We start from the raw sequence: 112,340 nt of genomic DNA, 5'->3' as shown, positions 1-112,340 counted from the left end.
CCGCGCGCAGGCGGCTGGCTGGGTGAGGCATCGAACATGGGCTTGTGCATGGCTGGCTCCATCGACCGCTGGTGAGCGCTAGTGCAGACGTTGGCAACGCCCGCCTAGATATCGACCTCCACGGCATCGCCATGCAGCTCCATCAGCTCGCGGCGGGCGGCGGCTTCGCCCTTGCCCATGAGCTTGGTGACCACGGCCTCCGACTGTGCAAAGTCCAGATTCATGAACTGCACCGGCAGCAGACGACGCGTATCGGGGTTCAGCGTGGTTTCCCACAGCTGTTCGGCATTCATCTCGCCCAGGCCCTTGAAACGGCTGACCTGGCATTTCTCGCGCGGCACGCCGTCCTTGGCGCATTTTTCGATGATGGCATCGAGCTCGCCCGCATCGAGCGCATAGACCTTGATGGCGGGCTTTTTGCCGCGCGCCGGCACGTCCACCCGGAACAGCGGCGGCAGCGCCACATGGATGTGGCCGGCTTCGATGAGCTTGGGGAAATGCTTGAAAAACAGCGTCAGCAGCAGCACCTGGATGTGCGAGCCGTCCACGTCCGCATCCGAGAGAATGCAGATCTTGCCGTAGCGCAGACCGGACAGATCGGGCTCGTCGTTGGGGCCATGCGGGTCCACGCCGATCGCCACCGAGATATCGTGGATTTCGTTGTTGGCGAACAGCCGGTCGCGGTCCACCTCCCAGGTGTTGAGCACCTTGCCGCGCAGCGGAAGGATCGCCTGGGTTTCCTTGTCGCGGCCCATCTTGGCGCTGCCGCCGGCAGAGTCGCCCTCGACCAGAAACACCTCGTTGACGGCGATGTCCTTGCTCTCGCAATCGGTCAGCTTGCCGGGCAGCACGGCCACGCCGCTGCCCTTGCGCTTTTCCACCTTCTGGCCGGCCTTCTGGCGGGTCTGGGCGGCCTTGATGGCGATCTCGGCCAGCTTCTTGCCCCAGTCCACATGCTCGTTGAGCCACAGCTCCAGCGCCGGGCGCACAAAGCCCGAGACCAGACGCACGGCATCGCGCGAATTCAGGCGCTCCTTGATCTGGCCCTGGAACTGCGGGTCCAGCACCTTGGCATTGAGCACATAGCTGGCGCGCGCAAACACGTCGTCAGGCATGAGCTTGACGCCCTTGGGCAGCAGCGAGTGCATGTCGATGAAGGCCTTGACGGCCTGGAACAGGCCGTCGCGCAGGCCGCTGTCATGCGTGCCGCCCGCCGTGGTCGGAATCAGGTTGACATAGCTTTCGCGCAGCGGCGCACCGTCTTCGGTGAAGGCCACGCACCAGGCCGCGCCCTCGCCTTCGGCAAAGCTGTCGTTGTTCTTGTCGGCAAAGCCCTCGCCCTCGAACAGGGGGATGACGGGCTCGCCATGCAGGCTCTGCGCCAGATAGTCGCGCAGACCGCCCTTGAACTGCCAGCTCTGGGTGTCACGCGACTTTTCATTGATCAGCGAAACGGCCACGCCGGGCATGAGCACGGCCTTGCTGCGCAGCAGATGCACCAGCTCGCCCATGGGCAGGGCCGAGGATTCGAAGTATTTGGCATCGGGCCAGGCACGTACCGTCGTGCCCTGCTTGCGCTCGCCGGCCTGCAGAGGGCGCACCTTGAGCGGCTCGATCACATCGCCGCCCGAGAACACCAGCGTGGCCACCTGGCCGTCGCGGTGCACCTGCACCTCCAGACGTGTGGCCAGCGCATTCGTCACCGAGACGCCCACGCCGTGCAGACCGCCCGAGAAGCTGTAGGCGCCGCCATTGCCCTTGTCGAACTTGCCGCCCGCGTGCAAGCGCGTGAAGACCAGCTCCACCACGGGCGCCTTTTCCTCGGGGTGCAGACCGAAGGGAATGCCGCGCCCGTCGTCCTCCACGCTGTAGGAGCCGTCGGCATGCATGGTGAATTTGATTTTCTTGCCGTAGCCGGCAAGCGCCTCGTCGGCCGCGTTGTCGATCACCTCCTGCAGGATGTGCAGGGGGTTGTCGGTGCGCGTATACATGCCAGGACGCTGTTTGACAGGCTCCAGACCCTTGAGAACGCGGATCGAGCCTTCGGAATATTCGTTGGACGGTTTGACTGCCATGGGGGCGGATTGTAGTAGCCTCTCCGAGTGAGAGCTGGATAAATTCACAGTTGTTTACTCCCAATACTCTTGCACAAAGCCCGAACATCTGTCTTGGCAACGTGTTTTTACCGGGTCTTCATCGCTGCGGACACTCTGAAAACAATAGCATTTACCGCTTGCCATTCATGCGTTATGGATAGTTTCAAATCGATATCCATTACGCAGATTGCGCAAAGCGCTCACTTTTTATTTTTTTCTGCCCGGCTGCGGCTCCCGCGCCGCAGCTTGCCGGTCACGCATTCTGGCAGGGCAGCCTGCCACGCATGTGACGGCCTGTGCAGGCGCAAAACAGCTTGTTTCGTTAAAGTGGCAAGTTGACCGCACCCCAAGCCTTTTTTCGCACACACGGCATGACTACAAAGACAACTCAAGCCCCCATGTCCATGGCGCAGATTCTTCTGTGCGGTGGCGCCATCGTCACGCTCTCCATGGGCATACGCCACGGCTTCGGCCTGTGGCTGCAACCCATTACCCAGGAGATGGGCTGGACGCGCGAGAACTTCTCCCTGGCCATTGCCGTGCAGAACCTGTCCTGGGGCATCTTGGGCATCTTCGTCGGCATGCTGGCCGACCGCATCGGCGCCTTCAAGGTGCTGATCGGCGGCTCCGTCCTCTATGCGCTGGGCCTGGCCGGCATGGCGCTGTCTCCCAGTTCCACGATGTTCCTGCTGACCGCCGGCGTGCTGATCGGCGCGGCCCAGGCCGGCACCACCTATGCCGTGATCTACGGCGTGCTGGGCCGCCAGATTCCGGTGGCGCGGCGCAGCTGGGCCATGGGCGTGGCCGCGGCGGCAGGCTCGTTCGGCCAATTCTTCATGGTGCCCGTGGAGGGCAAGCTGATCGCGCAGTTCGGCTGGTCCAATGCCTTGCTGATACTGGCGCTGTTCGCGCTGCTGATCGCCGCCCTGGCCTTCGGCCTGCGCGAGCCGGGCTTTGGCGGCAGCACGCCCATCAAGCGCGAGCAGACCGTGGGCCAAGCGCTCAGGGAAGCCTGGACCTACCCCAGCTTTCTGCTGCTGATGGCGGGCTACTTTGTCTGCGGCTTCCAGGTCATGTTCATCGGGGTGCACATGCCCAGCTATCTGAAGGACTTCGGCATGGCGCCCCATGTGGCCAGCTATTCGCTGGCACTGGTCGGCCTGTTCAATATCTTCGGCACCTATCTGGCCGGCAATCTGGGCCAGAAGCTGCCCAAGCGCTATCTGCTGTCGGGCATCTACGGTCTGCGCTCGGTGGCCACCGTGGCCTTTTTGCTGGCACCGCTGTCGCCCTGGTCGGTCTATGCCTTCTGCGCCGCCATGGGCTTTCTGTGGCTGTCCACCGTGCCGCTGACCAATGCCACCATCGCCCAGATCTTCGGCGTGCAGCATCTGTCCATGCTGGGCGGCTTTGTCTTTTTCAGCCACCAGATCGGCAGCTTCCTGGGCGTATGGCTGGGCGGCTATCTCTACGATATCAACGGCAACTACGATATGGTCTGGTACATCTCGATTGCCCTGGGCATTTTTGCCGCCATCGTCAACCTGCCCGTGCGCGAGGCCGCCATTGTGCGCAGCTCGCCCAGCGCAGCCTGATACCGGAGACACCACCATGCCGCTCAAACTCTGGCAACGCATCTCCATCTGGTGTGCCGTGCTCGTGCTGCTGCTGGCGGTGTTTGCCCTGTATCTGCAACCGGAATTCATGCTCACACTCGCAGACCAGGTCTGGGCCTGCTTCTGAGCTCTTGGGCAAGCTGCCCGGGCGGCATGGCCGGGAGAGAGCATGGCCCGCATCATCATCACCGGAGCCTCGGACGGCATAGGCGCCGAAATGGCCCGCCAGCTGGCGCAAACCCATCAAAGCCGGCTGCAGCTGACGCTGGCCGCACGCAATGCAGGCAACCTGCAGGCCGTGGCAGAACAATGCCGGGCCCTGGGGGCGCAGGTGCTGACAGTTCCCACCGATGTGAGCGAAGAGGCCCAGTGCCGCGCGCTGATCGACGCAGCCGTGCAGCAGTTTGGCGGGCTGGACGCCCTGATCAACAACGCCGGGGTCTCGGCCCATGCGCTCTTTGAACAGGTCAGCGCACAAGACCTGGGCTGGTATGAGAGGTTGATGCGCATCAACCTCTGGGGCAGCGTCTGGTGCACCCATGCGGCGCTGCCGCACCTCAAGGCCAGCCAGGGCTCCATCGTCGCCGTGTCTTCGCTGGCCGGTCTGATCGGCGTGCCGGGTCGCACGGCCTACAGCGCCAGCAAGTTCGCCATGGCCGGCTTCTTCGAAGCCCTGCGCATCGAGCTCAAACCCGCCGGCGTGAGCGTGACCACGGCCTACCCCGGCGTGGTGGATACGCGCATCCGCTACCACGGCTACAACGCCAGAGGCGAGGCCGCAGGCGTCAGCGGCCTCAAGGAAGACGGCGCGATGACGGTGGCCGAATGCGCGCGCCTCATACTCGACGGCATGAGGCGCCGCCAGCGCGAGGTGGTGATGACGGGCAAGGGCAAGCTGGGCCGCTTCATCAAGCTGATCGCCCCTGGCATGGTGGAAGACATGGCCCTGGCCGCGCTCAAGGACGATGTGAAGCCGCACTGAGCCGGCGCGCGAGCTGCTGCCGATGCAGCGACGCACGGGCCATGCAAGGATTTGGCTACGGGCACTGCTATGGTTTATGCAAGGCCAAGCTGCTTTTTAGACGCTCCAGCAGGGGGCTTTCTCGTTCGGCCTCTAGTGCAGCTATGGCCATCCATCGATCTGGGTTTTCTCCTAAATCTATAGCAATGTTTCCAGCAAGCAGAGGGCTTAGGCGACCTCGTTTTTTTGCTTGCGCAAATGCCGCTGTGCTTATATTTAGATCACGGCACCATGCGGCTGCTCGCTTCGATTTCAGCGCCATTTCTAACAGTTCGATTGTCGAGGCCATTTTTTCTCCCGTTCGTCAAGCTCTTTGGATGATATGACGACTGGTTAGCAATTTGGGTAACGACTCGTTAGTATTCCGCTTGCTAACAACTCGTTAGCGGACGGAGCCACCCAGCTCGGGCAGATGCAGTGATCAACAGCACGCCCTACCGCCAGAAGCAGAGCTAGGCGGCTCCTGACAAACCTAGGAGCCGCCAGCATGTCTAAAACCGTTCGCACGTCCCCAATAAGTCCTCCGCCTGGTCAGCAAGACCAAAGCGCTCGCCTGGCGGCTTCCGCCAAGGTCGACCAGGTGGAGGGCACCATCTATCGCCCAATCAATGAGTACTTGGATTGGCTTTACGCTGAGCTGGCTCGTTTAAACGCTGCTGTTGCAAATCCCGGCCAGTCTTGCACGCCTGATTTGGACATTTATCAGGGCGAAGAGGTTGCCGCTGCGTTGCGCGTTTACATGCGCTTCGTTGCTTTCCGACTGGGGCGCGCATGAGTGCCGATTTCTTCATCACCGATGGCCCTCGCGTGGTGCCTGCTGAGTACCAAGCATGGCAGGTTGCCTATGACTACTGGTATGCCTGCGTCCAGCGGGCTTTGCACTATGAGGGCTGGGACGGCACAGAGTCTGAGCGTTTGGGTCGCCTGGCTATTGCGGCTAAGGGCGAGGCAGACCGGCTTGAGCAGATCGCTCGAGCTGCTTTCCGAAGGGCCTGCTCATGACCGGCCAGCCTTACACCCACGCCGCGCACTATGAGCGCTGTGTCGCGGCTGCAAAGCTCGGCCAGGTCATCACGCATCAACATGTCCAGGTCATCAAGCAAGGTGTGCACTACTGTGCGCGCATTCGCTCGTCCTGGACGACTCCGGACGGCCTGGACTGCTGGACCGTCGAATCCATCTCGCCGGAAATCGCGCATTTCACGGTTCCTTGCAAGCAAGTGCGCCTGTGCGGTGATGCCCGTTGCAGCTGCTTGGAGGGCGCTGCGGCGGAGGGGGCCCCGCTTGCGGGGGAGGGTCCGCTGCAGGGCCCGGAGGGCGTGACGTGCTTGTAACACGTCACTTTAGTCTCACCACTGAGACAGATACCAGTTCTACCGCTGCCCTTTCGGCTTCGGAATTGGGCAATGTCGTGGACATTTCCACGCGTGCCGAGTGGCGGCCATACCAACCCACCAAGGTGCAGATGGTGGGCTTCTGCGACTGGCTGTCCATGTACCAGCGCCATTTCCGCACCGACCTGCCCAAGATCGCTGACGGCGCTGTGATGCGTATCGACAAGGAAGGCGAAGTCGAAACCGTCACGCTCAAGAAGTCGCGCATTGAAGGCAGCTTTGAAACCGCCGTGTTCGTGCGCTGCGATGGTGAAACCGTTTGGTTTGAGGGCAACGTCTCCAAGTGGGGCCGTCCTGACAATGTGTTCGGCTACACGTTCCTCGAATGCCTGGCGATCATCAACAAGCTGTTGGTCAAGCTGGGCTTGCCTCCGTTCACTGAGGGCGACAAGTACCTCACGAACTTCAAGGGCGAGCCCCGTTCCTGCTGGACGGGTGCCATCGTCACCCGCATCGACATGACCTGCAATTACGCCGTGGGCAGCAAAGAAGACGCCTATGCGTACATGCGCCACCTGCAGGGCCAGCAGGCCAGCCGCCTGAAGACAGGCACCTATGGCGATGGGGAAACCGTCGACTTCGGCCGAGGATCTCGCCGCATCTACGTCAAGGCCTACCTGAAGGGGCCAGAGCTTCGCCGTCACGCTGGCCGCGTACAGGACGCCAAGGGGGTCAATGACGGCACCGTCAAGGACTACGAAAAAGGCATCACCAACCCCTATGTGCTCCAGCTTGCGGACTGGTGCGATGCCGTGGGCCTTGTCCGCGTGGAAATGACCTTCAAGGCGACCAAGCTGCATGACATGGGCTGCCACTACTTGGGAGGCTTCGACATGAAGCAACTGGAAATCGAATTCGACAGCCGCTCTGATGTTCTGACGCGTGGCAGCGCAGAGGCCGATGACTTCACGTTGCTTCCCAAGGCAGTGCTGTCTACCTACCGCATGTGGCAGGCAGGAGATGACCTCACCAGCAAGCTGAGCCGCGCCACCTTCTACCGCCACCGCCGCGAGCTGCTGGTTATGGGCGTTGATATCGCCATTAAAAGCAACGTCCTCCAAATGAAACCTAGGACACGGGTAATCAAGCTCGGCCCAGTGTCCATGCCCGATTGGTACGAGCTGCCAGTAATCGAAAGGAGCCGCAATGGCACACATCATTAAGGTCACGGGCTTCAAAGCCTTCAAGGGCTTTGTCAACGGTGAAGGCATCAACAGCGGCACTCTGTTCTCAGAAGTCCGTCTGGATACCCGCTACAACAAACCCGGCGAAAACATCAAGGGCGGCATTGCCACCGAAGAATGGAAGATGCCCGATGCGGACACCGTGTTCCGCATGCAGCACATCCCGCTGCCCTTCATGGTCGAGCTCGATGTCGAGCGAGTCAGCAACGGCAAGGAATCCAAGGAAGTCGTTCTAGGCGCTCGCCCTGTCGAACACGCTCAGCCCAAGCCTGCAACAGCCTCTGCAGCGTCCGCTAAGGCCGCTGTACCCGCCTGATGGCGTCCCTCAATCTGCTGTGGTTCCTGCCCGTCTGCTGGGCTTACGGGCGGGTGCTCATGGCCATGGTGTCTTCAACGCTTGAGGAGGTTATTCGATGAGCAATGAACTTGATGACGACACCGCCTGCTGCGATGACTGCCAAGAGATCAATCTTGGCTTCACCGTTTCAGAGGTTGTCGAGTGTGGCTGCCCTGTCTGTGGCTCACACAACATCCGCCCTTATGAAGAGTGGGTTTCAGACCTGCCCGACGTGACAGAGGATTGATGTCTTTATGAAAGTCATCTGATGAGCTACTTCATCTGCACCCAGATCGAAGCGCCATGCCAGCCCGGCAACCAGGTCGCGATAACGGAAATCACCGTTCAAGACCTTGCCGCGCTGGGAATCACGCCGCAAAGCCTCGGCCAGTCCGTTGCACTTGGCTTTGGTCTGGTCTTCTCCATCGCTATCACTGGCTACGTGTTGGGCCTCGTGCTCAAGCTCATTCGCGGCATTTGAGATTGCAGCCGAGAGCGGGCGCTGTGCCTGCTCCCTGGTGCAAGTTCGCACTGATTTGAAGAGAGGAAATCCTATGAAGAAGTTCAACACTCTGCGCGCCCTGCGCGCTCGTGGTGCACAAGCAGCCCTGGCTGTCGGTGCAATGGTGATGGCGACTGCTGCTCGCGCTGAAGGTGCTGGTATTGACAGCCTGTTTGATGGTGTGGATCTGTCCGGCATTTCTGCAAAGGTTCTGGCGATGGCTGCGGTGATCGTGACTATCGCGCTGGTCATCAAGGGCCCCAGCATCGTCAAGCGCATCATCAGCAAGATCTAAGGCCCGGTCATGCTCATTGTCGCCCTGGTCGTTGTCGTTCACGCTGCTTTTGCGCTGATCGGCGCGATCGGGGCGCTTTGCTTTTTCAGCCTTGCGAGGATGTGATGATTAAGCTCTCTCAAGGCTTTTGCGTTGGCATGGCTGCCTTCGCCTGCGGCTCTGCTGTTGCTGCGCCTCTGCAAATACCAACCAATGTGCCAATCGTTGAGGTGGCTCAGCAGACCAACACCTATAACTACACGCCGGTTAACGAAACCAACTCCACCATCAAGCGTGTGGTGCCTATCTCTGATGCGCTGGTAACGGGGCAGAGCGTTTCGGATGTTGAGCCTAAAGTCAGTACCACTCGTCGTCTTCCTATCGGCACTGGTGCGGATGTCACTGCGAGTGTAAAAATTCCTAAGAGGAACATTGCGCGAGGTCTGATAAGGGCTGCCAAGGTTGCGGGCGGCCCAAGTGGTCTTATTGCGGGCCTTGCCCTGGAGGCACTTATCGACTATGGCCTCAAGAATGCGTCTATTGGCTCTGATGGACGGTTGATCGCAGGAAAGGAGAGCGATGCCTACTATCCTCAATCAGATGGCTATATCTGGCGCCAGAACTACACTCATACAGGTGCCTATTACGGCCCTGAGGCGGCATGCGTTGCCCTAACGCCAGAGGGGCCTGATAACTGGAAATTTCAGCAACTCGTTGATTTCGGGCCTGACCTTAAAGCGTGCCGTTACGTCAAAGCAGATGGCAATGTAAATCAGCCGTTCTCTGTCATCCGCATTGCGCCTTCAGATTGCAAGCCTGGCTACTACGTTGACAAAGGGGTCTGCACCAGCACCAAGCCTCTTACGGAAATGAGCGAGCAGGAGATTGAGGATTGGATTGCGTCGCGCGATGGCTGGCCCACGTCCTCGTCAGTTGCTCTCGCAGAGATGCTGAAGTATCCCGACACTCGAAGAATCATTCAGGACTACCCGAGCAATGGCGTTGAGATAAACGGCCCTGCCAGCGTAAAAGGCAAGTCAACCACGGCGACCGAGGGTGTGCAGCTTGTGCCTGGTACAACGACTGTTGCTCCGCCTGGTACACCGTCTTCTCAAACTCAGCCAGGTACAAAAACCACCACCACAACGGCAACTCACCCGATCACATATTCGGGTAGCAGCGTCTCTCATTCGACGGTTAATAACACGACTACCAACATCACTAACAATACGACTAACGTCACAACGACTGAGACCAAGACTGAAGAGGTTGAGGACGATAAAGACGATCAGATGCCCTCTGATACGGCGCTTGGCGATTTACCTAAGCTCTATGAGCAGAAATACCCAGAGGGCCTTTCTGGCGTCTGGAATCAACGTAGTCAAGAGTTCAAAAGCAGTGGTCTGTTTAGCCTGGCTGAGCAGCTCATGCCGACCTCGCTCAATGGCGGTACATGCCCAAGCTTTGATCTGGATTTGAGCATTGGTTCATGGGCTGATTACGGAACGCATCAGGTTCCTATGCCTTGCTGGATTTGGGATACCTGCAAATACATCCTGCTGTTGATGGCTGCAGTTTCGGCTCGCCGTATTGTGTTGGGAGGCTGAAATGGCAGCAGCGTTTACAGCACTATTTGCCAAGCTTGCTGCAATTGTTGCGTGGTTTGGCAGCCTGTTTGTGGCCATTTTCAAGGCCGGCTGGGACATGCTCTCAGACCTTGTTTGCTGGGGCTTTGATGGCTTGCTTGGCATCGCTGTCACCGCAATGAATGCGGTGGATCTTTCGGGCCTGAATGGCGCGTTTGGAGCGTGGAGCCAGCTGCCTCCTGAGCTGCTGAATGTCATGGGTCTGATGGGCCTTGGCGCGGCCTCTGCGATCGTCGTCGCGGCGCTTGGTATTCGTCTGCTGCTGCAGCTCATACCTTTCACAAGGCTTGGTTCATGATCAACGGCATCGAAGGTATTCCAGGCTCTGGCAAGAGCTATGAAGCAGTGGCTTATCACGTGCTTCCGGCGCTCCAGGCCGGGCGCAAGGTCATCACCAATTTGCCGCTGAATGTCGATGCGTTTGCGGCTATCGACCCGAGTTATCGGCAGCTCATTGAGGTTCGCACGAGGCCTGCTCCGCAGATCGGTGAATGGAACGCGGCGAACATTGCTGAGCAGGAAGCGTTTAAGCTCTGGAAAGATCGTGAACCGGTCCAGCAGTCAGAAAACGTGTTCACGTTTGGCACGGTCTGGGACTACTACAGCGACTGGCGCGGCCCGAAGGGGGAGGGGCCTTTGTACGTGATTGATGAGTGCCATGTGGCTTTGCCTAAGCTCGGCACGCCCGATAGCGTGGTGCAGTGGTTCAAGCTGCATCGGCACTACAACGCTGAAGTGCTTCTGATGACGCAAAGCTTCCGCGACATTAACCAGCCAATCGCCCAGCTCGTCGCAACGCTCATCAAGTGCCGCAAGGCAGACATCCTGGGTAACAAGGATGAGTACATTCGCAAGGTGCATGCAGGTTATCGCGGCGCGATGATCCAGCAGAATCAACGCAAATACGAAAAGCAGTACTTTGGGCTGTACCGCAGCAACACGCAAAGTAGCGGCACCTCTGAAGCGGGTATGACGGACGTCAAGCCCCTGATCGTCTACTTCAACCGCGCGAAATGGGCATGGCTTGCAGTGACGCTCGGACTGGTCGTTTGGGCCTTCTGGCCCAAGCCTGATGTAGACGTCTGGGGCAACAAAAAGGTGCAGCCAAAATCCAAGGCCACTGCACCGGCTGCAAGCCCTGTTGCGGCGACTGTAGTGCCTACGGCTACGCCCAAGAACACTCAGGCCAGTGCACAGAGCCAGGACGCAGAGCAGGCCAAAGCTGAAGATAAGGAACCACTGAAGGGTAAAAGCATTCACGTCACTGGCGAGATCCTCAAGCACGGCAAGCACTGGTACACATTCGTCATCAGTGATGGCACCAGGCGCATGTTCGACCTCAACAGCGACGACATGAAAGCCGCGGGCTACAAGGTCGCATACAAGGCCCACTGCATCGCCCAGTTGAGCTGGGAGGGTGGCGGTTCGCGTATGGTCACTTGCGATGCACCGAACGCACCAGCAGGCACGGATAACAAGCCTATCGTGATCGACTCTGGCGGTGGCGGTCGTAGCGACAAGCCTCTGCGTACTGGTGCAGAGCCTGAGCATCAGGAGCAGCAGCGCCAAGAAGTTGCCGAGTACCGAGCTCCGCAGTACCAGCAGCAGGCCACCATGGCCGACATCGCCAAGGCCGGCCGCACGGCGCGCTTAGTCGATTCTGGTCGGCTTTAGATTTGTGGCCATTCAAATTTTCAGATTTGAAATAGCTGATGGTTATTTAGGGGGTATCGGGGGCCGCGCCCCTGATGTCAACGTTTGACCAGGCAGAACCCCACGCACTGCACCAGGTGTGCGTCGCAGCTCGCGCAAACCAATTGCCCCCTTCGCGGGGCTTTTTTCATGCACTGCAGAGCGGTTGCTGCGCGTCCTGATAAACCGGATGTTTTTTCTAAAAGAGGGAGTGAGAGATGAGATACGGCTATGCCCGCGTCAGCACCATTGAACAAGATACGGCTCTGCAGGACACGGCTCTTGCCAATGCCAGGTGCGACCAGGTCGTTAGAGAAAAGCGTTCTGCAGTCAAGAAGCGGCCCGAGCTCGAAGCGCTGCTGCAGTCTTTAAAGCCTGGCGACACTCTGATCGTCTACAAGCTTGATCGACTGGCACGGAGCCTGCGCGATTTGATCCGTATCGCAGAACATGTTCAGGCGAGTGGAGCCAAGCTTTTGAGCCTTACAGAGCCTATCGATATAGGCACGCCAATGGGCCGAATGGTGCTGCAAATCTTGGGAGTCGTTGCCGAGTTTGAGCGCAGCCTGATTCGTGAGCGCTGCATGGCCGGCCAGCTCGAGGCCGTTAAGCGCGGAAAGATGATTGGAAGGCCGAGCAGGATTCCACTTGCTGACCAAAACGAAATGATTCAGCTGGTGGGCTGTGGCATCTCATTGCGCGACATTGCCGATGCTTATGGCGTCCACGAAAGCACAGTGCGACGGTTCTATGACGAGGCCGTAGGGTACAAAACACGCCGCTTTGGGCAGATTCGGCGGTGGCTTTATGACAACAAAAAACCCACTTAAGAAGTGGGTTTCTATGGTTATAGTGTGCATTTTGCTATGAATTTTGATGCTCGCATTAACCATAGTTTTCGCAAGATGACCAGCAACACCCAGCCTCCCCCACCCGCCGCCATTCCTGCGATTGCCGCCAGCCACTGCGCGCCGGCGCCCTCCGCCTGGATTGCCCGCTTTGCCCATCTGCTACGCCCGCAGGGCTCTGTACTGGATCTGGCCTGCGGCATGGGTCGCCATACCCGTTTCCTCTCGGCCTTGAATCACGCGTTGACCAGCGTGGACAAGGCGCCGGAAGCGATCCGGTCCGTGGCGGATATCGCCGAGACGATTACCGCCGACATCGAGAACGACGCCTGGCCGCTGACGGGCCGCAGCTTTGATGGCGTGGTCGTCACCAACTATCTGTGGCGTCCGCTGTGGCCGCAGATTCTGAACAGCGTCAAGCCCGGCGGCGTGCTGCTCTACGAAACCTTCGCCCAGGGCAACGAGGCCTATGGCAAGCCCTCGCGCCCGGACTTCCTGCTGGCGCCAGCCGAGTTGCTGCAGGTCTGCGCAGGCTGGAACATCGTCGCCTACGAGCACGGCCTGCTGCACCAGCCCGAGCGCGTGGTTCAGCGCATTGCCGCCATCAGGCCCGATGGCCCGGCCGCGCCTGCCGCATTGCTTCAAGCCTGACGCCCTTCTTCTGCATCCACATCTGCCCGACCGCCATGCCCGCCTACGCCCTGCTGCTTGCCCACGACGAACACCCCAGTGCCTCGACAGAGTGGCCCGCAGAGCCCGGCGGCAGTTGTGACGGCTGGGCCGAATGGTTCAGCAGCACACCGCTGCTGTTCAGCGTGCTGCTGGGCGATGCGCGGCATCTGCCCGAACTGGTTCCCTGCAGCGCCTACCAGGACAAGCAAAGCCTCTCGGCCCTGGCCGCACCCATGGAGCAGGTCCGGGCCCGCTGGCAATGGCTCAAGAGCGTGATTGAGCCACTGCCCGCAAAATGCCCTGCGCATTGGCCCGACTCCGTCAAGAAGCAATGGCAGCACATCGATCACACCATCAGCACCAGCACGCGCCAGTGGCTGCTGCTGGACTGCGCCACGTTATGTCCGCATGACTTTGACGAAGCGGAGTTCACGACCTTTTTGCAGGCCCAGCGCGAGCTATGCCGGCAATGGAGCTGCAGCGGCGGCGAGCTGCCCGAATCCCTGCAGGCCTTGAAGCGGGCACCGCAATCCCATCTGGGATGGTGGAGCGATTCGGTCATTGCACGCACCGAGGTGATCGAGCAGCAAAGCGAAGAAGACTGGCCCGCCTGGCTGGCCGATCACTACGAGCCGCGCCACCATGGCGCCTGGGACGAAGCGACCGAAAGCTATTACGTCATGCCCAAGCTGCACCCGCGCACGGGCCTGAAGCCACAGAACGAAGCCGAGCGCGACCACTGGCCTGTGGGCATGGTCACGCCCTATGGCCGCTGGCTTCAGCGCCCCCTGGAAGGCGCGAGCATGACTTTTGTCTCTGGCGAGCATCTGAGCGTGCACTATCCCGAGACCACGCCGGGCGAAGGCGCGAGGTCCGGCATCAAGGATTTGAACGGCATCTGGCTGGTATCGCCCTCCGAGGGCTATCGCGACGCCTATGCTGTCACTCCCCATGTGATGGCCTGCAGATCACCGAGGCAGGAAAACATGCAGGACCTGCGCAACCTGCCCGGCCTCGCGTTGCTGCACGAAGGGCTCAGCAGCATCGACTACAACGAGGAGCAGGACGAATTCATCCGTGCCGAACAAGGCTCTTATGGCGACTCGCGCCAGCTGCTGCTCAAGCCCGACGGCCACCCTGTGTTTGATGCGGGCCGCTATGAGCACATCAACGACTTCAGCGCCAAGACAGAACTGGCCGTCGCCTGCGTCCGGGAACCCTTTGTCAACGAGCAGGGCGAACAGGAGCACCGCATCCTCGAAGGCGTGATTGACATCCGCGGCCAGGAAATCATCCCCTGTCAGTTCAAGACCATAGAGCGCGGCTTCAGCAGCTCGCCCCCCAAGGTATTTCCCGGTCGCAAGCTTCTGGCCATCACCGAAAAAGGCGAGCCGCGCATCTTCAACACCAAAGGCAAGCTGCTGGCCGCCCCTGATATCTGGTGCCCGCCGCTGAACTGCAGTCCGAAGAAAAATGAACTGCTCACCTTTGTGGGCGAAGGGCCGGAGGCCGAACTGGTCATGTTCTCTATCCAGGATTTCAGCATCACCCGCACCGGAGAAACCTGGGAGGACTACCGTAACGCACTGCGCGGCATGTTCAAGGGCCTGGGTGGCGACACCCCCGAAACCACGACCATGACCCGCGCGGAACTGATAGAGGCAGAGGATGGGGCCTGGATGCAGGATATATCGCGCATCCTCTGCCTGAATGACGAAAGCCGGACCGCAGAACTGCTGCAGCAATGGCGCGACTGCGTGGCGGCACCTGATCCTGACGACATGGGCTGGGACGAAGATGACGAGATCGACCCCGATGTCATGCATCTGCCCGCTGGTGAAAACGCGCTGACCCTGTACTGGGTGCATCTGCTTGCCGTTGCCGGTCAGTTCGCCCGCTTTGACTGGAAGGATGCCGACGGCATTGCGAACACGCGCTGGCTGCCCGGCACCGATGACTGGCAGTGGGACACGCCCGCTGACGGTGTTGAATCGGGCCTGGAGCATATGGCCGAGCATCTGGCCGGCCGCCAGCTGGCCCTGATCAAGCTGGCCACCGATGACGACAGCCTGCGCGTGACCGTGGTGCGCTCGGCAGATGCCGAGGACTTCATGGAGCGACTGGCGCAGGCCCATATCAGCGCCTGGAACTACAGCGCGAACTGAAGCGATGCCGGCGGGGCAGGAACCACGGTCGCCGGGCCTGCCTGCAGGCTTTGAGGAAAACGGCCGGGCCGCATTGAGCAAAACTTGCAAAGCCGCCAGATTGCAGCCATGCCGTCCGAAACAAAGCCACGATCAACGAACAATATGACGCACAGAAATTAAATATTTCGTCATTTCGTCATTTATCAACAACACTTCGACAAAAACAGAGTTTTGCTAGACACTGTTGATCGCAAACCACTGCCTGCACCCTGTCCCTGTTTGTAGAATTCATTTTTACCGTTTTCTGATTGCGGATATGACATCACCCTCCGTTGCTCTCACTGGCAGCATTGTTGCCCTCATTACGCCCATGCTCGAAGACGGTAGCGTCGACTACCCGTCGCTGCGCAAACTCATCGACTGGCATGTGGCCGAAGGCACCAACTGCATCGGTGTGGTCGGCACCACCGGTGAATCGCCCACCGTGAATGTCGAAGAGCATTGCGAAATCATTCGTGTCGCCGTGGAACAGGCCGCCGGTCGCGTCTCCATCATGGCCGGCTGCGGTGCCAACAGCACGCACGAAGCCATCGAGCTGGCCAAGTACGCCAAGAAGGTGGGCGCCGACAGCCAGCTGCAGGTCGTTCCCTACTACAACAAGCCCACACAGGAAGGCCAGTACCAGCACTTCAAGGCCATCGCCGAAGCCACTGGCGACCTGCCCGTGGTCCTGTACAACGTGCCCGGCCGCTCGGTTGCGGACATGCAGCATGACACTGTGCTGCGCCTGGCCCAGATCCCCGGCATCATCGGCATCAAGGAAGCCACCGGCAACATCGAGCGTGCCCAATGGCTGATCCGCGACGTGCCTGCCGGCTTCGGCGTCTACTCCGGTGACGACCCCACCGCCGTGGCACTGATGCTGTGCGGCGGCCACGGCAACATCAGCGTGACGGCCAACGTCGCGCCCCGCCTGATGAGCGAGCTGTGCAAGGCCGCCATGGCCGGCGATACCAAGCGCGCCATGGAAATCCAGTTCAAGCTCATGCCCCTGCACAAGAGCCTGTTTGTGGAAGCCAATCCCATTCCCGTGAAATGGGCAGCAGCCCGCATGGGTTTGTGCGGCCCCGCCATGCGCCTGCCCATGACGCCGCTGAGCGAGCAATGCGAAGCAGTTGTTGAGGATGCTCTGCGTAAAGTTGGCGTACTCTGATCGAGTTGCGCTAAGCTAGCGGTTTTTCGCACATAGCTTGAACGCTACCCAAGGACAATCCGCGTGAAACAACAAACAGCACGTTTGAGCCTGCTCAGCATCGCGCTGGGCCTGTCTGCCTGCACGACCACGTTCCAAGAGACCAAGATCGACTACAAGAGCGCGGGCAAGAATCAAGCTCCCTCTCTTGAAGTCCCTCCGGATCTGACGCAGCTGTCGCAAGACTCGCGCTATACCGTCCCTGGTGGCGTGGTATCCGCTGCTGCCATGCAGGCCAATGCCAAGGCCGCCAAGCCTGCCGACAACAACACCGCGGCCAACAAGATTGGCGACGTCCGCATCGAGCGCGACGGTGCCGAGCATTGGCTCGTGGTTGATCGTGCAGCCGACAAGCTCTGGGAGCCCACTCGCGACTTCTGGCTGGAAAACGGCTTCATCTACTCGATGGAAGACCGTCAACTGGGCATTCTCGAGACCGACTGGGCCGAAAACCGCGCCAAGCTGCCTCAGGACATCATCCGCAAAAGCCTGGGCAAGGTGTTCGATTCGCTCTATTCCACCAGCGAGCGCGACAAATTCCGCACCCGCCTGGAGCGCGAACCCGATGGCAAGACCCGCATCTATGTCACCCACCGTGGCATGCAGGAGGTCTACACCAGCGAGCGCAAGGACAACACCATCTGGCAACCACGTCCTCGCGACCCCGAACTGGAAACCGAATTCCTGCGCCGCATCATGGTCAAGCTGGGCGTGAGCGAAGAGCAGGCCTCTGCCGTCGCCAAGGCGGACAAGTCTGCAGCTACCACCTCGACCGGCGCACGCATGGACACCATCAACGGCGTGCCCACGCTGCAGCTGGAAGAAGGCTTTGAGCGCGCATGGCGCCGCGTTGGCGTGGCGCTGGACCGCACCGGCTTCACCGTGGAAGACCGCGACCGCAGCCGCGGCCTCTACTACGTGCGCTACGTGGACCCGAACGCCAAGCCTGAGTCCAAGGGCTTCTTCAGCAAGATCTTCAGCCAGGGCAAGGAAGCTGCCGCGCCTCAGAAGTATCAGATCCAGGTCAAGGGTGACGGCAACAAGTCCCAAGTTAGCGTGCTCAATGAGCAAGGCCAGCCGGACAGCTCCGCCAACGGCCAGCGTATCGTGCGCATCATCACCGATGATCTGAAGTAAAGAGCGCTGCACCCCATACAAAAGCCACCGGACTCAGCTCTGGTGGCTTTTTTCATGTCCTAACGAATCGAACTTCGGCTTGGGGGCTGCCGCTCATGGCGTGCGCTTGCCCGCCAAAATCCGCCCAAGTGCAAATTACAGGTGCAGACCTTGTATGCCGGCAGGCATCCGCAGCTCGAAAATCCGCTGCGAAATCCAGACGTAAAAAAACCGCACCTGAGTGCGGTTTTTTCATGCTTGAGGCCTGGGCCTCAAGCTGGCTGATGCAGCGAATTACTTGGCAGCAGGAGCTTCAGCGGCGGGAGCAGCAGGAGCGTCAGCGGCAGGAGCAGCAGGAGCGTCAGCGGCGGGGGCAGCAGGAGCGTCAGCGGCAGGAGCAGCAGCGTCAGCGGCGGGAGCAGCAGCGTCAGCGGCGGGAGCAGCAGGAGCTTCAGCAGCAGGTGCGGGAGCAGCAGGAGCTTCCACAGCAGGAGCGGGAGCAGCAGGAGCTTCTTCCTTCTTGCCGCAAGCAGCCAGAGCAGCAGCAGCGATCACGGTAGCCAGAATCAGAGAGTTCTTCATGACAGTTTCCTAAATGGTAGGTTCAGCAGACGGTATGCAGATTGCCATTACGGTCAGCCTTTTGCAGCTATTGATCGCTCTGGCAGATCAGGTCAAACGATAAATTCGACTCAGCCCGCATTATAGGTAGTTTTGCCCATTGCTGACTAACACTGACAGCAACCAAACAATTCTGCACAAATCGGTGCGTTCTCATTTACCGGGCAAGCCCACGCTTGCCTTGAGCCACACTGTGGAGCATAAATTTATTCCTGTCAAATCCCTGACAAAGCTTTGATAAAGATTTACATAACCTACACAAAGCCTGCGAAATCAGCAGGAGCCACAGAGGACAAACCCGTAAGTTAGCACGATCGCTGTTACAAGTCCACCCTGTTTCAGTCGCCGGAGCGAACCCAGCCAGCATCAAACCACGACGACAGCAACTCCAGCGCGTCATCGCTGGCAGTTGCCAGATCCTTGCGCGACAGGGCTCGGCTGTCTGCCAGCTTGCGCATCAAGGTGGCATCGCGGCCGCCAGCCAGATAGCTTTCGCCATTGATGAAGATGTGCTTGGCGTCATACATCATGCGTGTGCGGCGATCCAGCACCACGCTCTCGAACATGCCGTTTTCATCGCCATGCTCGAACCAGACATTGGGCTTGGGGTCGCTCAGGTACTCGCCCAGCGCGCGCTCCAGCGCCAGCGGCTCGGCCATGGCCTTCTTCAGTGCCTCGCGGGCAAAGTCATACATGCCTTCAGGAATCAGCGCCGGGTTGCTCACGGCCTCCTGCTTGGGGTCGCGATAAATGACCGGAGTTTCGGGCTCGTCGGGCTCGTCCGACATGCGCAGCAGCAACTCGCGACCCAGCTCGCTGCGATCGGGCGAGCGAAAGCCTATCGAATACGTCATGCATTCGCCTTCTGCCACTCCGTCATGCGCCCATTTGGGCGGCAGATACAGCATGTCGCCGGGCTCCAGAACAAACTCTTCCTCGGGCTCGAAATTGGAGAGGATTTTCAGTGGCTTGCCCTGCTGCAGAGACAGGTCTTTTTGACGACCGATGCGCCAGCGGCGCCTGCCCTGGGCCTGCAGCAAAAACACGTCATAGCTGTCGAAATGCGGGCCTACGCCCCCTTGATCGGTGGCAAAGCTGATCATCAGATCATCGAGGCGCGCCTCGGGCACAAAGCGGAATTGCTGCAGCAACTCATGCGCCTTGGCGTCATGCATGTCCACGCCCTGCACCAACACGGTCCAGCCCGGCTTGGTCAATGCAGGCAGGCTGCGACGAGACAGCGGGCCGTGGCTGAGCTTCCAGTTGTCGCCTTCGAGCTGCTGGATCAGGCGCGACTCCACGCCATCCTCGCCCGCCATGGCCAGCAGGCGAGCACGCGGAATCGGGGCCTTGAAGCCGGGGATGGCCTGGCGCACCAGCAAAGGCTTTTTATGCCAATGCTTGCGCATGAATTGAGAGGCGGTGAGCCCACCCAGCAGGGTGAGCGGCGTATTGATGTCCATGAATACAGTCCTGCTTTCTAAGCAACGGCCTGCATTGTCCTATAGGCCTCGAAAACGCTGGTCGGCACAGATCAATGACCGAGCGCTCTGAACTCGGACGGCGACATGCCGGCATAGGCCTTGAAGGCACGGCTGAAGTGCGCGCTGTTGCCAAAACCACAGCCCATGGCAATGTCTGTAATGGTGCGGTGCGCGAGCGCCGGGGAATGCAGCTCCCGCATGCAAAGCTCCAGTCGGCTCTGCTGGATGAAGCCGCCCAGCGACTGGTCTCGCCCCGCAAAGGCGTTGTGCAGATGCCGACGGCTGCAATTGAGTGCTTCGGCCACCTGATCGACTGACAACCCGGGGTCGCGCACATGGCTGGCCACATGCTCGCAGATGCGGTCGTACAGGGCCTGCTTCTGCGTCACCGCCGTGGCCTGCCCGCCAAGGGCCTGCAGGGACAGATGCACCATATCCACCAGCAACTCCCCGGCGCGGCGCGCCAGCGGTGCCGTCATATTGTCCAGTTCCTGGTAAGTGCTGCGCATGGTCTGCAGAGCAATGCGCGCAATGCCGGCGCTGCCCCCCACCGATCGACCCATGAGGTTTTCCAGACGCAGGCCTCGCTCGGCAATGCTCTGTTTGGGCACCATCATGATCAGGTGCTCCGTATGCCGGGGATTGGCCACCACATAGGGCTGCGAGGTGTCATAGATGGCCCAGCTGCCATTGCTCACGCAGGCCTTGCTGCCGTACTGCTCCACCTCGGCATGGCCGCTCCAGGGCGCCACGATCTTGAGATAGGCCGCTTCGCTGTCGCGCAGACGGTGGCTGTCGCGTATGACGCGGTGGCGCCCGGCATCCAGCTTGGTGAGCATCACATCGCCGGCGTATGCCACGCTCAGATGCCCGTCAAAACAGGTGTCGCCATACAGATCCGTATCCAGACCCGAGAACAGCTGCGCCATCCATCCCTGCCAGGCTGGTGCAGTTTCCTTCTCGGGAAGACCATCGGTACTCAGTACCACGGGCGCGGTCATGGGCCTTGACTCCTCGTTATATCTATCTCTGCCTGTACCGACAAAGTACAGCAATTATCGGTAAGTGAGCACTTTCGTGCTCAGGCCGAAAAGAATCTCCCACACTGCATTCAAACTAGTGCAAACCCTAGGTCGCGTGCACGATTCGTCAAACGGTTTGTGCACATTGCGCACAGCATCTTGCCAAGGCTTTTCCTACGATCTCTCACACGCCAGTGTCAGGCGAAACACCACAAAAGGGGGAGACAAGCCCGGTGACACAAGCCTTGTGCAACGGCACCAGCTCCCACTTTTTTCAACTTGCAGCAACAAGCAGTGACCGCGGTCACGCGACCTTGGTAGCGAAGGAAGCGAAGATGATTGAACAAAGCATGCTCATCGGCGGTCAGACCGCACAGGCCAGCAATGGCGCCACTTTCGAGCGCAGAAACCCTCTGGACGGATCGGTCGCCACGCGTGCCCCGGCCGCCACAACAGCCGATGCCGTGCATGCCGTGGAAGCCGCTCAGGCGGCCTTCCCTGCCTGGGCGGCCCTGGGCCCCACAGAACGCAGGCTGATGCTGATGAAGGCCTCGCAGGCCCTGGAGGCCAAGGCCGAAGCCTTTGCCGCAGCCATGGCGGCAGAAACCGGCGCCTCCGGCATCTGGGCCGGCTTCAATGTGCATCTGGCCGCCAATATGTTTCTCGAAGCCGCGTCGCTGACCACCCAGATCAACGGCCAGCTGATTCCTTCGGATATCCCCGGCAGCATGGCCATGGCCGTGCGCCAGCCCGCCGGCGTGGTGCTGGGCATCGCCCCCTGGAATGCCCCCATCATCTTGGCCGTACGCGCCATTGCCACGCCCCTGGCCTGCGGCAACACCGTGATCCTCAAGGGCTCGGAGCTGTGCCCTGCCACGCACGGCCTGATCATCGAAGCGCTGCAGGAAGGCGGCTTGCCGCCCGGCGTGGTGAACTTCGTGACCAATGCGCCCGAAGACGCCGGCGCCGTGGTCGAGGCCATGGTGGCCCACCCCGCCGTGCGCCGCGTGAACTTCACGGGCTCGACGCGCGTGGGCCGCATCATCGGCCAGACCTGTGCCAAATACCTCAAGCCCGTCATTCTGGAGCTGGGCGGCAAGGCACCGTTTCTGGTGCTGGACGATGCCGACATCGACTCCGCGGTGGCCGGCTGCACCTTTGGCGCTTTTGCCAACTCGGGCCAGATATGCATGTCCACCGAGCGCATCATCGTGGACGAGGCCGTGGCCGAGGAATTCATCACCAAGCTGGTGGGCCGCGCCCAGACCCTGCCTCTGGGCGACCCTCGCCAGGGACCGGTGGTGCTGGGCTCAGTCGTGGACATGAACACCGTGAACCGCGTCAACGAGCTCATCGACGATGCCGTGACCAAGGGTGCCAGGATTCTTTGCGGCGGCAAGGCCAACGACACCTTGATGGCCGCCACGCTGATAGACGGCGTGACTCCCGAGATGCGAATCTTCCGTGAAGAGACCTTTGCCCCGGTAAAAGCCATCGTGCGCGTGCGTGGCGAAGAGCAGGCCATCGCCATGGCCAACGACAACGAGTTCGGCCTGTCTTCCGCCGTCTACACCAGGGACACAGCGCGCGGCTGGCGCGTGGCCGGCCGCATCGAAGCGGGCATCTGTCATGTCAACGGCCCCACCGTGCACGACGAGGCACAGATGCCTTTCGGCGGCGTGAAGAACTCGGGCTACGGTCACTTTGGCGGCCAGGCCGGTATCGATGCCTTCACAGACACCCGCTGGATCACCATGCAGACCACCGCACGTCACTACCCCTTCTAAAGCACCCAGGACAGCAGTCATAGCCGGCAGGCGTGACTGCTGTCTTCGCTTGAAACCTCCATCGCGGGCACTGGGCCATGAGGCAAAGACCTCAGGTGCAGCGCCCGCATGGGCAAGGCGCGAACCCCGACCCGCGCCTTGTGTCTGCCGACCCACAGAACCACCGGAGACCCACGTTGAAACATGCCTCCCAACTGGCCCTGGCAGCCCTGCTGTCCGGCCTCAGCCTCGCTGCCTCGGCTGCGGACTCTCACGGCACTGGCCCCGGCCAGCGCTTTTACGAAAAGACCTGCGCCAAATGCCATGAAGCCGGCATAGGCCCCGTCATCAAGGGGCGCGGCTTTCCGCCCGCGACCTACGTGATCATTGCGCGCAACGGCATGAACGCCATGCCGTCCTTTCGCGTGACCGATATCGACGATGCCACGCTGGAAGACTTGGCAAACTACCTGTCCAAGACAGAGGCCCCCAAGGCTGTCGAGCCAGCCAAGAAATAAGAAGGACGATGTAATGCAATCCGATCGTCGCTCCCTTCTCAAAGCTCTGACCGCAACAGGTCTGGCTGTCTCCGGCATAGGCTGGGCACAGGCTGCCACCTCCGCTGCAGGCCGCACCGCCAGCGCAGCCACGCGCTCTGCCGAGGTGCTGGCCGTGACATCCTCCATGCACGCCAGCGCACTGGACAAGGCCTTTGTGGCCGGTGTTCAGAGCACATCCCGCAATGCGCTGCACACCGGCCTTCAAGGCCTGGACAGCGCCGCATTCAACCAATTGGGCGAGCTGCTGACCGACAGTCAGGAAACCCTGCTGGTGGGTCTGCTCGACGACGCCTCGGCCACGCTGGTGCTGGATCTGGTTCGCTCCAGCGGTGGCCGCGTGCTGACCGTGGAACACCATCGCGTGGACGGCACCGCCGCCGACTGGGCCCAGGCGCTGGGTCGGTCGCTGGCGTCCAGTCAAGTCATGAACACCACCACGGCGGCAGCAGGCAAGGAAGCCCGCGTGTCCTTTAGCTGCGTAATCTAAGAAACAAGGAAAGCAGAGCATGACAAGCAAATACATGGCCCTGCCCAAGGGCATGAGCGAGAGCAGCTTCGATGCGGCCATCGCCCAGTTCAAGAAAGCCCTGGGCGAAGACAATGTGATGATCAAGGACGAGCTGGTTCGTCCCTACACCAAGGTGATGATGGCTGTGCCTACCGAAGAGCACACACCTTCCGCCGTGGTGACTGCCACCACCGTGGAGCAGGTCCAAGAGGTGGTCAAGATCTGCAACGCGCACAAGGTGCCCGTGTGGACCATCTCCACCGGCCGCAACTTCGGCTACGGCTCGGCCGCACCGGGCCAGCGCGGCCAGGTGGTGCTGGATCTGCGCAAGATGAACAAGATCATCCACGTGGACCCCGAGCTGTGCACGGCCCTGGTCGAGCCTGGCGTGACCTACCAGATGCTCTACGACTACCTCGAAGAGAACAAGATTCCCTTGATGCTGTCGTTCTCGGCACCTTCGGCCATTGCCGGCCCTCTGGGCAACACCATGGACCGCGGCGTGGGCTACACACCTTATGGCGAACACTTCATGATGCAGTGCGGCATGGAAGTGGTGATGGCCAACGGCGATGTGCTGCGCACCGGCATGGGAGGCGTCAAGGGCGACAAGGCCTGGCAGGTGTTCAAATGGGGCTACGGCCCGACGCTGGACGGCATGTTCACCCAGTCCAACTACGGCATCTGCACCAAGATGGGTTTCTGGTTGATGCCCAAGCCCCCGGTCTTCAAGCCGCTGGAAATCCAGTTCGACGAAGACAGCGATATCTCCGAGATCGTGGAATTCATCCGCCCCCTACGCATCGCCCAGGTCATCCCCAATTCGGTGGTGATTGCCGGCGTGCTGTGGGAGGCATCCACCTGCAACACCCGCCGCTCGGACTACACCACCGAGCCCGGCCATACGCCTGACGCCATCCTCAAGCAGATCCAGAAGGACAAGCATCTGGGCGCCTGGAATGTCTACGCTGCGCTGTACGGCACCAGGGAGCAGGTCGACGTCAACTTCAAGATCGTGCAGGACGCGCTCAAGAAGCTGGGCAAGGGCCGCTTGATCACCGAGGAGATGGCTGGCGACACCCAGCCCTTCAAGTACCGTGCCCAGCTCATGTCGGGCGTGCCCAACCTGCAGGAATTCGGCCTCTACAACTGGCGCGGGGGTGGCGGCTCGATGTGGTTTGCCCCTGTGTCGCAGGCGCGCGGCAGCGAGTGCGACAAGCAGAAGTCGCTGGCCAAGAAGATCCTCAACAAGCATGGCCTGGACTATGTGGGCGAGTTCATCGTCGGCTGGCGCGATATGCACCATGTCATCGATGTGCTCTACGACCGCAGCAACGAAGAGGAAACCAAGCGTGCCAATGCCTGCTTTGCCGAGCTGCTGGACGAGTTCGAAAAGGAAGGCTATGCCGTGTACCGCGTGAACACGGCCTTCCAGGAGCGCGTGGCGCAGAGCTACGGTCCGGTCAAGCGCGATATCGAGCGCAAGATCAAGCGTGCTCTGGACCCCAATGGGATTCTGGCTCCGGGCAAGTGCGGAATAAACATTTGATCTCCCCCTGAGGCGCTTTGCGCCTTCCCCCTCTCTCGCTTTGCTTCGCAATGCGAGAGAGGGACGACAGCTTTGCTGCGCGGCGGCGCTTGCTTGCTGTCCTTTGATGGGGCATGCCTGTTCAATTGCTGCGCCCTAGCCTCAAATTTTTAAAGCCACCTGATTTGAAAACGCCAGGTGGCTTTCTTTTTCTTGCTTGCTTCTTGTTTGCTTCTTGTTTGCTTCTTGTTTGCTATTTTATCAATAGCTGTTTGCGATTTTCTGGATTGGGTTTAAGGCCAATTTAATGCCTAGTTCAGCAGACTCGAAGACCGCACGCCTGCCCTGAACTGCGCCGGCGTCTGCCCCGTGTGCTGCTTGAACAGGCGGCTCAGATGCGCGCCGCTGGCAAAGCCGCTAGCCAGCGCCAGCTCGGTCAGGGTGCAGTGGCGATTGGCAGGACTGAGCAGTTCGCGCTGGAACAGGGCCACGCGCTCGGCCCAGATATGCTGGCTGATGGACAGGCTCTCATCGGCAAAGGCGTTGTAGAGATGACGCTTGCTGCAGTTGAGCGCTGCGGCCACGGCATCGACGCTCAGGGCCGGATCGCGCAGATGCTGGCGCACATAGGCCTTGATGCGGCCCAGCAGCAGCTCGCTGGCGCTCAGGGAGGCCGCACGGCCGCAGGCATCGAGCAGGGACAGCTGGATCAGCTGCAGCAGCGAATCCGTCACATGCTGGGCCAGACCCTGGCCCATGGCCCGACATTCGGCAAAAGTGCCGCGCATCATGTCCAGCGCAATGCGGGACACGCCTTCGCTGCCGCCCACATAGCGCCCCATGAGCGCGTCGATGGCGCGACCATGGTCTTCGAAGCGGCTTTTGGGCAGGGTGATGATCAGATGCTCGCACCACTCGGGGTTGAGCACCTCGTACTCCTGCGTGGTGTCATAGATCAGCCACTGGCCGCTGCGCGCCACGGCTTCGCGCCCGTTCTGGCAGACGCGGGCCTCGCCATGCCAGGGAGCCACGATCTTGAGAAAGTCCGTGCTGTGCCGCGCCATGCTGGCCGATGTGCGCCGCACGCGATGGCGGCTGGCCTCGATCCGGGTCATGCCCACCGGCCCCAGCTCCAAGGTTCCCAGCCGCGCCGAGAAATGCTGATCGCCATAGACATCGCTCTCCAGTCCATAGAGCGTTGACATCCAGTGCTGCCAGGCGCCCACGGCTTGGGCACCTTGCATCTCGGTCATCTTCTCGGTCACTTGGTAGGCAGGAATGTCTGGCCGCATCTGGGCTCCTGAAGAAGTAACAGGATGCTTCATTATCCATAGCGACCCGGACCCGGGTCCGGGCAAAACCGGCGCCTCGCAGGGAAATCAGTGTTTACCCACAGACACTTGCATGCACAGACAAGACGCAGTGCACGCCCAGACAAACCCCTGTCGCCGCACTTTCCTACGATGGCCGAAAACCCGGACACCCGTCCATAAAAAGGAGACAAGCATGACATTCGCCGACAAGCGTTTTGTTCTCAAAAGCCTGGTCGCTGCCACGGCCCTGGCGGGTCTGTGCGGCCAGGCCCTGGCCCAGGAAGCGCCCAAGTCCATCCGTATCGGCTGGGCAATTGCCAAGACCGGCGTCAACGCGGGCGGTACCTCCGTGACCACGGCGCCCAACTACAAGCTCTGGGTCAAGGAGATCAACGACGCCGGCGGCATCATGCTCAAGGCCTACAACAAGCGCGTGCCCATCGAGGTCATCGAATACGACGATCGCTCCAGCACCGAGGAGGCCGTGCGCGCCACCGAGCGCCTGATCACCCAGGACAAGGTGGACTTCGTGCTGCCGCCCTGGGGCACGGGCTCCAACCTGGCCGTGGGGCCGACCTACGAAAAGCACAAATACCCGCTGCTGGCCGCCACCTCGGTGACCGACAAGGCCCCCGATCTGGCCAAGCGCTGGAAGCATGCCTTCTTCTTCCTGGGCACGGGCGGCGAATATGCCGAAGGCCTGGTCGCCATGCTGGAAAAGGCCAAGAAGGACGGCAAGATCAACAACAAGATCGCCATGATCAACATCGCCGACGGCTTTGGCGTGGAGCTGGCCAATGCCACGCGCAAGGCCGCCAAGCAGCATGGCTTCGAGCTGGTCTACGACAAGAGCTATCCGATCGGCACCCAGGACATGACGCCCGTCATCAACGAGGCCAAGGGCAAGGGTGCCGACACCTTCGTGGCCTATTCCTATCCGCCCGACACCATGCTGATCAACGAGCAGGCCAGGACGCAGGGCCTGGCTCCCAAGGTGCTGTTCACCGGCGTGGGCACGCAATTCCCCATGTTCAAGGGCAAGTTCGGCGCAGCGGCCGAAGGCGTGATGGCACCGGGCGGCATCGATGCCGACAACCCGCAGATGCAGGCCTATCTGAAGCGCTTCAAGGAAGTGACCGGCCAGGAGTCGGACCGCTTTGCCAGCCCCATCGTCTACACCTCGCTGCAGATGCTGCAGCAGGCCATCGAGCGCGTGGGCAAGATCGATCGCGCCGCCGTGACCCAGGAGCTCAAGAGCGGCAGCTTCGAGACCGTGCTCGGCCCCGTCAAGCTCGAAGGCCAGATGCTGACCAAGCTATGGCATGTGGGCCAGTGGCAGAACGGCGAGTTCAACGCGATTGCGCCGACCAACCGGGCGGGTGTCAAGCCTGCGGTGATACCGCGGGTCACCCCCTGAGGCGCTGCGCGCTATGGGGGGGACGACAGCCTCGGTGCGGGGCTGCCCTTCCTCGCTGTCCCGTTGCTGGGGCATGCCTATTCCAGCATTCGACCAGCTCCGCAAGAACTATCAAAACAAGAGCTGGTTGCGCATGTTTCGCTTTCACTTTGCATTGATTTCATAACAAGAACAATGAATCACCAGCGGTATACGCTATGAATTTAATAGACATCCTTCTCGCTGGCGCCATGCTGGGCGGGCTCTACGGCCTGGTGGCCATGGGGCTGACGCTGCAGTATGGCGTGGCGCGCATCATGAATCTCTCGTATGGGGAGTTTCTGATTGCGCCGGCCTTTCTGGCCTTTTTTGCGGTGAGCAGCTGGGGTATTTCACCGCTGCTTCTGGTGCTGCTGGTGGTGCCGCTGGGCTTTGCCATCCAGTGGCTGATCTATCAGCTGCTGCTGACCCCGCTGGTGCGCCGCGCCAAGGGCGGACCGGCGCTGGAGGTGGATTCGATTCTGGCCACCTTCGGCATGCTGTTCGTCGTCCAGGGCGTCATGCTGGTGATGTTCGGCGGCGACTATCACAGCTACAGCTATCTGTCCGAACCCGTGGAGATCCTGGGCAGCAAGGTCGCGGCCAACCGTCTGCTGGTGCTGGGCTTTGCCATCGTGCTGGGCGGCGGCCTGTACCTGCTGCTGACGCGCACGCGTGCCGGCGCCGTGGTGCGCGCCGTGTCCGTGGCACCTCAGTTCGCACATCTGGTCGGCATCAATGTGCGCAGCACGGCGGCCCTGGCCTACGGTCTGGGCGGCGCGCTGGTGGCGGTCTGCGGCGTGCTGGTCAGCATGTTTCTGCCCTTCTCGGCAGGCATGGGCACCATGTTTGCCATGAAGGCGCTGATCGTCGTCATCATGGGCGGCGTGGGCAATCTCATGGGTTGCCTGGTCGCCGGCATGCTGCTGGGCTTTGCCGAAACATTGGTGGCCTCCTTTGTCGACCCCGGCCTGACGCTGGCCGTCAATTACGCGGTGTTCCTGCTGGTGCTGCTGTTCAAGCCCACCGGTTTGTTCGGGAGGACTGCACGATGAGCCGCAAAGAAATTCTGATCTGGGCCATCTGCGCCATCGCCACCGCCGGTCTGGCACTGCTGCCGCGCTGGCTGACGGATGAGTACTACCTCTCGCTCATGATCAGCATTCTGATGTACTGCGTGCTGGCCACGGCCTGGGCGCTGTTCTCGGGGCCGACGCGCTATATCTCGCTGGCCACCGTCGCCTTCTTCGGCATGGGCGCCTATGTCACCGCCGTGTTCGGCGAGTCCCTGCCCTGGGCCGCCGTGCTGGGCATTGCGGCCGGCGTGGGCCTGGTCATGGCCTTGATCGTGGGCCTGTCCACGCTGCGGCTGTCGGGCGTGTACTTCGTGATCTTCAGCTTCGGCCTGGCCGAGCTGGTCAAGCAGCTCGTCACCTGGTGGGAAGTCAACATCACCAAGGACCTGGGCCGCTATGTATTCGTGGAGATCACCCAGCTCGATATCTACTGGCAGTTGCTGGCCATGCTGGCCCTGGTGCTGGCGCTGCGCGCCCTCATCAACCGCTCGCGCCTGGGCCTGGCGCTGCGCGTGATCGGGGAGGACGAGACCGTGGCCACCCATGTGGGCATCAACACCACCACGGCCAAGCTGCTGCTGTTCGCCCTCAGCGCCGTGTTCATCACCGTCACGGGCGCCATCATGGCTCCGCGCTGGACCTATATCGACCCCAGCATTGCCTTTGCTCCTGCCGTCTCGTTCCAGACCCTGATCATGGCCTTGCTCGGCGGTGCCGGCGCGCTATTCGGCCCGATTCTGGGGGCCGTGCCGCTGGTGCTGCTGTTCGAGTACCTGGCTGCCAACTTCCCCAACCATTTCTCGATTCTGCTGGGCCTGGTATTCATCGTGATCGTGTACTTCATTCCCCAGGGCCTGTCTGGCGTGCTGGCCAGACTGCTGGGCAGGAATGCGGCCAGCAAGGGAGAGCAGCCATGAAGACCGCCACCCTGCTTTCCGTGCGCGGTGCCACCAAACGCTTCGGCGGCCTGGTGGCCGTCAACGCACTGAGCTTTGACGTCTATCCGGGCGAGGTCGTGGGCCTGCTCGGCCCCAATGGCTCGGGCAAGACCACCGCCATGAATCTGATCTCGGGCGCCCTGCCCGTCAACGGCGGCGAGATCGTATTCAACGGCAAGCCCATCCACCCGCTCAAAAGCCACCAGATCGCCCGCCTGGGCGTGGCACGCACCTTCCAGCTGGTCAAGGTGCTGGGCTCCATGAGCTGCAGCGACAACGTCATTGCCGGCATGGCCTTCAAGCCCCGGCCGCTGTTTGGCAAACCTGCCGCTGCGCGTGCCCTGCAACTGCTGAATCAGGTGGGTCTGGCCGAATTGGCGAATACTCCCGCGGGCGAGCTCACCTATATCAACCAGAAGCGCCTGGAGCTGGCCCGCGCGCTGGCGCTGGAGCCGCAGATCCTGCTGCTCGACGAATGGCTGGCAGGCCTGAACCCCACGGAGCTGCAGCAGGGCATTGCACTGATCCGGCAGTTGCAGGCCACGGGGCTGACGATTCTCATGGTCGAACATGTGATGGACGCCGTACACGCGCTGTGCAGCCGCTGCGTGGTGATGAACGCGGGCACGAAAATAGCCGACGGCCCCACGGCCCAGGTGCTCCAAGAGCCCGAGGTGGTGCGTGCCTATCTGGGGGAAGAAGTGAGTGCAGATGAAGACCGGTCAGCGGAGGCCAGCCATGCTTGAAGTGCGCAATATCTCGGTGAGCTACGGCAAGCATGAGGCGCTGCACCAGGTCAGCCTCCTGGTTCAGCCCGGCGAGCTGGTCGTCATGCTGGGGGCCAACGGAGCGGGCAAGTCCAGCCTACTCAAGGCGCTGGGCGGCATGGTCACGCCCCAGGCCGGCGCCAGCGCCCAGCTGGCGGGCCAGGAGCTGATGCAGCTGCCCCAGCATGCCATCGTGCAAGCCGGCCTGGCCCTGGTGCCCGAAGGGCGCGGCGTATTCGGCGATCTCAACGTCAAGGAAAACCTGCTGCTGGGAGCCCAGCCCCAGCGCGCACGCGCCAACGAGGCCCGGAATCTGGAGCAGGTCTTCGCCCTCTTTCCCAAGCTGCGCGATCGCCTGCCGCAAGTCGTTCGCACCATGAGCGGCGGCGAGCAGCAGATGGTGGCCGTGGGCCGCGCTCTCATGAGCCAGCCCGATATCCTGCTGCTGGACGAGCCTTCGCTGGGCCTGTCGCCGCTGATGTGCAAAGAGCTGTTCGCAGCCCTGGCGCGCATCAAGACACTGGGCATGGGCGTGCTGCTGGTGGAGCAGAACGCGCGCCAGAGCCTGGCCATCGCCGACCGTGGCTATCTGCTGGAGACGGGCCGCATTGTGGGCGAAGGCTCGGCCACAGAACTCAGCAACAGCCCCGCCGTGCGTCGCGCTTATTTGGGCGGAGAACACTGAGATGAATCCCCCTGAGCAGCCTTGCCGCTTCCCCCGGAGGGGGACGATGCCATCGCTGGGGCAGCCCATGCTGGGGCAGTCCACGCTGCGGGGCGGCTGGACCGCCTAGGCCCTTGCTCGACACCTCTGTGCTGGGCCGCGTCTAATTTCAACGGTATGAACAACAGGCAGCTTTGATGACTGCTTTCACGTCAAAAGGAGATGAAAAATGATCGAACAAAAAATGCTGATAGCCGGCCAGGAATGCGCAGCCGGCAATGGCGCGACCTTTGAACGCAGGAACCCGCTGGATGGCAGCGTGGCCACACGCGCGCCGGCAGCCACGACCGAGGACGCGATTCGCGCCTGCGATGCAGCGGCAGCAGCCTTCCCCGCCTGGTCGCAACTGGGGCCGAACGCCCGCCGCGCCATGCTGATGAAGGCCTCGCAGGCGCTGGAAGCCAAGGGCGAAGCGATTGCCGCGGCCATGGCTGCCGAGACCGGCGCATCGGGCATCTGGGCCGGCTTCAACGTGCATCTGGCCGCCAGCATGCTGCTGGAAGCGGCTTCGCTGACCACGCAGATCAATGGCGAGATCATCCCCTCCGACGTGCCCGGCAGCCTGGCCATGGCCGTGCGCCAGCCCGCCGGCGTGGTGCTCGGTATCGCGCCCTGGAATGCCCCCGTGATTCTGGCCGTGCGCAGCATCTCCACGGCCCTGGCCTGCGGCAATACCGTGATTCTCAAGGGCTCGGAACTCTGCCCCGCCACCCACGGCCTGATCATCGAAGCGCTGCAGGACGCAGGCCTGCCCGCCGGCGTGGTGAACTTTGTGACCAATGCGCCCGCCGATGCGGGCAGCGTGGTCGAGGCCATCGTGGCCCATCCGGCCGTGCGCCGCGTGAGCTTTACCGGCTCCACACGTGTGGGCCGGATCATCGGCCAGACCTGCGCCAAGCATCTCAAGCCCGCACTGCTGGAGCTCGGCGGCAAAGCACCGTTTCTGGTGCTGGACGATGCCGATATCGATGCGGCCGTGAACGCCGCCACCTTTGGCGCGTTTGCCAACTCGGGCCAGATCTGCATGTCCACCGAGCGCTTTGTGGTGGATAACAAGGTGGCCGACGAGTTCATCGCCAAGTTTGCCGCCAAGGCCCGCAGCCTGCCGCTGGGTGACCCGCGCAAGGGGCCCGTGGTGCTGGGCTCGGTGGTCGATCTGGCCACGGTGGAGCGCTGCAATGCCATGATCGACGACGCGCTGGCCAAGGGCGCAAAAATCGTATGCGGCGGCAAGGCCGAGAACACGCTGATGCCCGCCACGCTGATCGACCATGTGACGCCGGCGATGCGCATCTTCCACGAGGAGACCTTCGGCCCGGTCAAGGGCATCGTGCGCGTGAACGGCGAGGAAGAAGCCATTGCCACGGCCAATGACAACGAGTTCGGTCTGTCCTCCGCAGTCTTCACCCGGAACACGGCCCGTGGCTGGCGTGTGGCAGCGCGCATCGAGACCGGCATCTGCCATATCAACGGCCCCACGGTGCATGACGAAGCTCAGATGCCGTTTGGCGGCGTCAAGGCCTCGGGCTACGGCCATTTCGGCGGCCAGCAGGGCATCAATGCCTTTACCGAAACCCGCTGGGTGACCATGCAGACCACAGAACGCCACTATCCGTTCTAAAGACCCCCTGAGCGGCTTTGCCTAGGCGGCCCCGCCGCTTCCCCCTCTCTGCTTCGCGGGGGGACGACAGCTTTGCTGCGCGGCGGCGCTTGCTTGCTGTCCCACACTTAGGTCGCGCCCTAGTTAAAGCTCGCGCCCATCGCTACTGAAATTAAAAAAGCCACCTGATTTGAAAACGCCAGGTGGCTTTCTTTTTTCCTTCTCACTATCTAATCCATAGCTGCTAGCGTTTGATGGAAAAGGGCTTGAGCCTCAAAAATCTCAAAGCATGTAATCAGGCAAAGTCATCGTCAAAGAAGCCGCCGCCATCGTCCCAACTGCCGCTGTCAAAGCTGGCTGAGTTGTCTATGCTGCCAAGGCCCGCATCGTTGGCCAGGCTCGAGGTATTGCCGCTATCGCCATGCAAGCCCTGGTTGCTGCTGTCCTGCGCCAGCGACTTGCTTTCGCCGCCACTCTGACTGCCCGAGCCGGCGTGATGGCCGCCCATCAGATTCTCCAGCCCGTTGAACAGAAACATGCCGCCAGCCACGCCGGCTGCGGCCGCTGCGGCATTGCCCAGGAAGCTGCTGCCGGCAGAGGTTGCAGGCTGGCCGTAGGCCTGCGGCGCTGCAGCACGGGGCGCCGAGCCGCCACCAAAGAAACGGTCGCGCCAGCTGGAAGGTTGAGGCGCCACTTGCGGCTGGTTCTGCGGCTGGTACTGGGGTTGATAGGGAGGCTGGGCCTTGGCAGCGTAGCCACCATCCTCGGCATGGCGCTCGGGAGCGCGGCCGAAGTGCGTGCCCAGGCCGCCCGAGAGAAAGCTGCCGGCGCCCTGGCTCTGGCTTTGCTGGGCCAGCTTCACCTGCTGCTGCAACTCGCCGATCTGCTGCTGGGCCTGCTGAATGGCTTGCTCCAGCATCAAGGTGCGCTGGGCCAGCCAGTAGACCGCGTCGGGCGCGTTGCTCAATCCACGGCGCAGCTCGGCATCGGCCTGCGCGTCCTTGGGCTGACCCTGGGTCAGCGTCAGCCTGGCGCACAGGTCTTGCAGCAGTTGTTGTTCCTGAGAGGTCATGGTGCCTTCCTTAAAGCCCGCAAATTACTTGCAGCAGAGATGGGGTCAGTATGCAGGCCTGCAAGAGCGCCAATGTGAAGGCTGTGCAAGTGCTTTTTGCAGGGTGTAACAAAAGGCCTGTGCTGCAGTTGCGGGCAGCGCATGGGACAATGCCTGCCATTGCGCCACGGCCGTGGCGGCGTTTCAATTTCGGCTGCGGGACTGGCCCGCGGCCCACCAACTGCATACACACACCATGGAAGTTACCCAACAATGCGTGGTCGCCCTGACCTGGACACTGAAAGACACCCTGGGCGAGGAGCTGGATGTGCTGGACGAGCCCGTGGAGTTCCTTGTCGGCGGCGATGACCTGTTCAAGCGCATCGAAGAGGCTCTGCAAGGCCACGGCGTAGGCACCACACTGGACCTGCACCTGGAGCCCGAAGAGGCATTCGGCGACTATGACGAGAGCCTGATCTTCCTGGAAAAGCGCGAGCTGTTCCCCGAGGAGATCGAGGAAGGCATGAGTTTCGAGAGCACGGCCATGCCCAAGGGCACCAACCCCGTGCCTCCCGATCTGCTCTACACGGTCACCGAAATCTATCCCGAGCATGTGGTGCTGGACGGCAACCACCCACTGGCCGGAATCGCCATCCGCCTGCACCTCAAGATCGAAGCCGTGCGCGAGGCCACCGAGGAAGAGATCGGTCGCGGCACGGCCGGTACGGGATTTTTCCGTATAGAGCCCATGGCTCCGGGCAACGAAACACTTCACTAACCCCCTGAGGCGCTTTGCGCCTTCCCCCTCAGGGAGACGACGGCTTCGCTGCGGGGCGGCGGGGCCGCCTAGGCTCTTGCTTGCTATCTCTGGCTTGAGAACACGCCAGTTTTTAAGGCTGTACTGCTCTTGACTGGTGAAGTAAAAAGGGACTCCTCAGAGTCCCTTTTGTTATGTGCGCCTGTCTGCTCAGCGGCGGAAGATCTGGTTGCCTTCCACGCGCACATATTCGCCGATGCTCAGCTGCGGAGGCTGCTGGTAGTCCAGAGCGCGCACGCTGCCGTCCTGCAGTTGCACGGTGACGCGGTAAATATCGCGCACGCTGCCGCCGCCCATGTTGTTTTGCACGGCGTTGCCGGCAAAAGCGCCTGCAGCCACACCGGCGATGGTCGCCAGTGTACGGCCCGAGCCCTTGCCCACCTGGTTGCCCAGCACACCGCCGATCACGCCACCGGCAATCGCGCCGCCCGCGCCAATGCCGCTGCCGTCCTGTACACGCACGGTCTCGATATTCATCACACGGCCCTGCTGGGCGTATTGCTGAGGCTGCTGCGAGTAACAGTTGGGGTTGTTGTAGCCGCAGTTATTGGCGGGATAGGTCTGGACCTGGTTGTTGCCCACGGGGTAGGCCTGTGTGCTGCCAGGGTAGCCTGTACCCGAATATGCACCCTGGGAGTAGCCTCCCTGGTAGCCGCCGCTCTGGTAGCCCCCCTGGGGATAGGCCGCGCAGGCCGACAGAGCCGCAACGATTGCGCTCACCATGGCCAAGCGGCCCCAGCGTTGATTGATTTGCATGGAAATCTCCTGATTGGCGCATGCACATTCCATACGCCGCAGTCCCTGTTATGAGTTGCTCTGCAAACCTTGCACGGTCTGCCTTTCCATTGCAACGCGGCACAGGCTCGCCAGGACGACAGCTTTCACATTTGCTCACAATACTTCGAGTAAAGCGCAGCCGTTTATAACTCTTCAAACCATAGCGCCTTGTCCAATACTTGGCTTCTTTGCTCTGCAAACCGTCATGGAGTCCACAACGGCAGGGTTCTGACAGCTATCGAATCCAGAGCCAATCCTAGCCCTTGGTGCGTACGCGCAGCACTTCGCCGCTACGGCCGTCGACATAGAGCTTCACAAAGCGTCCATCGCTGGCCGTGGCCTTGACCTTGTAGAGGCCGTCGTCCCATTCCACTTCCTGGAATTCACGATAGCCGGCCTTCTCCAGCCGGTCGCAGACATCGCGGATGGACAGGGTCGGCCCGAGCGCCATGCCGCGCACGGCGGCCACCGAGGCCGAGGCACGATCCGCCAGGGAGTTTTCTGCGGCCAGGCAAGTGCCGGCCGACAGCAGGGCCGCGCCTGCGAGCAAGACCGTGCCGCTGCGACGCCGCAGGGAGCGGAATACGGACAGGGGGCCTGAGGACATGGAAAAAGCCGGGCTGGGAAGATGGGACATGAAAACTCCTGCAGTCGCTGGGTCGAAGAAAGGGACAAAACACGGCCCGCCAGTGCACAAGCACTGCTCAGCGGGTTGGTGCCGATTGTTCGCAAGTCAGGCTGAACCGTTTCTGAAGCCGCCATTCAGCTTCCGTTCATCGATGCAGGCCTATAACCTTGGCTGCAGACCGCTACCAGACCTCATCACCTCCAACTCCAGCCCTCTCGCCATGTCCTTTCTCAACGCCTCGAATGACCCGCAATCTGCGCACCGCCCACGCCGGCGCGCCCTTCATGCCGTGCTGGCCATGCTGCTGGCAACGGCAGGCTTTGCCGCGCTGAGCCTGTGGCCCGCCACCTCGGATGCCGGCGACAACGATCACGAACTCGCCCGTCAGGCCTTGCGCCAGGGTCAGGTGCTGCCGCTGCGCACGGTTCTGGATCAGGTCGAGCAGCAATACCAGGGCCAGGTCATCAAGGTGGAGTTCGACCGCGAGGACGGCCGCTTTGTCTACGAGATCCGGCTGCTGCAAAACGACGGCAAGGTGGTCAAACTGGAGATCGATGCCAGCAACGGCAAGCTGATCAGCATGAAGCGTAAGAAGTGAACCCCGGCACTCAGGAAGGCTGCAGAGCATGCGAATTTTGCTGATTGAAGACGAACCCACGCTGCGCGAGCAGCTGCATCAGGCCCTGCTGCAGGCCGGCCACACCGTGGAGACGGCCGCCGATGGCGAGACGGCGCAATATCTGGGCGAGGTCGAGAGCTTTGACGCGGCGGTGCTGGACCTGGGCCTGCCCGTGCGCGACGGGCTCAGCGTGCTGCGCGCCTGGCGTGCGCAGGGCCGCTCCATGCCGGTGCTGATCCTCACCGCCAGAGCCGCCTGGCATGAAAAAGTCGCGGGCATGGATGCCGGAGCCGACGACTATCTGGCCAAACCCTTCCACATGGAAGAGCTGCTGGCGCGCCTGCGCGCCCTGCTGCGGCGCCTGAGCCCGCATGCCAGCGCACTGTGGCAATGCGGCTCCATCACCCTGGACTCGCGCCAGGCGCGCGTCACCGTCGAAGGTCAGGCGCTGACGCTGACCAGCCATGAATTCAAGGTGCTGGCCCTGCTGATGCAGCGCATGGGCGCCGTGGTCTCGCGCACCGAGCTGTCCGAGCATATCTATCCGCAGGACAGCGACCGCGACTCCAACACCATCGAGGTATTTGTCGGGCGCCTGCGGAAAAAACTGCCCGCCGGCTCGATCGAAACCGTGCGCGGCCTGGGCTATCGCCTGGCCGCGCCATCCAACCAAGAATAAAGCCTATGTCCGAGCACACTCTGACCTCCCCCATGGCCCAACAGCCGCCACCGCTGAGTGCGGGCTCCTGGAAGAACTCGCTGCGCCTGCGACTGCTGGCGGGTGCCCTCATCTGGGTACTGGCGGCACTGCTGCTCACGGGCTGGGGCCTGCGCACGCTGTTTGCCGAGCACCTGACCCAGCAGTTGCGCAGCCAGCTGGTGGCCAAGCTCGACCGGCTCAGCGGCGCCGTCAACTATCAGCCCGATCAGGCCGTCCCGGTCACGGTCTCGCCCTTCTCCGGCGACCCCTTGCTGCAGCAGCCGCTGTCGGGCATGTACTGGCAGGTAGATCAGCTCGATGCGGCCGGCAAACAGACGGTTCAGGCCGGCGTCCAGCGTTCCCGTTCGCTCTGGGACCAAACCCTGGACTGGCCTTTCTTCAAGGCCGACAAGATCTGGGAGCCCACCCTGCCCCTGCACGCTCCCGCCAGCTATGGCCATATGTCGGACGGCAATGGCAACACCCTGGTGATCGTGACGCGTACCGTACAGCTGCCCGAGGCCGACGCCCCGCCGCTGCGCCTGATGATTGCCGCCGACGCGGCCATGCTGGCCACGCCGCTGCAGCGCTTTACCAAGATGCTGGTGGCCGCGCTGTGCATGCTGGCTGCGGGGCTGATCGCCGCCGTGGTCGTGCAGCTGCAGCTGGCACTGGCTCCGCTGGCCGCCCTGCGCCGTCAGCTGGCCGCCGTGAGCCAGGGCGAAGCTTCTGAAATCAGGGGCGAGCACCCGGCCGAAATCATGCCCCTGGTTCAGGAGTTCAACCATGTGCTGCGCATGAATGCCGAGATGGTGGAGCGAGCCCGCACCCAGGCCGGCAATCTGGCTCACGCAGTCAACACTCCGCTGAGCATCATGGGCAACGCGGCCGCGCAGCAGGACAGCCCGCTCGCGACCCTGGTGCGCGAGCAGGTCGCCAGTGCCAGCCGCCAGGTCGAATATCACCTGGCCCGCGCCCGCGCCGCCGCAGCAGCGGCGCAGCAAGGCCATGGCCTGCGCACCGCGCTGGCCGGACCGCTGCACTCCCTGGTCCACACCATGGACAAGCTGCATGCGGCGCGCTGCATACGCTTCGAGCTGCAGGGGGATGCCACCCAATGGGACTTCAAGGGCGACTCCCAGGACCTGATGGAGATGCTGGGCAATCTGCTGGACAACGCCGGCAAATGGGCCAGGTCGAAGGTCGTGCTGAAGGTGCAGCCTATAGCCGATGACAGCCAGCAACTGACGCTGTGCATAGACGACGACGGCCCGGGCATTGCCCCCGAGTTGCGCGAGCGCATCTTTGCGCGCGGCGAGCGGCTGGACGAACAGCGTCCCGGCGCCGGCCTGGGCCTGGATATCGTGCGTGATCTGGTTCAGACCTATGGCGGCAGCATCCAGGCTCTGCCGTCGCCGCTGGGCGGGCTGCGCATGCAGCTGCAACTGCCCGGCGCCAGGCACCAGGACTGAGGGCGATCAAAGACTGCGCAGCACCTGTGCGAGGGTATCGGCCTGGGGAAACAGCCAGTCGGCGAGCAGCCCCAGCACCACGGCCGCGACCAGGGCGCCCAGCACGGGCTTCCAGCTGATGCGCAGCGCCGCCAGCAACCAGCCTTCGCGCTCCACCACATACAGGGTTCGGGTCATCAGCAGCGCAAACGCCACCTCTACCGCCACGGTCAGGAACAGATCGGCACCGAACACCAGCCACACCAGCGAGCCCATGCCCGTGACCGCGATCAGCAGGGCCGCAAAAACCAGCAGCACCGGCACGAGCACCACGGCGCCTTCATCGAGTCCGTCCAGCCCCGACACATCGACATCGGGCAGCTCCAGGCCGGATGACGCAGGCGCGATATCAGGCACGACTGCGCCATCGTCCCAGTGGCCGCCGGCACCGCCGCCGCCGTAGGAGCCTCCCTGCCCGCTTTCAAAGCCCGCAGCGTCGGCACTGCCCGACTTGCCGCCCAAGCCGGGACCATCGGAGGGCAGCTCGCCCCCGTCCCAGTCGCGGCGCAGCATGCAGCCCGCCCACAGACGCACCAGCAGCAGATAAAGCAGATAGCCGCAGGCCAGCGCCAGCCCATAGCGCAGCCCCATGCTGTGCACACCGGCATGCAGCAGGCACAAGCTGATCAGGGACATGGCAGCCAGACTCAGGCCGCCGGTCAGAGCGGCATGCAGACGCAGCCAGTGGCGTTTTTGCAGCCGTCGCCGCATGTGCTGGTCGCGCCCCAGCTGCACCTTGGTCCAGGAGGCAGAGCGGCTGCGGGTCTGGCGGCTCATGTTGCGCGAGATGCGGGCGAGTCCAGAGACTCAGTGCTTGCCGGTGGAGCCGTAGCCGCCTTCGCCGCGCTCGCTGGCGTCGGCAAAGTCATCCACCAGATTGAACTGTGCCTGCACCACGGGCACGATGACCAGTTGGGCCAGACGGTCCATGGGCTGCAGCGTGAAGGCGGTCTGCGAACGGTTCCAGGCGCTGACCATGAGCTGGCCCTGGTAGTCGGAGTCGATCAGGCCGACCAGGTTGCCCAGCACGATGCCGTGCTTGTGGCCCATGCCCGAGCGCGGCAGGATGAGCGCCGCGTAATGGGGATCCTTGAGGTGCATGGCCATGCCGGTGGGAATCAGCTGCCACTGGCCGGGCTCCAGGGTCACGGGCGCGTCGATGCAGGCGCGCAGGTCCAGTCCGGCGCTGCCGGGGGTGGCATAGGCGGGCAGGTTGTCGCGCAGGCGCGCATCGAGAATCTTTACATCAACATTCATAAGGATCTGGCTAGTCTTGTCTGTCTTGAAACAAGGCCCGTGAACCGGGCCTTGCATCCATTGCGGCAGCTGCATGGCAGCGGCCAGCAGCTTTCCTGAAGGGCGCCATTGTGCCCGCTGCCGGGCAGGCGTCGGCGCTTGACGCCTGTCAGCGGCCTTGCAGGCGCTTGAGCACGCCGCCCACCAGCGACATCAGGCCCATGAGTGCGAGCAGCACGCCAAAGCCCTGGATGAACTGGGAGAGGATCACCCCGCCCACGATCAGCGCCAGCGAGCCCGGAGACACCCAGGGCTTGCGACCGTTCTGAGCCTTCTGCCCCTCGATCTCGCGCTCCATGGCCCTGAAGCGCTGCTGCGCCTCCTGCTTGGTCACGGCCGTATTGGGGCGCCGTGCAGCAGCCGTGCGCGGGGCCGGTTGAGCAGCCGCCGTGGTTCGCGCTCCCGGCACCTGCTGCGCCTGCTCGGCCATGTCGCGCGCCTTCTGCAAGGTGTTGCGCAGTTGGGACATGGGCGAGGCGGCCTGGGAGCCGGGCGTGACGACCGCGGTCTGAATCGCTCCGTCGATGCTTCGCAGCGTGCGGCGGTACTCGGGACTGGCTCGCATCAGCTGATCCACATAGGCCACATAGTCGCCATTGCGCGGGCCTTCATAGCTGGAGAGATTCATGTTCGGACTCCTGGGATCACGGGTCAGGGACGCTTGGCGCTCAGGCGCTGCGCAATTTCATCGACCAGCTGGCGCGCCAGCACGTCCTTGCTGGCATGGGGCAGCTCCTTGGAGCCCTGATCGTCGATCAGCAGCAGGGCATTGTCGTCCTTGCCGAAGGTGGCAGGGCCGATATTGCCCACCAGCAGCGGCACGCTCTTGCGCAGCCGCTTGGCGCTGGCGTGTTTGAGCAGATCATGGCTTTCCGCCGCAAAGCCCACGCAATACAGCTTGCCGGACCGGGCCTGGTCGGACTGGGCCACGCCGGCGAGAATGTCGGGGTTCTCGACAAAGTCCATGGCCGGCACATCGCCCGAGCCATCCTTCTTGATCTTCTGATCGGAAAACTCGGCCGGACGCCAGTCGGCAACGGCGGCCGTGGCAATGAAGATCGAGGCCCCCGCCACCAGGGACTGCACGGCAGTCTGCATCTGGCGCGCCGACTGCACGTCGACGCGGGTCACTCCGCGCGGCGTTGGCAGATGCACGGGCCCTGCCACCAGCGTGACCTGGGCGCCGGCCTCGTGCGCCGCACGGGCAATCGCGAAGCCCATCTTGCCGCTCGAAAGATTGGTGATGCCGCGTACCGGATCGATCGCCTCGAAGGTCGGGCCGGCCGTCACCAGCAGATGCTGGCCCTGCAGGCTCTTGGCCGTGAAGTGCGCCGCCAGCTCCTCCATGATTTCCTCGGGCTCGAGCATGCGGCCGTCGCCGGTCTCGCCGCAGGCCTGGCTGCCGTTGCCCACACCCAGCACCTGGGCACCGTCGGCCTGCACCTGGGCCAGATTGCGCTGGGTCGCGGGGTGGGCCCACATCTCGCGGTTCATGGCCGGGGCCAGCAGCAGGGGGACGCTCTCCATGGGGCGGGCCAGGCACATCAGGCTGAGCAGCTCGTCCGAGCGGCCCTGCACCAGGCGCGCGATGAAGTCCGCGCTGCAGGGTGCGATGAGAATGGCATCGGCCTCACGGCTCAGATTGATGTGGGGCATGTTGTTGGGTTCGCGCACATCCCACTGGGAGGTGTAGACTGCGCGCCCAGAAAGCGCCTGCATGGTGACGGCCGTCATGAACTGCTCGGCCGCCTCCGTCATGACCACTTGCACCGTGGCACCGGCCTGGACCAGCAAGCGGCACAGCATGGCCGATTTGTAACAAGCCACGCCTCCGGAGAGACCCAGCACCAGATGTTTGCCTGCGAACACGTCATTCATGCTGCGCAATTTATCAGACCTGAGCGGCTTTGCTGCCGCACAAGCATCCCTGTACGCCACGCCGAAATTCGTGGCGAACCTATAATCCTGTTTTACCACCACCAAAAAAAGACATGACCAAGTTCGTCTTCGTCACCGGCGGTGTGGTGTCTTCCCTAGGTAAGGGAATCGCCTCAGCCTCCCTTGCTGCGATTTTGGAATCGCGCGGTCTCAAAGTCACCCTCATCAAGCTCGATCCCTATATCAACGTGGACCCGGGCACCATGTCGCCCTTCCAGCACGGCGAAGTGTTCGTGACCGATGACGGAGCCGAGACCGATCTGGACCTGGGACACTATGAGCGTTTCATCGAAACGCGCATGCGTCAGAGCAACAACTTCACCACGGGCCGCATCTATCAGTCCGTGCTGGAAAAGGAACGCCGTGGCGACTATCTGGGCAAGACCGTGCAGGTCATTCCCCATGTCACCAACGAGATCCAGGAATACATCAAGCGCGGCGCGGGCCTTGGCACCGACCACGAAGTGGATGTGGCCATCTGCGAAGTCGGCGGCACCGTGGGCGACATCGAGTCCCTGCCCTTCCTGGAAGCTGCGCGTCAGCTGGCGCTCAAGCTCGGCCCCAACAACTCCGCCTTTGTGCACCTGACCTACCTGCCGTTCATCGAGACGGCCGGCGAGCTCAAGACCAAGCCCACCCAGCACACCGTGCAGAAGCTGCGCGAAATCGGCATCCAGCCCGATGCGCTGCTGTGCCGCGCCAAGCACCAGGTGCCCGAAGAGGAAAAGAGCAAGATTTCCCTCTTCACCAATGTGCCCGAGTGGGGCGTGATCTCCATGTGGGACGTGGACACCATCTACAAGGTGCCGCGCATGCTGCACGAGCAGGGTCTGGACGGCCTGATCTGCGACAAGCTGCGCCTGAACACGCCTCCCACCAATCTCAAGCGCTGGGACGATCTGGTCTATGAGACCGAGCATCCCCAGGGCGAAGTCAAGATTGCCATGGTGGGCAAGTACGTGGAGCTGTCCGACGCCTACAAGTCGGTCAACGAAGCGCTCAAGCACGCCGGCATGCGCAACCATGTGCGCGTGAAGATCACCCATGTGGACTCGGAAACCATCCACGACGCGGATGCCACCAAGCTGCTCAAGGATTACGACGGCATTCTGGTGCCCGGCGGCTTCGGCTCGCGCGGTGTGGAAGGCAAGATCTCTACGGCCAAGTTTGCCCGCGAGAACAAGGTGCCCTACCTGGGCATCTGCCTGGGCATGCAAGTCGCCACCATCGAGTACGCCCGTCATGTGGCCGGCCTGGCAGGCGCCAACTCCACCGAGTTCGACCCCGCCACCCCCAACCCCGTGATCGCCCTGATCACCGAGTGGAAGGATGCGGACGGCACGATCAAGACCCGTGACGAGAACTCCGACCTGGGCGGCACCATGCGTCTGGGCGCACAGTCTTCCGATGTGCAAAAGGGCACGCTGGCGCACAGCATTTACGGCGACGTGGTGACCGAGCGTCACCGCCACCGCTATGAAGCCAACACCCAGTATCTGGACCAGCTGCGCGAAGCCGGTCTGGTGATCTCGGCCCTGACCCAGCGCGAACAGCTGACCGAAATCGTCGAGCTGCCCGCCAAGGTTCACCCCTGGTACATCGGTGTGCAATTCCACCCCGAGTTCAAGTCCACCCCCTGGGATGGTCACCCGCTGTTCAACGCCTTCATCAAGGCGGCCATGGACAACAAGGCCCAGCCGGGCAAGAAGGCCTGATTCCCTTCCTTCGGAATCAATCCTCAAATAGGAGCTGCCAGCGCTTGAAATGCAATGACCTCAGCATCAAATGATGTTGAAACCATTCAATGTAGAGCGCTGGCCGCTTCAGTTTTTGAAGCATGCGCGGCGTGCAAAAAGGAACCCACCATGAAACTCTGCGGCTTTGATATTGGTCTGGACAAGCGCTTCTTTCTGATCGCCGGCCCTTGCGTGGTCGAATCCGAACAGCTGCAGATGGACGTGGCCGGGCAACTCAAGGAAATCACTTCCTCGCTGGGCATTCACTTCATCTTCAAGAGCAGCTTCGACAAGGCCAACCGCTCCTCGGGCACCAGCTTTCGCGGCCCCGGCATGGAAAAAGGCCTGGAGATCCTTGCCAAGGTGAAGAAGGAATTGAACGTGCCCATCCTCACCGATGTGCACACCGAGGCCGAAGTGCCTTACGTGGCGTCTGTCGTCGACATGCTGCAGACCCCCGCCTTCCTGTGCCGCCAGACGGACTTCATCCGCGCCGTGGCCCAGTCGGGCAAGCCCGTGAACATCAAAAAGGGCCAGTTCCTGGCCCCGCATGACATGAAGAATGTCATCGACAAGGCCCGTGCTGCGGCTGTGGAAGCGGGCCTGTCCGCGGACAGCTTCACGGCCTGCGAACGCGGCGCCAGCTTTGGCTACAACAACCTGGTCAGCGACATGCGCTCGCTGGCCATCATGCGCGAGACCGGCGCCCCTGTCGTGTTCGACGCCACCCACAGCGTGCAGTTGCCCGGCGGCAACGGCACATCCAGCGGCGGCATGCGCGAGATGGTGCCCGTGCTCTCGCGTGCGGCCGTGGCCGTGGGCGTGGCAGGTCTGTTCATGGAAACCCATCCCGATCCCTGCAACGCCCTGTCGGACGGCCCCAATGCCGTGCCGCTCAAGCACATGAAGGCACTGCTGGAGACACTGGTAGCGCTGGACGATGTGACCAAGCGCAACGGCTTCCTGGAAGACCATTTCCAGGCCTGAGCATGCATACACAGCGCATCAGCAGCGACATGACGGCCTTGCTGCAGGCCTGCATGTCCATACGCCCCGGCCGCCCCAAGGCGGGCACCGGCGTCTGAACCGATGATGCACCCCGGCATGACCGACACGATGAAGCGTGGCGTCATGCCTTTTTTGTATCCGCTTTTGTGTCCGAATGCTTGCACAGAAACGTCTTGCGCAAGAAATTCGACGGCTGCAACACGTCAAGGCAAAAGCGGCCCACCAAATTTGTGCACAATAGCCGCCTCAGCCTCTTCCATACTCGTCGCGTGCATGGCGCGCGCGCAGCATGTGGAGAAGAGTCGGCTTCACAATTTTGATAGCAGCTTGCGCTTCATGCACAAGCGCTTGGGCGTGATTTCATGAAAGAAGTCAGCCTGCACGTACCGATTTCAGAAACCCAAAGGAAATGCAATGAGTGCCATTGTTGACATCGTAGGCCGCGAAGTGCTGGACAGCCGCGGCAATCCCACCGTTGAGTGCGACGTGCTGCTGGAATCCGGCGTGATGGGCCGTGCCGCCGTGCCCTCGGGCGCATCCACCGGCTCGCGCGAAGCCATTGAACTGCGTGATGGCGACAAGAGCCGTTACCTGGGCAAGGGTGTCCTGAAGGCTGTTGAGCACATCAACACCGAAATCTCCGAAGCCGTGCTGGGCCTGGACGCTTCCGAGCAGGCTTTCCTGGACAAGACCCTGATCGACCTGGACGGCACCGACAACAAGAGCCGCCTGGGCGCCAACGCCATGCTGGCCGTCTCCATGGCCGTGGCCCGCGCAGCAGCCGAAGAAGCCGGCCTGCCCCTGTACCGCTACTTCGGCGGCATGGGCGGCGTGCAGCTGCCTGTCCCCATGATGAACGTGATCAACGGCGGCGCCCACGCGAACAACTCGCTGGACCTGCAAGAGTTCATGATCATCCCCGTGGGTGCCCCAACCTTCCGTGAAGCCGTGCGCTGGGGCGCCGAAGTCTTCCACGCACTGAAGGCCATCATCCACCACAATGGCATGTCCACCGCCGTGGGCGACGAAGGCGGTTTCGCACCTTCCGTGGAAAACCACGAAGCCGCGATCCAGCTGATCATCGAAGCCATCGAAAAGGCCGGCTACAAGCCCGGCGAGCAGATCGCCCTGGGCCTGGACTGCGCAGCTTCCGAGTTCTACAAGGACGGCATGTACGTGCTGGCCGGCGAAGGCAATATGACACTGACTTCGACGCAGTGGACCGACATGCTGGCCGGCTGGTGCGACAAGTACCCCATCATCTCCATCGAAGACGGCATGCACGAAGGCGACTGGGATGGCTGGAAGATCCTGACCGAGCGCCTGGGCGCCAAGGTTCAGCTGGTGGGTGACGACCTGTTCGTGACCAACACCAAGATCCTCAAGGAAGGCATCGAAAAGCGCATCGCCAACTCGATCCTGATCAAGATCAACCAGATCGGCACCCTGACCGAGACCTTCGCCGCCATCGAAATGGCCAAGCGCGCCGGCTACACCGCCGTGATCTCGCACCGTTCGGGCGAAACCGAAGACAGCACCATTGCCGACATCGCCGTGGGCCTGAATGCTGGTCAAATCAAGACCGGCTCCATGAGCCGCTCCGACCGTATCGCCAAGTACAACCAGCTGCTGCGCATCGAGGAAGACCTGGGCGATGTGGCCGAGTACCCCGGCCGTGCTGCCTTCTACAACCTGCGCTAAAGTGCGCAGCTGAAGTAAGTGCCCGACAACCGCTTTGCGGCTGGGGCACTTACCCTTGATTCCACCAGGTTTTTTTATGGTCAACCGCGTCGTCTGCGTCACATTGCTGGTCTTGCTGACCGCCATTCACGCCCAGCTCTGGCTGGGCAATGGCAGCATGGCCTATGTGCACGAGCTGCAGCAGCAAATCAAGGATCAATACGCGGCCAACGCCCTAGAAAAATCGGAAAACGACAGGCTGCAATCCGAGGTCAACGACCTCAAGGACGGCCTGTCCACCGTGGAAGAAAAGGCCCGTTACGAGCTGGGCATGGTCAAACCCAATGAAATCTATATTCAGGTTTCCAAGCGCTGACCCGGCACCCGCTCTGCATCAAAGCCAGCCCCGCGCTGGCTTTGCTGTTCCTGCGCCCACGCTGGTGCTGCTGGGTGCGCCTCATGCACTGGCGCGCGGCATGGCACATGGCTTGCTGCAGGCCCGTCTGGATGGGGGCCATGCCACGCCCTGGCAATGCCTGGCCCCCGCGAGCGGCGATGAATGGCCGGCCGATGCCCTGGTCTATGTGCTGGGCCAGGACTGGCGCGATGCCGACCCGGATCCCGCCATCGCGCAGCAGATCGGCCAATGGCGCGCACTGCTGCAGGCACGCTCGCAGAGCTATGTGATGCTCTACGGCAGACCGTCTGCCCAATGGCAGCAACTGGCTGCCTCTCTGAAATTCATGGAACCGGCCGCAGACTGGGATTGGATTTCAAGCAAAAATCCATGGAGTTCCAGTCAGAAAATACGCCGCAAAGCCTGCGAGCAATGCGGCGATCCCGAATGCGAGCTGGCACTGTTCGAGGCCTTGAAAAGCACCCCCTGAGGCGCCTCGTGCCTTCTCCCCTGTCTTTTCCGAGCTGGAAGACACCCGCGCTGCCCGGCCTGGGCTCTTGCAGGGTGTCTCCACCGCCATCAGAGCTCCATAGCCGCGAGCAGACTGTTCAGTTACTGCACCGAGCTGGAGCTGGGCGGCTGCTTTTGCACTTCGGTGAACAGACGCGCCGCATCGATGGCGTCGAACTGGTATTGCTGGCCGCAGAAGTCGCAGCCCACCTCGATCTTGCCACGCTCGGCCACGATGGAATCCACCTCTTCCTCGCCCAGCGAGGTCAGCATGGCGGCCACACGGTCACGGCTGCAGGTGCAGGCGAAACGCGGGGCCTGCTCGTCGGCCTGCGGAGCGAAGCGCAGCAGCTTCTCTTCCCAGAACAGGCGCCGCAAAATGGTCTCCACATCCAGCGTCAACAGCTCTTGCTGCGTCAGGCTGGAGGCCAGCGTGGCAATGCGGTTGTACTCCTCGTTCAGGCCCTGGGCGTCATGCTCGGCCTCGCCGCTTTCGGTGGCTGCGGCCAGATTCGCCTCGCCCTTCACAGGCATACGCTGCAGCATCAGACCGGCAGCGATCTGATCATTGGCAGCCAGCACCATCACGGTGTCGAGTTGCTCGGACTGCATCATGTAGAACTGCAGCGCATCCGACAGACGCTCGAAGCGACCGCCAGCGCCATCATTGAGCGGCACCACGCCCTGATAGGGGTTCTGGCCGGGCTGGCGGTCCTTGGGGTCCAGCGTGACGGCGCAGCGGCCCGCGCCATGGGCATTGACCAATTCTGCCAGCGGGGCCAACTGGCCGCGCAGGGGCAGACTGGCCTCTCCCACCAACGATGCCGTGGCACGCAGGCTCAGGTCCGACTGCACTTCGGCCACAGCCAGTTTGACGGGGCCGTCGCCCATGACCTGGAATACCAGCGCGCCATTGAACTTGATATTGGACTGCATGAGCACGCCAGCCGCCGTCATCTCGCCGAGCAAGGTGCTGACGGCCTCGGGATAGGCGCCGGTATCCTTGTTGCCGGCACGGCGCTGCAGGATTTCCTGCCAGGAGTCAGTCAGGCGAACAATGGCACCACGCACGGGCAGGCCGTCAAAAATGAATTTATGCAGTTCAGACACGCTAATCGATTCCGGTAAAGAGCTGGGCCCTCAGCCCAGCTTGCGCAAGCCGCGCTTGAAGCGGCGAGCATTTTCAACATAGTTCCTGGCGCTCTGGCGCAGACCTTCGATCTGCTCGGGCGATAGCTCGCGCACGACCTTGGCGGGGCTGCCGAGGATCATGGAGCCGTCGGGAAATTCCTTGCCCTCGGTCACCAGCGAGCCTGCGCCCACCAGGCAGTTCCTGCCTATCCTGGCGCCGTTGAGCACCACTGCACCGATGCCGATGAGCGAGCCATCGCCAATCGTGCAGCCATGCAGCATTACTTGGTGGCCAACCGTCACATTGCAACCCACCGTCAGCGGTTTGCCGAAATCGGCATGCAGCACGCTGGCATCCTGGATATTGGAGCCCGCACCAATGCTGATGTTTTCGGTATCCCCGCGGATGACCGTTCCAAACCAGACGCTGGCGTCCTTGTCCAGCTTGACGCGGCCCATGACCTCGGCGCTGTCGGCCACCCAGGCGCTTTCGTCGATCTGCGGCGCAACGCCGTCGAGTTCGTAAATTGCCATCTGCTTGTCTCCCTGTGGGTTGCTTCTTTATAGAACCTAGAATTGTAGGGATGGAGTTACGTCATCGCGCGCTAGAGGTCTTGTGTCTTGCAGACCCAGAGAAAAAAGCTGCTGCAGCCATTGATCTGCATGCACAAAAAGCTCTCTATTCGATAGCAGAAACAGCACCGACACTGCGCATCCCCGAATCCGAGCTGCCCGGGCGCCCGGCCCGGCCCGAGCTCAAGCACCACACCGCCGTGGCGCGCCGCTCGCCGGCCACCCTGGAAGGCCGGGCCGTGCTCATCCATGCCATTGCACATATAGAGTTCAATGCCATCAACCTCGCACTGGACGCCATCTGGCGCTTTGACGGCATGCCCGGGCAGTACTACCACGATTGGCTTCAGGTGGCTGCAGAGGAAGCCAAGCATTTCCGCCTGCTACGCGATCATCTGCGCCAGCATCATGGTCAGGACTATGGCGACCATCCAGCCCACCAGGGCCTGTGGACCATGTGCGAGAAAACGGCGGGCGACATCGTGGCCCGCATGGCCCTGGTACCCAGAACGCTGGAGGCGCGCGGCCTGGACGCCACGCCGCAGATCCAGAACAAGCTGCGCAACACCCACGCGACCGATGCGCTGGCGGCCTGCGACATTCTGGACATCATCTTGCGCGAGGAAGTGGGCCATGTGGCCATAGGCAACCACTGGTATCGCTGGCTGTGCGAGAAAAACGGCCTGGACCCCGAGTCGTTGTACCTGGAGCTGACACAGCGCCATGAAGCGCCGCGCCTGCGCCCGCCCTTCAATGAGAAGGCACGCCGCGCCGCAGGCTTCACCGCGACCGAGATCGCCTGGCTGCAACAGATTTAGGCATTTTTTCTTGACTCGAATCAAGAACCACCGGCAAGCAAGGCCCGCGAACCGAAGTTGTTGGCACAAACGGCCTGAACGCACGAAGCTGACACTATGATCGGCTCGTTCTTACAATAACCGGTCCAGCCAACCATTTCTCACACAGACGTCATGCAGCAATGAGTGAACAAACCATAGAGGACCAGGCATTCGCCTCGCCGCGCAACCTGTCCAAAGGCATGATTGCACGCCAGCCCATCGTCAACGGGCTGCAGCAAATCATTGGTTACGAGCTGTTCAACCGCTCGCGCTCGCCTTATGGTCACACCATGGCCTCAGACGCGACGCTGATCTTTGCGGCCCTCACGCATGCTGGAGAGGAAGATCTGGTCGGCACCAAGCTCATGTTCGTGAACTGCACTCACGAAGGCCTGACCGGCGAGCACCTGGAGCTGCTGCCGGCCGACAAGGTGGTACTGGAGATCCCTCCTCTGGGCCATGCCGCCGTGCATGAGGTGGCAGCCCGCCTGCCCACCTTGCTGGCACTCAAGGACCAGGGCTTTCATCTGGCCTTCAACCACACGGTACTGGAGTCTGTGTATTCGGCCTGGCTGCCGCTGGCCGACTACATCAAGCTAGACCTCTCCACGCTGGCACCGGACCAGCTTACGGTGCTGGTCAAGTTCGCCAACCGCCACACCCGCGCCGAGTTGATCGCCGAAAAAGTCGAAAGTGCCCACCAGCATGAGTTGGGCCAGCGCCTGGGCATAGAGCTTTTCCAGGGCTTCTGGTTTGCCCGTCCCACGGTGATGCAGACCCGCCTTCTGACCCCGACGCAGCAAAGCATCATCCAGTTGCTGACGCTGGTACGCGAGCAGGCCAGCACCGATGCGATCGAGGAAGTTCTCAAAAAGGACGCAGCCCTGGCCTTCAACCTGCTGCGCCTCATCAACTCGGCCAGCTTTGGCGCCCATCGCAAGATCACCTCTTTCAAGCAGGCCGTGATGCTGCTCGGCCTGAACAAGCTGTTTCGCTGGGCTGCCATGCTGCTGACGGCTGCCCGCGAAGGCGGCCCCCCACCGGCCGTAGGCCAGACCGCCGTGATTCGCGGCCGTCTGATGGAGCTGCTGGCCAAGCACTCGCTGACGGACACCGACGCAGATCTGGCCTTTATCTGCGGCATGTTCTCCATGCTGGACCGCATGCTGGGCATGCCTTTGCCTGCAGCGCTGGCGCTGATCCCGGTGTCCGAATCGGTCTCTGCCGCGCTGCTGCATCATGAAGGCATTCTGGGCGAGCTGCTGATGCTCACCAAGGCCTGCGAGAGTCATGACCAGGAGCAATTCGACCGCAGCGCCTGCAGCCTGGAACTGGAGCACGGGGACATCAATCACGCTCATCTGCAGGCTCTGAGATGGACGGAGTGTCTGTCCGACTGACAGCACTTTTGCCCCACACCCAAGCGATAACCGACATGGATACCTCTGACACCAACTCCTCTTCACCGACCGCCAGCCCCGTTGCAGACAAGGACGAGGCCAATATGGCCAGCATTGCGCGTCAGGCAATCGTCGATGAAAAACGGGATGTGTATGGCTACGAGCTGTTTGACCGCTCGGTTGCACATAACGCACACACAGCAGCATCCGATGCGGCGCTGCTGTTCAATGCACTGTCCTACGCCGGTGCCGAGGCCCTGGTGGGCAAGAAGACGGTTTTCATCAACTGCACCCATGACAGCCTGAGCGGCGGCCACCTGGAGCTGATTCACCCCGACCGAGTGGTACTGGAAGTGCCGGCCCTGCCCGTCGACGCCACGCAGGAAAACATCGAAGCCTGTCTGCCCACATTTGCGGCCCTGCGCCAGCGTGGCTTTCGCCTGGCTTTCGACCAGAACCTGCTGCGCCGCAACTATGCGTCATGGCTACCCATGGCCTCCTTCGTCAAGCTGGACATGCAGAGCTTCGGAATCGAGCATGCCGAAAAGCTGGTGAAGTTTGCCCAGACCTACACACGCGCCCAGATCGTGGCCGAGAAGGTCGAAACAGCCGAGCAGTTCGAGCATATGCGGAGCCTTGGCGTGAAGCTGTTTCAGGGCTACTGGTTCGCCCAGCCCCAGCTCGTGCAGGCGCGCACCATCCGCCCCACGCAGACCACCATCATCCAGCTCATCAACCTGGTGCGCCAGCAGGCCAGCACGGAGGAGATCGAAGAGCTGCTCAAGAAGGACCCCACGCTGTCCTTCAACCTGCTGCGCTTCATCAACAGCTCGGGCTTCGGCCTGTCCTGCGAGATCACCTCCTTCCGCCATGCGGTGATGATTCTGGGCCTCAAGAAGCTGTTCCGCTGGGCGGCCCTGCTGCTGACCACCTCACGCGCCGGCGGCACACCGCCGGCTGTGGGCCAGACGGCCGTGGTGCGCGGCCGCCTGATGGAGCTGCTGACCGCCGAGCTGCTGCCGCCCGAGGAATGCGACCACGCCTTCGTCGTGGGCGTTTTCTCGCTGCTCGATGTGATGCTGAGCCAGCCCATGGCCAAGGCCCTTGAATCCGTGGCCCTGCCCCAGTCCGTGGTTGACGCACTGGTACACAACCAAGGCGTTTTTGCACCCTTCCTGGATCTGACGCGCGCCTGTGAGTCGGGCGACGAAGCGGCTTTTGCCCGCGCCGCCAATGCGCTGCAGCTGTCCAACCACCAGGTCAACTGGGCCCATCTGCAGGCGCTGAGCTGGGCCGACAACCTGGCCAGTGAAGTGATCTGAGCCAATCCGCTTCGCGACCAGTCAGTGCGCTTGCTGCGCACAACGAAAAAGGGCTTGCGGCCGATGTGACCGCAAGCCCTTTTTCATTCAAGAAAGTCCCGATCAATTGGTCTGGATACCTGCAGCCTTGATGATCTGGGCGTTGGACCTGGACTCGGCTTCGATCTGCTTGGCAAAGTCCGCTGCCTTGCCTCCGGTAGGAACATTGTCCGTGGCCTCCAGGCGCTGACGGATCTCGGGCAGCGCCAGCGCCTTGTTCACCTCGGCATTCAGGCGAGCCAGCACGGGGGCAGGCACACCTGCGGGAGCGAAGATGCCAAAGACCGATGTGGTGTTGGCGTTCTTGTAACCCAGCTCGGCCAGCGTGGGCACCTGGGGCAGCGAGTCCAGACGCGCCGGAGCACCCACGGCCAGGGCCTTGAACTTGCCGGCCTTGATGTGCTGCATCACGGCCGGGCCGGCATTCGTGGACAGCACCTCAAACTGTGCGCTCAGGCCGTCATTGAGCTGCTGGCCGCCACCCTTGTAAGGCACATGGGTGATCTGAACCTTGCCCTGATCGGCAATCTGCTCGAGCATGATGTGGCCCAGCGAGGCCAGACCGGCCGTGGCCCAGCGCACATCGCCAGGGTGGGCCTTGGCCTGGGTCATCAGCTCGGGAAAGCTCTTGGCTGCCAGACGGGTCGTTCCCAGCAGCAGCACGGGCGAGTACATCACGCTGACCACGGGAACAATATCCTTGTGCGGATCGAACAGCGGCTTGCCCAGATGGGGGCTCAGCGTCAGCGGGCTGATGGACGAAAAGCCCAGCGTATAGCCATCGGGGTTGGACTTGGCGACCTGATCCAGGCCAATCGCGCCACCCGCACCGGCCTTGTTGTCGATCACCACCGACTGACCCAGCGACTGCGACAGCTTTTCACCCAGTGCACGGGCCACCACATCGCTGACACCACCGGCAGGGTAGGACACCACCAGACGAATGGGACGGCTGGGCCAGCCAGCCGCGTCGGCTTTGTCGGCCGCCTGGACATTCAGGGACAAGGTGGCAGGCAGCACGGCTGCCAGGGCACAGGTCAGCATGCTGCGACGCAGAAAGTTAGTCATCACTCGAAATCCAAAAATCAAGACCTGCATTTTTGACCAAAGTGAATTCCCCGGTTGATTTGGACGACGATTCGTCAATCCATTGGACAGAAAACATCAAAATAAAACTTCAAACATTCAAATAGACCAACACTCCAACCGACCAACATCTTCATCGACGTGTCGCAATGACGCCCGCAAGGCTTGCCGCTAGACTGCAGCAATCTCCACAAAGAAAGCGCCCCATGACAGAAAAACAACCTCTATCACGTCGCTCCATCTTGCTGCGAAGCGGTGCTGCGGGCGCTGCACTGGGCGCCATGGCTCTGCCCGCCGCGGCCACACGCAAGGCCTCCCGCACCTGTGTGCTCGATGGCCTGCAACCCGCAGTGCTCACCATCAGCGGCCCCGGTGTGCAGGCCAATCGCGGCAAGCCGCAGGCCGTGGCGGACCGCATGCTGATCATCCATGGCTATCTGTTCGATGCAGCCTGGTCCTGCGGCATGGATGCGCTCAACAGCCTGGAGCAGCAGACGCTCAGGACCACGCTTGAATACGACGAAGCCGAACACAACCTGCAAGGCCCGCTGCTGGAGCAGGTGCTGCAAGCCGCCGGCGTGGATGTAGGCCAGGCCATGGCGCGCGGCCTGCAACTGACTTTGCAGGGCATAGACGGCTATCGCAGCCAGATGCCGCTGGCCCAGGCCGTGCGCTGGCGCATGCTGATCGCCACCCAGCTGGACGGCGTGCCGTTGGCCATGGGCGGCGTGGGCCCGCTCTGGGCCATTTTTGCAGCCCATCAGATTCCGGAGCTCGGCCAGTTGCCCGTCAAGCAGCGCTTTCCTGCCGCCGTCTGGGGGCTCTACCACCTGCAGCTTGGCAGCGCGACAGCCTAGGCAGCGGCTCAGCCGCGCGGGTGATGCTCGGCGTGCAGGGCCTTGAGCCGCTCACGCGCCACATGGGTGTAGATAGTGGTGGTGGAGATATCGGCATGCCCCAGCAGCATCTGCACCACGCGAAGGTCAGCGCCATGGTTGAGCAAATGGGTGGCAAACGCATGGCGCAGCGTATGTGGCGACAGCGGCGAGTTCACACCTGCAATCTGCGCGCATTTCTTGACGATGACCCAGAACATCACGCGGCTCATGCCCGCACCGCGCTGGGTCACAAACACCTCCTCGGTCTGCTGCCCTCCCAGAATCGCCGCTCGCGCCTGCTGCAGATAGCGCTCCAGCCAGTGCTGCGCCTCCTGGCCGAACGGCACCAGCCGCTCCTTGCGCCCCTTGCCCGTCACGCGCAGCACGCCCGAGCGCAAGTCCAGCTCATGCATGCGCACGCCCACCAGTTCGCTGACGCGCAGACCGCTGGCATACATGAGCTCCAGCATGGCGCGATCGCGCAAGCCCAGCGGGCTGTCCACATCGGGCGCATCGAGCAGGGCCTCCACCTGCTCCTGGGTCAGGGTCTTGGGCATGCGCGGCGGCTGTTTGGCCGCCAGCATGCGCACCGTGGGGTCGGCAGCGATGCGCTTTTCACGCAGCGCCCAGTGAAAATAGCGACGCAACACCGTCAGCCTACGGTTCGAGGAGGTTGCCTTGGTGCCCTCCACACGGGCCGTGAAATAGCCCTGCAGATCGCCTTCCAGCGCAGCATCCAGCGCCTTGGGCGGCTGCAGCCGCGCCAGCCAGCGCGCAGTCGCCGTCAGGTCACGCCGGTAAGCGGACAAGGTATTGCGCGAAAGCCCGTCCTCCAGCAAGAGGGCATCGATGAACTGATCGAGCGCATGCTGGCTCTGCGGCAAGGGCTGCGGCCAATCATCGGGAATCTGCGGTTTGCGGGCTTTTTTGGGGGCATCGGACATGGGGCTAGCGTACACGCTGGTGAAGGCAGTGCGTGTTTGACGGCGGACCCATGCGATATGGCGCTACTGGTCAGATCGCGGGCCAGAGGCAATCCATGCTCGAAGTTGGCCGTGGAGTAAGCTCAGGGAGGACAAAATCAGACTGAAGACGGATTCGGAGACATGGGACGAGAGTACAAAATCAAATGTGTCGTGCCAGGCAATTACGACCCCACTGCGCTGCTTGGAAGGTTGCCCAACCCGAACAATCCAGAAGTGATGGGCGAGGCTTACAGCTACGCGATAGAGCCGGACGGTTTCTATTTCATCGACCACCTGGCGGATCGCACTGTCGCGGCCTTAGCGTTGCAAAGCCTCCTCGATGAGGCGCTTGGGCTCAACGACACTGTCGAGCTCACCCAGCTTTAGCCCATCCACTTCGCCTGCCGTGGCGCAAACGGCCATGAGCCGCCGCTTGGGCCGACCAGAAACGGGCACTCAATGTTGAAGCCGAGCCACAAGCGACAGCTTGCCGATGTGAGCCGGCTTGAGAGACTGCCTGGATCTCGACCGGCTCTCCAGCTCGCGCCGATATGCACGCAGCATCTGGCGCGGGTAGTGACTGCCGCTGGCGAACAGGCTCTCCTGGTACTTCTGGCGCAGATACCTCATATCGAGATCCGATTTTGTAATCCCGCCTTGGCCCGCTTTGACGCTCGTGACCGCATCTTTGTGCAAGGCACAGAAGCCCCCAGACCATCAGCTGATGCGCCTCGCTCCACGCCTTGGCATGAGCTTGTGCAAACTCCAGCAGCCCGGACAGCTGCGGAAACAGACCGCCACCGCCAGCCACGAGCTTCCCATCTGAAATCGCCATCCGCGATGGCCAGAACCTTAACGCTTCACGCAGCACCCTCTTGAATTTCATGGCTCCGATGGATATGGAAACCTCATGCCATATAGGCGGCAGCGGTACTCAGTCCGCATCAGGCGCTTGCAGTCCATATTGGCACTCAACGGAACGGCAGACAGGGATGGAAGCCCGGTTTTTCGGCATATGCACTGCATGGCCATACGACACGCAAGTGAAGCGGCATCGGCCTGAATCATCTAATAAGCGCCAGGCTGTGCCCTATGGTATGCAACAAGCGCGTTCGCATGTCCATGACCGATGCCGTGCTCGAGTTTGAGATGTGCGACCTGCTCCATATGTTTTTTATCGCGCAGCTCATCGAGAATCTTGAGCCAGTGCGTGACCGGCTTTCCATAGGTCTTCTGGATGGAAGGAAAGTAGGACGCGGGTCCTTTGATCTTTTGTTCACTTGTCATGCACACCTCCGATGACTGGATAAAGGATCTGACGCAAAGCACCCGACAAATCGTGCTCAACGCCTTGGACAATGAGCACATGGATGCTTCTTTGGCTTATTCACCCTCACCTGGCCTTGTTTTTGTGTATCGATTGGCTGCTCAGGGCCGAAATCAGCCCACCTCATCGCCCTGTCCCGGCCCTCGCATATAAAAACAAAGCCCGAATGGCCTCAAAGGCAATTCGGGCTTGCGGTATCCGCTACTGCATCGGCAGCAGATCAGCTGCTTAGTCCAGTGTCAGCTTCTGCTTGGCCACGACCTGCTTGTAGGTTTCGAACTCTTCCTTCAGTTCCTTGGCGAATTCCTGAGGAGAGTTGCCCACCACCAGCGAACCGGTGTCTTCGATGCGCTTCTTGACCGCGGGGTCCTGCAACACCTTCTTCACGGCGGCATTGATCTTGTCGACCATGGCCTTGTCCATGCCCTTGGGGCCCAGAATGCCGTAGGAAGCCATGCGATTGACCTGGGGCAGACCCACTTCCTTGAAGGTGGGCACGTCAGGCAGCACGGCCAGACGCTGGGGAGCTGCCACGGCGATGGCCTTGAGGCGGTTGTCCTTGATGAAGGGCAGCGCCGAAGGCAGGTTGTCCAGAATCATGGGAATCTGGCCGGCAACCGCGTCGTTCAGGGCCGGGCCCGCGCCGCGATAAGGCACATGGGTCATCTGGATGCCGGTCAGCGACTTGTACAGCTCCATCAGCATGTGCTGGATGCCGCCCGTACCGGACGAGCCATAGGAGTACTTGCCGGGATTGGCCTTGAGTTCGGCCTCGAAAGCCTTGTAGCTGGCCGCGCCGGGGAACTTGGGGTTCACGGCGATCACATTGGGCGTGGCCGCAATATTGATGATGGGCGTGAAGTCCGTCAGCGGGTTGTAGGGAGTCTTGGGGTTGATGGCCGGATTGGTGGCCATGGTCGACAGCGTGGAAATGCCCAGGTTGTAGCCGTCGGGCTTCTGGCGCGCGGTTTCCTGCGCACCGATGACGCCGCCGCCACCGCCCTTGTTGTCCACCACCACGGACTGACCCAGTTCCTTGCTCAGCGGCTCGGCGATCACACGCGCAATGATGTCGGTCGTGCCGCCTGCGGCAAAGGGCACCAGCAGCTTGATGGGCTTGGTGGGGTAGCTGGCCTCAGCCAACACACCAGTCGAGAAACCTACAGTTGCCAGAGCCATTGTCAGGCCCACGCACATACGACGATTCATGAAGGGGTCTCCTTATGAGTTCTGAAATTAACGGCTGATGGTACGTGCCGCAAAAAACCCGACACATTCTTGTTAGCCCTGATTTCTCAGTAATTACCCTAGATTCACACCATTTCCTTGAAGCGCATCAAAGTTCAGCTCGAATGAGCCGAGCGACAACAGTAAGTACTACTACATAGAAACTTGGCGACAGCTTTCTCTCAGCAAACCTATGACCGGCTCTATGCTTACAGGCCGTGAACTACCTCGAACTGCTTTTTCCCGATTTCGCGCTCATCGTGCTGGGCTATGTGCTGTGCCGTTTCACGCCCATCAACCGCAGCGTCTGGCAAGCCGTGGAGCAGCTCGTCTACTACCTGCTGTTTCCGGTGCTGCTGTTTCACTCCATCACGCGCAACCCGATCCAGTGGGGCGACGCCAGCCAATTGCTGGCCGCCGGTGTGCTGGGAGGCCTGCTGGGCATTGCGCTGACCTACAGCCTGCCGCACCTGCCTCTTCTTGGCCGACGCATCGATGCACGCGGCTATGCGGGAGCAGCGCAAGTGGCGTTTCGCTTCAACTCCTTTATCGCGCTGGCACTGGTTTCGCGCCTGGCGGGTCCTGACGGACTGCTCTATGTCTCGGTGCTGATCGGCGTATCCGTGCCGCTGTTCAATGTGGCCGCCGTCTGGCCCATGACGCGTGGCAGCGACCAGCATTTTGTCGGTCATCTGCTGCGCAATCCGCTGATCATCGCCACCGTCAGCGCCCTGCTGTTCAATGCCGCCGGTCTGAAAATTCCGGCCTTGCTGGAAGCCCCCGTGGCACGCATCGGTGCGGCCTCGATCGCACTGGGCCTGATGGCCGCCGGCGCCGGCCTCAAGCTCAGTGCACTGGCCAGCAACAAGCTGCTGGCCAGCGAGTTGCTGCTGATACGCCATGCCATACAGCCGCTGATCGCCTTTGCCATGGTTCAGCTGTTCCACCTCAACCAGCCGCAGGCGATTGCGCTGATGGCGTTCTCCAGCCTGCCTACTGCCTCGTCCTGCTATGTGCTGGCTGTGCGCATGGGCTATGAAGGCTCGTTTGTGGCCAGTCTGGTGTCGCTGTCCACGATGCTGGGCGTGCTCAGCCTGCCCTTCGGGCTCTGGCTGATCGGTATTTGAATTTGATAGCTTCTTGCGCTTACTGGATAAGCGATAGAGGCCAATTTCACTAAAAGTCAGACGCGCTGCGCCAGCGCCCAGGCCACATGTTCGGCCACCACGGGGTCGGGATGATCGGCCCGGCTTTGCAGCGCGGCCCTGAGTTCGGGCCTGCCGGTTTCGCGCCAGGCATTGCCCAGGGCCACGGCCACATTGCGCAGCCAGCGCGCATGGCCAATGCGGCGAATGGGACTGCCCTCGGTCACTCGCAAGAATGTGGCTTCATCCCAGGCCAGGAAATGCACCAGCTGCGTGCCGGCCAGTGCGGCGCGGGCGTCGAAGTCCGGCAAGACGCTGGGCTGGGCAAACTTGTTCCAGGGGCAGGCCAGCTGGCAGTCATCGCAGCCATAGATACGGTTGGCCATCAAGGGCCGCAGTTCCTCGGGAATGCTTCCCGCATGTTCGATGGTCAGATAGGAGATGCAGCGCCGCGCATCGACCTTGTGCGGCGCGATGATAGCGCCCGTGGGACAGGCGTCGATGCAGGACGAGCAGCTGCCGCAGTGCGCCGTGACCGGGGCCGTAGGCTCGAGTGCAAAGTCCACATAGATTTCGCCCAGAAAGAACATCGATCCGGCCTCGCGGCTCAGCACCAGGGTGTGCTTGCCGCGCCAGCCCTGGCCGCTGCGGCTGGCCAGCTCGGCCTCCAGCACCGGTGCGGAGTCGGTAAAGGCACGGTGGCCGAACGGGCCTATTTCCTGTGCGATGCGCTCGGCCAGCTTCTGCAGGCGGTTGCGCAGCACCTTGTGATAGTCACGGCCTCTGGCGTAGATGGAGACAATGCCTTCTTCGGGACGCTTGAGCCGGTCCCATTCCACGGCCTGCCAACCGTCCCCGGTCTCGCGCGGCAGATAATCCATGCGCGCGGTAATCACGCTCACCGTGCCGGGAACTAATTCCGCTGGCCGGGCTCGTTTCAAACCATGGGCCTGCATGTAATGCATCTCGCCATGAAACCCTTGCGCCAACCATTGCAGCAAACCGGGTTCTGCCGAGGACAAATCCACGCCCGCCACGCCGATTTGGGAAAATCCCAGCTCGCGAGCCCAGGCTTGCATCAAAGGAACCAATTGACTGCTGCTCAACATACACCCCGAATTGTAGGAAGCGAGCCCACGCCGGCGCTGGCGCAGCGCCAGATACTCTGGCAAAGCGAACAGGAAACCGAGCGCTTCGCCCGGCAACTGGCCGCCCTGCCTCAGCTGCGCAACGCCTATGTGACCCTGCATGGCGACCTGGGTGCGGGCAAGACCACGCTGGTGCGCCACTGGTTGCGCGCCCTGGGCGTGCAGGGCCGTATCAAGAGCCCGACCTATGCCGTGGTGGAGCCGCATGAGGCCGGCGATCTCTCGATCTGGCACTTTGACTTCTACCGCTTCGACGATCCGCGCGAATGGGAAGATGCAGGTTTTCGTGACATTTTTGCCAGCGCCGGACTCAAGCTGGCAGAATGGCCTGAAAAGGCTGCAGCGGTTACACCTGTTGCGGATATAGCTATCCATATCGAAGCAATTGACGATGTGCAGCGACAGGTGACGCTCAAGGCCGGCACCCCCGCAGGCTGCACCGTGCTTGAAGCATTGACGGCATGAGCAAAACAACTTCCTCCACGGCTTTTCTTGATCAGCCCCGACTGGATCTCTCCCCGCCGGGCCCTTCCCGACCGGGCCTCTCCCGCCGCAATCTGCTGCAGGCAGGCGGCGTGGTTCTGCTGCTGGGTCGCCAGCATATTGCGCAGGGCGCGAGCATCGTGGCCGTGCGCGTCTGGCCCGCACCCGACTACTCGCGCGTCACGCTGGAATCCGATATTCCGCTGACGGCCAAGCCGGTCTTCGTGCCCAGCCCGCCGCGCCTGGCCGTCGATATCGAGGGCCTGGATCTGAACCCGGCGCTCAAGGAACTGGTGGCCAAGGTCCGCTCCGACGACCCCAATATCGCCAGCATCCGCGTCGGCCAGTTTGCACCCGGCGTGGTGCGTCTGGTGATCGACCTCAAGCAGGAAGCCAGGCCCCAGGTCTTCACGCTGGCCCCGATTGCTCCCTACAAGCACCGGCTGGTACTGGACCTCTATCCCGCCAAGGCCGTGGATCCGTTGGAAGCCCTGATCAGCGAGCGCCTGCGCGATGCTGGCAGCACGGCCGCCGCGCCGGCACCGCACAACCCTACCATCACGACACCGCCCCCTGTAGCGATTGCCACAGCACCCCAGGCCGACCCCCTGGGTGACCTCATTGCCCAGCGCAACCAGCGCCCCAGCACTCCAGCACCGGCTCCCGCGGTAATTGCACAGGCTCCGGCACCGGCTCCCGTGCCGCCACCACCGGCTCCCGCGCCACGCCCGGCACCGGCCCCAAGGCCTGCACCCAATATTGCCACCTCGCAAAGCACGGACCGCATCATCATCGTGGCACTGGACCCCGGCCATGGCGGCGAAGACCCCGGCGCCACCGGTCCCAGCGGCCTGCGTGAAAAAGACGTGGTGCTCAAGGTCGCCCATCTGCTGCGCGAGCGCATCAACAACTCGCGCATCGGCGGTAGCCCCATGCGCGCCTTCATGACGCGCGATGCCGACTTCTTCGTGCCCCTGGCCACACGCGTGGAAAAAGCCCGCCGTGTCCAGGCCGATCTGTTCATCAGCATCCATGCCGATGCCTTCACTACCCCGGCAGCGCGCGGTGCCAGCGTGTTTGCGCTCAGCGAACGCGGCGCCTCGAGCACGGCCGCCCGCTGGCTGGCCAACAAGGAAAATCAGGCCGACCTCGTGGGCGGCCTGAACGTCGGCGGACTGCAGGACCAGCATGTGCAGCGCATGCTGCTGGACATGAGCACCACGGCTCAGATCAAGGACAGCCTCAAACTGGGCACTTCGCTGCTGGGCGAGATCGGCAGCATGGCCAAGCTGCACAAGGCCCGCGTGGAGCAGGCCGGCTTTGCCGTGCTGAAGGCCCCCGACATTCCCAGCGTGCTGGTGGAAACGGCCTTCATCAGCAACCCCGAGGAGGAAGCCAAGCTGGCCTCTGCTGCCTACCGCGAGCAACTGGCCGATGCACTGATGACGGGCATACGCAAGTACTTCGCCCACAATCCGCCCCTGGCGCGCAGTCGATCGGTTTAAGTGCGTGCTTACACAAAACCACCGTGCTGGCTGTCAGCCGACAAGCCGGCTTGATGACAGTCGCCAAGCCTGAATGACACAGGCTTGGCCCTCTCTCCTACCTGAAAGCAAGGGCAAAAGGTTCAAGATCAGGGCATGTTCTTATGAAAGCTGGCCTCTAGGGCAGCTGTACAGGAGAGACCTCATGAAACTGCGAACTCTTGCCATCACCGTGTCTGCAGCCTTCACGCTTGCCATGGCAGGCTGCTCCACTTCGCCCACCAATGCCCAGATCGGCACCGGTGTCGGCGCCGTCGCTGGCGGCGTGGTCGGTGATGCACTGTTTGGTTCCACTTTGGGCACCGTAGGCGGTGCCGCGGCAGGCGCACTGATCGGCAACGAGGTAGGCAAGCGCAAATAAACGCCTCGATGCGATCTGAATGCCAAAAAAGAAGCCCCGGCATGCCGGGGCTTTTTCATGGGTCAGCACTTTTCCGGTCGGGGCAAAGCGCTGGCAAGAGCGCGGATCAGGCGGTCCTGGCCTTTTCGGCCTTGCCGGCGCGCCAGGCACCGAAGATGGCGATCAGACCCGGCACCAGGATCAGACCCCAGATGATTTTTTCAAGATTGTTCTTCACCCATTCCATATTGCCGAAGAAGTAGCCTGCGGCGCTGATGCCCACCACCCAGAGCACTGCCCCCACGACATTGAACAGGCTGAACTTGGCGCGGCTCATATGAGCCACACCGGCCACGAAAGGTGCAAAGGTGCGGATGAAAGGCATGAAGCGCGCAAGAATGATGGTCACGCCGCCATAGCGCTCATAGAAGTTGTGGGCCTGGTCAAAAGCCTTGCGGTTGAACCAGCGCGAGTCCTCCCACTGAAACACCTTGGGGCCCAGGTAGCGGCCTATCGTGTAATTGCTCTGGTCACCCAGGATGGCTGCTGCCAGCAGCACCACCACCGCCAACGGGTAGCTCATGTAGCCGGCTCCGCACAGCGCGCCGACGATGAACATCAGCGAGTCACCGGGCAGGAAAGGCATGACCACCACACCGGTTTCGACAAACACGATGATGAACAGCAGGGCATACACCCAGGGCCCATAGGCCACGACAAAGGCTTCCAGATGCTTGTCGATATGCAGGATGAAGTCGATCAGAAACTGAATGATTTCCAAAACACGGTCCTCAAAAATGGATTGGCATACCGGCGTATGCCGGCCAGTAATGTACTGCGCCCCCAAAGCCCGCAGACGCTCCACCCTTTGCTGTAGTGCCATGTTTTTGAGAGCAAACTCACAGCTGCTTGCAGACTGCAACAAGGCCGGCCTTTTAATGCTGGTTTGTTACAAGTTTTGATAAAACTAAACGTCAACAATACGTCAGCTTGCCATTTCTGCTGGCACAGTAGAGATGTGTCGCCGCAAGCCGTGCATTGCAAATCACGACATCGGCCCCCTGGCCAACAAAGTCCGGCATCTCCAGCCTCCCGCATGTGCAGGAGTGGGTACAGAGACCAGACCGCTTTCCATAACTAGCACGACGAGAGGAATACGAACATGAAGACATTCACAATGCGCTATGGCAAGGCCCTGACTCTGGCAGCCGCACTGACCGGCGCCCTGGCACTGGGCGGCTGCGCCCATGGCCCCAGCCGTCAGCAAGTCGGTATCGGCGCAGGTGCCGTGGCCGGCGGTGCAGTGGGCAACGTGCTGTTTGGCGGCCCCGTGGGCACCATCGGCGGTGCTGCCGCCGGTGCGCTGATCGGTAACGAACTGACCAAGGGCGGCTACCGCCACCGCCACTAAGCCCTGCGCCCACGGACTGAACAAAGAGCTGCCAGAAATATTCCGGCGGCTCTTTGTGTTTTCGCCCTTCAAAAAACTCACTTCCCGGCCGGTTTGTACAGCCGCCTAGAATGGTTGCCGTGAACGCAACCAGCCCCGAACTCTCCCCCTCCCCTACCGAAACCGCCGACCAGGCTGCCCCCGTGCGCCGGCCGATTCGCGACCTGCCCGACGAGCTGATCAGCCAGATCGCTGCCGGCGAGGTGGTCGAGCGCCCCGCCTCCGTGGTGCGCGAACTGGTGGACAACGCTCTGGACTCGGGCGCAGCCCAGATCACCGTGCGCCTGCTGGCCGGCGGTGTGCGCCTGATCGCGGTGGAAGACGACGGCTGCGGCATCCCGCGCGACGAGCTGCCCGTGGCCCTGCGCCGCCATGCCACCAGCAAGATCAGCGATCTGCACGATCTGGAAACCGTGGCCACCATGGGCTTTCGCGGCGAGGCACTGGCCGCAATTGCCTCGGTATCGGAAACCTCCATCTTCTCGCGCCCCGCAGGTCAGGACTCGGCCTATCTGCTGGATGCACGCAGCGGCGAGCTGCGCCCCGCCGCACGCAACCAGGGCACGACCGTAGAGGTCAAGGAGTTGTTCTTCTCCACGCCCGCGCGTCGCAAATTCCTCAAGACCGATGCCACCGAGCTCGCGCATTGCATAGAGTCCGTGCGTCGCCATGCACTGGCTCGCCCCGATGTGGGCTTTGCCATCTGGCATGAAGGCAAGCTCGTCGAGCAATGGCGCGCTGCCGGCAGCACGCCCGACGAAGCCTTGTCGCGCCGCCTGGCCGATGTGCTGAACGACAAATTTGTCGACAACTCGGTCGCCGTCGATCACTGGGCCGGCCCCGTCCATGTCACGGGCCGCGCCGGCATCCCGGACGCGGCGCGCTCGCGTCCCGACCAGCAGTTCTGCTATGTCAACGGCCGCTTTGTGCGCGACAAGGTATTGACACATGCGGCCCGTGCAGCCTACGAGGACGTGCTGCACGGCAACAAGCAGCCGGTCTACGCGCTCTACATAGAGATCGACCCCGCGCGTGTGGATGTGAACGTGCACCCCACCAAGATCGAGGTGCGTTTTCGCGACAGCCGCGAAGTCCACCAGGCGGTGCGCCACGCGATCGAGAACGCGCTGGCCACGCCGCGCGCCGCAGCCGTGGTCGAGGCGGCGGCCCAGGAAGCCGCACGCCAGCCCGGCCTGATCGACGACAGCACTGCCACGCCTGTCGCGGCCAAGGCCGCGACCAAGCCAGCCGCAACCCCGGCCTGGCCGCAAACCCGCATGAGCTTTGGCGAACCCGCCATCGGCAACCCCGTGCGCGATCTGGCCAAGCTCTGGGAGCCCATGCGTGAAGCCACTGCGGAAGCCGCACCCGCGCCCCAGATGGCGACTGCGGCACCAGCCCCAGCGAACGCCACGCCCGCGACGCCTGAATCGGCCACCGGCGCGACCACGATCACCAACACCACGGCCATGCCAAGCCCCGTGCCTCAGCCCGAGGACGAAGGTATCAGGCTGCGCCCTTCGGGCCAGTCCAGCTACTTTCAGCGAAAAGCGCCTGCACCCCAGATGCAGGAAGCACCAGCCGCTACGGAGATCGTTGCCAATGCTGCAGCTGCAGCCCCGGTCGAACCTGCTGCTGCCACGCACACTGCCGAACATGCCGCAGCGCCAGCAGCGCAACCACCCGTAACGGCTGCGGCAGACAACACCCCCGTCTGGCCGCTAGGCCGGGCCGTGGCCCAGCTGCATGGCGTCTATATCCTGGCCGAGAACAGCCAGGGCATGGTCATCGTGGACATGCATGCCGCCCATGAGCGCATCGTCTACGAGCAGCTCAAGAATGCCGTGAATACGGAAAATGGCGACCAGCAGATTCCCAGCCAGCCGCTGCTGATTCCCGCCACCTTTGCCGCAACGCCCGAGGAAGTCGCCACGGCCGAGGCCCATGCAGAGACCTTGCTGACCCTGGGCATGGAAGTCTCGCCCTTCTCGCCCAAGACCCTGGCCGTGCGCGCCGTGCCGGCCACGCTGGCCCAGGGCGATGCCGTGGAGCTGGCGCGCAGCGTGCTGGCCGAACTGGCCCAGCATGACGCAAGCACCGTGGTGCAGCGCGCGCGCAACGAGATTCTGGCCACCATGGCCTGCCACGGCGCGGTGCGCGCCAACCGCAAGCTCACGCTGGACGAGATGAATGCACTGCTGCGCCAGATGGAGGTGACCGAGCGCTCCGACCAGTGCAACCATGGCCGCCCCACCTGGCGTCAGCTCAGCATGAAGGAGCTGGATGCGCTGTTTCTACGCGGGCGCTGACGGCAGCTCGGCAATGGCCGCCAAATAGCCGCTACATTGCCAATATCGACCAAAACAGCGGGCCGGCAGATCAGCGGGCCCGCCTGCCATCCGCCGTCATGAACCCCAGTCCCTCCACCCCGGAACCCGCCGAAGCCCATTCCTTCATCGCCCGCGTGCGTGCGGCCCTGCCGCAGCTGCCGCCCTCGGAGCGGCGGCTGGCTGAATTCCTGCTGGATTTTCCCGGCAATCTGTCGAGCTATGCGGCGGCCGAGATGGCCAAGCTCACGGGGGTCTCGAATGCCACGGTCACACGCTTCATACAGCGGCTGGGCTATGAGGGCTACGAGGATGCACGCCGCCATGCCCGCGCCCAGGGCGATAACGGCTCACCACTGTTTCTGGCTGCCGCATCGGCCCAGGGCCGGCCCACGGCGGATGTGATTGCCACCCATCTGCGCCAGGCCTCGGAGAATCTGGCTGTCACCATAGGACAGATCTCGGCACAGCAGCTGGAGGACATCGCCCTGACCCTGATCGGCGCGCGCCAGCTGTTCTTTGTCGGCTATCGCCAGAACCGCAACTTTGCCGCCTATCTGCGCTGGCAGCTGCTGCAGGCACTGGAGATGCCCAGCCAGGTCATTCCCGGCGCCGGCGAGACCCTGGGCGAATACGCGGCCCAGATCGGCGAAAACGATGTTGTGGTGATCTTTGCCCTGCGCCGCAGCGTGCGCGTGGTCAGCGAGTTCGCGCGCCAGGCCAGGCTGCTGGGTGCCCGCCTGATCTGCATCACCGACCATGCCAGCCCGGCCCCCGAGGCGGACTGGCTGCTGCGCGTGCAGACCTCGGCGCCGGGACCGCTGGACAATCACACGGCGCTTTTCATGCTCTGTCACCTGATTGCCACGGCCACCTTGCAGCAAAGCGGGCAGCCGGGGCGCAGACATATGGCGGCCATCGAGACCAGCCACGATGCGCTGGACGAGATGCTATGAAATCAAAAGCTTGTTGCGCTTGTTATTCATAGACTTCAGATATTTTTCAATCTGAAAAACATGAATGACTGGCGGTATAAGCTCTTGAATCAATAGCAATCAGCTAGCGACGGCGAACGACAGGCCGGCCAGCGCCGCCTGCATCGCGGCCACCACGGGCGACAGCACCGGCACCTCAAAGCGCGGCGCCAGCCACAGCGCGGCTTCGGACAACGGGCCGCCGCCGATCACCACGGCCTGTGCGCCATCGCGCTGCACGCATTGGGCCACGGCATCGCCCAGGCGCTCGCACTGCAAGGCCGGATCTGCAGCCAGCACCAGCGGCTCGCCCTGGGCAATGCGGGTGCCGCAGAACCAGGGCGTCAGGCCCAGCGCCTCGACCGAGGCGGCAATCGAAGCCTCCAGCCCCGGCGTGGTCGTCGCAATGCCAAAGCGGCGCGGGCGGCCCTGCTCATCCCGAGCGGCCTGCAGCATGGCGGCTTCGCCTATGCCGAAGGCGGCAACCCGCTCCGGCAGGGCCGCACGCAGCAGCTCCAGCCCCGGATTGCCGAAAGCGGCCACGATGATGGCCCGGCCGGCCTGGCTGTCATCGCCCTGGGCAAAGCCCAGGCCCAGCCGCAGCACCTCCTGCTCGGCGATCTTCAGTCCCGCCTCGTCGGTAATCATGGCCGCACCCCGCCCGGCCGTCGCGCCGTGCAGCAGCACGCCGGGCGGCAGACAGGCCCGCGCCTGTCTGAGCATCAGCGCCGTGGTCTGCTGCGAGGTATTGGGGTTGACCAGCAGAATATGCATGCCAGCCTTCATGCCGTGCGCTCCTGGCCAGCAGCGACCACGCCTGCAGCGGCAGACTCCTGCTCGGCATGGGATTCGCCGCCCGTGCCTTCCTCGATGGAGCGGCCAAAGGTCTCGGGGGCAAACTGAACGGCAATCGCAAAGATGAAATACATGGCCGCGATCATGCCGAACATTCCGGAGACGCCGTGCAGGTCGAACATCTTGCCCGCCAGCACCTGGGACATGGCGCCGCCAATCGTACCCAGCGCCAGCAGGAAGGAGGTTCCCAGCGCCCGGATGCGCGTGGGGTAGAGCTCGGGCGCAAAGATCCAGATGGAGGTGTTGAGCGTCAGCACGCAGAACTGGAACAGCGCACCGCAGACCAGGATCATGGCCACGCTATCGGTGAAGTTGCCGAACGCCAGCCCCGCCAGACAGGCGGCAATCGCCCCTACCGTCAGCACCCGCTTGCGCGGAAAGTAATAGCCCATGGTCGATGCCGCGATCGCCCCAAGCAGACTGCCCATCTGCATGACGATGGTGAAGCTGAAGCTCTTGGTGATGGAATAGCCCTGGGCTACCAGAATCGTCGGCATCAGCGTGAGCACCGAGAGCTGCGCGCCAAACGTCATCCACGAAGCCACGCCCACGGCAATCGTGCGCCGCGCATAGCCGCCCCTGAAGATGTCGGTGAAGGAGCTGCGCTGCACGGTCTGAGCGGCAGCCGTCTGCGCCTGGGTGCTGCCTGGGGTGATGAACTCGCGCAGCTCGTACTGCGCATTGGCCAGCTTGCCGGCCGCCAGCATGCTCAGCACCTGATTGGCTTCCTCGACCCGTCCCTTGGAGAGCAGAAAGCGCGGCGTCTCCGGCACGAAGCGGCGGTAGAACACGATGAAGATGGCCGGCATGACCAGGCAACCGAACAGCCAGCGCCAGGAATCATCGCCCGGGAACAGCGTGAACACGCCCAGCGCAAATGCCGGCGCCAGCATATTGCCCAGACCGCCGCCGCCCACATTGATGAGACCGACTGCCGTGCCGCGAAAGCGGGCCGAGCAGAACTCCGCCAGCATGGTCACGGCCGTGGTGATTTCTCCACCCAGACCAAAGCCCACGATGGCACGCGCCACGGCCAGGAAAGCGTAATCGGGTGCCAGTGCGCAGCCGACGGCCCCCAGCGTGAACAGCGCCAGGTTCACATTGAGCATGAAGCGCCGTCCCATGCGATCGGCCAGGTAGCCCGAAAGCAGGCGCCCCATGGCGGCGGCAAAGAAAGTGATGGTGTTGAGAAAGGCAATGTCCGTCGCATCCAGCCCCCATTGCTGGCGCAGCAGGGGGCCGACCAGGCCGACCGCGTTCTGTTCGAACACATCGAAGAGCACGCCGCAGACCACCAGAAAGATGATGCTTTTGTGCGAGCGCGTCACGCCGATCTGGTTGAGCGCATTTTCCAGTTGCTGCATCTGCGCCGCACTGGCTTTGCCTGACGCCGAGGGCGTCACGGGGATCTCACCTGCCATATCCACCTCCTATGTGCTAATGACCGCCCAGGCGCTGGGCCGGTAATCCGAGTTTGAAATTAATTTTTCATATTTAAATTTATGAAAAATTTTTTTCAAATCCATGTTTACCCAGCCCCGATGCTTGGTGAAAGAGGCCATCCCCAGGCTCATGTGACTGCCGTGATGAAAAAACAATTTCACAACTGCAGATTACGTGCCTGAAATCACATGCACCACAGTGGTGCTAACACAGATAAGACAGGGCGAACGCATGAGGCCGGCCGTCACGCAACGAAAACACTTGTGCGACAGACCGCAAAAATGTTTTTACGACACCGGAATGAAAAATCCTTTACTTCAAATGCACCATCCAAGTGCCTGAAAACTAAGAATAAATACGGCAGCAATGTTCCAAATTCGGGCATGAGCGCACCAGAATTGCGCTCTCATGCACCGAATCCATGCATGACGGCATAACTTTTTGGCATAATTTTGGTTTCGCGAGTTTCAGCGCATTCCTCTGTCCCTGTCAGAAAGTTCTCTATGAAGTACGAGTCCGTAGGCCAATTCCTGGAAGAAGTGGCACAACGCAACCCCGGTCAGCCCGAATTCCTGCAAGCCGTCACCGAAGTGATGGAAAGCCTGTGGCCCTTCATCGAGAAGAATCCCAAGTACGCCGAGCACGCCCTGCTGGAGCGCCTGGTCGAGCCCGAGCGCATCATCCAGTTCCGCGTGAGCTGGACTGACGACAAGGGCCAGGTGCAGGTGAACCGCGGCTTCCGCATCCAGCACAGCATGGCCATCGGCCCCTTCAAGGGCGGTCTGCGCTTCCACCCCTCGGTCAACCAGTCCGTGCTGAAGTTCCTGGCTTTCGAGCAGACCTTCAAGAACGCACTGACCACGCTGCCCATGGGCGGCGGCAAGGGCGGCTCCGACTTCGACCCCAAGGGCAAGAGCCCTGCCGAAGTCATGCGCTTCTGCCAGGCTTTCGTGTCCGAGCTGTTCCGCCACGTGGGTCCCGACACCGATGTGCCCGCAGGCGACATCGGCGTGGGCGGCCGTGAAGTGGGCTACATGGCCGGCATGTACAAGAAGCTGTCGAACACTGCGGCTTCCGTGTTCACGGGCAAGGGCCTGTCCTTCGGCGGCTCGCTGATCCGCCCCGAAGCCACCGGCTACGGCACCGTCTACTTCGCCCGTGAAATGCTGGCCACTCGCGGCCAGTCCTTTGAAGGCAAGACCGTGTCCGTGTCCGGTTCGGGCAATGTGGCTCAGTACGCCGTGGAAAAGGCCATGGAACTGGGCGCCAAGGTCGTGACCGTGTCCGACTCCTCGGGCACCGTGTACGACGCTGCAGGTTTCACCACCGAAAAGCTGGCCATCCTGATGGACGTGAAGAACCACAAGTACGGCCGCGTCAGCGACTACGCCAAGCTGGTTTCCGGCGTGGAATTCCTGGCCGGCAAGAGCCCCTGGTCCATCAAGGTGGACGTGGCCCTGCCTTGCGCCACTCAGAATGAACTGAACGAAGCCGATGCCAAGACCCTGATCGCCAACGGCGTGCTGTGCGTGGCTGAAGGCGCCAACATGCCCTCCACCAACGAAGCCGCCCGCGCCTTCGAAGCTGCCGGCGTGCTGTACGCACCCGGCAAGGCATCCAACGCCGGTGGCGTGGCCACTTCGGGTCTGGAGATGTCGCAAAACTCGGCCCGCCTGTCCTGGCCCGCTGAGGAAGTGGACGCCCGTCTGCTGCAAATCATGCAAAGCATCCACGCTGCTTGCGTGAAGCACGGCAAGCGCGAAGACGGCACCATCAGCTACATCGACGGCGCCAACATCGCCGGCTTTGTGAAGGTGGCCGACGCCATGCTGGCACAAGGCGTGATCTGAGCGTCAGGCGCTCGTCACTCGCAAGAAAGGCCCTTCGGGGCCTTTTTTCATGCCCTCGGCCAGGCGATGAAACGGCTGCTTGAATGCCTTGCGTGCACAGCGCTCTAGGCCCGCACGCCCAGCCTCATCCAGCGTATCAAGAGCTTCTCGACCTCCAGCAACAGCAGCAGGGCAACACCCAGCCCTATCGCCAGCAGTCCGGCCGCCAGGTCGACAGGACGGCTGTCGAACAGCGCCTGCATGGGCGGGGTGTAGGTGAACAGCAGTTGCACCAGGGTGACGCCGGCCACGCCCAGCAGCACTGCCGGGGTGCCCAGGACGCCGCGCAGGCTCAGCGAGGTTCCCTGCGTGTAGCGCACGCTGAACAGATAGAAGATCTCCATGATCACCAGCGCATTGACCACGATGGTGCGAGCCAGTTCGACCGAGTCACCGCGGCGCAGCGACCACTCGAACATGCCGAAGCAGCCCAGCGCGAACAGCACCGAGACCAGGGCGACGCGCCACAGCAGATAGGGCTGCAGCAGTTGCTCGTCCGGCGAGCGCGGCTTGCGCTGCATCAGCGTGGGCTCGGGCGGCTCGAAGGCCAGCGTCAGGCCCAGGGCCACGGCGGTGACCAGATTGACCCAGAGAATCTGCACCGGAGTGACGGGCAGGGACAGGCCCAGCAGAATCGCCGCGACGATGACAATCGCCTGACCGCCGTTGGTCGGCAAGGTCCAGGCAATGACCTTGCGCAGGTTTTCGTAGACGGTGCGCCCTTCCTTGACGGCGGCGACGATGGTGGCGAAGTTGTCGTCGGCCAGCACCATGCCTGCGGCCTCCTTGGCGGCAGCCGTGCCGGTGATGCCCATGGCCACACCGATGTCTGCACGCTTGAGTGCCGGTGCGTCGTTGACGCCGTCACCAGTCATGGCGATGACGCTGCGATCTGCCTGCAGGGCCTGCACCAGGCGCAGCTTGTGTTCCGGACTGGTACGGGCAAATACCGTGGAGGCTCTGGCCACGTCGATCAGCTGGGCATCGTTGAGCCCGTCCAGCTCATGGCCTGAAGTGACTCGGATGATGTCGGCCAGCGCCAGTTCCCTGGCGATGGCGGCAGCGGTGGCCGCATGGTCGCCGGTGATCATCTTCACGGCAATGCCGGCGCTGCGGCATTCGCGCACGGCCTCCTTTGCCGATTCTCGCGGCGGATCTATCATGCCCAGCACGCCAAGCAGGGTCAGATCCTTGACGTCGGCCATGTCCACCCTGTCCTTGGCATCCTCGGGTGCGAAGCTGGCCAGACCCAGCACGCGATAGCCTTTGGCCGCCAGGACATCGACCTGCTCCAGCCAATAGGCTGCATCCAGCGCCTGCACGCCTTCAGCGCCCTGCTGGTCGCGGCACATGGCAAGAACCTGCTCCGGAGCCCCTTTGACGAAAACCACGGCTGGAGCATCAACTGGGCGGTGCAGAGTGGCCATGTAGCGGTGGACGGCATCAAAGGGAACCTCGTCGAGTCGGCGCCAGTCCTGACGCAGGCGCTCCACATCCAGACCGGCGCGTGTGGCCAGGGTCACCAGCGCGCCTTCCATGGGATCGCCTTCGACTGTCCAGGCCGTACCTTCGGCATGTCTTACATGGGCGTCGTTGCAAAGTGCCGCGCCCGTGGCGAAGTGCAGCAGCTGCGGATGCAGCGCAGGCTCGATCTCCTCGCCCGCCAGGGTGAAACGCCCCTGGGGCGCATAGCCCTCGCCTTCTATGTCTAAGCGGGAACCGGGCAGCACCACGGCGCGCACGCTCATTTCGTTGCGTGTCAATGTGCCGGTCTTGTCGGAGCAGATGACCGAGACGGCGCCCAGTGTTTCAACCGCCGGCAGACTGCGCACGATGGCATAGCGTGCGGCCATGCGCTGCACGCCAATGGCCAGCGCTATGGTCATGACCACGGGCAGGCCTTCGGGGATGGCCGATACGGCAATGCCCACCACAGCGATAAAGGCGTCGGCTATGTCGTAGTCGCGCACCCATAGTGCGAAGCAGAACATCAGCGCGGACAGGCTCAGTATGGTGATGGTGAGCTGGCGCGCGAAACGGTCCATCAGCCGCGTCAGCGGGGTGGCCAGTGTCTGCACCGAACCCAGCATGGTGCTGATCAGGCCCAACTCGGTACGCGGGCCCGTGGCCACCACCACGCCCAGGCCTTGCCCCGCGGCAACCAGGGTGCCGGAGTAGGCCATGGAGAAGCGGTCGCCGAGAGCGGCATCGGCGGCCACCGGATCGGCCGACTTGTCGACGGCGACCGATTCCCCGGTCAGCATGGCCTCGTCCAGCTTCAGGCTGCTGGCGCGCAGCAGGCGCAGATCGGCCGGGACGCGATCGCCAGCCTCGAGCAGCACACAGTCGCCGGCAACCAGCTCCTCAGCAGGCACCGCCATGCGCAATCCGTCGCGCAGCACATTGGCGCGGCTGGAAACCATGGCCTTCACGGCGTCCAGCGCCTTCTCGGCACGGCCTTCCTGCACGAATCCGAAGACCGCATTGATCAGCACCACCGCGAGGATCACCCCCGTATCGACCCAATGCTGCAGCAAGGCGGTGACCACGGCCGAGCCCAGCAGCACATAGATCAGCAAATTGTTGAACTGCGACAGAAAGCGCGCCAGCATGCTGCGCGAAGCGGCAGCAGGCAGGGCATTGGGCCCTTGCTGCTGCAAGCGCTCGCGGGCCTCTCCAGAGCTCAGCCCGGCGGCAGTCGATTGCAATTGAGCGAGTACGGTATCGATAGCCAACGCGTGCCAGGCGGCAACGCGGTTCTGTTCCTGCATCTGAGACTCCCTGACGATTCAACTGAAACGCTTGTGAGCCGGATCTGTGCCCGGTTGGCTGGCTGCCGCGGAGAACGCGCCGTTGCATGGTATGCGCTGGGCAGGCCCTGCCACTGACTATAAGCAGGAATGTCGATCATTGATTGACTGCAACGGGCTGATTGCCCCCGCCAGCCAACACTGCAGCGAAATCGGACTTTCAAGCTCGGCAGTGCGCCCTGCAGCTGGTTCAGCCAGCCGTACCGGCGCGAGGCACCGGCTAAAAATCATGAAGCACTGGTTTTCATGGATTCCTATTCACATTGAATCTCATGACAATCAATTAAATTTTGTTGAGCAATTCAACACAAATCACTGAATCAACCTTCACCACAAATAATTGTGGAACTTATGAATCCAGACCGCGCCACTCTTTCCCGCCGACTTTGCATTGCCTGTGCCATGACCAGCCTGTTCGCAGGCGCGGTGCAGGCACAGGATGTCTATCCCAGCAAGCCCATCCGCATCGTGATTGGCTATGCCCCGGGCGGCTCTGTCGACATGGTCGGCCGCGTGGTCGGGGACATACTGGCCAGGCAGTTGAACGCTACCGTCGTGGTGGAGAACGTGCCGGGTGCCGCAGGCGTGGTGGGTGCGCAGCGCGTGGTCTCGGCCAAGCCCGACGGCTACACCTTGCTGGCCGGCTCCAGCAACGAAATGGCGGGCACCAAGTTTGTGAATGCCGCGCAGAAGTACGATCCGGCTGTGGATCTGACCCCGGTGAGCCTGACCGCCCAGGCCCCCAATCTGTGGGTGGCCGGTGCGCATGTTCCTGTCAAAACCGTGGATGACTTCGTCAAACTGGCCAAGGCCAACCCTGGCAAATACAGCTACGGCAGCCCCGGCATTGGCTCGACGCCGCATTTTTCGGGAGAGCTGATCAAGAAGACTGCGGGTGTCTACCTGGTTCACATCCCCTACAAGGGCTCTCCCGCCATGACCAGCGATCTGGGCGGCGGCAACCTAGACTTCGCCATCCTCTCGCCAACCGCTGCCGCCCCGCTGGCGCAGTCCGGAAAGATCCGGATTCTGGGCGCCACCACGGCCACCCGCATCGCCACGCTCAAGGAGGTGCCGGCGCTGGCAGAACACCCCGCGCTCAAGGGCTATGCCCTGAGCGGCTGGTTTGCTTTGGCTGCCCCCAAGGGCCTGCCTCCGGAAGTGCTGGCCAAGCTGCAAAAAGCGATACAGACAGGTCTCGCCGATCCGGCCATCCGCCAGAAGCTGGAAGCAGCGGGAACCCCGCCCGCCAAGGGCAATGAAAGCCTTGCCCAGGTGATGCGCACCGACATGGACAAATACGCCGAGCTGGTGAAGTTCGCGAGGATCACGGGCGACAACTAAGGCAGCGGCCTGCAGCGCCATAGGCTTTTCTGCCCGCAGGGCCTTGCATCACCGCGCCCGGGTTTGTTTTCGGCGCCCCTGCGACTAGGGCTGCCCCCATGGCATGGCCGCACTCCTTCCCGGTAAAAGTGACAGGTTTCACAACTTGTTTCTGTAAAAACCGTGGGGGGTAATTTCATGTCCTTGATTCGCCGCGCCAGCTTTTCGACCCTGCTTTGCAGCAGCGCCTTCATGCTGTTCAGCCAGAATGCCCTGGCCCAGGCTGCTGCGTCCCAGGCGGGTATGCCCCAGCCGGGTGCGGCCCAAACCGGAGGCCTGTCCCGGACCATGGTCGGCAAGGCCGATGTTTCGGTACCAGGCCGCGAAGCCGTGGTGGCCAAGGTGGAGGTCGCCCCAGGCTCGCGCGCGGGCCGCCACACCCACCCTGGCGACGAGATCAGCTATATCAGCGAGGGCGAGGTCGATCTGCTGATCGACGGCCAGCCGCCGCGCACGCTCAAGGCCGGCGAAACATTTGTCGTTCCCGCAGGCGTGATTCATGATGCACACAATGCCAGCAATGGCACGGTCAAGCTGATTGGCGTGTATGTCGTGGAGAAGGGCAAGCCTCTGGCCACGCCAGCCCCTTGAGCAGCACACGGCTTCGACCGACCAAGCCAAGGCCGCAGTCCATCGCTGCGGCCTTTGTTCCTTGCTCGGCTCTTCTTCTGTAGGATCAACCCACATGAAGCACACCGTTACCGCCTTGCTGCTAGGTGCAGCCTGCAGCTTGAGCCTTGCCGCATCGCCCACGCCGGCAGCGACTCAGGAGATCGAGTATCTGATCGGCCACCTCAAAGCCTCGGGTTGCGAGTTCCAGCGCAATGGCAGCTGGCATGACAGCGCCAAGGCCGCCGAGCATCTGCGCGGCAAATACGACTATCTGCTCAAAAAGGGCTGGGTGGCGACGGCCGAGGACTTCATTGCCCGCGCAGGCACGGAGAGCAGCATCAGCCACAAGCCCTACCAGGTGCGCTGCAGCGGCAAGGAGGCCGAAGCCAGCGCCAGCTGGCTGCAGGCCGAGCTCAAGCGCTACCGCAACCGCCAGTAGCGCTCAGCACCCCGCCTCAGCCTGCGCGCTTGACGGCCGCATCGCACCAGCGCTGCGCCACCTGGGGCGAGGTGCTGCAGACGGCATCGTGCGTGACCGTGGTCACGGCGCGCTCCAACAACTGAATATCGGCTTCGTGCTGGCGTGCCACATGGGGGTCTTCGAAGAAGATGGCGCGGTGGCAGCGCTTTTCCAGAACCAGATCGGCAATCTGCGCATCACCGCCCAGCGGACCACTGTTGTAGCGGTCCACCCAGGGCTTGTCAGCTGGCCAGCCCTTGCTCCAGGCCATTTCGTTGAGTTTCTGACCCGTTGTGCCCGTACCCACGCGGCGGCGGTAGCGGCTGAGCAACTCGAAGTTGTGTGCTGCAAAGTCCAGCATGGTGGGCTTCATGGCATCGTGGGCGATCAGCGCCAGCGTCTGGTTCTCATAGTCGTGAAAGCGGTCGGCATTGCGGTCGCGCGCCAGGCCGGCGTGAATGCGCTCCATCTCGATCCAGTCGCGCGTGGAGGCGACCGTGGAAAGAAAAGGCTTGCCGTGGATCACGCACTGGCGCTTCAAGGCCAGGGCTTCGGGGAAGATGGACGACGGATCCACCGGGTCCATCAGATAGATGGCGCCATCGAGAGTGCGCTCGTCACCCTCCATGCCCACCACCTCGGCCACCAGCCTCATGAGCCCGCCCTCGCGGCCATAGGGATAGCGCACCAGGCCTTTGTAGCCCTGGAGCATGCTGGCCGCCGTGATGGCATCATAGGTGCGGCCCACGGTATGAAAGCCCAGCTTGAGCTCGCGAATTCCGGCCTCGCAGGCGCGCAGCAGGGCAAACAACGCGGCATCCTCGGTTTGGTGGTGGAGTTTGTTGGCGGCAAGGCCCAGGCAGATCGACATAGTGAACTAATCCTTCAAACAGGCTTCAAACGCTCGCAAACTCTGCGTAACCAGCTATGCATTTGCGGCTTGAAACACCCGCAAGAATATCGCCAATTCATGCACTCCAGATGACTGGGGCCAGGTCAGACAGCCATACTTGCACAGCACTTGACAGCCGCCATCTTCCGTCGCTCTTCTTATCATGCCCAAGACCTCACGCTTCTGGAGCCCCCGCCGCATCGCGGCAGCACTCGGTCTGGCCTTGCTGCTGGTGCTCGCGAGCTGGGGCATGCGCGAGCTCGATGCGAGGCAGCGAGTCTGGATTTTTCAGCCCAGCGACCGCAGCTGGCCCGGAGCCAACACGGCCGGCATGCAGGAGCGATGGATAGACTTTCGCAGCCGCGACGGCAGCGCCGCCAGGCTGCATGCCCTCTGGATGCCATCCAGCGATGCACGCGCTCCCCTGCTGCTGTTTCTGCATGGAGCGCGCTGGAATGTGACGGGCTCCTCGCCACGCATACGGCGCCTGCAGGCCATGGGCTTTTCGGTGCTGGCCGTGGACTACCGCGGCTTTGGCAAGAGCAGCCCGGCCCTGCCCTCGCAGGCCTCGGCCGCCGAGGATGCCCGTGCCGCCTGGGACTGGCTGGGCCGACAGGCCGCAGGCAGGCCGCGCTATATCTTCGGCCACTCGCTGGGCGGCGCCGTTGCTATTGATCTGGCCAGCTCCGTCAAGGATGAAAGCGGGGTGCTGGTCGAGTCCACCTTCACCAGTATTCCCGATGTGTTCGACTCCATGCGCTGGGGCTGGCTGCCCGTGAACTGGTTGATCACGCAGCGTTTCAACTCCGTCGACACCGTGGCGAACATCGGCTCGCCGCTGCTGGTCGTGCACGGCACGGCAGACCCGCTGATTCCGGCCCGGCTGGGTCAGCGGCTGTTCGATGCAGCGCGCGAGCCCAAGCGCCTGATCCTGGTCGAAGGTGCCAGCCACCACAACACCCAGTCCAGGGCCCTGGTGCAATACCGCAAGGCACTGCATGAGCTGTTCGGCCTGAATCCGCGCTGAGCGACATCGCCACATACTGTCTCGTCAGCATACGTACCAATGGACAGGTTCTGATAGTCTGTCCGGCTATGTCTGCGCCGCCTGCCCTGAACTCAAAGCAAAATCCCGCTCAATCCATTGAAGAGCAAGCGAAGAGTGCTCCTGAATCTGCAGTCCTTGTGATTCTCACACTGGGGCTGCTGCTGGGTCTGCAGCCGCTGGCAACCGATCTCTATCTGCCCGCCCTGCCTCAGCTGCAGCAAGGTTTCGGCGCCCATGTCTCGCAGGCCCAGCTGACACTGACCGGCTTTTTGCTGGCCTTTGGCTGCTCGCAGATTTTCTGGGGCCCTCTGTCGGACCGGCTGGGCCGCCGCCCGGTCTTGCTGCTGGGCATCAGCGGCTATGTGATCGCCGCTCTGGGCTGCGCCAGCGCCCAGAGCATGGAGGCCTTGATTGCCTGGCGCAGCCTGCAAGGCGCAGCCCTGGGCGCCGGTGTGATGTGCGCGCGTGCCGTGGTCCGCGATCTCTACGCACCGCATATGGGCGCGCAAGTCATGTCCAAGGCGCTGACAGGCCTGGGCGTGCTGGCTTTTCTGGCCCCCATCAGTGGCAGCTTGCTCGTGGGCTGGCTGGGCTGGCGTTCCACCATGCTGGCCCAGGCCTTCATGGGCTGCCTGGCCTGGCTGCTGGTGGTGCTGCGCTTCAGGGAGTCGATTCCCCAGCGCAACCCGCAGGCGCTGCAAGCGGGCAATCTGCTGCGCACCTGGTCGCGCATTGTGCGCAACCCCATGTTCCAGGCCTACAACCTGCTGACCTGCTTCAGCTATGCAGGCCTGTTCACCAATCTGGCGGCCTCTTCGTTCACCTACATCAACGTGCTGCATATGGAGCGCACGCAATACGGGCTGATGCTGGGCGGCAACGCGCTGTGCTATATCGCCGGCACCTTCGCCTGCCGCCGTCTGCTGCGCAGCATGAGCGTGCAGCGCACCGTGGCCGTGGCGGGGGTGTTGTCGCTGACGGCAGGCTCCCTCATGGGCCTGGCGGCCCTGGCCGATCTGCACAGCATCTGGGCCTATGCCCTGCCCTTCTGTCTCTACCAGATCGCCCACGGCATTCACATGCCCTGCGGACAAAGCAATGCCATCGCACCCTTCCCCCAGGCAGCGGGCACGGCCTCGGCCATCAACGGTCTGGTGATGATGCTGATGGCGTTTGCCATGGGACATTGGCTGGGACTGAATCTGGATGCGGATTCCACCATGCCGCTGGCCTTCGGTATCTGGTTCTGGTCGGCTTGCACGGCGGTCACGGCATGGACGCTGGTACAGCGTTTCGGCATCAGCAAATCATGATTTGAAATAAGATGTATTGGTTATTTAAAAACCAATTTTTATTATTTTTCTTTTTATAGAGATTTTTTGAGAATGCCTGGACTGGCCAACGCGCCGCACTTTTGTGATCTCCAGCCATGCATTCCCGCCGCCTCTTTCTTCAGCAATCGCTGCTCGCCGCCAGCTCCGCCGGCTTCTCCTTGAACTCTCTGGCCAAGGCCACCGAGATCTCCGCCGTTCCTCAATCCAGCCGCATTCTGGTGGGCTTTGGCGCAGGCGGCGGCATCGATCTGCTGGCACGCGTGCTGGCCGAAAACATCGCCGCACAGCTGGGCAAGAGCCACTATGTGGTGGTGGACAACAAGCCCGGCGCCAACGGCCAGATTGCCGCACAGACTCTGCTCAACGCCCCCAGCGACGGCAGCACCTATCTGATCGCACCGCTGATCACCCCGGTGCTCTCGCAGATCGTCTACAAAAAGCCCGGCTACGACCCTGCACGCGACTTCTCCCCCGTGGGTCTGCTCGCGCATTTCCAGTTCGGCCTGGCCGTCCCCGCCAGGCACCCGGCGCGCAATATTCAGGAATATGTGGCCTGGCTCAAGGCCAACCCCGAGAAGGCCAACTTCGGCAGTCCCGCTGTGGGCAGCCTGCCGCATTTCTTCGGCCTGCTGCTGGGCGAAGCTGCCGGCGTCAACATCGTGCATGTGCCCTACAAGGGCGGTCCGGCCATGATGACGGATCTGATCAGCGGCCAGTTGGCCTCCGCCATCCAGACCACCAGCGAGCTTGCTCCGCTGCACAAGGAAGGCAAGGTGCGCATTCTGGGCACTTTCGGCAGCCAGCGCGGTCGCGAGCTGCCCGATGTACCGACCTTTGCCGAAGCCGGCTACCCCAAGGCCACAGGCAGCGGCTGGTACAGCCTGTGGGCACGCAAAGGAACTTCGCCCGAAGCCATTGCCGCCGTCAACCGCGCCGTCAACCACGCGTTGCTGGACCCCAAGCTGCAGCCCAGATGGGCCGAGCTGTCCCTGCAGCCGGACCCGCGCACGCCACAGGCGCTGGAGCAGTTGCGCGTGGCCGAAGTCGCCAAGTGGCGTCCCGTGATCACCAACTCCGGCTTTGCCATCGAATAAGCAAAACGACCTACTCATGACTGCACCGAATATCGTTTTCATCCTGGCCGACGATCTGGGCTGGGCCGACCTGGGCGTCTATGGCGCTACCGATTTCAAGACCTCGCATCTGGACCGCCTCGCCGCCCAGGGCGTGCGCTTCAATCAGGCCTATGCCAACTCGGCCGTCTGCTCGGCCACCCGCATTGCGCTGATCACCGGGCGCTATCAGTACCGGCTGCAGGCCGGGCTTGAAGAGCCGCTGGCACGCCATGGTGCGCAACTCGGCCTGCCTGCCGATCACCCCACGCTGCCATCGCTGCTCAAGCAAGCCGGCTACGACACGGCACTGATAGGCAAATGGCATCTGGGCAAGCCGCCCGCCTACGGCCCGCAGCTCAGCGGCTACGACTACTTCTTCGGCAACCACAGCGGTGCCATCGACTACTTCACGCACAAGCCCGGCGTGGGTGAACAGTTCAGCTCCGACCTCTGGCAAGGCAACGAGCCCGTGGAGCGCACGGGCTACTACACCTACATCCTGGGGGATGAGGCCACGCGCTATGTGCATGAGCGCAAGGGCCAGGACAAGCCTTTTTTCCTGTCGCTGCACTTCACTGCGCCGCACTGGCCCTGGGAAGGGCCCGACGACGAGCATGTCGCGCACAGCATCAAGGATCTGTTCCACTACGACGGCGGCAGTCTCAAGAAATATGGCGAAATCGTCGAGGCCCTGGACAAGGCCGTGGGCCAGGTGCTGCAGGCGCTCGATGACACCGGCCAGGCCGACAACACCATCGTCATCTTCACCAGCGACAACGGCGGCGAACGCTTTTCCAAGACCTGGCCCTTCACGGGCCAGAAGACCGAGCTGCTCGAAGGCGGCATCCGCGTACCCACACTGCTGCGCTGGAGCGCCCGCATCCGGCCCCAGGTCCAGGAGCAGGTCACAGCCAGCTTCGACTGGCTGCCCACGCTGCTGGCCGCCGCAGGTGCCAGACCTCACCCGGACTTCCCCAGCGACGGCCAGAACATCCTGCCCATTCTGGAGGGCCATGCAGCCAATACCGAGCGCAGCCTGTTCTGGCGCTACAAATCACAGACCCAGCGTGCCGTGCGCCAGGGACCCTGGAAATACCTCAAGATCAACGACAACGAGTTTTTGTTCAATGTGGAGGAGGACGCCCGCGAACGCGCCAATCTCAAGGAGCATCAGCCAGCAATCTTTGCCGGGCTGCGCAGGCAGTGGGAGGAATGGAACGAGCAATTGCTGCCCATCACGGCCGAAATCTACAGCCACGGCCTCTCGCCCGACATTCAGGCCGATCGCTATGTGCCGGCACGCCTGAGCCGGGGCTAGGCAGGGCACTAAGCCCCACCGCTGCCGCCAGGCGGCAGGCTGCGTTATCCTTCACAACCAGCAAGAACCAATGACCGGCGGTCATTGGTTCTTGTGCTTTGACCTGTACGGATTTCGCCCATGACTGCTGCCCACACCCTGCCCTGTATCGCCATTGCCGGCCCCACTGCCTCGGGCAAGACTGCGGCAGCGCTGGCACTGGCCGAGCGCCTGGCACAACGCGGGCAGAAGGCCGAGATCATCAGCGTGGATTCGGCCCTGGTCTACAAAGGCATGGACATAGGCACAGCCAAGCCCACAAGGGACGAGCTGTCTGCCGTGCCGCATCACCTCATCGACATCATCGATCCGCTGCAGGCTTATAGCGCGGCCGAGTTCGTGCGCGACACGCAGACCCTGGTTGCCGAAATCCGCGCCCGCCAGGCCATACCTCTGCTGGTGGGCGGCACCATGCTGTACTTCAAGGCGCTGATGGACGGGCTGGACGATATGCCCGCAGCCAACCCCGAAGTGCGCGCCATGCTGGACGCGCAGGCCGCCGAACTGGGCTGGCCCGCCATGCATGCCAGACTGGCCCAGGTGGACCCCGTCACCGCAGCACGCCTGGCCCCCGGCGACAGCCAGCGCATCCAGCGCGCGCTTGAGGTCTGGCAGGTCTCGGGCCAACCGCTTTCGAGCTTTCACACGACTAGGAACAAAACGGGCCCTGCAGAACAGATGGGACTTGCAACGCTTTTCTCGCTGGAGCCTGCAGAGCGAGCCTGGCTGCACCAGCGCATTGCGCTGCGCTTTGATCTGATGCTGGAGCAGGGCTTCCTCGACGAAGTGCGCAGCCTGCGCGCACGCGGCGATCTCCATCTGGACCTGCCCTCGATGCGCTGCGTGGGCTATCGCCAGGCCTGGGAAGTGCTGGACGCGCTGGAGGCCGATCCCGGCAAGCCGCTGGACATGGCAGGCCTGCGCGAGCGCGGCATCGCCGCCACACGCCAGTTGGCCAAGCGCCAGATCACCTGGCTACGCTCCATGCCCCAGCGCCATGCCATTGCCTGCGATGCACCCGGCGCCCAGCAGCAACTGCTGGATGCCGCCATGGCTGCCATTGACGCGGCGCAGCAAGACGCCAGCTAAGCACCACGACCGCAGCCGCCCATCGTTAAGATCGCTGCATGGCTGCCACCGACTCACCCTACGCCCATCCACTGCTGCAGGTCAGCGACCTTGCCAAACGCTATGGCGAGGGCGAGGCCCAGACCACGGTCTTCGCGCGGGTGAGCTGCGAGATCGCCGCCGGCGAGTTTGTCGCCATCGTCGGCAACTCCGGCGTGGGCAAGTCCACCTTTCTCAACTGCCTGGCCGGGCTGGACAGTTGGCAGCAAGGCCGGGTTCTGCACAGCGGCACCGATCTGTCCACGCTCGATGAAGCCCGGCGCGCCATCTGGCGGCGCGCGCATCTGGGCTTTGTGTTCCAGGCCTTTCATGTCCTGCCCCATCTCGATGTGGCGCAGAACATTGCCCTGCCGCTGATGCTGCTGGGCCGCATGGACGGCCAAGGTCAGCAGCGCGTGCAGCAGGTGCTGCAAGCCGTGGGACTCGCGGGTCTGGGCCAGCGCCTACCCCAGCAGCTCAGCGGCGGCCAACTGCAGCGCGTAGCCATAGCACGTGCCCTGGTGCATTCGCCGCCTCTGCTGCTGGCCGATGAGCCCACGGGCAATCTGGACCCATCCACAGCCCAGCAGATCATGGATTTGCTGCTGCAGCAAACCCGCGACAACGGCACGGCGCTGGTGCTCGTCACCCATTCCGCAGAAGCGGCCAGACGCGCCGACCGCGTGCTGCGGCTGACGGCCGGCGGCATGCAGGCCGAGCTCTCGGTGTCGCAGCAAACATCGCTAGGCCTGTGACTGCACGCCCCCCGCTTCTTATGCTGCTGAGCAGCTTCTCCTGGCAGGAGCTGCGCCAGCATCCCTGGCGCACGGCCACGGCGCTGATTGCCATCATGCTTGGCGTGGCACTGGGCTTTGCCGTCCATGTGATCAACCAGTCGGCACTGGACGAATTTTCCAGGGCGGTACGCAGCGTCAACGGCCAGCCCGATCTGCAACTGCACGCCATGCAGGGCGGTCTGCCGCTGGCACTCTATCCGCAGGTGGCGCAGACCCGGGGCATCGCCACCGCCGTTCCCTGGGTCGAGACCACGGTGCTGCTGCCGGGCAGCACTGCAGATTTGCAGACGCGCGGCACGCAAGGGGCAGCGCAAGGCGTGAGCTTGCGCGTGCTCGGCAGCGATGCCCTCAAACTGGCACCTGTCGCCCCGGCCCTGATGCCGCGCCTGTTTGAAGGCGGCAACCGGCTCGATCTGTTTGCTCCCGATGCCGTATTTCTCAATGCCGCCGCCTTGCAGGCCCTGCGTCTGAGTCCTGAACAAGCCGCCAACACCCCCATGCAATGGCTGCTCAACGGCCAGGCCCAGCAACTTCGCATTGCGGGCACGGTCGCCGCCAGCGGCGCACCGGTCGCAGTCATGGACATTGGCGCACTGCAGCAGAAGCTCGGCCTGTTTGACCGTATCGACAGGCTGGACCTTTTGCTGACCGACAGCGCCAGCCGCAGCCAGGTGGCCACCGCCCTGCACGCCCTGCCGGCCTGGCAAGACCAGGTATTGATCCAGCAGCCCAGCGACGATCAGCAGCGCGTGGGCGAGATGTCGCGCGCCTACCGCGTCAACCTCACGGTGCTGGCGCTGGTGGCCTTGTTCACAGGAGCGTTTCTGGTGTTCTCGGTACTGGCGCTCAGCGTGGCACAGCGCGCGCCGCAGTTTGCGCTGCTGGCCGTGCTCGGCGCCACGCCGCGCCAGCGCATGGCACTGGTGTTGATGGAAGCGCTGGCGCTGGGGCTTATAGGCAGCCTGGCCGGTATTGCACTGGGTACGGCACTGGCCTGGCTGGCGCTGCAGGTGCTGGGCGGCGATCTGGGCGGCGGCTTCTTTGCCGGCGTGCAGCCCGCCCTGCACTGGAGCCCTGTGGCAGCGCTGGTCTTCGGTCTGCTGGGCATTGCCGCCACGCTGGCCGGAGCCTGGTGGCCCGCACGCGCCGCCATGGATTTGCCGCCAGCGGCCACGCTCAAGGGACTGGGCAGCACGCATGAGAGAGCCCCGCGCCTGTGGCCCGCAGTGACGCTTCTTGCAGCCAGCCTGGTGCTGGCCTTTATGCCACCTGTGGCAGGTATCCCGCTGGCGGCCTATATGGCAGTGGGCCTGCTGTTGCTGGGCGGCATATCAGCTCTGCCCTGGCTGCTGGGTTCGGTGCTGGGACTGGTACCCAAGGCCTTCTCGCGCCAGCCGCTGGCCATGCTGGCGCTGGAGCGCGCGCGGCGCATGCGCCACGCCACCACCGTGGCCGTGGGCGGTGTGGTGGCCAGCCTGAGCCTGGCCGTGGCCCTGACGGTGATGGTCACCAGCTTTCGCGGCAGCATGATGGAGTGGCTGGACGCCGTATTGCCCGCCCCCATGTATGTGCGCGCCGCCGGCGGCTCCAGCCGTGTCGATGCAGCCCTGCTGCCGGCCGATGCGGCGCAGCGCCTGGAGCAGTTGCCCGGCATAGCGCGTGCCCAAGCCATGCGCAGCAGCCAGTTGGTACTGAGCCCCGAACGCCCGGCCATCAGTCTGCTGATTCGACCTCTTCAAGGGCAGCAGGCCATGCAGCTTCCCTGGGTGGAGGGTCCAATTCATGAGACACGCCCAGGCATTGCCGTGCACATCAGCGAAGCCGTGGCCCAGCTCTATGGCCTGAAGCCCGGTGATGCGTGGCCGCTACTTTCCAAGGCTTTCAGCCTTCAAACCCAGGGCCACCAAGCGCCGGAAGCTTCTTTTTACATAGCATCCGTGTGGCGCGACTATGTGCGTCAGTTCGGTGCCGTAGCCCTGGACTGGAAGGACTACCTGACACTGGTGGGTCATGCAGGCAATGCCGCGCAGATCAGCGAGATCGCCGTCTGGCCGGAGTCCCAAAGCCAGCTGTCTGGCACTGATCTGCAAGCGGCGATAGAGCAGGCCCTCGGCACGCCGGGGCAATCGCCCCCTGCGCTGGAGTTTGTCAGCAGCCAGGCTCTGCGCGAGCGCTCCCTGCGCATTTTCGATCGCAGCTTTGCCGTCACCTACTGGCTGCAGGCCGTGGCCATAGGCATAGGCCTGTTCGGCATTGCCGCCAGCTTCAGCGCCCAGGTGCTGGCCAGGCGCAAGGAATTCGGACTGCTGGCCCATCTGGGCCTGACGCGCCGCAATGTGCTGAGCGTGGTCGCCGCCGAGGGTCTGGCCTGGACCATGCTGGGCACCATCGCGGGCACGCTGCTGGGCCTGGGCGTGGCCGTGATCCTCGTGCATGTGGTCAACCCGCAGAGCTTTCACTGGACCATGGAGTTGCGCCTGCCCCTGCTGCGCCTGCTGGCGCTGGGTGCTGCCGTGGTGCTGGCAGGCGTCATCACCGCGTGGCTGGCCGGGCGCCGGGCCGCCAGTGCCGACGCGGTGCTGGCCGTCAAGGAGGACTGGTAGCTATACCTGCACCCCTGTCAGCGTTTTTCACATGATTGCGCCATTGCGCAGCGCACAATGAAATCTTCACCGCTGCGAGGAGTTCGTATGCAAGTCCAGCCCTATCTCTTTTTCGATGGCCGCTGCGAAGAGGCCCTGGATTTCTACCAGGCCGCACTTGGGGCCGAGATCACCATGCTGATGCGCTACAAGGATGCTCCGCCGCAGCCCGAGTCATCGACCCAGCAAGGCTGCGGCCCGGGCCAGATGGATCCCGAAAAAATCATGCACGCCAATGTCCAGATTGGCGAGGCGCAGATCATGGCATCTGACGGCATGAACGGCGGCAAGCCGGATTTCAAAGGCTTTTCTCTGTCCATCACCGCGCCCAGCGAGAATGAGGCCGACCTCATATTTGCTGCCATCGGCCAGGGCGGCAAGGTACAGATGGCGCTGGACACCACGTTTTTTGCGCGCCGTTTTGGCGTGGTGACCGACCGCTTCGGAGTCAGCTGGATGGTGATCGTTCCCCTGATCGATATCGGCTGAGGCAGCTCAAAGCAGCACCTCGAAGCTCATGGCATTGCGCTGATCGGCTGGGCGACAATGGGCCATGCCTTTTCAGCCCACGCCCTCCCAGCCTCAACAACCGGCACTGCTGGCCCTGTCACGCAGGCAGTCCCTGCAGAGGCTGGCTGCTGCCGGTCTGGGCTGGGCGATTCTGGGCCTGCCTCTGCCAGGCATGGCTTTGCCGTCCAGAACCTTGCAGTTTCCGCGCGACTTCGGCAGCCACCCGGATCTGCAGACCGAGTGGTGGTACATCACCGGGCAGTTGCAGGCCGGCGGCAAGCACTGGGGCTTTCAGCTGACTTTCTTTCGCTCGCGCATCGAAGCCGCGCAAGGCCTGCAATCGGCGCTCGCGGCCAAGCAGTTGATCTTCGCCCATGCGGCCCTGTGCGATGTCGAGGGCCAAAAGCTGCGCCATGACCAGCGCATGGCGCGCGCGGGACTGGGCCTGGCCGGAGCCAGCGAAAACGATACCGATGTGCATATCAACGACTGGTATCTTCAGCGTCGACCCGTACCAGGACGAAACGCCAGTGAAGCCAGTCGCTACAGAGCGCTGCTGAGCAGCCAGGACTTCATACTGGATCTTGAGTTTGACAGCACTCAGCCACTGCTGCTGCAGGGCTTGAATGGTCTTTCACGTAAAGGCCCGCGTGAGGAACAGGCCAGCTACTACTACAGCCAGCCTCAGCTCAAGGTCGGCGGCTCCATCACCGTGGGCGGGCAGCAACTGCCTGTGCAAGCCAGCGCACACAACCGCGCCTGGCTGGACCATGAATGCAGCGCGGCCATCATGGACCCTGAGGCTCAGGGCTGGGACTGGATAGGCATGAATCTCGATGACGGCAGCGCCCTCACGGCCTTTCATCTGCGCCGCCGCAATGGATCGGCGCTCTGGGCCGGTGGTTCATTCCGCGCGCCGAACCAGAGCGCGCACATCTTTGCCGCCGATCAGGTACGGTTCAAACCGCTGCGCCACTGGAGCAGCCCGCACAGCAAAGCAAGCTACCCTGTGGCCTGGAGCGTGCAGACACCGGCGGGCCGTTTCGAGGTTCACGCCCTGGTGGACGACCAGGAACTCGACAGTCGCGCCAGCACCGGCGCCATTTACTGGGAGGGTCTGTGCGAGCTGCGCAGCATCGGCGCCGATGGCAAAAGCGTCCGCGTAGGCAGCGGTTACCTGGAAATGACCGGCTATGCGAATGCACTAAGGCTTTAGGGCCTGGGGCTTGCACACCAAAGCGCGGAGCTGATCGAGCAGAAGCTGCAGATGGCGCTCGCGCAAGCTCTCGCCCAAGAGATCGACCTGCAGCAGGCTCTGCCAGGTCGCGGCATGATCCACGCGGAAGCCGGACAGGGCCGAAATCAGATAGTGGACATCGACCGCGCTCAGTTGATCCTTGAACAGGCCCTGCGCCACGCCGCGCTGCAGAATGCGCTCGATCGGCTCCAGCGCCGCCTTGCGCAACAGCTCGGTCTTGGAGATCTGGCCCAGCATTTCGCCGCCCTGGAAATTCTCCTGCAGCACCAGACGCGTGAACTCCTGGTTCTGCTCGTGATACTCGAAGCTCCTTTGCGCCAGCGCATGCAACGCCTGCAAGGGCTCCAGCGCATCGAGATTGAGCTGCTCCTCCGACTCGCGAATATCCGAGTAGCTCTGCTCGATGACCGCGAGGTACACGTCTTTCTTGTTGCCGAAGTAGTAGTAGAGCATGCGCTTGGCGCAGCCCGCCTTGGCGGCAATGCGTTCCAGCCGCGCTCCGTCATAGCCGTAATTGGCAAACTCGGTCTTGCCCGCGTCCAGCAGGGCTCGGCGCATATCGGCCGATGCCTCGTCTGCCGAAGGCTGCTGGCTCAGTGAATTTTCAGGACCTTGCTGCTCGCTCACGACCACATCTCCATTGACTCAAGCGCGCGAGCGTAACACGCAGCTCAGGCATGAAAAAAGGCCCCCACGCTTCCCACTGCGTGTGGTCGCTGCCCCTCCGGGAGGGGCGCTGCCCGGCGATGAAAAAAGCCATGGCTCTGACGAGCCATGGCTGTTCGGTTCAATGCCTGCGTCGCTTATTTGCCGCTATCGGGCAATGCGTAGGCCATCACATAGTCACCTCGGTCGGGCGACTGGCGGGCGCCGCCGGCCGAGATGACCACATATTGCTTGCCGGTTCTGGGCGACTTGTAAGTCATGGGGCCGCCCTGGCTGCCAACTGGCAGTCGGCTCTTCCAGATTTCCTTGCCGGTGGCGCTATCCCAGGCGCGCAGGTAGTAATCCTGCGTGCCGGCAAAGAACACCAGACCGCCCTGGGTCGCCAGCGTGCCGCCCAATGTGGGCAGGCCCACAGGCATGGGCATGCGCATCTTGATGCCCATGGGACCCTGATCCTGCACCGTGCCCACGGGCACCTCCCAGACCACTTGCTGGGTCTTCATGTCAATGGCGGTCAGCGTGCCGAACGGAGGCTTCTGGCAAGGAATGCCCAGAGGCGACATGAAGCGGTCCTTGATCACCGCATAGGGAGTGCCTCCCAGCGGCACCTGACCCATGCCGGTGTTGGGCGCCTCGCCGCCGTCGGACAGCTTGTCCTTTTTCTGCTGGGGCATCATCTGCACCCACAGGCCCAGACGCATGTCGTTCACAAAGATCAGATTATTGCCGGGATCCGCAGACAGACCGCCCCAGTTCATGCCGCCCAGCGAACCCGGGAAGCTCAGCGACACATCGGTGCCAGGCGTGGTGAACAGGCCTTCATAGCGCATGGATTTGAACTTGATCCGGCAGATCAACTGATCCACCGGCGTCGCGCCCCACATATCGGCTTCAGTCAGGGTCTTGGTGCCGATCTGCGGCATGCCCACGGACAGAGGCTGGGTCGGGGCATACTTTTCGCCGGGAATATGGCCGGGCTTGACGGCAATGTCTTCCACCTTGGTCAGCGGCTTGCCGCTGTGGCGGTCCAGCACAAAGATCTGACCGGCCTTGGTACCGACCACCAGCGCTGGTGTCGTCTTGCCGTCCTGCTGAGGAAAATCGATCAACGTGGGTGCCATGGGAAGGTCGAAGTCCCACAAGTCATTGTGCACGGTCTGGTACACCCATTTTTCCTTGCCCGTGGCAGCATCCAGCGCGAGGATGGACGCACCGTACTTCAGGTCCGCTGCAGAGCGCGTGACGCCATACAGGTCCACCGAAGCCGATCCCATGGGCAGGTAGACGGTATTGGAGCTCGGGTCGTAGGTCGTTCCCGCCCAGACATTGGCCGATGAGCGGGTGTAGGTCTCGCCGGGCTTGAGCACTTCATTGGGCGTGGCCGAGCCGGAGTCGAACGCCCAGCGCTGTGCGCCGGTCATTACATCGAAGCCGCGAATCACGCCACCAGGCATGTCCACCTGTACGTTGTCGGCCACGCGGCCGCCGATCACCACCGTGGTGCCGGCCACCGTGGGCGCCGATGTCAGGGTGTAGAACGCGGGATTTGAAATAGTGCCGACGCCCTGCTTGAGGTCGACCACGCCGTGATCGCCGAACTCGCCGCACAACTCGCCGTTGTCTGCGTTGATGGCAAACAGACGTGCATCGATGGTGTTCATCAGAATGCGGCGCTTGCAGGCGGCGCCAGCAGGCAGGCTCACCGCCTGCACGGGAGTCGATCCCGGCACGCTGGGCTGAGCCAGTGCGGCATCCGCATCGAAGTAGGCCAGTCCGCGGCAGCGCTCCCACACACCGCCCACATGGGAGTTGGTGTCATGACGCCACAGCTGCTTGCCGGTGTCGGCGTCGAGCGCAATCACGTTGTTGCTGGGCGTGCAGACAAACACCTTGTCGCCCACCTGCAGCGGTGTGGTCTGGTCTTCAGCGCCGGCGCCTGTGGACTTGGGTATGTCGCCGGTGCGAAAAGTCCAGGCCACCTGCAACTGGCTCACGTTGTCCACGTTGATCTGATCCAGCGCGGCAAAGCGGTCGTTGTTGCTGCTGTTGCCGTAATGGCTCCAGTCCTTCTGCTCGCCGGCAGCATCCACGGGCTTGCGTGCCACGGTAGACTGGGTCTGCACCTCGGGGTGAATCTGGAACATGGACACAAAGGCCGCCATGCCAGCCACCAGCATGACCGCCGCTGCAGCAAATGGCAGCTTGCTGGACGACGCCTTGCCCGGCTCACCAGCCTTACGCAGCAGGGGCATGCTGGCCAGCACCACCACGGCAGCAAAGGTCAAGGCCAGCAGGCGCGAAATCAGGCTCCAGTAATCCAGACCCACTTCGGCCAGCGCCCACAACACGGTCGCGCCGAAAGTGCCCAGGTAGAACCATGCACCGCTCACGCGGCGACGAACCAATTGCACGCCGGACAGCAGCAGCCCCAGGCCAGCGAGCAAAAAGTACCAGCTGCCGCCCAGGCTGATGAGCTTGCCACCGCCTATCAAGAAGAACAGGCCGGCAAGCGCCAGCGCCGCCCCCAGAACCCAGAGCCAGATGCGCGCGGCCAAGGGCTGCGCCTGCTCCCGATGTGTCATATCGAACCTCGAACTGTATGCGCCTGCACGCGCACCGGCATCCGGCTGCACTCAGGCACTTTTGAAATGAGAAAAAAAGTCCATTGTTGTGAGAAATAAAGTCCATCGCTTGCAAACGTGTACCAGCAATTTCAGAAATCTCTGAAAATTACCCTCTCCTGATCTGAGTCATGGCAATAAAAAAAGGCCGCAGATGCGGCCTTGGTAGCGAGAGTGAAGCGCCCTATTTGCGACGTTGCAGCCAGGCGATCAGCTCGCCCATGATGCCCTTGCGGAACAGCAGCACACAGAGCACAAAGATCAGGCCGGTGACGATGGTGACCGACTCGCCCAGCGTGCTGAACCATTCCACGCCGGTTGCATGGGCCAGGAAGCTGCCGAACTCACCAATCTTGTTTTCCAGCGCCACGACGACCGCCGAACCCAGCAGCGGACCCGACAGCGTGCCCAGCCCCCCCATCAGCGTCATCAGAATCACATGACCGGAGGTGGTCCAGTGCACATCGGACAAAGTGGCGAAGCCCAGCACCAGGGTCTTGAGGGAACCGGCCAGACCCGTCAGGGCCGCAGAGATGACAAAGGCCAGCAGCTTGAAGCGGTTGACGTCATAGCCCAGCGAGATGGCACGCGGCTCGTTCTCCTTGATGGCCTTGAGCACCTGCCCGAACGGCGAGTGGATGGTGCGCACGATGAGTAGAAAAGCCGCTGCCACAATGATCAGCGCCACGTAGTACATGACCATATCGCTGCTCAGATCGATCACGCCGAACAGCTTGCCACGCGGCACGCCCTGCAGGCCGTCTTCGCCGCCTGTGAACTTGGCCTGCAGCGCGACAAAGAACAGCATCTGTGCCAGCGCCAGCGTGATCATGGAGAAATAAATGCCCTGGCGACGGATGGCCAGCCAGCCAAAGATCAGGCCCAGCAGACCGCCGACCGCCGTACCCAGCAACATGCCAACTTCGGGCGTAAAGCCCCAGGCCTTGATGGTGTAGCCCGCCACATAGGCCGCACCGCCCAGAAACGCGGCGTGGCCGAAGGACAGCAGACCCGTATAGCCCAGCAAGAGATTGAAGGCCGAAGCAAACAGTGCAAAGCACATCAGCTTCATGACAAAAACCGGATAGGCACCGAGGAAGGGCGCGACGATCAGGCCCAGCAGCAGCAGGCCGTAGCCCACGGGGGCAATGCGTTGAACAAGCGTCTTGGATTTCATGTCGTGCCCCTCTTATTTTTCTTTACCGAACAAGCCAGCGGGGCGAATCAGCAAAACAATGACCATGATGAAAAACACGACGGTGGACGATGCTTCAGGCCAGAAAACCTTGGTCAGCCCTTCGATGACACCCAGCGCCAGACCGGTGAGGATGGAGCCCATGATGGAGCCCATGCCGCCGATCACCACCACGGCAAACACCACGATGATCAGGTTCTGCCCCATCAGCGGCGTGACCTGGTAGACGGGAGCGGCCAGCACGCCGGCAAAAGCCGCCAGCGCGGCACCGAAGGCATAGGTCAGCGTGATCATCACGGGCACGTTGACGCCGAAAGCCTCGACCAGGCGCGGATTTTCGGTACCGGCACGCAGATAGGCGCCGATGCGCGTCTTCTCGATCACAAACCAGGTGGCTACACACACCACGATGGAAGCCACGACCACCCAGGCACGGTAATTGGGCAGGATCATGAAGCCCAGATTGGTCGCGCCTTCGAGCAGCTCGGGCGTGTCATAGCCCAGGCCCGAGACGCCATAGACGGAGCGGAACACCCCCTCGATCAGCAGCGACAACCCCAGCGTCAGCAGCAGGCCGTAGAGATGATCGAGCTTGTAGATCCAGCGCAGCAAGAAGCGCTCGATCAACACCCCCAGAATCCCCACCAGCACCGGCGACAGGATCAGCATCACCCAGTAGTTGATGCCGAAATAGCTCATGGCCATCCAGGTGCACATGGCCCCCAGCATGAACAGGGCGCCATGCGCAAAGTTGATGACATTGAGCAGGCCGAAGATCACGGCCAGGCCCAGACTCAGAATTGCGTAGAACGAACCGTTGACCAGCCCCAGAAGGAGCTGGCTCATCAGGCCGGGCAATGAAACGCCGAAGATTTCCATGAGAGATACGCTGGTGAGGGTGAGGTCTGCATCAAACCGGTAGTGCCATTACTTCCAGAGCGCGCACTTGGTTTCGGCCTTGGTCGTCCAGACCGTCTCGGCAGGCAACTTGGTCAGCACCTTGAGGTAGTCCCAGGGCTTGGTGGATTCGCTGGGCTTCTTGGCTTCGACCAGATACATATCGTGGGCAAACGTACCGTCGGGACGGATCACGCCCTTGCCGTAGAAGTCGTTGATGGGCGTGCTCTTGAGGTGGGCCATCACCTTGTCGGCATTGGTGGTCTTCACCGCTTCGACGGCCTTCAGATAGTTCATCACGGCCGAGTAGTCGGCGGCCTGCACATCGGTAGGCATGCGCTTGGTCTTGGCAAAGAACTTGTTGGCGAACTTGCGCGATTCGTCGTTCATGTCCCAGTACCAGCTGGTGGTGTGCAGCAGGCCTTCGGTGTTCTTCAGGCCCAGGCTGTGGATGTCGGTCAGGAAGACCAGCAGACCGGCGGTCTTCATGGTCTTGTTGATGCCGAACTCCTTGGCGGCCTTGATGGCATTGATGGTGTCGCCGCCCGCATTGGCCAGACCCAGGATATGGGCCTTGGAGCTTTGCGCCTGCAGCAGGAAGGACGAGAAGTCCGAGGCATTGAGCGGGTGCTTGACCGAGCCCAGCACCTTGCCGCCCTTGGCGTTGATGACCTTGGTGGTGTCTGCCTCCAGTGCCTGGCCGAATGCATAGTCGGCCGTCAGGAAGAACCAGTCCTTGCCGCCGCGATCCACCACGGCACCGCCCGTGCCTTTGGCCAGGGCCACGGTGTCGTAGGCGTAGTGCACGGTATAGGGGTTGCACTGCTCGTTGGTCAGCGCGGAAGAGCCCGCGCCGCTGTTGAAGTGAACGCGCTTTTTCTCGTTGGCGATCTGGGAAACCGCCAGTGCCGTGCCGGAATTGGTGCCGCTGAAGACCATGGAGATACCCTGCGTATCAATCCATTCGCGCACCTTGGAGGCAGCGATGTCGGCCTTGTTCTGATGGTCTGCGCTGACCAGCTCGATGGGCTGGCCCAGGGCCTTACCACCGAAGTCGTCGATCGCCATCTGCATGGCGACCGCACCGTTCTTGCCCTCCACGTCAGCGTACAGGCTGGACATATCGGTGACGAAACCGATCTTCACCTTTTCCTGGGCCTGGGCCAGGGGGCTGGACAGACCGGCCACGGCCAGCATGCAAGAGAGAACGCTCAGTTTTGCTTTCATCTTTATCTCCACGGGTTGGATCTCTGTTGTGAACGAATGGGAGGTGCTTGAAGGCTCAGACGCCCAGCAGCTCGTTGAGCACGGACATCTTCTCGTCCAGTTCGCTGGCTCCGAAGCGCAAGGCGACATGGCCGTGCTCGACCACATAGAAGCGGTCGGCCAGCGGGGCGGCAAAGCGGAAGTTCTGCTCCACCATCACCACGGTGTAGCCTTTCTCGCGCAGCGTGGTGATCATCCGGGCCAGGGTCTGGACGATGACGGGGGCCAGGCCTTCGGAAATTTCATCGAGCAGCAGCAGGCGCGCACCCGTGCGCAGAATCCGCGCCACGGCCAGCATCTGCTGCTCGCCGCCCGACAGGCGCGTGCCCTGGCTGTTCCTGCGCTCATAGAGGTTGGGGAACATCTGATAGATCTCGTCGATGCTCATCCCCGGCTCGCCGGTCTTGAGCGGCGGCGGCAGCATCAGATTCTCTTCACAGGACAGGCTGGAGAAAATGCCGCGCTCCTCGGGGCAGTAGCCCACGCCCAGGTGGGCGATCTTGTGCGTGGGCATGTGAATGGTTTCCACGCCGTTGATCCTGATCGAGCCCTTGCGCGAGCCGGTCAGCCCCATGATGGCGCGCAGCGTGGAAGTGCGCCCTGCGCCATTGCGGCCGAGCAAGGTCACCACCTCGCCGGGATTGACCACCAGATCCATGCCATGCAGCACATGGGACTCGCCATACCAGGCATTGAGTCCCGAAATTTCCAGCGCCGGAGTACTTGTCTTATTCATTCGTATCACTCAAATCACGCACGAAACCATCAAAGAGGCAGCGAGGAAGGGCCGCCCCGCACCGAGGCTGCCGTCCCCCTCCGGGGGAAGCCGCAAAGCGGCACAGGGGGAACGATCAATGCGCCCCCTGAAGCTGTCCGTCCGTGGTCCCCATATAGGCTTCCATCACCTGCGGATTGCGCGAAACCTCTTCGTAGCGCCCTTCGGCCAGAACGGCGCCGCGCTGCAGCACGGTGATGCGATCGGCGATGGTGGCAATCACCTTCATGTTGTGCTCCACCATCAGGATGGTGCGGCCGGCAGAGACCTTCTTGATGAGCTGGGTCACGCGGTCCACGTCCTCATGGCCCATGCCCTGTGTGGGTTCGTCCAGCAGCATCAGCTCGGGCTCCATGGCCAGCGTGGTCGCAATTTCCAGGGCGCGCTTGCGCCCATAGGGCAGGTTCACGGTCACTTCATCGGCCAGGTCCTGCAGCCCGACTTCGGTCAGCAGCTCCATGGCGCGGTCATTGAGCTGATTGAGCGTCTTCTCGCTGGTCCAGAACTGATAGGCCGTGCCCAGCTTGCGCTGCAGGCCGATGCGCACGTTCTCCAGCAAGGTGCAGTGAGGAAACACGGCGGAAATCTGAAACGAGCGAATCACGCCACGTCGCGCAATCTGTGCCGGCGCCTCGCGGGTAATGTCCAGCCCGTTGAACTGGATGCTCCCGGAAGTGGGCTCCAGAAACTTGGTCAGCAGATTGAAGCAAGTAGTCTTGCCCGCTCCATTGGGCCCGATCAGCGCGTGAATGGAGCCACGCTGCACGGCCAGATCCACCTTGCTGACGGCGGTAAAGCCTTTGAACTCTTTGGTGAGTTGCCTAGTTTCGAGAATAAGGTCGCTCATGCGCTGGCCGTCAGTCCTGAATGCTGCAAAACAAAGAGGGGAGCAACTTGATGTACTTCCTCTGCCTGAGCGGCATCTTGGTCTTTCATGCTGCAGTGCCGCAGCGGGAAACTCCTAGGAATGAAGAGCCGTCGGACTTATGCTTTCCCTAACCCTCCATAAAACAAATAGCAACAACAGAAGTAACTGCAAACTTCAAACTCATCGCAACTGCAAGTCACGTCAGAGACAGCGGCATCCCCAGGAATATCAGCATCCACTTCGGAATCTCTAAAAAAGCTTATGCCTTATACATATTGCGCTATCAATATTAATAAGACTGGGCGAAATGTGCCCTCATAGCACAGCTCTCCCCAGATTGGCCCTGATGCCGTAAACCCTGAGTCGCTCAATTCCCACTGGAGTAACTGGGTTACTAGCCCAATGCTCGCAAATATGCTTGCCATTTGTCGCCCTCAAAAACCAAGGGCGACAAAGAACAGCCATATCGCTATAAATTTAAAAGCTGCTTCCGATTGCCTCATATGAATTTCATGTTCTTTTATCCATGAAATAAATACTCAATAGGCGATAGCAGCTATCAAATTATTCAGCAATCGATGCCTGAGGCCATGCCTGCAAGACCTGTCGCGCTGCTCTTGAGTTCCTGCGTGAAAACGCATGGAATAAAACCCCTTGCAGAACTGTTTACTGCAGGTCAACCACAAGGAGAGACCTCATGTTTCGCATCGCTTCTCTGACGCTAGCTTCCGCCGCCCTGTTGGCGGCCTGCTCGACCGGCTCGGTCACTTCGGCAAAATCCCCTGCCACCACCCTCAACGGCGTGCTGGTCGGACCGACCCAGATGACGCTCTACGTCTTTGACAAGGATGCCGCAGGCTCCGGCAAAAGCGTCTGCAACGGCGGCTGCGCCACCAACTGGCCGCCTTTGATGGCCCCCGCGAATGCGGCGCCAATCGGCGACTGGAGCGTGGTGATGCGCGACGACGGCAGCAAGCAATGGGCTTACAAGGGCCGCCCCCTCTATCACTGGGTCAAGGATGCCAAGCCCGGCGACATGACGGGTGACGGCTTCCTCAACAATAGCTGGCATGTCGCCAAGCCCTGAGTGAAGGTCGACGCCGCCCTGGTCCATATTCCCCGCCTGCGCCGCTATGCGCGTGCGCTGGCGGGCGATGCCGCGCTGGCAGACGATCTGGTGCAGGACACCCTGGAGCGCGCCTGCCAGAAGTGGGCCTTGTGGCAGCCGCCGGCAGCCGCCTCGGCCGAGCAGGTGCAAAAAGCCTTGCTCAGCTGGCTGCTGACCTTGATGCACAACCTCTATGCCAATCAGTGGCAGCAGTCGTCGCGGCATCGCATGGTGGCGCTTGACGAGGCGCAGGACACGCCTCACGACCCCATGCCCAGACTGACGCTGCAGCTGGATCTGGAGCGGGCCCTGTCCCATCTCACGCCGCAGGCACGCGAGGTGCTGCTGCTGATCGGCATGGAGCAGTTCAGCTATGGCGAAGCCGCGCAGATGCTGGGCGTTCCCGTGGGAACGGTGATGTCGCGCCTCTCGCGCGCCCGCGAGCAGCTCAGGCGCCTCATGGAAGGAGAAAGACCCGCGACGACCGTGTTGAGGGCTGTCAAATGAAGGAAAGTGCAATGACACCCCAGCGCCCCGATGAAACCACGCTGCATGCCTGGGTGGATGGAGAGTTACAGCCCGATGCCGCTGCGACCGTGGCGCAATGGCTGGCCGAACACCCCGAAGAAGCAGCGCGCATGGCCGCCATTCAGGCCCAGAACGCGGGCCTTCAGGCTCTGCATGCGCAATTGCTCGAAGAGCCGGTCCCGCCCCGGCTCATACTATCCCTGCAAAAGCCGGCGCTGCAGTGGCGCTGGCAACATGCGCTGGCCGCAGGCATCATGCTCAGCGTGGGCCTGGGACTTGGCTATGGTGCAGGCCAGCAAAAATCCGGCTCACTGCCGGCCGACACGGCCGTGCAGTTGCCAGGCTTTGTCCGCGAGGCGGCTGCGGCCCATGCCGTCTATGTGCCCGAGCAGCGCCACCCCGTCGAGGTCGCGGCACAGCAGCAGGCGCATCTGGTGCAGTGGCTGTCCAAGCGGCTGGGAGTTGCGCTCAAGCCGCCGGTGCTGGAAGCCCAGGGCTTTCATCTCATGGGCGGGCGGCTGCTGCCCGGGGAGACCGGCCAGGCCCGCGCCCAGTTCATGTACGAGGATCAGGCCGGCCAGCGCGTCACCCTGTATGTCTCGGTGCTCAAGCCCGGGACGGCAGCCACCTCCGCCCCTGCGTCCTTTCAATGGAGCAGCGACGGTGCAAGCCATGGCTTTTACTGGATCGATGGCCGGCAAGGCTATGCCTTGAGTGCCTCCCTGCCGCGCGAGCGCCTGCAGACTCTGGCCAACGCGATCTATCAGCAACTGAGCTGAAGCCGCAGGGCGCTGACCGGAAGCGGGGTTGTCTTATTGCAGGCTGCCGCTGCCGCCTTCGCCACTGGCCGACTCGGGCAAGGCCAGGGGCAGAACGCCAATGCCCTCTTCCAGCAGCTCCATGGCCTCCTGGGCGCTGGTCTGGCCGCGAATGGCGCGCTCCTCGGTTTCACCGTAGTGAATGCGGCGCGCCTCTTCGGCGAATTTTTTGCCGACGTCCTCGGTATTTTGCGCAACCTGGCGCGACCACTGCATCCAGGCGGCATGCATGGACTGCAGATGTGCCCGCGCCTCGGCGCTGATCTCGGGTACGGCGACGGAAAGCTCCGGCGCTGCGGCAGGAGCCGGTTTTGCAGTCGGGGCAGTTTTTGGCGGCTGTGCGCCCAGATTGAGACGGGGAGCACTCAAGCGCTTGGTCACATCACTGTCGCCGCAAACAGGACATTCCACCAGCTTGCGCTGCAGCTGATTCTGAAAATCATCTTCCGAAGCAAACCAGCCTTCAAAGACATGGCCTGCAGGGCAGTGAAGATCAAGCACTTTCATGGCGCCACTCAACCCTTGCGGTGAACCAGATAGCGATAAACGAAGCCGGGAAATGCCAGCGTCAAAAACAGCGTAGCAGTAATGGCATAGAACTCCCAGCCTTGGGGAGATATCTGGCCGGCGCGGCGCTCCAGCAGCAAGCCCAGGCCGCCCACCAGCAGATACAGGGCAATCATTTCCAGCAGGCGCACCCACAGCGGCTTGCGACCGGCCATGACGGGGCCGACAATGCCCAGACGCTGGTTGATAAAAGGCAAATTGGCTGCCACAAGGGCAGCCAAGATGATGAGCCAGATAGAGGCGGTTATAGACACAAAGCCATTCCTAGAAAAAGCGATGAGGGCATCAAGCCCTCATCACGTTCGTCTTATCAGGAAGCCAGGGCACGCACAACGGCGTCAGCGCACAAGGCCATCAGACCGCCAGGCAGTATGCCCAGCAGCAGAACCAGCGCACCGTTGATCGTCAGCACAACGCGCACATCCAGAGGAGCAGACACGCTGGTAGCAGTGATTGGAGCATCAAAGTACATGACCTTGACCACGCGCAGGTAATAGAAGGCACCGATCAGCGACATGATCACGGCAAACACGGCCAGACCGATGTACAGGCTGCTGCCCGAAGCGACCAGGGCCTGCAGCACGGACAGCTTGGCGTAGAAGCCGACCAGCGGAGGAATACCGGCCATGGAGAACAGGCAGATGGCCATCACACCGGCGTACAGCGGGCTGCGCTGGTTCAGACCGGCCAGATCGGCGATCTCTTCGCTTTCAAAGCCTTCGCGGGCCAGCAGCAGGATCACGCCGAAGGAAGCCAGAGCGGTCAGCACATAGGTCACGATGTAGAACATCGCCGAGCTGTAGGCGTTTTCGACGGTGGCAGGATCGACCTTGCCGTCCACCACACCCGACATCAGACCCAGCAGCACAAAGCCCATCTGGGAAATCGTCGAGTAAGCCAGCATGCGCTTGAGGCTGGTCTGCTGCAGACCGGCCAGGTTGCCGATGAGCAGCGAGCAGACGGCCAGCACCATCAGCATCTGCTGCCAATCGATGGCCAGCGGCAGCAGGCCGTCCACCAGCAGGCGGATGGTCATGGCAAAGGCAGCCAGCTTGGGCGCGCCGCCGATCAGGGCGGTGATGGCGGTAGGTGCACCCTGGTAGACGTCGGGCACCCACATGTGGAAGGGAACCACACCCAGCTTGAAGGCCAGACCGGCGACCACGAAGACCAGACCGAAGACCAGCACCTGGTGCTTGATTTCACCGGAATTGATGGCCTTGAAGACCTGTCCGATATCCAGCGAACCGGTGGCACCGTAGAGCATGGACATGCCGTACAGCAGGAAGCCGGAAGCCATGGCACCCAGGACGAAGTACTTCATGGCGGCTTCGACGGACACGGTGTGGTCACGGCGCAGAGCCACCAGCGCATAGCTGGACAGTGTCAGCAGCTCCAGGCCCAGATACAGGACCAGGAAGTTGTTGCCGCTGATCATGATGAACATGCCCAGCAGGGCCAGCATGGACAGTGTGAAGAACTCACCGCCGCGCAGCATGTCGCGCTCGGCCGCATAAGGGCGGCCGTAGACCATGGTGATCATCACGGCGATAGTGGCAAAGCACTTGAGCCAGTTGCCCATGGCGTCCGAGACAACCATGTTGCCCCAGCCGTAGAAGGTATTGCCGCTCGCGGCGTACATGCCTTGCATCACCGCCACGACAAGCAGGGTGAGCATGGTCAGAACATAGGTGCCGGTGCGACGGGCGCTCTTGACGCCCAGGTCCACCAAGGCAATGACGCAGGCCATGACCAGGAGAGTGATCTCCGGGTAGATCGCCAGCCAGCTGATGTTGTCAATCATCTCGTGTCTCTCGTTTCAGTCTGGTCAGTTGAGCTTGCTCACAGCCACATGCTTGATGAGCTCTGCCACAGACACATCCATCACATCGGTGAAGGGCTTGGGATACAGACCCATGACCAGCACGGCCGCGGCCAGCAGGCCCAGCACCAGGAATTCGCGGCAGTTGATGTCCTTGAGTTCAGCCACATGGTCGTTGGCCACGGCACCCAGGTACACGCGCTTGTACATCCACAGGGTGTAGGCAGCGCCGAAGATCAGAGCGGTTGCAGCGCCCAGACCAATCCAGAAGTTGTATTGCACGGCACCCAGGATCACCATCCACTCGCCGACAAAACCGGCGGTTGCAGGCAGACCACAGTTGGCCATGGCAAACAGCAGGGCAAAGGCAGCGAACTTGGGCATGGTGTTGACCACACCGCCGTAAGCGGCGATTTCACGCGAATGAACGCGGTCGTACAGCACGCCGATGCACAGGAACATGGCGCCGGACACGAAACCGTGGGCAATCATCTGCACCAGGCCACCGGAGATGCCCAGGTTGTTGAACATGAAGAAGCCCAGGGTCACAAAGCCCATGTGAGCCACGGACGAATAAGCCACCAGCTTCTTCATGTCCTTTTGCACCAGAGCCACCACCCCCACATAGATCACGGCAATCAGCGACAGCGTGATCATCAGGCCCGACCACTCATGCGCCGCATCGGGAGCAATGGGCAGAGAGAAGCGCAGGAAACCATAGGCACCCAGCTTCAGCATGATGGCGGCCAGCACGGCGGAGCCGCCGGTAGGGGCTTCAACGTGAACGTCGGGCAGCCAGGTGTGGACCGGGAACATGGGCACCTTCACCGCAAAAGCGGCGAAGAAGGCGAAGAAGATCAGCGTCTGTGCGGTACCGGACAGGGGCAGCTTGTGCCAGTCCAGGATCTCGAAGCTGCCGCCCGACTGGGTGTACAGATAGATCAGAGCGACCAGCGTGAGCAGCGAGCCCATCAAGGTGTACAGGAAGAACTTGAAGGCTGCGTAGATCTTGTTAGGACCACCCCAGATACCGATGATCAGATACATCGGGATCAGAGTCGCTTCGAAGAACACATAGAACAGCATGCCATCCAGAGACGCGAACACACCGATCATCAGACCCGACAGGATCAGGAAAGCGGCCATGTACTGGTTGACGCGCTCGGTGATATTGGTCCAGGAGGCGATCACCACGATGACGGTGATGAAGGCCGTCAGCGGCACAAACCACATGGAGATGCCATCCACTCCCAGGTGGTAGTGGATGTTGAAGCGCTCAATCCAGAGCGCGTTCTCCACAAACTGCATATTGGCAGTCGTGGTGTCGAAGCCGGTGACCAGAGGAATGGTCACCGCAAAACCGATCAGCGCACCGATCAGTGCCAGCCAGCGCACCGCGTTGGCCTGCCCTTCTTTGCTGAAGGCCAGCAGGAGGGCGCCAAAAGCAATCGGCACCCAGATAGAAAGACTCAACAAACCCATTTTTGTTCTTCCCCTACTACTTGTTGAGCCACACGAAGTACGTCATGAGGGCAACGATACCCAGCAGCATGACCAACGCGTAGTGATAGAGATAGCCTGTTTGCAGGCCGCGCACCCACTGACCGAACTTGGCCATGAGCTTCCAGGAGCCGTTCACGATGGCGCCATCGATGATGGCCTGATCGCCGGCCTTCCAGAAGAAGGTACCGAAGGCACGGGAGCCGCGGGCGAAGATGTTCTCGTACACCCAGTCCACGCCGTACTTGCCTTCCAGAACCTGGTAGAGACCAATCTTCTTGGAGAAAGCCATGATGGCGGCAGGAATCTCGGGCTTGACCATGTAGAACACATAGGACACCACCACACCGGCCAGAGCCAGCCAGAACGGTGCAGCCGTGAAGCCGTGCAGAGCCATGGGCACCCAGCCGTGGATCTGCTCGGCCAGTTCGGCCATGGCGCCATGCTTGGAGCCATCGACGTGGATCACGCCCTTGAAGAAGTCGCCAAACAGCATGGGCATCAATGCAATCGCACCAATTACCACCGAAGGAATGGCCAGCAGCACCAGAGGACCGGTCACCACCAGAGGCGACTCGTGGGGCTTGGCATCATGGCCATGGCCGTGGTCGTCATGACCGTGGTGGTCATCATGGTGGGCATCGGGGTTCTGGTCGTAGCGCTCCTTGCCGTGGAAGACGATGAAGTACAGACGGAAGGAGTAGAAAGCCGTGATGAACACACCGGCCAGCACTGCAAAATTGGCAAAGCCGGCAGCAGGCAGGTTGGAAGCGTGAACCGCCTCGATGATGGCATCCTTGGAGTAGAAGCCCGAGAAGAACGGCGTGCCGATCAGCGCGAGGTTACCCAGCAGGAAGGTGATCCAGGTGATGGGCATGTACTTGCGCACGCCGCCCATCCAGCGGATGTCCTGATTGTGGTGCATGCCCATGATGACGGAGCCGGCACCGAGGAACAGCAGCGCCTTGAAGAAGGCGTGGGTCATCAGGTGGAACACGGACACCGAGTAGGCCGACACACCCAGAGCGATGGTCATATAGCCCAGCTGGGACAGCGTGGAGTACGCAATCACGCGCTTGATGTCGTTCTGGATGATGCCCAGAATACCCATGAACAGCGCTGTGATGGAGCCGATCACCAGGATGAAGTTCAGCGCAACATCCGACAGCTCATACAGAGGAGACATGCGCGACACCATGAAGATGCCGGCCGTCACCATGGTCGCCGCGTGAATCAGCGCGGAGATAGGCGTGGGACCTTCCATGGAGTCCGGCAGCCAGGCGTGCAGCGGGAACTGGGCCGACTTGCCCATCGCGCCGATGAACAGGCAGATGGCAGTCACGGTCACCAGCAACCAGCCCGTACCGGGCAGCTGGGTGTTCTGGATCTCTGGCAGCTTGGCAAAGATTTCAGAGTAGTTCAGCGTGCCGGTATAGGCAGCAATCAGGCCGATACCCAGAATGAAGCCGAAGTCACCCACGCGGTTGACCAGGAAGGCCTTCAGGTTCGCGAAGATGGCCGTAGGCTTCTTGTAGTAGAAGCCGATCAGCAGATAGGACACCAGGCCCACGGCTTCCCAGCCGAAGAACAGCTGCAGCAGGTTGTTGCTCATCACGAGCATCAACATGGAGAAGGTGAACAACGAGATATAGGAGAAGAAACGGTTGTAGCCGTCATCCTCTTCCATGTAGCCCATGGTGTAGATGTGAACCATCAGCGACACAAAGGTCACCACGCACATCATCATGGCCGTGATGGAGTCGATCAGGAAACCGACTTCCATCTTCAGGCCACCGACAACCATCCAGGTGTAGATGGTTTCGTTGAACTTTGCGCCGTCGAACACGACAGCCTTGAACGTGAGGGCCGACAGAACGAAGGCCAGGAGCACGCTCAGAATCGTCAGGGAACTGCTGCCGGTGCGACCAATCTTGTTGCCGCCAAAGGCCGTGCCCCAGATACCCGCGAGTGCGGAGCCGACCAGCGGTGCCAACGGCACCGCAAGCAGCATGGATGCAGAAAGGGTTTGACTCATTTCTTGAGAACCTTGCAAGTTACGGCGGACTCAACCCTTGAGGGCGTTGAGATCTTCCGCATCGATGCTTGTCTTGTTACGGAACAGCAGCACCAAGATCGCCAGACCGATGGCCGATTCAGCAGCAGCCACTGTCAGGATGAAAAACACGAACACCTGGCCGTGCATGTCGCCCAGATAGCTGGAAAACGCGACAAAGTTCATGTTCACGGCCAGCAGCATCAGCTCGATGGCCATGAGCAAGACGATCAGGTTCTTGCGGTTCAGAAAGATGCCAACCACGGAGAGTGCAAACAGCATGGCACCCAGCGTCAGGAAGTGGCCCAAAGTCAGCGTCATGCTTTTGTCTCCACAGCAGGCGCTGCAGCCGCGGCTTCAGCGTCAGGTTTTTGTGCAGGCTTGGTGCTGTCGACCTTGACCAGCTTGATGCGGTCAGAGGCTCGTACACGAATTTGATCTGCAGGGTTCATGGCCTTGCTGTCCTTGCGCTTGCGCAGCGTCAGGGCAATTGCTGCAATCATGGCCACCAGCAGGATCACGGCCGCAATTTCCACGGGATACAGGTATTCCGTGTATAGCAGCTTGCCCAGAGCCTGTGTGTTCGAGTAAGGAACGGTCTGGCCGGCTGCATTGACCATGGTCGTACCAACAGCCTTGGCGTCTTCGACGTCGCCGAAACCGCCCATCAGCACCATGCCCATTTCAAAGGCGATCAGCACACCGATCAGGGCGGCGAACGGGAAATGCTTCCAGAAGCCGCGGCGCATGGAGTCGATACGGATATCGAGCATCATCACCACGAACAGGAACAGCACCATCACAGCGCCCAGATAGACCAGCACCAGAGCGATGCCGAGGAATTCAGCCTTGAGCAGCAGCCAGATGGCGGCAGCTTGCGAGAAGGCCAGAATCAGATTGAGCACGGCGTGCACAGGGTTGCGAGCCGTGACAACCCGGAAGGCTGCAAACAGCAGCACGACCGAGAACAGATAGAAAAAACCAGTTTTGGCGTCCATGGATCGAATCTTTTCAAGTGATCAAGGAGCCGCTTCAGCGGTACTTGGCATCTGCCGCCTTGTTGGCAGCGATCTCGGCTTCATAACGGTCACCCACTGCCAGGAGCATGTCCTTGGTGAAGTAGAGATCACCGCGCTTTTCGCCGTGGTATTCGAAGATGTGCGTCTCCACGATGGAGTCCACCGGGCAGCTTTCTTCGCAGAAGCCACAGAAGATGCACTTGGTCAGATCAATGTCGTAGCGCGTGGTACGGCGCGAGCCGTCGTCACGCACATCGGACTCGATGGTGATGGCCATGGCAGGGCACACGGCTTCGCAAAGCTTGCAGGCAATGCAGCGCTCTTCGCCGTTTTCGTAACGGCGCAGGGCGTGCAGACCACGGAAGCGTGGCGACTGAGGTGTTTTTTCCTCAGGGAACTGCACCGTGATCTTGCGACGGAAGGTGTAGCGGCCAGTCAGGGCCATGCCCTTGGCCAGTTCCCAGAGCATGAAGCTCTTGAGGAAATCCTTGAAGGAGAAAGGTGTTGCAGCTACTGCAGACATACGTACTCCGCTTATTTCCAGATGTTCCAGGGCGAGTACAGCCAAGCACCCACAACCACCAGCCACACCAGGGTGACGGGAATGAAGATCTTCCAACCCAGACGCATGATCTGGTCATAACGGAAGCGCGGGAAGGTAGCGCGAATCCAGATGAAGCACGACACCACCAGGAAGGTCTTGATCGCCAGCCAGATCCAACCGGGGATGAAACCCAGGAAGTCGAACGGAGGCAGCCAGCCGCCCAGGAACATGATCACGGCCAGGATGGAAACCAGCCACATGCTCGCGTATTCGGCCAGGAAGAAGACCGCAAAGCCCATGCCCGAGTACTCGACCATGTGACCAGCCACGATTTCGGCTTCGCCTTCGACCACGTCAAACGGGTGACGGTTGGTTTCGGCAACGACCGAGATCAGGTAGACGATGAAGATGGGCAGCAGGGGCAGCCAGTTCCAGGACAGGATGCTCATGCCCATGGATGCGAACTGACCTTGACCCTGGCTCATCACGATGGCCGAGAGGTTCATGCTGCCCGTGACCATGATGACCACCAGGAAACAGAAGCCCAGCGCGATTTCGTAGCTCACCATCTGGGCCGAGGCACGCAGCGCGCCCAGGAAGGCGTACTTGGAGTTGGAAGCCCAGCCCGCAATGATCACGCCATAGACTTCGATGGAAGTGATGGCCATCAGCAGCAGCAGACCTGCGTTCACGTTGGCCAGGGCCACATCGGGGGCAAAGGGAATCACCACCCAGGCCGCCAGGGCCGGCATGATGGCCATGACGGGGCCCACATAGAACAGGCCCTTGGCAGCTGCCGTGGGCTGAATCAGTTCCTTGGTCAGCAGCTTCAGGCCGTCAGCCAGAGGCTGCAGCAGACCCGAAGGACCCACGCGGTTGGGGCCCAGACGGATTTGCATGAAACCCAGCAGCTTGCGTTCCCACAGCGTGAGGTAGGCCACGGCACCCATCAGGGGAGCCACGATGGCCACGATGCCGAGCAGAATCCAGATGACGGGCCAGGCCACATCGGTCCAGAAAGGAGCGGCGGACAGGCCCGCGCCCCAAGCTTTCAATGCGTCGATCATGCGGCGCCTCCCTCACGAACCTGACGAGCGTCAGCCGTCAATTGCAGCGACGTAGCGCGGCGCACGATGCTGTCGAGCTGGTAAATGCTGGCGACTGCAGGCGCTGTCACATTGCCGGCGGGCACTGCGCTCACGGCCTGGGCCGCGTTGCTCAGCACATTGGCTGGCACTTGGGCAGCGCCGCCGGTAGCCTCAGCCAGCACGTCCTGCGATGTCTCATAGTCCACGCCCGGCACACCCATCAGGTTGGCCAGCACGCGCAGTACCTTCCATGCAGGACGCGTGTCGGCCAGAGGCTTGACCACGGCGTGGAAGCTCTGCAGACGGCCTTCGGCGTTGACAAAGCTGCCCGAGGTTTCCGTGAACGGAGCAATGGGCAGCAGCACATCGCTGAATTCCAGATTGGCCTTGAAGGGGCTCAGAGTCACCACCATCTCGGCCTTGTTCAGACCAGCGATGGCGGCCTTGCCGGCAGCGCTGTCGAACTCGGGCTCGTTGTTCAGCAAGATGGCAGCCTTCAGGCCACCGCCAATCATCTGAGCCGCATTCAGACCGTTGCCAGCAGGCATGGCCTTGACCCATTGCGCGCCCACGGTGTTGGCGGCTTCGGTCAGATAGCCTACGGCAGCGCCGGTCTGTTCGGCAACCCAGCTGGCCAGAGCCAGCAGTGCAGAAGCCTGAGCATGGTGCGCTGCGGCATTGCCCAGCAGCACGGCCTTTTGCTCGCCAGCCAGCAATGCAGCGGCAATCGCCTTGGCTTCGTCATGGGCCTGACCGGCCACGGGTGCCGAGACACCCTTGGCTTCGGCCACGGCAGCAGCCACATCGGCCAGAGCCTGAGCCCAGTCGCCGGCAGCAACCACCGATGCGTTGACGGGCAAGGCCCAGTCATGGATGCGATCGTTGATGGCGAAGACCTTGCAGCCCTTCTTGGCAGCCTGGCGAATGCGCTGTGCGAACAGCGGATGGTCCTTGCGCAGGTTGGAGCCCACGATCAGAGCCGACTGCAGATTGCTCAATGCAGCGATGGGCAGACCCAGCCACTGCACGCCTTGCGTGGCAGCGAACTCGGCATTGCGCAGACGGTAGTCGATGTTCTCGCTACCGATGCCGCGCACCAGCTTGCCGGCCAGGAACAGCTCTTCCACTGTGCTGTGAGGGCTGACCAGAGCGCCGATGGCGCTGGCGCCATGGTTGCTCTTGATCTGCTGCAGGCCGTTGGCCACATATTCGAGGGCGGTCTGCCAGTCGACTTCCTTCCACTCGCCGCCCTGCTTGAGCATGGGCTTGGTGAGGCGTTCGTCGCTGTTCAGCGCCTCATAGGAGAAGCGGTCGCGGTCGGCAATCCAGCATTCGTTGACTTCTTCGTTCTCGAAGGGCACAACGCGCATGACCTTGTGGTTCTTGACCTGAACGATCAGGTTGGAGCCTGTGGAGTCGTGCGGAGCCACCGACTTGCGGCGCGACAGTTCCCAGGTACGGGCGCTGTAGCGGAAGGGCTTGCTGGTCAACGCGCCCACGGGGCAGATGTCGATCATATTGCCCGACAGTTCGGAGTCCACGCTATCGCCCACCACGGTGGTGATCTCGGAGTGCTCGCCGCGGTGAATCATGCCCAGTTCCATGACGCCGGCCACTTCCTGGCCAAAGCGCACGCAACGTGTGCAGTGAATGCAGCGGCTCATTTCCTCCATGGAAATCAGCGGCCCCACGTTCTTATGGAACACCACGCGCTTTTCTTCTTCGTAGCGCGAAGAGCTGCTGCCATAACCCACTGCCAGATCCTGGAGCTGGCATTCGCCGCCCTGGTCGCAGATGGGGCAGTCCAGCGGGTGATTGATGAGCAGGAACTCCATCACCGACTGTTGTGCCTTGATGGCCTTCTCGCTCTTGGTGCGCACGATCATGCCTTGCGTCACTGGCGTGGCGCAGGCGGGCATGGGCTTGGGAGCCTTTTCCACATCCACAAGGCACATGCGGCAGTTGGCCGCAATGGATAGCTTCTTGTGGTAGCAGAAGTGAGGAATGTAGGTGCCGGCCTTCTCGGCTGCATGCATGACCATGCTGCCTTCCGTCACCTCGACCTTTTTTCCGTCCAGTTCAATTTCAACCATATGCTTGTCTCGCGATCAGGCGCTCATGCAGCCTGTTTGGAAGCGTTCTGGATCTTCGCTTCGAACTCGTGGCGGAAGTGCTTGATCATGGCGCGAACCGGCATGGCTGCCGCGTCGCCGAGCGCACAGATCGTGCGGCCCATGATGTTCACGGATACCGAGTCCAACAGCTCGATATCTTCCGGACGGCCTTCGCCGTGCTGAATACGGTTCACCACGCGCCACAGCCAGCCCGTGCCTTCACGGCAGGGCGTGCACTGGCCGCAGGACTCGTGCGAATAGAAGTACGACAGACGCAGCAGGCACTCGACCATGTCGCGCGAATCATCCATCACGATCACGGCGCCCGAACCCAGCATGGAGCCAGCCTTGGAGATGGAGTCATAGTCCATCGTGCAGTCCATGATGATGTCGGCAGGCAGCACGGGCGACGAAGAGCCGCCGGGGATCACGGCCTTGAGCTTGCGTCCGGTGCGCACACCGCCTGCCAGCTCCAGCAGCTTGCTGAAAGGCGTGCCCATGGGAACTTCGTAGTTGCCGGGCAGGTTCACGTCGCCGCTGACCGAGAAGATCTTGGTGCCGCCGTTGTTGGGCTTGCCGCATTCCAGATAGGCCTGGCCACCGTTGCGGATGATCCAGGGAACGGCCGCAAAAGTCTCGGTGTTGTTGATGGTCGTGGGCTTGCCGTAGAGACCGAAGCTGGCGGGGAATGGCGGCTTGAAGCGGGGCTGACCCTTCTTGCCTTCCAGCGATTCCAGCAGCGCGGTTTCTTCGCCGCAGATGTAGGCGCCAAAGCCATGGTGGGCATGCAGCTGGAAGCTGAAGCTGCTGCCCAGGATGTTGTCACCCAGGTAGCCGGCAGCGCGTGCTTCTTCCAGGGCCGCCTCGAAGCGCTCATAGACTTCGAAGATCTCGCCGTGGATGTAGTTGTAGCCGATGCTGATGCCCATCGCGAAAGCGGCAATGATCATGCCTTCGATCACGATGTGCGGGTTGAACATCAGAATGTCGCGGTCCTTGCAGGTACCGGGCTCGCCCTCATCCGAGTTGCAGACCAGGTGCTTCTGACCGGGGAACTGGCGGGGCATGAAGCTCCACTTCAGACCCGTGGGGAAGCCCGCACCGCCACGGCCGCGCAGACCGGATTCTTTGAGCGTCGCGATGACCTGATCTTGCGTCAGGCCTTCGCCGCCATCCTTGCCCAACAGCTTGCGCAGGGCCTGATAGCCGCCGCGTGCTTCATAGTCCTTGATGGACCAGTTGCTGCCGTTCAGATCCGCATAGATCTGGGGATTGATGTGACGATCGTGGAAGCAGGTTTCATTGCCAGTCGATGCGAACTTGGCCAGCACGGCATTGGCGGCAGGATTGTTCAGAATCGTGCTCATGCCTTGC

At 62.1% G+C, this 112,340-nt stretch carries 111 protein-coding genes (2 of these 111 running past the window's edge); 65 read left to right on the top strand and 46 right to left on the bottom strand.

Translation table 11 applies throughout. The features are described 5' to 3' along the window. A protein-coding gene (locus FSY45_RS10735; RefSeq protein ID WP_003064591.1) for a lytic transglycosylase domain-containing protein crosses the window boundary here: on the bottom strand, positions 1–50 show its start. The gene continues 817 nt to the left of window position 1, outside the view; 50 of the gene's 867 nt are visible here — the first part of the coding sequence; its start codon is at positions 48–50; the stop codon falls past the left edge of the window. 54 nt (positions 51–104) lie between these two features. After that, positions 105–2,075, bottom strand: coding sequence for a DNA topoisomerase IV subunit B (locus FSY45_RS10730; protein WP_003064589.1), 1,971 nt, complete (start codon positions 2,073–2,075; stop codon positions 105–107). Positions 2,076–2,494: 419 nt separating this feature from the next. On the opposite strand from FSY45_RS10730, the gene FSY45_RS10725 reads away from it, so the two are divergent. Genes FSY45_RS10725 through FSY45_RS10720 form a run of 3 tightly spaced genes read left to right on the top strand, consistent with a single transcriptional unit; the run spans position 2,495 to position 4,694 of the window. Next, positions 2,495–3,691 carry an MFS transporter gene (locus tag FSY45_RS10725; protein ID WP_046461280.1) on the top strand — a complete coding sequence of 399 codons (1,197 nt, stop codon included), beginning with the start codon at positions 2,495–2,497 and terminating at the stop codon, positions 3,689–3,691. A gap of 16 nt (positions 3,692–3,707) precedes the next feature. After that, on the top strand, positions 3,708–3,839 hold the full coding sequence (locus tag FSY45_RS28240) for a hypothetical protein (RefSeq protein ID WP_003064585.1): 132 nt from the start codon (positions 3,708–3,710) through the stop codon (positions 3,837–3,839). A gap of 42 nt (positions 3,840–3,881) precedes the next feature. Further along, positions 3,882–4,694 carry an SDR family oxidoreductase gene (locus tag FSY45_RS10720; protein ID WP_046461279.1) on the top strand — a complete coding sequence of 271 codons (813 nt, stop codon included), beginning with the start codon at positions 3,882–3,884 and terminating at the stop codon, positions 4,692–4,694. Between the two features lie 67 nt (positions 4,695–4,761). Here FSY45_RS10720 and FSY45_RS10715 read toward each other — a convergent pair whose 3' ends face one another. After that, the gene (locus FSY45_RS10715; protein WP_148748071.1) at positions 4,762–5,022 is read right to left on the bottom strand and encodes a hypothetical protein; all 261 of its coding nucleotides are present in this window, start codon (positions 5,020–5,022) and stop codon (positions 4,762–4,764) included. Positions 5,023–5,220: 198 nt separating this feature from the next. On the opposite strand from FSY45_RS10715, the gene FSY45_RS10710 reads away from it, so the two are divergent. From FSY45_RS10710 to bamC, 15 genes are all read left to right on the top strand, one after another. Next, positions 5,221–5,508, top strand: a complete 288-nt coding sequence (locus tag FSY45_RS10710; protein WP_148748070.1) for a hypothetical protein — start codon at positions 5,221–5,223, stop codon at positions 5,506–5,508. A gap of 223 nt (positions 5,509–5,731) precedes the next feature. Further along, entirely contained in the window at positions 5,732–6,067 is a 336-nt protein-coding gene (locus FSY45_RS10705) for a hypothetical protein (RefSeq protein ID WP_148748069.1), read from the top strand. 77 nt (positions 6,068–6,144) lie between these two features. Continuing rightward, complete coding sequence (locus FSY45_RS10700) at positions 6,145–7,290, top strand: phage/plasmid replication protein, II/X family (protein ID WP_255443300.1); 1,146 nt, start codon at positions 6,145–6,147, stop codon at positions 7,288–7,290. Continuing rightward, a complete protein-coding gene (locus FSY45_RS10695; RefSeq protein ID WP_148748068.1) occupies positions 7,274–7,627 on the top strand; it encodes a hypothetical protein in 354 nt (117 codons plus the stop codon). The genes FSY45_RS10700 and FSY45_RS10695 overlap by 17 nt, the downstream gene beginning before the upstream one ends. 97 nt (positions 7,628–7,724) lie before the next feature. After that, positions 7,725–7,895 (top strand): hypothetical protein, encoded by a 171-nt coding sequence (locus FSY45_RS27815; RefSeq protein WP_187427551.1) that lies wholly within the window; start codon positions 7,725–7,727, stop codon positions 7,893–7,895. Between the two features lie 21 nt (positions 7,896–7,916). After that, complete coding sequence (locus tag FSY45_RS10690; RefSeq protein ID WP_148748067.1) at positions 7,917–8,129, top strand: hypothetical protein; 213 nt, start codon at positions 7,917–7,919, stop codon at positions 8,127–8,129. Positions 8,130–8,202: 73 nt separating this feature from the next. Then, the gene (locus tag FSY45_RS10685; RefSeq protein ID WP_148748066.1) at positions 8,203–8,445 is read left to right on the top strand and encodes a hypothetical protein; all 243 of its coding nucleotides are present in this window, start codon (positions 8,203–8,205) and stop codon (positions 8,443–8,445) included. Between the two features lie 104 nt (positions 8,446–8,549). After that, complete coding sequence (locus tag FSY45_RS10680) at positions 8,550–10,031, top strand: hypothetical protein (protein ID WP_148748065.1); 1,482 nt, start codon at positions 8,550–8,552, stop codon at positions 10,029–10,031. Between the two features lies 1 nt (position 10,032). After that, positions 10,033–10,368: a DUF2523 family protein gene (locus FSY45_RS10675; RefSeq protein WP_148748064.1), complete on the top strand. Its 336-nt coding sequence runs from the start codon at positions 10,033–10,035 to the stop codon at positions 10,366–10,368. After that, the gene (locus FSY45_RS10670) at positions 10,365–11,744 is read left to right on the top strand and encodes a zonular occludens toxin domain-containing protein (protein WP_148748063.1); all 1,380 of its coding nucleotides are present in this window, start codon (positions 10,365–10,367) and stop codon (positions 11,742–11,744) included. The genes FSY45_RS10675 and FSY45_RS10670 overlap by 4 nt, the downstream gene beginning before the upstream one ends. A 236-nt stretch (positions 11,745–11,980) precedes the next feature. Further along, positions 11,981–12,592, top strand: a complete 612-nt coding sequence (locus FSY45_RS10665; RefSeq protein ID WP_148748062.1) for a recombinase family protein — start codon at positions 11,981–11,983, stop codon at positions 12,590–12,592. A gap of 75 nt (positions 12,593–12,667) precedes the next feature. Continuing rightward, positions 12,668–13,261 (top strand): class I SAM-dependent methyltransferase, encoded by a 594-nt coding sequence (locus FSY45_RS10660; protein WP_187427555.1) that lies wholly within the window; start codon positions 12,668–12,670, stop codon positions 13,259–13,261. Between the two features lie 35 nt (positions 13,262–13,296). After that, the gene (locus FSY45_RS10655) at positions 13,297–15,447 is read left to right on the top strand and encodes a hypothetical protein (RefSeq protein ID WP_046461277.1); all 2,151 of its coding nucleotides are present in this window, start codon (positions 13,297–13,299) and stop codon (positions 15,445–15,447) included. 298 nt (positions 15,448–15,745) lie between these two features. Continuing rightward, positions 15,746–16,642, top strand: a complete 897-nt coding sequence (gene dapA, locus FSY45_RS10650; protein ID WP_003064577.1) for a 4-hydroxy-tetrahydrodipicolinate synthase — start codon at positions 15,746–15,748, stop codon at positions 16,640–16,642. Positions 16,643–16,705: 63 nt separating this feature from the next. Further along, a complete protein-coding gene (gene bamC / locus FSY45_RS10645) occupies positions 16,706–17,818 on the top strand; it encodes an outer membrane protein assembly factor BamC (RefSeq protein WP_039049897.1) in 1,113 nt (370 codons plus the stop codon). A gap of 273 nt (positions 17,819–18,091) precedes the next feature. On the opposite strand, the gene FSY45_RS10640 is transcribed toward bamC, so the two are convergent. The 3 genes from FSY45_RS10640 to FSY45_RS10630 all read right to left on the bottom strand — a co-directional run bounded on the left by FSY45_RS10640 (position 18,092) and on the right by FSY45_RS10630 (position 20,903). Next, positions 18,092–18,379 carry a hypothetical protein gene (locus FSY45_RS10640; protein WP_046461276.1) on the bottom strand — a complete coding sequence of 96 codons (288 nt, stop codon included), beginning with the start codon at positions 18,377–18,379 and terminating at the stop codon, positions 18,092–18,094. A gap of 377 nt (positions 18,380–18,756) precedes the next feature. After that, a complete protein-coding gene (locus FSY45_RS10635) occupies positions 18,757–19,881 on the bottom strand; it encodes a JmjC domain-containing protein (RefSeq protein ID WP_012837381.1) in 1,125 nt (374 codons plus the stop codon). Positions 19,882–19,952: 71 nt separating this feature from the next. Next, positions 19,953–20,903, bottom strand: a complete 951-nt coding sequence (locus tag FSY45_RS10630; protein ID WP_039049899.1) for a helix-turn-helix domain-containing protein — start codon at positions 20,901–20,903, stop codon at positions 19,953–19,955. A gap of 356 nt (positions 20,904–21,259) precedes the next feature. Here FSY45_RS10630 and FSY45_RS10625 point away from each other — a divergent pair, with 356 nt between their 5' ends. From FSY45_RS10625 to FSY45_RS10610, 4 genes are all read left to right on the top strand, one after another. Next, the gene (locus tag FSY45_RS10625; RefSeq protein WP_046461275.1) at positions 21,260–22,711 is read left to right on the top strand and encodes an aldehyde dehydrogenase; all 1,452 of its coding nucleotides are present in this window, start codon (positions 21,260–21,262) and stop codon (positions 22,709–22,711) included. A gap of 176 nt (positions 22,712–22,887) precedes the next feature. Continuing rightward, positions 22,888–23,208, top strand: coding sequence for a cytochrome c (locus tag FSY45_RS10620; protein WP_003076338.1), 321 nt, complete (start codon positions 22,888–22,890; stop codon positions 23,206–23,208). 13 nt (positions 23,209–23,221) lie between these two features. Beyond that, on the top strand, positions 23,222–23,737 hold the full coding sequence (locus tag FSY45_RS10615; protein WP_003076340.1) for a hypothetical protein: 516 nt from the start codon (positions 23,222–23,224) through the stop codon (positions 23,735–23,737). A gap of 19 nt (positions 23,738–23,756) precedes the next feature. Further along, entirely contained in the window at positions 23,757–25,307 is a 1,551-nt protein-coding gene (locus FSY45_RS10610; RefSeq protein ID WP_034378834.1) for an FAD-binding oxidoreductase, read from the top strand. Positions 25,308–25,597: 290 nt separating this feature from the next. On the opposite strand, the gene FSY45_RS10605 is transcribed toward FSY45_RS10610, so the two are convergent. Then, complete coding sequence (locus tag FSY45_RS10605; protein ID WP_052951070.1) at positions 25,598–26,578, bottom strand: AraC family transcriptional regulator; 981 nt, start codon at positions 26,576–26,578, stop codon at positions 25,598–25,600. A 214-nt stretch (positions 26,579–26,792) separates the two neighbouring features. On the opposite strand from FSY45_RS10605, the gene FSY45_RS10600 reads away from it, so the two are divergent. The 6 genes from FSY45_RS10600 to FSY45_RS10575 all read left to right on the top strand — a co-directional run bounded on the left by FSY45_RS10600 (position 26,793) and on the right by FSY45_RS10575 (position 33,160). After that, complete coding sequence (locus tag FSY45_RS10600) at positions 26,793–28,016, top strand: amino acid ABC transporter substrate-binding protein (RefSeq protein ID WP_148748060.1); 1,224 nt, start codon at positions 26,793–26,795, stop codon at positions 28,014–28,016. A gap of 197 nt (positions 28,017–28,213) precedes the next feature. After that, the gene (locus FSY45_RS10595) at positions 28,214–29,089 is read left to right on the top strand and encodes a branched-chain amino acid ABC transporter permease (RefSeq protein ID WP_046461273.1); all 876 of its coding nucleotides are present in this window, start codon (positions 28,214–28,216) and stop codon (positions 29,087–29,089) included. After that, a complete protein-coding gene (locus FSY45_RS10590) occupies positions 29,086–30,027 on the top strand; it encodes a branched-chain amino acid ABC transporter permease (protein WP_003064547.1) in 942 nt (313 codons plus the stop codon). Before FSY45_RS10595 ends, FSY45_RS10590 begins: the two co-directional genes overlap by 4 nt. Next, positions 30,024–30,794 (top strand): ABC transporter ATP-binding protein, encoded by a 771-nt coding sequence (locus FSY45_RS10585; RefSeq protein ID WP_046461272.1) that lies wholly within the window; start codon positions 30,024–30,026, stop codon positions 30,792–30,794. Before FSY45_RS10590 ends, FSY45_RS10585 begins: the two co-directional genes overlap by 4 nt. After that, positions 30,787–31,500, top strand: a complete 714-nt coding sequence (locus tag FSY45_RS10580) for an ABC transporter ATP-binding protein (RefSeq protein ID WP_046461271.1) — start codon at positions 30,787–30,789, stop codon at positions 31,498–31,500. Before FSY45_RS10585 ends, FSY45_RS10580 begins: the two co-directional genes overlap by 8 nt. A 208-nt stretch (positions 31,501–31,708) precedes the next feature. Further along, a complete protein-coding gene (locus FSY45_RS10575) occupies positions 31,709–33,160 on the top strand; it encodes an aldehyde dehydrogenase (RefSeq protein WP_148748059.1) in 1,452 nt (483 codons plus the stop codon). A gap of 274 nt (positions 33,161–33,434) precedes the next feature. On the opposite strand, the gene FSY45_RS10570 is transcribed toward FSY45_RS10575, so the two are convergent. Beyond that, the gene (locus FSY45_RS10570) at positions 33,435–34,211 is read right to left on the bottom strand and encodes a DUF2076 domain-containing protein (protein WP_046461269.1); all 777 of its coding nucleotides are present in this window, start codon (positions 34,209–34,211) and stop codon (positions 33,435–33,437) included. Between the two features lie 235 nt (positions 34,212–34,446). On the opposite strand from FSY45_RS10570, the gene FSY45_RS10565 reads away from it, so the two are divergent. After that, positions 34,447–34,968, top strand: coding sequence for a peptidylprolyl isomerase (locus FSY45_RS10565; RefSeq protein WP_003064531.1), 522 nt, complete (start codon positions 34,447–34,449; stop codon positions 34,966–34,968). A 189-nt stretch (positions 34,969–35,157) separates the two neighbouring features. Here FSY45_RS10565 and FSY45_RS10560 read toward each other — a convergent pair whose 3' ends face one another. Continuing rightward, positions 35,158–35,763, bottom strand: coding sequence for a glycine zipper 2TM domain-containing protein (locus FSY45_RS10560; RefSeq protein ID WP_003064528.1), 606 nt, complete (start codon positions 35,761–35,763; stop codon positions 35,158–35,160). A gap of 277 nt (positions 35,764–36,040) precedes the next feature. Then, positions 36,041–36,421 (bottom strand): PepSY domain-containing protein, encoded by a 381-nt coding sequence (locus FSY45_RS10555; protein ID WP_046461268.1) that lies wholly within the window; start codon positions 36,419–36,421, stop codon positions 36,041–36,043. A 280-nt stretch (positions 36,422–36,701) separates the two neighbouring features. Between FSY45_RS10555 and FSY45_RS10550 the strand changes: the two genes are divergently transcribed. Genes FSY45_RS10550 through FSY45_RS10540 form a run of 3 tightly spaced genes read left to right on the top strand, consistent with a single transcriptional unit; the run spans position 36,702 to position 39,203 of the window. Next, a complete protein-coding gene (locus tag FSY45_RS10550; protein ID WP_012837366.1) occupies positions 36,702–37,010 on the top strand; it encodes a PepSY domain-containing protein in 309 nt (102 codons plus the stop codon). Between the two features lie 28 nt (positions 37,011–37,038). After that, positions 37,039–37,710, top strand: a complete 672-nt coding sequence (locus FSY45_RS10545) for a response regulator transcription factor (RefSeq protein ID WP_046461267.1) — start codon at positions 37,039–37,041, stop codon at positions 37,708–37,710. A gap of 5 nt (positions 37,711–37,715) precedes the next feature. Beyond that, entirely contained in the window at positions 37,716–39,203 is a 1,488-nt protein-coding gene (locus tag FSY45_RS10540) for a sensor histidine kinase (RefSeq protein ID WP_148748058.1), read from the top strand. Between the two features lie 6 nt (positions 39,204–39,209). On the opposite strand, the gene FSY45_RS10535 is transcribed toward FSY45_RS10540, so the two are convergent. From FSY45_RS10535 to coaBC, 4 genes are all read right to left on the bottom strand, one after another. Beyond that, a complete protein-coding gene (locus FSY45_RS10535; protein WP_046461266.1) occupies positions 39,210–40,019 on the bottom strand; it encodes a hypothetical protein in 810 nt (269 codons plus the stop codon). A gap of 30 nt (positions 40,020–40,049) precedes the next feature. Then, complete coding sequence (gene dut, locus FSY45_RS10530; protein WP_003064513.1) at positions 40,050–40,499, bottom strand: dUTP diphosphatase; 450 nt, start codon at positions 40,497–40,499, stop codon at positions 40,050–40,052. 148 nt (positions 40,500–40,647) lie between these two features. Continuing rightward, positions 40,648–41,166 (bottom strand): hypothetical protein, encoded by a 519-nt coding sequence (locus FSY45_RS10525; RefSeq protein WP_046461265.1) that lies wholly within the window; start codon positions 41,164–41,166, stop codon positions 40,648–40,650. 23 nt (positions 41,167–41,189) lie between these two features. Then, positions 41,190–42,416, bottom strand: coding sequence for a bifunctional phosphopantothenoylcysteine decarboxylase/phosphopantothenate--cysteine ligase CoaBC (gene coaBC / locus FSY45_RS10520; protein ID WP_034359938.1), 1,227 nt, complete (start codon positions 42,414–42,416; stop codon positions 41,190–41,192). Between the two features lie 113 nt (positions 42,417–42,529). Between coaBC and FSY45_RS10515 the strand changes: the two genes are divergently transcribed. The 5 genes from FSY45_RS10515 to FSY45_RS10495 all read left to right on the top strand — a co-directional run bounded on the left by FSY45_RS10515 (position 42,530) and on the right by FSY45_RS10495 (position 47,787). Continuing rightward, on the top strand, positions 42,530–44,191 hold the full coding sequence (locus FSY45_RS10515; RefSeq protein WP_034359936.1) for a CTP synthase: 1,662 nt from the start codon (positions 42,530–42,532) through the stop codon (positions 44,189–44,191). Positions 44,192–44,341: 150 nt separating this feature from the next. After that, positions 44,342–45,199: a 3-deoxy-8-phosphooctulonate synthase gene (gene kdsA, locus FSY45_RS10510; protein ID WP_046461264.1), complete on the top strand. Its 858-nt coding sequence runs from the start codon at positions 44,342–44,344 to the stop codon at positions 45,197–45,199. 435 nt (positions 45,200–45,634) lie between these two features. Further along, positions 45,635–46,921 carry a phosphopyruvate hydratase gene (eno, locus tag FSY45_RS10505; protein WP_003057720.1) on the top strand — a complete coding sequence of 429 codons (1,287 nt, stop codon included), beginning with the start codon at positions 45,635–45,637 and terminating at the stop codon, positions 46,919–46,921. Between the two features lie 76 nt (positions 46,922–46,997). Next, entirely contained in the window at positions 46,998–47,276 is a 279-nt protein-coding gene (locus FSY45_RS10500; RefSeq protein ID WP_003064503.1) for a septum formation initiator family protein, read from the top strand. Continuing rightward, positions 47,245–47,787, top strand: coding sequence for a hypothetical protein (locus FSY45_RS10495; RefSeq protein ID WP_187427550.1), 543 nt, complete (start codon positions 47,245–47,247; stop codon positions 47,785–47,787). The genes FSY45_RS10500 and FSY45_RS10495 overlap by 32 nt, the downstream gene beginning before the upstream one ends. A 122-nt stretch (positions 47,788–47,909) precedes the next feature. Here FSY45_RS10495 and FSY45_RS10490 read toward each other — a convergent pair whose 3' ends face one another. Beyond that, positions 47,910–48,917: an Hsp33 family molecular chaperone HslO gene (locus FSY45_RS10490; RefSeq protein WP_003064499.1), complete on the bottom strand. Its 1,008-nt coding sequence runs from the start codon at positions 48,915–48,917 to the stop codon at positions 47,910–47,912. A gap of 30 nt (positions 48,918–48,947) precedes the next feature. Then, entirely contained in the window at positions 48,948–49,472 is a 525-nt protein-coding gene (locus FSY45_RS10485; protein ID WP_003064497.1) for a gamma carbonic anhydrase family protein, read from the bottom strand. A gap of 50 nt (positions 49,473–49,522) precedes the next feature. Between FSY45_RS10485 and FSY45_RS10480 the strand changes: the two genes are divergently transcribed. The 3 genes from FSY45_RS10480 to FSY45_RS10470 all read left to right on the top strand — a co-directional run bounded on the left by FSY45_RS10480 (position 49,523) and on the right by FSY45_RS10470 (position 53,072). Next, positions 49,523–50,329 (top strand): ferritin-like domain-containing protein, encoded by an 807-nt coding sequence (locus FSY45_RS10480; protein WP_046461263.1) that lies wholly within the window; start codon positions 49,523–49,525, stop codon positions 50,327–50,329. Between the two features lie 161 nt (positions 50,330–50,490). Beyond that, positions 50,491–51,750: an EAL and HDOD domain-containing protein gene (locus tag FSY45_RS10475; RefSeq protein ID WP_003064492.1), complete on the top strand. Its 1,260-nt coding sequence runs from the start codon at positions 50,491–50,493 to the stop codon at positions 51,748–51,750. A 35-nt stretch (positions 51,751–51,785) separates the two neighbouring features. Then, complete coding sequence (locus FSY45_RS10470) at positions 51,786–53,072, top strand: EAL and HDOD domain-containing protein (protein WP_046461262.1); 1,287 nt, start codon at positions 51,786–51,788, stop codon at positions 53,070–53,072. A gap of 102 nt (positions 53,073–53,174) precedes the next feature. On the opposite strand, the gene FSY45_RS10465 is transcribed toward FSY45_RS10470, so the two are convergent. After that, the gene (locus tag FSY45_RS10465; protein WP_039049971.1) at positions 53,175–54,179 is read right to left on the bottom strand and encodes a tripartite tricarboxylate transporter substrate binding protein; all 1,005 of its coding nucleotides are present in this window, start codon (positions 54,177–54,179) and stop codon (positions 53,175–53,177) included. Positions 54,180–54,403: 224 nt separating this feature from the next. On the opposite strand from FSY45_RS10465, the gene FSY45_RS10460 reads away from it, so the two are divergent. After that, entirely contained in the window at positions 54,404–55,054 is a 651-nt protein-coding gene (locus FSY45_RS10460) for a twin-arginine translocation pathway signal (protein WP_046461261.1), read from the top strand. Between the two features lie 8 nt (positions 55,055–55,062). On the opposite strand, the gene xerD is transcribed toward FSY45_RS10460, so the two are convergent. Further along, positions 55,063–56,019 carry a site-specific tyrosine recombinase XerD gene (xerD, locus tag FSY45_RS10455; protein ID WP_046461260.1) on the bottom strand — a complete coding sequence of 319 codons (957 nt, stop codon included), beginning with the start codon at positions 56,017–56,019 and terminating at the stop codon, positions 55,063–55,065. 162 nt (positions 56,020–56,181) lie between these two features. Between xerD and FSY45_RS10450 the strand changes: the two genes are divergently transcribed. Next, positions 56,182–56,427, top strand: coding sequence for a hypothetical protein (locus FSY45_RS10450; protein WP_003064482.1), 246 nt, complete (start codon positions 56,182–56,184; stop codon positions 56,425–56,427). A gap of 69 nt (positions 56,428–56,496) precedes the next feature. Here the strand turns inward: FSY45_RS10450 and FSY45_RS28235 are convergent, their stop codons facing one another. The 3 genes from FSY45_RS28235 to FSY45_RS10435 all read right to left on the bottom strand — a co-directional run bounded on the left by FSY45_RS28235 (position 56,497) and on the right by FSY45_RS10435 (position 58,576). Further along, positions 56,497–56,670, bottom strand: coding sequence for a hypothetical protein (locus tag FSY45_RS28235; RefSeq protein WP_240701972.1), 174 nt, complete (start codon positions 56,668–56,670; stop codon positions 56,497–56,499). A gap of 438 nt (positions 56,671–57,108) precedes the next feature. Then, positions 57,109–57,327 (bottom strand): DUF4287 domain-containing protein, encoded by a 219-nt coding sequence (locus tag FSY45_RS10440; RefSeq protein WP_080944444.1) that lies wholly within the window; start codon positions 57,325–57,327, stop codon positions 57,109–57,111. A gap of 268 nt (positions 57,328–57,595) precedes the next feature. Beyond that, the gene (locus FSY45_RS10435) at positions 57,596–58,576 is read right to left on the bottom strand and encodes a tripartite tricarboxylate transporter substrate binding protein BugE (protein WP_046461259.1); all 981 of its coding nucleotides are present in this window, start codon (positions 58,574–58,576) and stop codon (positions 57,596–57,598) included. Between the two features lie 236 nt (positions 58,577–58,812). On the opposite strand from FSY45_RS10435, the gene FSY45_RS10430 reads away from it, so the two are divergent. Beyond that, a complete protein-coding gene (locus FSY45_RS10430) occupies positions 58,813–59,721 on the top strand; it encodes an AEC family transporter (RefSeq protein WP_012837347.1) in 909 nt (302 codons plus the stop codon). 56 nt (positions 59,722–59,777) lie between these two features. On the opposite strand, the gene queG is transcribed toward FSY45_RS10430, so the two are convergent. Then, positions 59,778–60,818 carry a tRNA epoxyqueuosine(34) reductase QueG gene (gene queG / locus FSY45_RS10425; RefSeq protein WP_046461258.1) on the bottom strand — a complete coding sequence of 347 codons (1,041 nt, stop codon included), beginning with the start codon at positions 60,816–60,818 and terminating at the stop codon, positions 59,778–59,780. A 12-nt stretch (positions 60,819–60,830) separates the two neighbouring features. On the opposite strand from queG, the gene tsaE reads away from it, so the two are divergent. The 3 genes from tsaE to FSY45_RS10410 all read left to right on the top strand — a co-directional run bounded on the left by tsaE (position 60,831) and on the right by FSY45_RS10410 (position 63,275). Next, positions 60,831–61,352 (top strand): tRNA (adenosine(37)-N6)-threonylcarbamoyltransferase complex ATPase subunit type 1 TsaE, encoded by a 522-nt coding sequence (tsaE, locus tag FSY45_RS10420; protein ID WP_003064470.1) that lies wholly within the window; start codon positions 60,831–60,833, stop codon positions 61,350–61,352. Further along, positions 61,349–62,875 carry an N-acetylmuramoyl-L-alanine amidase gene (locus FSY45_RS10415; protein ID WP_179625658.1) on the top strand — a complete coding sequence of 509 codons (1,527 nt, stop codon included), beginning with the start codon at positions 61,349–61,351 and terminating at the stop codon, positions 62,873–62,875. The genes tsaE and FSY45_RS10415 overlap by 4 nt, the downstream gene beginning before the upstream one ends. Before the next feature lie 184 nt (positions 62,876–63,059). Then, positions 63,060–63,275: a glycine zipper 2TM domain-containing protein gene (locus FSY45_RS10410; RefSeq protein ID WP_003064466.1), complete on the top strand. Its 216-nt coding sequence runs from the start codon at positions 63,060–63,062 to the stop codon at positions 63,273–63,275. 106 nt (positions 63,276–63,381) lie between these two features. Here the strand turns inward: FSY45_RS10410 and FSY45_RS10405 are convergent, their stop codons facing one another. Next, the gene (locus FSY45_RS10405; RefSeq protein WP_003064464.1) at positions 63,382–64,035 is read right to left on the bottom strand and encodes a DedA family protein; all 654 of its coding nucleotides are present in this window, start codon (positions 64,033–64,035) and stop codon (positions 63,382–63,384) included. A 381-nt stretch (positions 64,036–64,416) separates the two neighbouring features. On the opposite strand from FSY45_RS10405, the gene FSY45_RS10400 reads away from it, so the two are divergent. The 3 genes from FSY45_RS10400 to FSY45_RS10390 all read left to right on the top strand — a co-directional run bounded on the left by FSY45_RS10400 (position 64,417) and on the right by FSY45_RS10390 (position 67,987). After that, positions 64,417–64,665: a hypothetical protein gene (locus tag FSY45_RS10400; protein ID WP_003064462.1), complete on the top strand. Its 249-nt coding sequence runs from the start codon at positions 64,417–64,419 to the stop codon at positions 64,663–64,665. A 110-nt stretch (positions 64,666–64,775) separates the two neighbouring features. Beyond that, positions 64,776–67,013, top strand: a complete 2,238-nt coding sequence (gene mutL, locus FSY45_RS10395) for a DNA mismatch repair endonuclease MutL (RefSeq protein ID WP_080944443.1) — start codon at positions 64,776–64,778, stop codon at positions 67,011–67,013. A 98-nt stretch (positions 67,014–67,111) separates the two neighbouring features. After that, a complete protein-coding gene (locus FSY45_RS10390) occupies positions 67,112–67,987 on the top strand; it encodes a MurR/RpiR family transcriptional regulator (RefSeq protein WP_046461257.1) in 876 nt (291 codons plus the stop codon). Positions 67,988–68,086: 99 nt separating this feature from the next. Here the strand turns inward: FSY45_RS10390 and FSY45_RS10385 are convergent, their stop codons facing one another. Next, positions 68,087–68,791, bottom strand: a complete 705-nt coding sequence (locus FSY45_RS10385; protein ID WP_046461256.1) for an aspartate/glutamate racemase family protein — start codon at positions 68,789–68,791, stop codon at positions 68,087–68,089. Then, positions 68,788–70,281, bottom strand: a complete 1,494-nt coding sequence (locus tag FSY45_RS10380; RefSeq protein WP_046461255.1) for an MFS transporter — start codon at positions 70,279–70,281, stop codon at positions 68,788–68,790. Before FSY45_RS10380 ends, FSY45_RS10385 begins: the two co-directional genes overlap by 4 nt. A 525-nt stretch (positions 70,282–70,806) precedes the next feature. Here FSY45_RS10380 and gdhA point away from each other — a divergent pair. Continuing rightward, on the top strand, positions 70,807–72,153 hold the full coding sequence (gene gdhA, locus FSY45_RS10375; protein ID WP_003064453.1) for an NADP-specific glutamate dehydrogenase: 1,347 nt from the start codon (positions 70,807–70,809) through the stop codon (positions 72,151–72,153). 104 nt (positions 72,154–72,257) lie between these two features. Here gdhA and FSY45_RS10370 read toward each other — a convergent pair whose 3' ends face one another. Next, positions 72,258–74,963: an HAD-IC family P-type ATPase gene (locus FSY45_RS10370; protein ID WP_046461254.1), complete on the bottom strand. Its 2,706-nt coding sequence runs from the start codon at positions 74,961–74,963 to the stop codon at positions 72,258–72,260. Positions 74,964–75,404: 441 nt separating this feature from the next. Here FSY45_RS10370 and FSY45_RS10365 point away from each other — a divergent pair, with 441 nt between their 5' ends. The 3 genes from FSY45_RS10365 (at position 75,405) to FSY45_RS10355 (ending at position 77,436) form a co-directional block, all read left to right on the top strand. Continuing rightward, a complete protein-coding gene (locus tag FSY45_RS10365; protein WP_080771282.1) occupies positions 75,405–76,346 on the top strand; it encodes a tripartite tricarboxylate transporter substrate binding protein in 942 nt (313 codons plus the stop codon). Positions 76,347–76,523: 177 nt separating this feature from the next. After that, positions 76,524–76,976: a cupin domain-containing protein gene (locus FSY45_RS10360; protein WP_080944442.1), complete on the top strand. Its 453-nt coding sequence runs from the start codon at positions 76,524–76,526 to the stop codon at positions 76,974–76,976. Positions 76,977–77,070: 94 nt separating this feature from the next. Next, on the top strand, positions 77,071–77,436 hold the full coding sequence (locus tag FSY45_RS10355; RefSeq protein WP_046461253.1) for a DUF5329 domain-containing protein: 366 nt from the start codon (positions 77,071–77,073) through the stop codon (positions 77,434–77,436). A gap of 16 nt (positions 77,437–77,452) precedes the next feature. Here the strand turns inward: FSY45_RS10355 and FSY45_RS10350 are convergent, their stop codons facing one another. Further along, positions 77,453–78,328, bottom strand: a complete 876-nt coding sequence (locus FSY45_RS10350) for a methylglyoxal synthase (RefSeq protein ID WP_012837335.1) — start codon at positions 78,326–78,328, stop codon at positions 77,453–77,455. A gap of 184 nt (positions 78,329–78,512) precedes the next feature. On the opposite strand from FSY45_RS10350, the gene FSY45_RS10345 reads away from it, so the two are divergent. The 9 genes from FSY45_RS10345 (at position 78,513) to FSY45_RS10305 (ending at position 89,475) form a co-directional block, all read left to right on the top strand. Continuing rightward, a complete protein-coding gene (locus FSY45_RS10345; RefSeq protein ID WP_046461252.1) occupies positions 78,513–79,376 on the top strand; it encodes an alpha/beta hydrolase in 864 nt (287 codons plus the stop codon). A gap of 158 nt (positions 79,377–79,534) precedes the next feature. Continuing rightward, positions 79,535–80,710: a multidrug effflux MFS transporter gene (locus tag FSY45_RS10340; protein ID WP_080944441.1), complete on the top strand. Its 1,176-nt coding sequence runs from the start codon at positions 79,535–79,537 to the stop codon at positions 80,708–80,710. A gap of 116 nt (positions 80,711–80,826) precedes the next feature. Continuing rightward, positions 80,827–81,825, top strand: a complete 999-nt coding sequence (locus tag FSY45_RS10335) for a tripartite tricarboxylate transporter substrate-binding protein (RefSeq protein WP_046461251.1) — start codon at positions 80,827–80,829, stop codon at positions 81,823–81,825. Positions 81,826–81,841: 16 nt separating this feature from the next. Next, a complete protein-coding gene (locus FSY45_RS10330; RefSeq protein WP_046461250.1) occupies positions 81,842–83,164 on the top strand; it encodes a sulfatase in 1,323 nt (440 codons plus the stop codon). A gap of 120 nt (positions 83,165–83,284) precedes the next feature. Then, complete coding sequence (gene miaA / locus FSY45_RS10325; protein ID WP_046461249.1) at positions 83,285–84,292, top strand: tRNA (adenosine(37)-N6)-dimethylallyltransferase MiaA; 1,008 nt, start codon at positions 83,285–83,287, stop codon at positions 84,290–84,292. Between the two features lie 38 nt (positions 84,293–84,330). After that, positions 84,331–85,065: an ABC transporter ATP-binding protein gene (locus FSY45_RS10320; protein WP_046461248.1), complete on the top strand. Its 735-nt coding sequence runs from the start codon at positions 84,331–84,333 to the stop codon at positions 85,063–85,065. A 20-nt stretch (positions 85,066–85,085) separates the two neighbouring features. Further along, positions 85,086–87,710, top strand: a complete 2,625-nt coding sequence (locus FSY45_RS10315) for an FtsX-like permease family protein (protein WP_046461247.1) — start codon at positions 85,086–85,088, stop codon at positions 87,708–87,710. 87 nt (positions 87,711–87,797) lie between these two features. After that, positions 87,798–88,238 carry a VOC family protein gene (locus tag FSY45_RS10310; RefSeq protein ID WP_046461246.1) on the top strand — a complete coding sequence of 147 codons (441 nt, stop codon included), beginning with the start codon at positions 87,798–87,800 and terminating at the stop codon, positions 88,236–88,238. A 64-nt stretch (positions 88,239–88,302) separates the two neighbouring features. Then, complete coding sequence (locus FSY45_RS10305) at positions 88,303–89,475, top strand: lipocalin-like domain-containing protein (protein ID WP_046461245.1); 1,173 nt, start codon at positions 88,303–88,305, stop codon at positions 89,473–89,475. Here FSY45_RS10305 and FSY45_RS10300 read toward each other — a convergent pair. The 7 genes from FSY45_RS10300 to FSY45_RS10270 all read right to left on the bottom strand — a co-directional run bounded on the left by FSY45_RS10300 (position 89,464) and on the right by FSY45_RS10270 (position 97,784). Then, entirely contained in the window at positions 89,464–90,144 is a 681-nt protein-coding gene (locus tag FSY45_RS10300; protein ID WP_012837325.1) for a TetR/AcrR family transcriptional regulator, read from the bottom strand. The two genes, FSY45_RS10305 and FSY45_RS10300, sit on opposite strands and share 12 nt — an antisense overlap. A 176-nt stretch (positions 90,145–90,320) precedes the next feature. Continuing rightward, positions 90,321–92,765: a membrane-bound PQQ-dependent dehydrogenase, glucose/quinate/shikimate family gene (locus tag FSY45_RS10295; protein ID WP_046461289.1), complete on the bottom strand. Its 2,445-nt coding sequence runs from the start codon at positions 92,763–92,765 to the stop codon at positions 90,321–90,323. 223 nt (positions 92,766–92,988) lie between these two features. Beyond that, positions 92,989–93,981: a branched-chain amino acid ABC transporter permease gene (locus FSY45_RS10290; RefSeq protein ID WP_039049930.1), complete on the bottom strand. Its 993-nt coding sequence runs from the start codon at positions 93,979–93,981 to the stop codon at positions 92,989–92,991. Between the two features lie 12 nt (positions 93,982–93,993). Beyond that, a complete protein-coding gene (locus FSY45_RS10285; RefSeq protein WP_003057801.1) occupies positions 93,994–94,878 on the bottom strand; it encodes a branched-chain amino acid ABC transporter permease in 885 nt (294 codons plus the stop codon). A gap of 48 nt (positions 94,879–94,926) precedes the next feature. Then, positions 94,927–96,123 carry an ABC transporter substrate-binding protein gene (locus tag FSY45_RS10280; protein WP_003064413.1) on the bottom strand — a complete coding sequence of 399 codons (1,197 nt, stop codon included), beginning with the start codon at positions 96,121–96,123 and terminating at the stop codon, positions 94,927–94,929. Positions 96,124–96,178: 55 nt separating this feature from the next. After that, positions 96,179–96,898 (bottom strand): ABC transporter ATP-binding protein, encoded by a 720-nt coding sequence (locus FSY45_RS10275; RefSeq protein ID WP_003064410.1) that lies wholly within the window; start codon positions 96,896–96,898, stop codon positions 96,179–96,181. A gap of 115 nt (positions 96,899–97,013) precedes the next feature. Then, positions 97,014–97,784 carry an ABC transporter ATP-binding protein gene (locus FSY45_RS10270; protein WP_003064407.1) on the bottom strand — a complete coding sequence of 257 codons (771 nt, stop codon included), beginning with the start codon at positions 97,782–97,784 and terminating at the stop codon, positions 97,014–97,016. A 718-nt stretch (positions 97,785–98,502) separates the two neighbouring features. Here FSY45_RS10270 and FSY45_RS10265 point away from each other — a divergent pair. From FSY45_RS10265 to FSY45_RS10255, 3 genes are read left to right on the top strand one after another with little or no spacing between them, the layout of a single operon-like run. Then, the gene (locus FSY45_RS10265) at positions 98,503–98,892 is read left to right on the top strand and encodes a hypothetical protein (protein WP_003064405.1); all 390 of its coding nucleotides are present in this window, start codon (positions 98,503–98,505) and stop codon (positions 98,890–98,892) included. Next, positions 98,893–99,420 (top strand): RNA polymerase sigma factor, encoded by a 528-nt coding sequence (locus FSY45_RS10260; protein ID WP_003064403.1) that lies wholly within the window; start codon positions 98,893–98,895, stop codon positions 99,418–99,420. Positions 99,421–99,431: 11 nt separating this feature from the next. Continuing rightward, complete coding sequence (locus FSY45_RS10255) at positions 99,432–100,220, top strand: anti-sigma factor (RefSeq protein ID WP_034408804.1); 789 nt, start codon at positions 99,432–99,434, stop codon at positions 100,218–100,220. 33 nt (positions 100,221–100,253) lie between these two features. Here the strand turns inward: FSY45_RS10255 and FSY45_RS10250 are convergent, their stop codons facing one another. The 12 genes in view from FSY45_RS10250 to nuoE are tightly spaced (at most 56 nt apart) and all read right to left on the bottom strand, a layout consistent with a single transcriptional unit that may run on beyond the window. Further along, positions 100,254–100,766, bottom strand: a complete 513-nt coding sequence (locus FSY45_RS10250) for a DUF1178 family protein (protein ID WP_046461244.1) — start codon at positions 100,764–100,766, stop codon at positions 100,254–100,256. 8 nt (positions 100,767–100,774) lie between these two features. After that, the gene (locus FSY45_RS10245) at positions 100,775–101,080 is read right to left on the bottom strand and encodes a DUF2818 family protein (protein WP_003057814.1); all 306 of its coding nucleotides are present in this window, start codon (positions 101,078–101,080) and stop codon (positions 100,775–100,777) included. 56 nt (positions 101,081–101,136) lie between these two features. Beyond that, positions 101,137–102,630 carry an NADH-quinone oxidoreductase subunit NuoN gene (gene nuoN / locus FSY45_RS10240; RefSeq protein WP_003064398.1) on the bottom strand — a complete coding sequence of 498 codons (1,494 nt, stop codon included), beginning with the start codon at positions 102,628–102,630 and terminating at the stop codon, positions 101,137–101,139. A 24-nt stretch (positions 102,631–102,654) separates the two neighbouring features. Continuing rightward, complete coding sequence (locus tag FSY45_RS10235) at positions 102,655–104,130, bottom strand: NADH-quinone oxidoreductase subunit M (RefSeq protein WP_003064396.1); 1,476 nt, start codon at positions 104,128–104,130, stop codon at positions 102,655–102,657. 16 nt (positions 104,131–104,146) lie between these two features. Beyond that, positions 104,147–106,183 carry an NADH-quinone oxidoreductase subunit L gene (gene nuoL / locus FSY45_RS10230; RefSeq protein ID WP_171832483.1) on the bottom strand — a complete coding sequence of 679 codons (2,037 nt, stop codon included), beginning with the start codon at positions 106,181–106,183 and terminating at the stop codon, positions 104,147–104,149. A gap of 30 nt (positions 106,184–106,213) precedes the next feature. Then, positions 106,214–106,522 carry an NADH-quinone oxidoreductase subunit NuoK gene (gene nuoK, locus FSY45_RS10225; RefSeq protein ID WP_003057821.1) on the bottom strand — a complete coding sequence of 103 codons (309 nt, stop codon included), beginning with the start codon at positions 106,520–106,522 and terminating at the stop codon, positions 106,214–106,216. Then, a complete protein-coding gene (locus FSY45_RS10220) occupies positions 106,519–107,199 on the bottom strand; it encodes an NADH-quinone oxidoreductase subunit J (RefSeq protein ID WP_046461243.1) in 681 nt (226 codons plus the stop codon). Before FSY45_RS10220 ends, nuoK begins: the two co-directional genes overlap by 4 nt. 34 nt (positions 107,200–107,233) lie before the next feature. Beyond that, positions 107,234–107,743, bottom strand: a complete 510-nt coding sequence (nuoI, locus tag FSY45_RS10215; RefSeq protein WP_003057824.1) for an NADH-quinone oxidoreductase subunit NuoI — start codon at positions 107,741–107,743, stop codon at positions 107,234–107,236. An 11-nt stretch (positions 107,744–107,754) separates the two neighbouring features. Then, positions 107,755–108,831 (bottom strand): NADH-quinone oxidoreductase subunit NuoH, encoded by a 1,077-nt coding sequence (gene nuoH / locus FSY45_RS10210; protein ID WP_003057825.1) that lies wholly within the window; start codon positions 108,829–108,831, stop codon positions 107,755–107,757. Beyond that, positions 108,828–110,945 carry an NADH-quinone oxidoreductase subunit NuoG gene (gene nuoG / locus FSY45_RS10205; protein ID WP_003064390.1) on the bottom strand — a complete coding sequence of 706 codons (2,118 nt, stop codon included), beginning with the start codon at positions 110,943–110,945 and terminating at the stop codon, positions 108,828–108,830. The genes nuoH and nuoG overlap by 4 nt, the downstream gene beginning before the upstream one ends. Positions 110,946–110,968: 23 nt before the next feature. Continuing rightward, positions 110,969–112,333: an NADH-quinone oxidoreductase subunit NuoF gene (gene nuoF, locus FSY45_RS10200; protein ID WP_003064388.1), complete on the bottom strand. Its 1,365-nt coding sequence runs from the start codon at positions 112,331–112,333 to the stop codon at positions 110,969–110,971. Continuing rightward, positions 112,330–112,340: the 3' end of an NADH-quinone oxidoreductase subunit NuoE gene (gene nuoE / locus FSY45_RS10195; RefSeq protein ID WP_003057829.1), read on the bottom strand. 481 nt of this gene lie beyond the right edge of the window; only the last 11 of its 492 coding nucleotides appear in the window; its start codon lies off the right edge, out of view; its stop codon occupies positions 112,330–112,332. Before nuoE ends, nuoF begins: the two co-directional genes overlap by 4 nt.

It is taken from the genome of Comamonas sp. Z1 (assembly GCF_008121555.1).
Lineage (GTDB): Bacteria > Pseudomonadota > Gammaproteobacteria > Burkholderiales > Burkholderiaceae_C > Comamonas > Comamonas thiooxydans.
Note: the sequence above shows the minus strand (reverse complement) of the source record. Positions and strands in the feature narration are given on the sequence as shown.

What these genes read in the sequence shown, in the direction of transcription:
- FSY45_RS10730 (WP_003064589.1), bottom strand. Translation starts at nt 2,075, where the DNA reads ATGGCAGTCAAACCGTCCAACGAATATTCCGAAGGCTCGATCCGCGTT.
- FSY45_RS10725 (WP_046461280.1), top strand. Translation starts at nt 2,495, where the DNA reads ATGTCCATGGCGCAGATTCTTCTGTGCGGTGGCGCCATCGTCACGCTC.
- FSY45_RS28240 (WP_003064585.1), top strand. Translation starts at nt 3,708, where the DNA reads ATGCCGCTCAAACTCTGGCAACGCATCTCCATCTGGTGTGCCGTGCTC.
- FSY45_RS10720 (WP_046461279.1), top strand. Translation starts at nt 3,882, where the DNA reads ATGGCCCGCATCATCATCACCGGAGCCTCGGACGGCATAGGCGCCGAA.
- FSY45_RS10715 (WP_148748071.1), bottom strand. Translation starts at nt 5,022, where the DNA reads ATGGCCTCGACAATCGAACTGTTAGAAATGGCGCTGAAATCGAAGCGA.
- FSY45_RS10710 (WP_148748070.1), top strand. Translation starts at nt 5,221, where the DNA reads ATGTCTAAAACCGTTCGCACGTCCCCAATAAGTCCTCCGCCTGGTCAG.
- FSY45_RS10705 (WP_148748069.1), top strand. Translation starts at nt 5,732, where the DNA reads ATGACCGGCCAGCCTTACACCCACGCCGCGCACTATGAGCGCTGTGTC.
- FSY45_RS10695 (WP_148748068.1), top strand. Translation starts at nt 7,274, where the DNA reads ATGGCACACATCATTAAGGTCACGGGCTTCAAAGCCTTCAAGGGCTTT.
- FSY45_RS27815 (WP_187427551.1), top strand. Translation starts at nt 7,725, where the DNA reads ATGAGCAATGAACTTGATGACGACACCGCCTGCTGCGATGACTGCCAA.
- FSY45_RS10690 (WP_148748067.1), top strand. Translation starts at nt 7,917, where the DNA reads ATGAGCTACTTCATCTGCACCCAGATCGAAGCGCCATGCCAGCCCGGC.
- FSY45_RS10685 (WP_148748066.1), top strand. Translation starts at nt 8,203, where the DNA reads ATGAAGAAGTTCAACACTCTGCGCGCCCTGCGCGCTCGTGGTGCACAA.
- FSY45_RS10680 (WP_148748065.1), top strand. Translation starts at nt 8,550, where the DNA reads ATGATTAAGCTCTCTCAAGGCTTTTGCGTTGGCATGGCTGCCTTCGCC.
- FSY45_RS10675 (WP_148748064.1), top strand. Translation starts at nt 10,033, where the DNA reads ATGGCAGCAGCGTTTACAGCACTATTTGCCAAGCTTGCTGCAATTGTT.
- FSY45_RS10670 (WP_148748063.1), top strand. Translation starts at nt 10,365, where the DNA reads ATGATCAACGGCATCGAAGGTATTCCAGGCTCTGGCAAGAGCTATGAA.
- FSY45_RS10665 (WP_148748062.1), top strand. Translation starts at nt 11,981, where the DNA reads ATGAGATACGGCTATGCCCGCGTCAGCACCATTGAACAAGATACGGCT.
- FSY45_RS10660 (WP_187427555.1), top strand. Translation starts at nt 12,668, where the DNA reads ATGACCAGCAACACCCAGCCTCCCCCACCCGCCGCCATTCCTGCGATT.
- FSY45_RS10655 (WP_046461277.1), top strand. Translation starts at nt 13,297, where the DNA reads ATGCCCGCCTACGCCCTGCTGCTTGCCCACGACGAACACCCCAGTGCC.
- dapA (WP_003064577.1), top strand. Translation starts at nt 15,746, where the DNA reads ATGACATCACCCTCCGTTGCTCTCACTGGCAGCATTGTTGCCCTCATT.
- FSY45_RS10640 (WP_046461276.1), bottom strand. Translation starts at nt 18,379, where the DNA reads ATGAAGAACTCTCTGATTCTGGCTACCGTGATCGCTGCTGCTGCTCTG.
- FSY45_RS10635 (WP_012837381.1), bottom strand. Translation starts at nt 19,881, where the DNA reads ATGGACATCAATACGCCGCTCACCCTGCTGGGTGGGCTCACCGCCTCT.
- FSY45_RS10630 (WP_039049899.1), bottom strand. Translation starts at nt 20,903, where the DNA reads ATGACCGCGCCCGTGGTACTGAGTACCGATGGTCTTCCCGAGAAGGAA.
- FSY45_RS10625 (WP_046461275.1), top strand. Translation starts at nt 21,260, where the DNA reads ATGATTGAACAAAGCATGCTCATCGGCGGTCAGACCGCACAGGCCAGC.
- FSY45_RS10615 (WP_003076340.1), top strand. Translation starts at nt 23,222, where the DNA reads ATGCAATCCGATCGTCGCTCCCTTCTCAAAGCTCTGACCGCAACAGGT.
- FSY45_RS10610 (WP_034378834.1), top strand. Translation starts at nt 23,757, where the DNA reads ATGACAAGCAAATACATGGCCCTGCCCAAGGGCATGAGCGAGAGCAGC.
- FSY45_RS10605 (WP_052951070.1), bottom strand. Translation starts at nt 26,578, where the DNA reads ATGCGGCCAGACATTCCTGCCTACCAAGTGACCGAGAAGATGACCGAG.
- FSY45_RS10600 (WP_148748060.1), top strand. Translation starts at nt 26,793, where the DNA reads ATGACATTCGCCGACAAGCGTTTTGTTCTCAAAAGCCTGGTCGCTGCC.
- FSY45_RS10595 (WP_046461273.1), top strand. Translation starts at nt 28,214, where the DNA reads ATGAATTTAATAGACATCCTTCTCGCTGGCGCCATGCTGGGCGGGCTC.
- FSY45_RS10590 (WP_003064547.1), top strand. Translation starts at nt 29,086, where the DNA reads ATGAGCCGCAAAGAAATTCTGATCTGGGCCATCTGCGCCATCGCCACC.
- FSY45_RS10585 (WP_046461272.1), top strand. Translation starts at nt 30,024, where the DNA reads ATGAAGACCGCCACCCTGCTTTCCGTGCGCGGTGCCACCAAACGCTTC.
- FSY45_RS10580 (WP_046461271.1), top strand. Translation starts at nt 30,787, where the DNA reads ATGCTTGAAGTGCGCAATATCTCGGTGAGCTACGGCAAGCATGAGGCG.
- FSY45_RS10575 (WP_148748059.1), top strand. Translation starts at nt 31,709, where the DNA reads ATGATCGAACAAAAAATGCTGATAGCCGGCCAGGAATGCGCAGCCGGC.
- FSY45_RS10570 (WP_046461269.1), bottom strand. Translation starts at nt 34,211, where the DNA reads ATGACCTCTCAGGAACAACAACTGCTGCAAGACCTGTGCGCCAGGCTG.
- FSY45_RS10565 (WP_003064531.1), top strand. Translation starts at nt 34,447, where the DNA reads ATGGAAGTTACCCAACAATGCGTGGTCGCCCTGACCTGGACACTGAAA.
- FSY45_RS10560 (WP_003064528.1), bottom strand. Translation starts at nt 35,763, where the DNA reads ATGCAAATCAATCAACGCTGGGGCCGCTTGGCCATGGTGAGCGCAATC.
- FSY45_RS10555 (WP_046461268.1), bottom strand. Translation starts at nt 36,421, where the DNA reads ATGTCCCATCTTCCCAGCCCGGCTTTTTCCATGTCCTCAGGCCCCCTG.
- FSY45_RS10545 (WP_046461267.1), top strand. Translation starts at nt 37,039, where the DNA reads ATGCGAATTTTGCTGATTGAAGACGAACCCACGCTGCGCGAGCAGCTG.
- FSY45_RS10540 (WP_148748058.1), top strand. Translation starts at nt 37,716, where the DNA reads ATGTCCGAGCACACTCTGACCTCCCCCATGGCCCAACAGCCGCCACCG.
- FSY45_RS10535 (WP_046461266.1), bottom strand. Translation starts at nt 40,019, where the DNA reads ATGAGCCGCCAGACCCGCAGCCGCTCTGCCTCCTGGACCAAGGTGCAG.
- dut (WP_003064513.1), bottom strand. Translation starts at nt 40,499, where the DNA reads ATGAATGTTGATGTAAAGATTCTCGATGCGCGCCTGCGCGACAACCTG.
- FSY45_RS10525 (WP_046461265.1), bottom strand. Translation starts at nt 41,166, where the DNA reads ATGAATCTCTCCAGCTATGAAGGCCCGCGCAATGGCGACTATGTGGCC.
- coaBC (WP_034359938.1), bottom strand. Translation starts at nt 42,416, where the DNA reads ATGAATGACGTGTTCGCAGGCAAACATCTGGTGCTGGGTCTCTCCGGA.
- FSY45_RS10515 (WP_034359936.1), top strand. Translation starts at nt 42,530, where the DNA reads ATGACCAAGTTCGTCTTCGTCACCGGCGGTGTGGTGTCTTCCCTAGGT.
- kdsA (WP_046461264.1), top strand. Translation starts at nt 44,342, where the DNA reads ATGAAACTCTGCGGCTTTGATATTGGTCTGGACAAGCGCTTCTTTCTG.
- eno (WP_003057720.1), top strand. Translation starts at nt 45,635, where the DNA reads ATGAGTGCCATTGTTGACATCGTAGGCCGCGAAGTGCTGGACAGCCGC.
- FSY45_RS10500 (WP_003064503.1), top strand. Translation starts at nt 46,998, where the DNA reads ATGGTCAACCGCGTCGTCTGCGTCACATTGCTGGTCTTGCTGACCGCC.
- FSY45_RS10495 (WP_187427550.1), top strand. Translation starts at nt 47,245, where the DNA reads ATGAAATCTATATTCAGGTTTCCAAGCGCTGACCCGGCACCCGCTCTG.
- FSY45_RS10485 (WP_003064497.1), bottom strand. Translation starts at nt 49,472, where the DNA reads ATGGCAATTTACGAACTCGACGGCGTTGCGCCGCAGATCGACGAAAGC.
- FSY45_RS10480 (WP_046461263.1), top strand. Translation starts at nt 49,523, where the DNA reads ATGGAGTTACGTCATCGCGCGCTAGAGGTCTTGTGTCTTGCAGACCCA.
- FSY45_RS10475 (WP_003064492.1), top strand. Translation starts at nt 50,491, where the DNA reads ATGAGTGAACAAACCATAGAGGACCAGGCATTCGCCTCGCCGCGCAAC.
- FSY45_RS10470 (WP_046461262.1), top strand. Translation starts at nt 51,786, where the DNA reads ATGGATACCTCTGACACCAACTCCTCTTCACCGACCGCCAGCCCCGTT.
- FSY45_RS10465 (WP_039049971.1), bottom strand. Translation starts at nt 54,179, where the DNA reads ATGACTAACTTTCTGCGTCGCAGCATGCTGACCTGTGCCCTGGCAGCC.
- FSY45_RS10460 (WP_046461261.1), top strand. Translation starts at nt 54,404, where the DNA reads ATGACAGAAAAACAACCTCTATCACGTCGCTCCATCTTGCTGCGAAGC.
- xerD (WP_046461260.1), bottom strand. Translation starts at nt 56,019, where the DNA reads ATGTCCGATGCCCCCAAAAAAGCCCGCAAACCGCAGATTCCCGATGAT.
- FSY45_RS10450 (WP_003064482.1), top strand. Translation starts at nt 56,182, where the DNA reads ATGGGACGAGAGTACAAAATCAAATGTGTCGTGCCAGGCAATTACGAC.
- FSY45_RS28235 (WP_240701972.1), bottom strand. Translation starts at nt 56,670, where the DNA reads ATGAGGTATCTGCGCCAGAAGTACCAGGAGAGCCTGTTCGCCAGCGGC.
- FSY45_RS10440 (WP_080944444.1), bottom strand. Translation starts at nt 57,327, where the DNA reads ATGACAAGTGAACAAAAGATCAAAGGACCCGCGTCCTACTTTCCTTCC.
- FSY45_RS10435 (WP_046461259.1), bottom strand. Translation starts at nt 58,576, where the DNA reads ATGAATCGTCGTATGTGCGTGGGCCTGACAATGGCTCTGGCAACTGTA.
- queG (WP_046461258.1), bottom strand. Translation starts at nt 60,818, where the DNA reads ATGCAAGCCTGGGCTCGCGAGCTGGGATTTTCCCAAATCGGCGTGGCG.
- FSY45_RS10415 (WP_179625658.1), top strand. Translation starts at nt 61,349, where the DNA reads ATGAGCAAAACAACTTCCTCCACGGCTTTTCTTGATCAGCCCCGACTG.
- FSY45_RS10410 (WP_003064466.1), top strand. Translation starts at nt 63,060, where the DNA reads ATGAAACTGCGAACTCTTGCCATCACCGTGTCTGCAGCCTTCACGCTT.
- FSY45_RS10400 (WP_003064462.1), top strand. Translation starts at nt 64,417, where the DNA reads ATGAAGACATTCACAATGCGCTATGGCAAGGCCCTGACTCTGGCAGCC.
- mutL (WP_080944443.1), top strand. Translation starts at nt 64,776, where the DNA reads ATGGTTGCCGTGAACGCAACCAGCCCCGAACTCTCCCCCTCCCCTACC.
- FSY45_RS10390 (WP_046461257.1), top strand. Translation starts at nt 67,112, where the DNA reads ATGAACCCCAGTCCCTCCACCCCGGAACCCGCCGAAGCCCATTCCTTC.
- FSY45_RS10385 (WP_046461256.1), bottom strand. Translation starts at nt 68,791, where the DNA reads ATGAAGGCTGGCATGCATATTCTGCTGGTCAACCCCAATACCTCGCAG.
- FSY45_RS10380 (WP_046461255.1), bottom strand. Translation starts at nt 70,281, where the DNA reads ATGGCAGGTGAGATCCCCGTGACGCCCTCGGCGTCAGGCAAAGCCAGT.
- gdhA (WP_003064453.1), top strand. Translation starts at nt 70,807, where the DNA reads ATGAAGTACGAGTCCGTAGGCCAATTCCTGGAAGAAGTGGCACAACGC.
- FSY45_RS10370 (WP_046461254.1), bottom strand. Translation starts at nt 74,963, where the DNA reads ATGCAGGAACAGAACCGCGTTGCCGCCTGGCACGCGTTGGCTATCGAT.
- FSY45_RS10365 (WP_080771282.1), top strand. Translation starts at nt 75,405, where the DNA reads ATGACCAGCCTGTTCGCAGGCGCGGTGCAGGCACAGGATGTCTATCCC.
- FSY45_RS10360 (WP_080944442.1), top strand. Translation starts at nt 76,524, where the DNA reads ATGTCCTTGATTCGCCGCGCCAGCTTTTCGACCCTGCTTTGCAGCAGC.
- FSY45_RS10355 (WP_046461253.1), top strand. Translation starts at nt 77,071, where the DNA reads ATGAAGCACACCGTTACCGCCTTGCTGCTAGGTGCAGCCTGCAGCTTG.
- FSY45_RS10350 (WP_012837335.1), bottom strand. Translation starts at nt 78,328, where the DNA reads ATGTCGATCTGCCTGGGCCTTGCCGCCAACAAACTCCACCACCAAACC.
- FSY45_RS10345 (WP_046461252.1), top strand. Translation starts at nt 78,513, where the DNA reads ATGCCCAAGACCTCACGCTTCTGGAGCCCCCGCCGCATCGCGGCAGCA.
- FSY45_RS10335 (WP_046461251.1), top strand. Translation starts at nt 80,827, where the DNA reads ATGCATTCCCGCCGCCTCTTTCTTCAGCAATCGCTGCTCGCCGCCAGC.
- FSY45_RS10330 (WP_046461250.1), top strand. Translation starts at nt 81,842, where the DNA reads ATGACTGCACCGAATATCGTTTTCATCCTGGCCGACGATCTGGGCTGG.
- miaA (WP_046461249.1), top strand. Translation starts at nt 83,285, where the DNA reads ATGACTGCTGCCCACACCCTGCCCTGTATCGCCATTGCCGGCCCCACT.
- FSY45_RS10320 (WP_046461248.1), top strand. Translation starts at nt 84,331, where the DNA reads ATGGCTGCCACCGACTCACCCTACGCCCATCCACTGCTGCAGGTCAGC.
- FSY45_RS10315 (WP_046461247.1), top strand. Translation starts at nt 85,086, where the DNA reads ATGCTGCTGAGCAGCTTCTCCTGGCAGGAGCTGCGCCAGCATCCCTGG.
- FSY45_RS10310 (WP_046461246.1), top strand. Translation starts at nt 87,798, where the DNA reads ATGCAAGTCCAGCCCTATCTCTTTTTCGATGGCCGCTGCGAAGAGGCC.
- FSY45_RS10305 (WP_046461245.1), top strand. Translation starts at nt 88,303, where the DNA reads ATGCCTTTTCAGCCCACGCCCTCCCAGCCTCAACAACCGGCACTGCTG.
- FSY45_RS10295 (WP_046461289.1), bottom strand. Translation starts at nt 92,765, where the DNA reads ATGACACATCGGGAGCAGGCGCAGCCCTTGGCCGCGCGCATCTGGCTC.
- FSY45_RS10290 (WP_039049930.1), bottom strand. Translation starts at nt 93,981, where the DNA reads ATGAAATCCAAGACGCTTGTTCAACGCATTGCCCCCGTGGGCTACGGC.
- FSY45_RS10285 (WP_003057801.1), bottom strand. Translation starts at nt 94,878, where the DNA reads ATGGAAATCTTCGGCGTTTCATTGCCCGGCCTGATGAGCCAGCTCCTT.
- FSY45_RS10280 (WP_003064413.1), bottom strand. Translation starts at nt 96,123, where the DNA reads ATGAAAGCAAAACTGAGCGTTCTCTCTTGCATGCTGGCCGTGGCCGGT.
- FSY45_RS10275 (WP_003064410.1), bottom strand. Translation starts at nt 96,898, where the DNA reads ATGAATAAGACAAGTACTCCGGCGCTGGAAATTTCGGGACTCAATGCC.
- FSY45_RS10270 (WP_003064407.1), bottom strand. Translation starts at nt 97,784, where the DNA reads ATGAGCGACCTTATTCTCGAAACTAGGCAACTCACCAAAGAGTTCAAA.
- FSY45_RS10265 (WP_003064405.1), top strand. Translation starts at nt 98,503, where the DNA reads ATGTTTCGCATCGCTTCTCTGACGCTAGCTTCCGCCGCCCTGTTGGCG.
- FSY45_RS10255 (WP_034408804.1), top strand. Translation starts at nt 99,432, where the DNA reads ATGACACCCCAGCGCCCCGATGAAACCACGCTGCATGCCTGGGTGGAT.
- FSY45_RS10250 (WP_046461244.1), bottom strand. Translation starts at nt 100,766, where the DNA reads ATGAAAGTGCTTGATCTTCACTGCCCTGCAGGCCATGTCTTTGAAGGC.
- nuoN (WP_003064398.1), bottom strand. Translation starts at nt 102,630, where the DNA reads ATGATTGACAACATCAGCTGGCTGGCGATCTACCCGGAGATCACTCTC.
- FSY45_RS10235 (WP_003064396.1), bottom strand. Translation starts at nt 104,130, where the DNA reads ATGGGTTTGTTGAGTCTTTCTATCTGGGTGCCGATTGCTTTTGGCGCC.
- nuoL (WP_171832483.1), bottom strand. Translation starts at nt 106,183, where the DNA reads ATGAGTCAAACCCTTTCTGCATCCATGCTGCTTGCGGTGCCGTTGGCA.
- nuoK (WP_003057821.1), bottom strand. Translation starts at nt 106,522, where the DNA reads ATGACGCTGACTTTGGGCCACTTCCTGACGCTGGGTGCCATGCTGTTT.
- FSY45_RS10220 (WP_046461243.1), bottom strand. Translation starts at nt 107,199, where the DNA reads ATGGACGCCAAAACTGGTTTTTTCTATCTGTTCTCGGTCGTGCTGCTG.
- nuoI (WP_003057824.1), bottom strand. Translation starts at nt 107,743, where the DNA reads ATGTCTGCAGTAGCTGCAACACCTTTCTCCTTCAAGGATTTCCTCAAG.
- nuoH (WP_003057825.1), bottom strand. Translation starts at nt 108,831, where the DNA reads ATGATCGACGCATTGAAAGCTTGGGGCGCGGGCCTGTCCGCCGCTCCT.
- nuoG (WP_003064390.1), bottom strand. Translation starts at nt 110,945, where the DNA reads ATGGTTGAAATTGAACTGGACGGAAAAAAGGTCGAGGTGACGGAAGGC.
- nuoF (WP_003064388.1), bottom strand. Translation starts at nt 112,333, where the DNA reads ATGAGCACGATTCTGAACAATCCTGCCGCCAATGCCGTGCTGGCCAAG.